Raw genomic sequence first — 112,667 nt, 5'->3', positions numbered from 1 at the left:
GTTGCGCACATCTGCCCAGGAAACGCTCTCTGCCGTTGCAAGAAGATGCCGTTTTGGCAGCGCGAGGAAAAGTCGCTCGGTCCACAGTTGAACCGTTTTGCAACCGGCTAACTGAGGCTCTCCCGGAAGAAAGGCCACATCGATGCGGCCGCTGAGAAGATTGGCGGCTGCCACTTCGGACGTCAATTCCTCTATTTTCACCTCTACACCGCGGAACCGGGAATGATATTCGCCTACGAGATCTGAAAGAAATCCGCTTGCCAGGGACGTCATCAGCCCGATTCGTATCTCACCTGTGTCGCCGTGATGCGCCGTTTGCATGTCCTTCACAGCTTGATGCAAATGGGATGCACCGAATGCGGCGTTTTGCAGAAACCGCGCTCCTGCAACGGTTAGCTTTGCTCCGGTGCGACTACGAGTAAAGAGGGGTACACCAAGACGTCGTTCAAGCAGTTGGACCCGGCGGCTTACAGTAGATTGGGACATGCCAACCGCATCCGCCGCACGGCGAAAACTTCCGTGTTCGGCGACCAACAATGCATATCGTAAATATCGCAGGTCAAGCGCGAGATCCGGCATCCAACAGTCTTTTATGCTGTCTTAGAGGTAATCGCTAAGCGACTATTCGGCTCTTGAAGACCGGATCCAATCCCTTGCTTTCGCCTGCTCACTTCGCCATTCATCTATGCTGCCAACTTGACTTGTTCGGCCGGTTGTTCCTCGGCCGCTCGCGGTCATGCACGTTGCGTTGCGGTGAGCTCTTCGGATATCTCGTGGCTTCCGGCGGCGAGAACCATGCCCACCCACCCTTGCTGGCCCGCTTAATTCGATAGAGTGCCTCATCGGCATGTTTTATGAGTTGCGCCAGACCAGTCGCGTCGTCAGGATAGAGGCTCACGCCAACGCTTGCACCAAGCACAGTCCTCGTCCCGCCAATCTGGATGGGCCGCTTGAGCGCTCTTTCGACGCGTCGGCAGACCTGTTCTGCCTGGTACGGCGATCCCATGTTCTCTACGAGAATCGCAAACTCGTCCCCACCCAAACGGAACACGGTATCGTCGCTGCGAACACATGCGCGAAGCCTGTTGGCGATCAAGAGCAGCGCTTCGTCACCGGCATCATGTCCCAGTAGATCATTGATTGGCTTGAATTCATCGAGATCGATCAGAATAAGAGCGATCATCGGCCGCACGTCGTTTTCACAAGACGTTGCGATACTGGTCCATTTCGCTGAAAACCGCCGCCGATTACCAAGGCTCGTCAACGGGTCTTCGAAGGCGATGCGTCTTAGCGTCTCCTCCACCCGCTTTCGCTCGGAGACATCCTCGAATGTAGCAATCCCAACCCCTATGTCATGTAGAAGGATGCCACGCTGGTTGACGGTAACGATACCGCCATTCGCCGACACCACGTCCAGTTCCAATGGTTCTACTTTGGATATTCCGGTGGAATCGGCTTTCCGCAGACGGTTCCAGTACTCACGAGCTAAGAGTTGCTGTTCCATTTTTGGATAGCTTTGTTCAATCCACGCATCCACAGTTGCAAAATAACTTTCATCATAACCGAAGGTCTCCTTGAAAGCACGATTCATGAACTGAATCTTACCCGTCGGTATTGTCGCCCACGAGATTGGAATTGGCAGAGCATCAAGAATGATGTGCATGTCCCGAAGCGAGAGCCCGGTATGTTTTACTCGCTCAAGAAACTCTTCCAAGGCTATCTCCTGTTACAACTCCGCATCGTTTACCTTCGCGAATTTTCCGTTTTCGAGCATTTCATGGCGTCAGGAAGGATTGCTGTTCCGTATCACGCGCACCTTGCTCGCCCTGCTCGATCATTCTTTGGAGCGGGGGCCGAAGAGCGCTTTAACAACACGCGGGCCGTACCAGACGATGATGGCCAGAACTGCGATCAAGAACAGTGCGCCGACCATTTGATAGACAGGAAACCCCACCGCGTCTCTCGAAACGAAGAGGGCCACCACAACGCCTGCAGCAGACAGAATTGCTTGGGCTAGGATACGAACCATGGGAACCGTCTCGAATTCCTGTCACAAACGCTCTGGAGCAGGGACAGACTGGATGTTGTTCTACTGCCGAAAACTAAGAACCGGATCGCCATGCCCAGTCCCTGATTTCTGGCATGTCCTCGCCATGTTCACGGACATAGGCGAAATGCTCCTGCAGCTTGCCGCGCAGGCTTTCGACCACATGACCGGCCTTTTCCTTCAGGCGCGGCACGCGCTCGATCGCCTCGATGGCCAGGTGGTAGCGGTCGAGCTGGTTCAGCACCGTCATGTCGAAGGGCGTCGTGGTCGTGCCTTCCTCAACGAAACCTCGGACATGGATGTTCTGATGGTTGGTGCGTTTATAGGTCAGTCGGTGGATGAGGTACGGATAGCCGTGATAGGCGAAGATCACCGGCCGCTCGGCGGTGAACAGCCGGTCGAAGTCCTCGTCGGAAATCCCGTGCGGATGCTGGTCCTTCGACTGCAGCGTCATCAGGTCGACGACGTTGACGACGCGAATCTTCAGGTCCGGGATCGCTTCTCTCAGAATGGAGACCGCCGCCAGTGTTTCCATCGTCGGCACGTCGCCGGCGCAGGCCATCACCACGTCGGGCGAGATTGTATCCTCTTCATTGCCGGCCCAGTCCCAGATGCCGATCCCGGCCTGGCAATGTTTTGCGGCATCCTCGATGTTCAGCCATTGCGGCTCCGGCTGCTTGCCGGCGACGATGACGTTGATCCGGTTCCAGGTGTTGAGGCAATGGTTGGCCACCCACAGGAGCGTGTTGGCATCCGCCGGCAGGTAGATGCGCACCACGTCTGCCTTCTTGTTGGCGACGAGATCGACGAAGCCCGGATCCTGGTGCGAGAAGCCGTTATGGTCCTGCCGCCACACATGCGAGGTGAGCAGATAGTTGAGCGACGAGATCGGTTTTCTCCATTCCAGCTCGCGCGTCACCTTCAGCCACTTGGCATGCTGGTTGAACATCGAGTCGATAATATGGATGAAGGCTTCGTAGCAGGAGAAGAAGCCGTGCCGACCGGTCAGCAGATAGCCTTCCAGCCATCCCTGGCACAGATGCTCCGACAACACTTCCATCACCCGCCCGTCGGGCGACAGATGTACGTCATAGGGTTCGATCTTCTCCATCCAGACGCGGTCGGTCACTTCGAACACGGCACCCAGCCGGTTCGATTCCGTCTCGTCCGGGCCGAAGATGCGAAAATTCTTCTCCGCGTCGTTGAGGGTCAGGATGTCGCGCAAATAACGCCCGAGGATTTCCGTCGTCTGCACCACGGTCTTGCCGGGCTCCGGCACGTCGACCGCGTAGTCGGAAAGCGGCGGGCATTTCAGTTCCTTGCGCAAGAGGCCGCCATTGGCATGCGGGTTGGCGCCCATGCGCCGGTCGCCTTCTGGCGCGAGCGCCTTCAGTTCCGGCTTCAGCCCACCATCGGCAGTGAACAGATCTTCCGGATCGTAGCTCCGCATCCAGTCTTCGAGTATCTTCAGGTGATCCGGATTTTCCCGGCAGCCGGAAACCGGCACTTGATGGGCGCGCCAGAAGCCTTCGACCTTCTTGCCGTCCACTTCCTTCGGACCGGTCCAGCCTTTCGGGCTGCGCAGCACGATCATCGGCCAGCGCGGCAGTTCGGCAGGGGAGGCACCGCCGTGCGCCCTATCCTGGATCGCCCGGATACGCTCCATCGCCCTGTCCATCGCGCCGGCCATCAGCCGGTGCATCACCTCGGGCTCATGGCCTTCGACGAAGAGCGGCTCGTAGCCGTAGCCCTCGAACAGCTTCTTCAGGTCCTCGTCGCCGATGCGCGAAAGCAGAGTCGGATTGGCGATCTTGTAGCCGTTCAGGTGCAAGATCGGCAGAACCGCACCGTCGCGGGCCGGATTGATGAACTTGTTGGAATGCCAGCTTGCTGCCAGCGGACCGGTTTCCGCCTCGCCGTCACCCACCACGCAGGCGACGATCAGGTCCGGGTTGTCGAAGGCCGCGCCATAGGCATGAACCAGCGCATAACCGAGCTCGCCGCCTTCGTGGATCGATCCGGGCGTCTCCGGCGCCGCATGGCTCGGAATGCCGCCCGGGAAGGAGAACTGGCGGAACAGTTTTCGCATCCCGTCGGTCGTTTCGGCGATCTCCGGATAGATCTCGCTATAGATGCCTTCCAGATAGGTATTGGCCACCATGCCCGGCCCGCCATGGCCGGGGCCACAGATATAGATGACGTCGAGATCACGGGCTTTGATCACCCGGTTCAGGTGCGCATAGATGAAGTTCAGCCCCGGCGTCGTGCCCCAGTGGCCGAGCAGGCGCGGCTTGATATGCTGGGCCTGGAGCGGTTCGCGCAGGAGCGGATTGTCGAGAAGATAGATCTGGCCGACCGACAGATAGTTGGCGGCGCACCAGTAGCGATGGATGAGATTGATTTCCCCGGCGTCCAATGAGGCTGTCGTGATGAATTTTTCTTGCTGCATATTCCCGCCCTCAGCTCGCCCCAAATACGTCAGCAGTTTGGCTGACATGGGAAAGGCCAGCATCCCCCTGAACCGACAGGTTAATTTCATGTCATCATGCGATGACTGCCGGCGACCATATATCCATTCATGCTGGATGATGGCAAGTGAAAATGCAGACGCGATTGTGTTTCATTAAATACAGAAGATTATTGCCAACAACAGTAACAGCCGCCGGTGTTGCCTGAATGGTGTTCATTGCCGATTTCCCTTCATAGTAAAGCGAATGATACAGCCTCGCTGACGTTCAGTAAGCGATCTGTCCATTGACGAGGCCCCCTGATGTCCCGGATAGTTCCTGTTGCAAGATCTTCCGTGCTTCGGGGCTGACCACCGACATCGGGGCTGCAACGACAGTTCTCGCCGCGGAGCCGGCCAGATTGACCGTACCGATTGCCGCCATCCCGACGTGATCGGCCAATGTCACCTGACCGCCCTCGAGGGATTGACCAGCCAGGCGTTTCCCCAGGAGCCCGATGATTTCCGGGCTATCGGCAAAGGCGTTGTGGCCGAGGGCGTCCTTGGAACGCACGGTGCTGGTATCGATCACCGTGATCCCAAGCTGCTTCAGCACGCCGGTATAAGCGGTGGTATCGACACCGCCGACACGGTTGACTCCGCCGGAGATCCATCTCGATACCTCAAGCGCCCGGTCGCGTGTCGAGGCAAAAATGGTGAACTGCGGCCGCTTCGGTCCCATCTCTATGAGTTGGCGGCGGAAGACGTCGACATCGATATCGGGCGACGCCAGCACGACGTTGCGGACCTTCGCCGGGATCGTCTTTTCGCGCATCGCGATCCCGCGCAGAGCCTCGGCCGTCAGCCATGTTCCCATGGAATGGGCAAGGATGGTGATATCGCCGACGTCAGGGCTGCGGGCAGCCTGGATGATCAAATCCTCCAGGGCACGGCGTGAATAGTTCGTGCTTTCCTTGTCGTAGAGATAGCCGAGAACGCTGGCGCGGGAGGGCCAGGTGAACAGGATCGGAGCGGCATCGGTTCCGGCGTCATGAGTGATCTGGGCAAAACGAAAGACGGCATCCGCATAGGTGTTGTTGAAGCCATGCACGAAGATGATCACCTGCCGCTTTGCATTCCGGTTCTTGCGAAACCAGTTGAGCGCCTGCTGCTCTGAGATCACCTTCTCGTCCTTGAGCACGGCGAACTCTTTCGCAGGGTTGGGGGGCACGCGCTTCGGCCACTGGACCTCCCCGATCTTCCGCCCATCATCCGGCGGGATGGAAACGGTGAGGTTGTTGAGCGAGATCGCCGTTCCGCGCTCTCCGGAATAAAGCTCGCCGGGATCTGCGGCGGGTTTTCGGGTGGTCGCGACCAGCATGTCGACGCGGCTTGTGTCGTTCGTCGTCAAAGCCACGGGCTGAAGGACATTTTCCGGCCGGCCAGCGCAGCCGCCGAGCATGGAAAGAAGGAGCGGAAACAATATGATGCGCCTTCGCCACGCGCGTGAATTGCGTAAGCAGGCTTTTCGGGCGGCAACGGCATCCAGTGACGAAAGCCGTCGCAGCGATGCCGTGGAATCAATTGTGTTCGACATCGCGGGGAATCCTGAACCAGGTCACATAGAGAGCGGGAAGGAACAGCAGGGTCAGGACGGTTCCGACGACGATGCCGCCCATCATGGCGTAGGCCATCGGTCCCCAGAACACCTCTCTTGAGATGGGGATCAACGCCAGGGTCGCAGCGGCGGCCGTCAGCATGATCGGTCGCATCCGATGCTCCGTCGCCTCGACGACGGCCTGCCACGGCGGGATTCCTGTTGTGCGCAGGTCTTCGATTTGGACGATCAGGATCACCGAGTTCCGGATGAGGATACCGATCAGGGCGAGCACGCCGAGGATTGCGACGAAACCCAATGGCGCCTGGCTCAAGACCAGCGCGCCAACGACGCCGATCAGCGCAAGTGGAGCGACCGAGAAGACAAGGAACAACCTGTGGAAGCTTTGAAGCTGCGTCATCAGAAGCGTTGTCATGACGAAAATCATGACCGGCACCACGCTTATGATCGGCGCTTGGGACTTGGCGCTCTCCTCGACAGTACCGCCGATGGCAATATCGTATCCCGGTTCCAAAGAGGCCTTCAGTTCTTCTATCTTCGGATCGAGCTGCCGGACAATCGTGGCAGGCTGCAGGTTGTCGCGAACACCCGCCTTGATCGTGATCGTTGGTATTCTGTTGCGCCGCCAGATCGTCGGTTGTTCCAGGCCGTAATCGAATCTGGCCACGGAAGAGAGCGGGATGGATTTGCCGCTGGAGTTTGGCAGCTGGAGGTCGAGCAGGCTGTCGATGGAGGCGCGTTCCTTCGCTTCTGCCCGTCCGACAACATTGATCAGATAGATGGCATCGCGGACCTGTGTCACGGTCGCACCCTGGACGACACCGTTGAGGGCGGTCGCGATATCTTCGGACGAGACCCCGAGCTGCCGGGCCTTGTCCTGAAGGACGTCGACCTTCACGACGCGCGCCGGCTCGTTCCAGTCGAAGACGAGGCCGGTCAGGGAAGGGTGCGACATCACGATACCAGCCGTCTTCTGCGCCAGGTCGCGGACCTTTTGAATGTCGGGACCGGAGATGCGATACTGGATTGGCTTGCCCACCGGCGGGCCGATGTCCAGTGTCCTGACGAAGGCGTCGGTGCCCGGGAAGGTTTTCAGCAAATAGGCCTGCAGGTCGGCCTTGAGCCGGTCGCGGACCTCAATACCCTTCGAGACGATGACGATCTGGCCGAAGGTGGGATCGTCGGGCTGGACGTCGAAGGACAGGATGAAGCGCGGGGCGCCCCTGCCGACATAGCTCGACCAGTGATCGATATCGGGATTGCCGGTGAGCTTTTCCCGCTCGAATTGCGCCATCTGCCGGCTCGTCTCGGCCATAGAACTGTTTTGCGGCAGGTTCCAGTCGACGATAAGCTCCGGACGGTCGGACGCGGGAAAGAATTGCTGCTGAACCAGCGACATGCCGGCAACGGACAGACCAAACGCGGCAATTGTTACGATGATGGTCACCCAGCGAAAGCGAAGGCAGAGCTGAAGCAGCCATGAGAAGGCGGCGCCCATACGGCTCTTGTGCTCCTCGTGCTTTTTCATCGTCTTCGGCAGGATCGTCACGCCCAGCAGCGGGGTGAACAGGACGGCGACAATCCAGGACACGGTCAGCGAAACCGCGAGTACGACGAATAGCGTGAAGGTGAATTCGCCGGCGTTGCTGTTGTTGAAACCGATCGGCAGGAAGCCTGCGACGGTGACCAGCGTGCCGGTCAGCATCGGAAAGGCAGTCGATATGTAGACATGGGTCGCAGCCTTGCGCAGAGTGTCACCGACCTCCAGGCGGGCCACCATCATTTCGACGGCGATCATCGCGTCGTCGACCAGAAGACCGAGCGCGATGATGAGAGCACCGAGCGAGATGCGCTGCAGGGAAATACCGGAATATTGCATCACCATGAAGGTGATGGCGAGCACCAGCGGGATGGAGATCGCCACAACCAGCCCGGCGCGCAGGCCAAGGCTGATGAAGCTGATGGCAAGCACGATGGCGACCGCCTCGAACAGGGCTCTGGTAAAGCCGGAAACGGCTTCATCGACCACGGCTGGTTGATCGGAGACATGATCGACGGACACGCCGAGCGGCAGATCCTGGACGATGCGCTCCATCATCTCGTCAAGAGCGTGACCAAACTCAAGCAGATTGCCACCGGCCTTCATTCCGATTGCAAGCCCGATCGCCGGCTTGCCGTTGAACCGGAACAGCGACGAGGGAGGATCGACGTAACCACGTTTGACGGTTGCAACATCCGTCAGCGGAAAAAAGCGATCGTTGACGCGCAGGTTGATCGCCCGGAGGCTATCTTCGGAGATGAAGCGGCCACCGACGCGTAGCGCGATGCGCTCCGGCCCGGCGTCGACGAAGCCCGACTGGGTGACGGCATTCTGCTTTTGCAGGGTTTCGACGATGTCGGATTGATTGATGCCGAGCGCTGCGATCTTGCGGGTGGAGAACTCCAGATAGATCACCTCGTCCTGAGCGCCAATGATGTCGACCTTGCCGACATTCGGCACTGTCAGGACCTTGGTGCGGGCATCCTCGACGAGATCGCGCAACTGCCTCTGGTTCAAGCCTTCCGTGGTGAAGGCAAAGATATTTCCGTAAACATCGCCGAATTGATCGTTGAAAAACGGCCCGACGACGCCGGACGGAAACTGCTGCTGGATATCGCCGATCATGTTGCGGATGCGCTGCCATGTCGCCGGGACATTGCGTGCCTTGGTCGTCGGAAGAAGATCGACGAAGATCGTGGTTTTGCCGGCGGTCGTGAGGCTCCGCGTCCGATCGAGGCTGTCGAGCTCCTGGAGCTTTTTCTCGATACGATCGGTGACCTGCTGGGTGACCTCTTCGGCAGAAGCGCCCGGCCATTGGGCCTGGATCACCATCGTCTTGATGGTAAAGGACGGATCCTCCTCCCGTCCGAGGTTGAGATAAGCGTACATACCGGCGACCGCGAAGGCGATCATGAAATACCAGACGAAGGAACGATGTTCGAGCGCCCAGTCCGAAAGGTTGAAATTCTTCATGGGTGCAACTCCTGTCCAAGCCTGATCTTTTGTCCCTCCTGAAGTTCGCTGACGCCCGCAACCACAACTCCCTCATTCGCATTCAAGCCTGAATCGACCCGCACCATCGGGTCTTCCGGCCCGGTATGATCCAGGAGAACGGCGCGGGACGACACGGTCAGGGCATGCGGATCGATGACCCAGACGGCGGGGGCGCCGTCCTTCTCGACGATAGCCGAGCGGGGCAGCACGACGTCGTGAGCCTGCCCGCCGTCTGTGAATGTGGCGGTTACGACCGCACCGAAGCGAAAGACGTCGGGCGCCTTGTCCAGGGCGATCTTCACCCTGTAGGTTCGGGTGTCTGCATCGGCCTGCGGAGCGATTTCGCGTACCTGCCCGGATGTCCGCAAGCGGTCGTCGAGTTGCAGCGTTACGTCGATATGGGTGGACGAACGGATAAACGAAACCTGCGCCTCAGGAACGTCGATGACGACATCGCGCTGATCGAGGCGTGCAAGTTTCAGGACGGACTGTCCGGCTGTAACGGTCTGGCCCACTTCAACGGAGGTCGAGGTGATCACGCCGTCGAAGTCAGCCTCCAATCGTGCATAGCCGAGCTGCTCGTTGGCTTTTGCCAGATTGGCTTGCGCTTGCGTGACATTCGCCTCTGCCGATTTGAGGCCCTGCTCGGCCAGTTCGAGATCGGCGGCGCTGGCCGTATTGGTAGCAGTGAGCATGCGCTTGCGTCGCTCGTTGATCGCGGCATTCTCCAGCTGGGCATTCGCATTTCTGAGATCGGCCCGGGCGCTGATCACGGTGAGTTGCAGCGTGAGCGGGTCGATCTCCGCGAGAATGTCACCCTTCCTGACGACGTCGCCTGTCTCCACCCGCCGTGCGATGACACGGCCAAGAACCCGGAAGGCGAGTTCAGTCTCCACGCGCGGCTGAACCACACCGGCGAAACCCATGGCTTCGGAACGATCGGCAGCGACGTTCATCCAGACTACCGGTCGTGGCGGTGCGTTTTCCGCAGTAGCGGAATGATAGGACAAGGAGGAGGCGCAGACCGTCGCAATGAAGAGCAGCATGGCCGGGGAGGGACGCTTCATGTCAGTCGCCCTCCCAATTCACGACCTGCTCGGGGCGCAGGAACTTGCCGCCTTCCGTAACGACAAGTTCCTGTGCGGAAATCCCTTTTGCAGCAGTGAACTCGCCTGCCCGGTAACTTGCGACAGTGATGGGGCGAAGCGCGACGGTTCGTGTTGTTGCATCCACGATCCACACCGCGGGCTTCCCGTCGTCTGACGCCATCGCACTCCATGGCAGTGTGATTGCAGTGTCCGGAGGCGTATGAAAAGTGCCTATTACGGGAGTTCCAAGGGACCACTGGATATCATCGGGGAGCGCCAGTTTCACGCGGATCGTTCCAGTCGTCGTATCGATGACCGGCGCGACCTCTCTCACCTTTGCAGGGATACCGCCGCCAGGATTCGAGACCGGTGCCACGGTCGCTTCGTCGCCCGGTGGGCCCGCCAGGAAAAATGCTTCAAAGACATCGAAGACCGCATCGCGCGGACCGTCATGGGCGAGCGAGAAAGCAGCTTGTGCGGCTGATACGACTTGGCCCACCTCGACGCTTCGCGCCGTGATGATGCCGTCGGCATTGGCTTTGAGTTCGGTGTGAGAGAGTGCATCGCGAGCGATCGCCAGGGACGCCTTGGCGGATTCCAGCGACCCTTCTGCCGTTGCCAGTTCCTCCTTCGCCTGGTCGTAGGTCGACTGGGCGATGGCGCGTGTCTCCACCAATGTCTGATAGCGCTGAAACGCGAGGTTCTTTTGATTGAGTGTCGCTTGCGCCGCCAGAAGACCAGCCTCAGCGGATTCCACGTCCGCGCGCTGCTCGGTGTCGTCGATCCGTGCCAGGACATCTCCGGCATGCACGTGTGAACCGACATCCACCCGCCGCTCTATGACCTTGCCGGCAGAGCGGAAAGCGAGGTCGGTCTGTATGCGCGCTCGTATCTCGCCTGTGACACCTGTGCTGCGCTGATGCTCGATCATTGCAGCGTGAACTACACGGACCGATTGCGGTGGCGCGGCTGTTGTCTTGGCGTTGTCGTCGCATGCGGCAAGCAACAGGCCGATCAAACCGAGACCAATCATGCGGAATTGAATGGTGGAAAGGCGACTCCGATGCGTATACCTGCCGGCACCATGTCGTTCGTGCTTCTTTGAATAACTACCAGTCAGAGTATGATCTCCTGCAATCGTCTGCGCGGCTTTGAACCGGTAAACTTCTGGCCCACCGCGTCTGTTAGGTTTTGACGTCAGGACGCTTCCAGCCGCTTTGAGTGAAGCGGCTGGCACAGTTGGCGTCCTCAGCTATCTGGTGCCGCCGGCCAGCTCCTTATCCAGTTGGTCCGCCGCCGAGCGCACCCCGGCCTTCGCCGCGTCGAGCCCCCCGAAATTGGCCGTGATGTCGAGTGCGTTGGCGCTCCTGCTCGCAACATGTGCGTAGAGCAGGGTGCCGGTCTGGGCATCCTCGATCTCGACGGCATAGGACACCCAGCCGGAGAATGTGCCACGACCGCCAGTGGCCTGAGCGCCCGCATTGACGACGAGGCCGACCGGAAGAACATGCGAAACGGTGGATAGCACCGGTGTGCTTGCTTCTGCACCGGTCAGCGTCAGCCTGGCGCGCAACGTCCCTGGTCCGGGCTGTGCAACGAGTTGAAGGCGTCGGCCGAGGACCTTGGAAAACTCCTGATGCATGTAGCTGGCGAGTGCCTGCCGGTCGGTGGCCGACATCTTGCCGAATTGTGCGTCCGGCCCGGCGTAGATCGCTGTGGGTGGGATAATGATGCTTACATAGGCTGCGAAATTCACATCCGGACGACGGTAGGCATAAGGTTTCGTCTTGTCCGAGGTCGGGCGCAGAAACGCCGACGAAGACAGAGCTACAGACGGTGGCGGCGTTGTCGCACAGGCGGCGAGGACGAGTGCCATTACGCAAGCCACCAGGCCGCGCAACCAAATATTGGAAGACCGCCTCCGAGGCGCTTGGGACGGACCGGAAATCGGGGCTTGGCTATTTGCACGAGTATCCAAGGTTCACCTCATGTGCATGGCCCGCTGTCAGGTGTTTTGTTCACCGGCAGAATGGTCCTCAGCTTTTGAACGAAAATCCCGAGGCGGTGATCCGCCTCGGCCTGGCTTGCGTCATAGCTAGCGATCCGGATATGAACGGCCGGCGCGTGTTCGTCTCCGAACCGGAACGAGGTTCGTCTTAACGCTGCATTACGCCCCTGTGGAACTCGAGTCCGCCACCAGGTTGCCGCACGACTGCGCCACCGGCGCAGCGTTCCGGGCCGCATACTCCTCGTACTGCTGCGCCGCCGCCGTTAGGGCCGCGAACAACAGCGGAACCACCGCATGCAGCTCCAACGCAGCCACCTCGCGCGGCGCCACCGTAAGCCGGCCCGGTACGATAATACGTGCTCCAGCTTCCGTACCAGGGCTGGGCGGCATAGTGGGTATTCCAGTAAGCCTGATTGAAGGCGACAACGGTCAATCCGATCATCGGAATGAGCGCCGGCGAAAGAGCTACTGTCTGACCCTGATAATAAACACTGACATAGTTCGAAGAAACCCAGCCGCGCGCGCCTCCCCACGAGACGTCGCACCAGGAGGCCGCGTCGAGACATCCATAGATGGTCAAAGCTGCACTGGGCGGCATTGTCATGACGACTGGATACCATGTCCCCGGGCCGGCCCTCAGGTTGACGCTGGAGACTGTCGCGCCTCTCGTTGCCGCCAACGCGGGGCTGGACATCACGGCCACCAACATTGCCGCAAATGCGCCAAGCACATAGCGACGCGTGATCCACATTTTTCTGTTCATGTCATTTCTCCTTTTGAAGTGATCGATCCTGTGTGCTGGGCACTCAACAGCACCTGTGGAATGCGCTCGGACCTTTACAGATCGAACACGCTCCAACGATTGTCTTCCGGGCCTTCATCTTCCGGATCGCCAGAGGGGTAATTGCTGACGCATCTCTCCCTTGAAGCCATCATGTCGGCGACGCACAGCTCGTATCCGTCCTGATCGGCATAAAGAGTGACGCACACGGCATCCGGCCTTTCGTTATCCGTTGGGAAACAAACGGCCTCGATGGGTTCGTTTTCCCAAGGGATCGTAGAAGCCCGCTCGTGGGCAACTGCGCTGACCGAGCCGAATATTCCGATGAACAGAATCAGGGTGAGACAGATAAAACCGCTCCTCTTTCTCATCGTCCGTCACCTGTAATCCTGAGTAGAGCGCCGATCTCCGTGACTGTTTCTCTTAGCCACAACGTGGAATCGGGCTAACGGCAATCGCCATCCGGCCTGCTGCCAAGCGCTCGAGGCAACAGCACTTTCTGAAAGATAGGCCTGTTCCATGATCGATCGGCGCCGGGGGCAAGCCGCCCCTGTTCGCGCCGCCGCTGCGGTGGGTCTAGGTCGGTATTTTTCGATCATGAGCAGCTTCCCCAAATGGATGAATTGCTACTGATACGAAGCGCGCCCCCCGATGCGACACTCCCGCTGCATTTTTTTGGAGCTGCTATGCAGACCTGAGATCTTCTGGTGAGCGACATTAAGGGAGGGACATGCAGCGCGAGCTGGTCCAGTTGGCGCAGACGATCGTCTGGCCGTTTCTGGAAGAGCATTTTGGCGAGGTTTATCAGGATGGATCAGATATGCCGCCGCTGCCGATCCGGCTGGGAATCCTCAAGCATACATTCAATTTATCGGGTTGGAATGTGCGTCTGCTGCCGCGACAGTCCGTACTTCCGCAAGCGAGCACTTCACACAGTCCTCACTAACTTCTTAAAAAGAAGGCGATCACGCGATAACGGATGGGTCTAGCCCCCGTCGGATCGCCCCTTGTTAGGGAACACGCAGTATTCCCTTTGCATTTTGATCGCCAAGCACCTTGCGTCTTCCTTCCGGGGAGATTTGACCTATCGCATCCACCAACGGACCGCCGATTGCGTCCATAAACTCCGTCCAGGCGGACTGCGTTGCACTGAGGGCCGTCAGTGTTGCGACAGGATCATATTGGTCAGAAGATATCTGCTTCAGCATTTCTTGCCGCGCCTGGGTAACGTTCTTTACGGCTCGCGCATATCGCGGTTCTTCTTGGAGAAGAGTCTGGCGGAATGACTTGAAGTCAGAAGCAGAAAGGGTCGCTTCCGCAACAGCCAGAATGCGAGCAAGAGGGTCAACACCTTTTGGAACCTCCGGTGTCGCACGCAGCATTTGCCCCCCCAGGAAAGCGAGGAGGAACATGTTCAAAACGAGTGATAGGGGAAGAGCAATTCGCAGCCATTTTCTTGTGCCAACCTGTTTCTGAACCATATTGCTGTTCATTCCGCGAAAATTGGGATCGATGCGACCTGAAGCGTGGAAAGCAGGTCACCGGAGGCGGGTAAGTTCGGGGAGTGCATCCCGATGAACAGTCCCGCGGCCACTGCTATTCCGCTACCGGAGGAAAGACCGATCCAATTCAAATCGGGCCATAGCCCGCGAACATGCGCAAAAAGTCGTGCACCGAACGGGATCGGCCCGGATGGTGCTGGCGCTATTCGCGCAGCGACGTTCGTTCTCAGGCGCACCAGGGCGGCATTGCGTTCGCCCGGCGACCACAGGGAAATCTCTTGATGCCTGCGCGCCGCCGCGAGCACATCATCCATCAAGCGTTCCTCCGCAAGAACGGTACGCGCCACTTTCGAGATTTTTAGCAGAGACAACGCATCGGCCTGCACCTCTACAGGCCAGAGATCAATATTTGATCCGTAACTTCGCGCCAGAGATGTAAAACGTTCGATCTTCAACATATTTATTCTCCCTGTTTATCACGCTCTGCCAGCAGCCGCTCACGAAGTGTCGTTCTGGCGCGGGCAAGCAGACGCTCTATTGCTTTGGCCGATAGCCCAAGAATACGTCCCGCCTCAGCACCCGATACGCCTTCCTCGTAGACGAGTATCATCGCGGCCTGTTGGCTCGCGGGCAATGCGCGTATGGCTGCAGCGAGGGCGGCATCGCGCTCGGTACTCGTCAAAATCTCGTCTGCTGCGGCTCCTGGATCGACAGCATCAAAGTTGTCTGGAAGGGACTCCGGCTCTTTACGGCGGCGGCGATCAATACAGAGATTGACGACGATCTGGTAAAGCCAGGTTCTCAACTGAGCGCGCTTTGGGTTGAAGCGGCCAGCGTGCTTCCACACCTTGATCATTGCCTCCTGGGCAATGTCCTCAGCATCGCGAAAATTCGGGGTTATGCGGCTGGCTACACTTAGAACAAACGCACCGTGACGAACAACGATTTCGTCGAAGGCTCTCCGGTCTCCTTGTGCAGACCAGAACAGGAGTTTGTCATCAGCAACCTTGTTATAGGCCCGGGGTTCGACCATGCCGGTGCCCAGAGTCCGCCTGACTAGCAACGCGAGCGCGTCCCATTCGAGTTCCATCTCCTGCCATCGCGCTGCCAATTCCTGTGCCTGCATGTGCGCCGCTCGCTTTTCCCGGCTCTTGCAGCTTATACGGGGCGCGCACCTGTTTCCCCCTCATGCGATCGAGATTATGCGCGGCAATCCCGATAGGCACGCGGGCGACTTCCCGCCCAAACGCGCAGACGGGAATTGCATGGCCGCAGGTTCAACCGTTGCGCTCATATCGCGCCATCGCCCTACAACCAGATCGTCAATCCTTGCCCCAGGATGCCGCGCGCACAGCTCGGGCTTGACCGCTGGGCTAGCGCAGGAACGCCCTGAAACGGCGCAGCGAGAAGAAGAACAGCGCCACCCCAAGAACCAGCAACGCCAGAAACTGAGGCCAGACGACATCCAGGCCCGCGCCTCGAAACAGTATCGCCTGCGCCAGCATGACGAAGTGCGTATCGGGTGCGACGAGCATGACGTCCTGGATGATCTGCGGCATGCTCTCGCGCGGCGTCACCCCGCCCGACAGGACGCGCAATGGCAGCAGGGTCAGCATCAGGAGAAGACCGAACTGTGGCATTGAACCGGCCACCGTCGCGAGAAAGATGCCAAGCGAAGTGGTGGCGAACAGCTGAAGCACCGTGCCTGCCAGAAACAGCATCAAGGAACCTTCGATCGGCACCTTGAGAAGGCCCTGCACGACGAAGACAAGCGAAACGGTCGAGGCAAGAAGCACCACAAGTCCCATAGACCAGATCTTGCTCACCATGATCTCGGTCGGAGTGACCGGCATGACGAGCAGGTGTTCGATCGTGCCATGCTCACGCTCGCGGATGAGGGCAGCACCCGTGAGAACGATCGCGAGCATGGTGATCGAGGAGATCACGTTGTTGATTGCCCCGAACCACCCCTTGTCGAGCGACTGGTTGAAGCGGGAACGCAGCGCCAGATCGACGGGGACAGTCGTATTTCCCCGGTAACGGTTGAGGTATTCATTCACCTCGCCCGAAACGATCGACTGGACGTACCCGCCGCCGCTGAAGGCCTGGGTCATCCGGGTAGCATCGACATTGAGCTGGATCGTCGGCGCCTTGCCGGCGAGCAGGTCGCGCTGGAAGTTCGGCGGGATGTCGAGGGCGAAGGTATCAAGGCCGCTGTCCATGCGGCGGTCCATCTCGTGCTGCGAGATGATTTTTGGAATCGTGAAGTAGGGCGGATAAAATGCCGTCAAGATGCGTGAGGAGACAGGAGACTGATCCTCATCCACGACCGCGATCGCCGCGTTGTTGAGTGTCTCCGGCATTGCCGTCGAGGCGGTGTAGATCGACAGCGTGAAGGCATAGACGATCAGGACGGCGAGCATCGGATCGCGTGCAAGCGCCCGCAATTCCTTGACGCCGAGTTGAATGACGTTGGCCAGTCGCATGGATCACGCCGCCTGTTTCTTGAGGAAGGCCACGGTCATTCCGGTAAGAACGGGAATGGCGATCAGGAGAGGAATGAAGGAGGTTGCAAGATCGTTGAAGTTGAGCGCCTTCGAAAAAGTGCCACGGGCGATCGTCACGAAATAGGTTGCAGGATAGATCTGGCCGATATAGGCGCCCATCCCCTGAAGCGACGATACGGGGTCGATGATCCCCGAATATTGGACGGCCGGGATTATGGTGATGAGGGCCGTGCCGAAGATGGCGGCGACCTGGCTGCTGATGAAGCTCGAAATCAGAAGTCCGATTCCGGTCGCGATGATGACGTAGAGGAAGGCCGCCAGGGCGAGCGTGAGAAAGCTCCCGGTCAGCGGCACCCCGAACACGAACACCGCAAACGCCGTCAGCATGGCGAAGTTCAGCATGGCGAGCGCGATGTAGGGCAGTTGCTTGCCGATGATGAACTCGAAGCGCGTCACCGGCGTCACGTAGAAATTGACGATTGAGCCGAGCTCCTTTTCGCGGACGACGCTCAGGACCGCGAGCATGGACGGGATCAGCATCAGGAGCAGTGGAATGACAGCCGGCACCATGGCGATCAGACTGTCGACGCCCGGATTGTAGCGATATCTGAGCGCGATCTGGAATTGGCCGATCGTCGCCGCGTCGCCGTAGAGTTCGCGCGCCTTCTGGGTCAGCCAGGTCTGATGCATGCCCTGCACGTAGCCCTGGACGGTCTCGGCGCGCGATGGCGAAGCCCCATCGATCCAGGCGCCGATCTCGACTTTTGTGCCACGCGAGACATCGCGTCCGAACCCAGGCGGAATCTCCAGCGCCAGGCTGAGCTCGCCATTGCTCATGCGCCGGTCTAGGTCGTTGTAGTCGGTGATCGGCGCCTTTTCGGTGAAGTAGCGGGAACCGGCGATCTGGAGCGTGTAGTCGCGACTGACTGTGGTATCGTCGCGATCGAGCACGGCAAAGGACAGGTTCTCGACATCCAAGTTGATGCCGTAGCCGATGACGAACATGAGGATGACGCTGCCGAGAACGGCAAGCATTGCGCGGATCGGATCGCGGCGCAACTCGAGCGCCTCGCGCTGCGTATAGGCCAGCATGCGGCGCAGATTGAAGGCAGAGTGGGCAGATGGGGCTCGGGGCGGCGCCGCCCCATCCGCCTCCTCCTCCTCACGCTGCGCCTGGGGTGCTCGCGCAGGTGAAGCCTGTTCGCCAATTGCTTCTTCGAGATAAGAAATAAAGGCTTCTTCAAGCGTCGCCGCGCCCCGCTTTTCCACTATGGCACGAGGCTTGTCGCTGATCAGAACCTTGCCGGCATGCATCAGCGAGATGCGGTCGCACAGCTCCGCTTCGTTCATGAAATGGGTGGAGACGAAGATCGTCACCCCTTCATTGCGCGACAGGTCGGATAGAATCTGCCAGAAGCCGTCGCGCGCGACCGGATCAACGCCGGAAGTCGGCTCGTCGAGGATCAGGATGTCCGGGGCGTGGATCATTGCCACGGCGAGCGACAATCTCTGCCGGATACCGAGCGGCAGCGCGTCGGGCAACGCATCCATGATCTCGGTGAGATCAAAGCGCGCGGCCATCTCGGCGATGCGCGCCGGGATCTTTTCGAGCGGCAAGTTGAACAGGCGGGCATGCAGATCAAGGTTCTGACGAACCGTCAGCTCGGTGTAGAGCGAGAAGGCCTGGCTCATGTAGCCAACCTTTCGCCGGACCTCGATATCGTTCGGATCGACCTCATGTCCGAACAGTTTCGCGGTTCCCTCACTTGCCGGCAGGAGACCGGTCAGCATCTTCATCGTGGTGGTCTTGCCGCAGCCATTCGAGCCGAGGAAGCCGAAAATCTCGCCGCGCGGGATCTGGAAGCTGACATCGTCGACCGCCGTGAAATCGCCGAAGCGCATCGTCAGGTGCTCGGCTTCGATCGCGAACTCCGCCTCCCCTCTATCGGGTCGGGGCGGGATGACGACCTCGTGATGGCCCTGTCGCTTTTCGTCCGGAAGGAGGGCGACGAAAGAGGCGTCGAGATTGGCGGCTCCGGTGCGGGACAGCAATTCGGCGGGCGTTCCAGTTGCAAGCACGCGGCCGGCATCCATCGCGACGAGCCAGTCGAAGCGCTCGGCTTCTTCCATGTAGGCGGTCGCGACGATCACGCTCATTCCCGGACGCTCGCTTCGGATGTCGTCGATCAGTTCCCAGAATTGCCGGCGCGATAGCGGATCGACGCCCGTGGTCGGTTCATCGAGAATGAGGAGATCGGGATCGTGGATCAGCGCACAGCAGAGGCCGACCTTCTGTTTCATGCCGCCGGAGAGCTTTCCGGCCGGGCGGTCCGGGAAAGGTGCAAGCCCTGTCCGCTCCAGCAGGTCGCTGATGCGGCGCTGCCTTTCTTCCTGGTCCTGGCCGAACAGGCGCCCGAAGAAATCGATGTTCTCAAACACCGACAGCGTCGGATAGAGGTTCTTGCCGAGACCCTGCGGCATGTAGGCAATCTGCGGGCAGGTGCGGTTGCGATGCCTCACGTCGGCAATGTCGCCACCCAACACTTCGATCCGGCCCTCCTGAACCGTACGGGCGCCGGCGACGAGGCTAAGCAGGCTGGACTTGCCGACACCATCCGGGCCGATGAGGCCAACCATGATGCCCGACGGGATATCGAGGCTCACCTTGTCGAGGGCCCTGGTTTTACCATAGGACAGGCCGACATTCGCCAGCTTCGCGACCGGCGCAGTCTGCGTCTGGTCCTCCGTCTCTCGCGGCGTTTCCCCGGTCATTGAACGAGCGCTTTCGTGAGCTGTTCAGGCCATTCTGCCTTGGGGTCTATCCGGACATAGGCCATACCCGGAAGACCGGTCTTGGCCTGCTGAATGTGTTCGCGAAGCAACTCCGGCGGGATCTTCGCTTTGATCCGGAACATCAGTTTCTGTCGCTCCTCCTCGGTCTCCACTGTCTTGGGCGTGAACTGGGCGACATCGGCCACGAAACTCACGCTCGCCGGCACGACAAATTGCGGCGCTGCGTCGAGTACGAGACGAACATCGGAACCGATTGCGACACGTCCAGCCTGAGCCGTCGGGAGAAAAAATGTCATGTAAACGTCGGAGAGGTCGACGAGATTGAGTACCCGCCCACCGGAGGCCAGGACCTCGCCGGGCTCCGCGACGCGATATTGCACACGCCCGTCGCGTGGCGATCTGAGGGTGCTGTCATCGATATCGGCAACAATACTTTCAATCGCCGCATCTGCGGCAATGACGGCAGCCTCTGCATCGACGATCTGGGCCTTCGCAGCGCCGATCGCCGCATCGGAAGCGGAAAGAGAAGCCCGGGCTGCAGCAGTAGCCGCCCGCGCCCCCTGTGCCGCCGCCCGGTCGTCGTCGAACGTTTGCTGGGAGGTCACGTTGGTCTTGATCAGTTGCTCGGTCCGGGCAAGTTTTCGTTCGGCGGCATCCTGTTCAGCTTCGCGCTGTCCGATCACCGCGGCAGCAGATTCTTTTTCCGCCTCCCTTTGGGCGAGCAGGCTTTTCGCTGTATCCACACTGATCACGGCGCGTTGACGAGAGGCTTCGGCTTGCCGCCGTTGTGCCTCCAATTGCTGGGTGTCCATGCGAGCCAGCACCTGTCCGGCGGTGACGAGACTCCCTTCGTCGACGAGGATTTCCTTGATCCGCCCGGCCGTCTTGGCGGAGACGTCGATTTCGGTTGCCTCGATGCGGCCGTTGCCGCCGACGATCCCGGCCGGCAGGCCCGTACCGTCATACATCCGCCAGCCATAGTAACCGCCAGCGAGAACCGCGACACCGAGAACGGTCAGTATCCAATTTTTAGCGGACTTCACGACTGCATCCACCCAGTTTTTCTGTCACCGAGGGAAAGTCTGTCAGACTCTTTTGTTGTTGGGCTTGAATGTTGGGAATGAGTATTCACCATAAAAACCTACCTTATCTTGATTGACGTGTGTCGCGGCCGATCGAGGTTCATGACCGGCCTCTGCCTTGTGCCTGGTGTTTAACGTGTCCCTACCGAAGGCGCTGCACGCAGGGCACCGAGCACCAATCGATCGCTATGTACCTGGGGTCATCCGACGGGCGAAAGATTGGCCATGCCCTGTTTGGGCGTGTGCCTTCCTTCACTTATCCAACCCGTCATAAACTCGCGGATGTTGCTGCCGCGACCAGCAAGCATCTCGGCAGGCTGATCGATTGTCGACAGTTTGCGAAGGTAGGTCGCTTGCTCTGGGACGAGGCGCAATGTCGCCTTGAGGCTTCCTCGATATCGTCCAGAATAAAAACCGGCTAAAGACGATGATAATGATTTCATCAAATAGAATGAAATCATGCTGACGTCGTGTGTAGACCTATTCTGTAGCCTTCTCGCCTTGCCGGTTTTCATCGCCCCTCACTTCATTGTTGGTTACATGAAATCCCCCAACAAGCATGCGCATCGAAACGGACACGTTGCATTTTGTTATATCATCACCTGTTGACCGCCTTGTCAACAGGTGATGATTTCGTTGCTGTCGTTTGATAATACTCCGTCTGGTGAAGGCGACTCGTTCACCCTGAGTGCGTTCGGGTTCGCTACGGCAGACGGTCTCGGCGTTTGCTCTCCTCGGCTTTCGAAAAGCTGGGCGCAGTAGTGAGTGGCGTGCCCTTGAAATCGCGCGGTGTCGGTAGCTCGGCATCCAATGCGTGGCAGACCGGCGATCGAACCGGTCGACAGCCTTATCGTTGCCGCCAAATGCAGCCCGACGACCTTTGCCGGATTGACGGCAACCTCAATAATTATTGCGGAATTTGCAATAATACTGAATTCGTCACCCATCCCAGGGAACTCAGTCTAGTCATCATGCGTTGACTGTTAAGCTTTGTGCAGCTAATCCTGCTACTCGGTCAATAGGAGAAATCATGCCCAACCGAGTCATAAGCCCGGATGCCAACGACACGACGCGCGAGCGCATTCTAAAAGCCGCCATCCTTCGTTTTTCGGCCCATTCCTATGACAATACGGGCCTTCGCGACATTGCGGCCGACGTTGGGGTGGACATGGCTTACGTCCACCGCTCCTTTGGATCCAAGGAGAAACTTTTCTACGAGGCGGTCAAGGAGAGCGGCAAACCCGAGCAACTCTTCGCCGATGACGATGGCTGCCTGCCCTCAATTCTGACGAAGCAGATCCTGTCAAGGAAGGCCGCCAACGAGATTCGGGTACTCGATATCGTGATACAATCGTTCGCTAGCCCGGCAGCCTCGCGCGTGCTCAACGAGTTCCTCGAAGAGGATTTCGTTACTCCACTGGTGAGCAAGCACCCGATGGTGCCGAGGAGGCGGGCAGCACTGGTCGCAGCGTTTCTGGCGGGTGTTGGCATTCTTAAGGACGTGATCAAGGCCGACCCTCTTCTGAAGGGAGACGCCGCGGCGCTGGAAGAAGACGTCAGGATGGTCATCGCGGCCATCCTTGAGTTGGGCCCGAATGATCTCGACACATCTTGCGATTAAGTTCCGCGCGAACGCGCCGCTGATGACTGAAACAGTTCCGAGTGGACTTGCCGTGCCCAACCTCTCAGCGCACAGCGACGGCCACGATACCCGCATGGCGCCCGACGGATGTCACCTTCGTGTTGACCAGCGCGTCCAGAATGCCGGGATTGTTAGCGAACCCGGTCATCGTAGTCGACGCTATAGCGTCGCCTTGAACCGAACGGCTGATCTCTGCCTCAGCCCGGATGATGGATTGGCGCAGCGATGCAAAAGGAGGGGTCCTGGTGGGAGGAATGGCAGGGCTGGCTTTCGGCGCAGTCGCTGGCTGGACGCGTACCTCCGCCAAAAATGGACGCGTCTGACTCGGAATTTCCGCCGCTCTGCGGTGCTCGCGGCACCTATGTTTTTCAGAAGTGAGGCTATCGTGGCTCCCGGCAGGCTGAGGAATCGAACATTTGACGAGTTGGAGCTCGGAGACACGGCCTCTCTGGTGCGGGTCGCGGGCGTGGACAAAGGCGAGATCGACCCGCCAATGGCAACGGGCGAAGGCGATGCGTCACCGGATACGGCTGCCGAGGCGATGCACGTCTTCAATAGCGTCGTCACGAATGGTGCATGGACGGGCACGCTGATTTCCGAAGTGTTGGGTTCGCAACTGCCCGGGCCCGGGACAACCTATCTCGGACAGGAGTTCCGCTTCCTGAAGCCGGTCCTGTCTGGCGACACGATCACAGCGACGGTTCGCGTCACCAGGAAACTGCCGGCAAACCGGGTTGTGATCCTCGACACGACATGCTCGAACCAGAAGGGCGAAGAGGTCCTCTCAGGGACTGCGACGGTGATTGCGCCTGCCCATTCCATAGAGTGGCCAACGCCGCAACCGTCCGGTCACGCAACGGCACGCAGCGATCGATACGACGCCTTTGTGCGGCAGGCCCGCGAACTGCCGATGGTACGCGCGGCGATCGTGCATCCATGCTCGACCGAGGCAATACTCGCTGCCGTCGAAGTCCGCGAAAGAGGATTGTTCGAGCCGCTCCTTGTCGGCCCCGAGGCCAAGATCCGGGCGGCGGCGGCAGTCGCGAAAACCGACCTCGACGGGATCGCGATCGAGCACGCTCCGCATAGCCATGCCGCGGCGGCGCGTGCGGTGGAACTTGCCGTTTCCGGCAGGGTGGCGGTCCTTGTCAAAGGCAGCCTGCATACAGACGAATTGCTTGGCGCCATCGTCGCGCCGGGATCCGGGTTGAGAACCGAGCGCCGCATCAGCCATGTGTTCGCGCTGGACGTGCCCGCCTACAGCAAGCCGTTGATCGTTACCGATGCGGCGATCAATATCCAGCCGACGCTCGATCAGAAGCGAGACATTTGCCAGAACGCAGTCGGTCTGCTGCGGGCACTTGGCGTCGAAAAGCCGCGCGTTGCTGTGCTCGCCGCAGTCGAGACGGTGAATCTAAAGATGCAGGCGACCCTCGATGCGGCCGCCCTGACCGTAATGGCGGCGCGGAGTCAGATTACCGGCGCGTACGTCGACGGGCCGCTCGCATTCGACAATGCGATCAGTATCGATGCGGCGCGGACCAAAGGGATCGTCTCCGAGGTCGCCGGCAAAGCCGACATCCTCCTGGTCCCCGACCTTGAAGCAGGCAACATGCTCGCCAAACAACTCATCTATTTTGCCGGAGCAACGGCAGCCGGGATCGTGCTCGGGGCACGCGTGCCGATCGTGCTGACCAGCCGCTCCGACCCGCTCGCCGCGCGGATCGTTTCGGCAGCCCTCGCAAAGTTGCTTGTGGGCCGCAGCGAGCGGCTCGCGGCGGGGACAGCAGCATGAGCGCCAAGCTGCTGATCACGTTCAACGCCGGTTCGTCGACCGTCAAGATCGGCCTGTTCTCCGTGGAAGGGCGGCATCTCGAACCTGTCGGCAAGGGCATGATCGACTTTCGAAGCACGCCGCTGCGCTTCCAATTCCTGGAAGGGTCGCAGCATGTCGATGTCGAGCTCAAGGCACAACCGGGCGAGGAACTGGACGAGGTTCTCAGCGAAGCGTTCAATCATCTGGCAGGGCACTACAGGCTCGACTGTCTGGCGGCGATCGGGCATCGCGTGGTGCATGGCGGCGACATATTCTCAGGCCCGGTGCTTGTCGATGAAGGTTCACTACGTCAGATGGAGGCCCTTGTTCCGTTAGCGCCGCTGCACCAACCGCAGGCCCTTAGATTGATCCGCGCCATCAGGCGGCTCCGGCCAGACCTTCGCCAGACCGCTTCCTTTGACACGAGCTTTCATCGCACAAATTCCGACCTGGTGCGCCGCTTCGCCCTCCCGCGAGCACTCCACGAGCGCGGGATCAAGCGCTACGGGTTTCACGGACTATCTTACGCGTTCATCGCAGGTGAGCTCGCACGCAATTGGCCGCAATTGGCCAGCGGCAAGGTCATTGCTGCGCATCTCGGTTCCGGTGCCAGCCTCTGCGCCATGCAGGACGGCGGCAGCGTCGATACCAGCATGGGCTTTTCGACCCTCGACGGCGTGCCGATGGCGACGCGATGCGGCGCGCTGGATGCCGGAGTGCTTCTCCATCTGCTGTCGCAGGAAGGGATGCCGGTGGCAGTTCTGGAGGATATGCTCTATCACCGCTCCGGACTACTCGGTGCTTCAGGTATCAGCGCCGACAGCCGCGACCTTCTGGCGAGCGAGGCGCCGGAAGCAAGGGAGGCTCTGGATCTCTTCACGCTGCGCGTCGCCGGAGAAGCGGCTCGGCTTGCCGCAACGATGGGTGGTCTCGACGCCATGGTGTTCACCGCCGGCATCGGCGAACATCAACCAGCGATCAGGGCCGACATCTGCAGCCGACTGATGTGGCTCGGCATCGATCTCGATCCCGCCGCGAACGCCGCCAATCAATCGATCATAACAAGCGCCGCGAGCCGGATTCCGGTGATCATCATTGCGACGGACGAGGAGCAGGTGATCGCCACCGATGCTCTGCGCGTCCTGATGAGGTGAGATATGGAGGCGGTCTTCGATCTATGCGGGAAACGTGGGCTCGTCGTCAACGTAGCAAATGAGATTCCCATTGCTGTCGGCTGCGCGACGGCGTTCCGTGCTGTCGGCGTAGACCTCACGATCACCTATCTGGATGAAAGGGCGGCTCCGTTCGCCGACAGATCTCACTGTCTCCACGCACGCCTCGAAAAGCCGCTTTCCTATTTCGACATTTTTCCTGGCGATCTGGACTTTACGGCCGCCTCCCCACTACCGGTATCCTGAACCGGGACAGGGGCACTGGGCGAGCTCTCTCCATCTCCTTCGACCAAAGACAGATATTCATCCATGGCTTGAAACCAGTGGTCGAGTTCTTTTCCGTTCGGGCACCCTTCTGCTTCCCATAATTCATGTGCGCGATTGCGAACCCAGTTCTCATCGATGTCCGACATCTGATCTTCTTCCTCAAGTGTGTGGATTGTTACTGCGGTTGTAACGGATCAGGCAGGCCAATATCCGGTCATGCGCCTCCGCTTTCTCGGAATATCTGCGTCACCGCCCGCCGGTCGATTGGAAAGGGGAGCGAGCCTGCCCATTCGAGCAAGTCATCGATATGGCAGAGTCTAAATCGGAGCCCTACCAAGCTGGTGTTGGAAAGGTCTTCACAAGAAATTGCCGACATCCTCATTTTGACGGCAATTTAGATTAATCATCATTCGATGACAACAGGAATCATCGGCCGATGATAACTTCTGTCGCGGAGCCCTAGCCCCCAAGCGCCCAGTGATATGAATCTTTGCCAGTGGTGATGCGCTTGGCAGCGACCAGTGGGAGCGGAACAAGGATTTCGTGCCCAGTGATAGGAAGAATCACTGTTCGAGGATGTCTTCGCCCATGAGCGCGTAGATGAGCGACGATTGCGCAACATTTCGGCTTTCCACGGACGCGACTGCCGTCATGTGGCTACCCTCGCGATCCCCTCTGTGCTTTCTGATTGATTTTAGTCAACGACTGATGACAATATCATCTATAGGGTTCATGCTGCTTTAAGGCGAACGGATATTGAGATTCGCAGAAGAATTCGCTTTCAGTTTTTCTAATTTCGGAGGAGTGCATGGACGGGCAGCCGGAAGAGACAAGCGGGTTGCTCGCCCTTCGGGAGCTGGCGCTCGACCTGCATTGGTCCTGGAACCACGCCTCCGACCGGCTGTGGAGGGAGCTCGATGCCGAAACATGGGAAACCACGGGCAATCCATGGGGTGTTCTCCACACCGTCTCGCGCTCCAAAACAAGGGCTCTGCTTGCTCAGTCCGATTTCAGGCAAACTATCGAAGCATTGCTGAAGGAGAAGCGGGAGGCTGCAAACGAATCGAGATGGTTCCAACAAGCACACCCAGCCTCGCCGCTGAAAACCGTAGCCTATTTCAGCCTGGAGTTCATGCTGACCGAAGCCTTGCCCATCTATTCGGGCGGGCTGGGCAACGTGGCGGGAGATCAGCTGAAAACCGCCAGCGATCTCGGCGTGCCGGTCGTCGGGGTGGGCTTGCTTTATTCACAAGGCTACTTCCGTCAATCGATAGGGCGGGACGGTAGCCAGGAAGCCCTCTACCCGGTCAACGAGCCGGATCAGCTCCCAATCCAGCCGTTGCGTTCCGCCGATGGCGAATGGTTGCGACTGCAAATCGACCTTCCCGGATGCAAGCTCTGGATCAGAACCTGGGAAGTCCAGATCGGACGGCTGAAGCTTTACCTGCTGGACATGAACGATCCCGCAAATCCCGCGACGTATCGATGCATCACGAGCGAGCTTTATGGCGGCGGCCCCGAGACGCGTCTGATGCAGGAAATGATATTGGGAATGGCCGGTTGGCAGCTCCTTCGCACACTCGGGCTCGAACCGCAGGTCTGCCATTTGAATGAAGGGCATGCGGCCTTTGCCGCTCTGGAGCGCATCCGCTGCTTCCGGGTCGATCATGACGTATCTTTTGCCGAGGCTCTGGCGGCAACACGGGTCGGCAATGTTTTCACCACTCATACCGCCGTCGCGGCCGGTTTCGACCGCTTCGCGCCTGAACTGATCACAAAATACTTCCGGTCCTATGCCGAAAATCATCTCGGCATCGCCATCGCCGATTTTCTGGCCCTCGGCAGGAAGGATCGCAACGATGACCTTGAGCCGTTCAACATGGCTTACCTGGCCATCCGTTCGAGCGGCGCGGTGAACGCCGTCAGTGCGCTCCACGGAAAGGTTAGCCGGTCGCTCTTTCAGCCTCTCTTCCCTGGTTGGCCGACCGACGACGTGCCAATCGGGCATGTGACGAACGGCATACATGTTCCGACATGGGACTCGGTTCAGTCCGACGCTCTGTGGACCGAAGCCGCAGGCAAGGATCGCTGGCGTGGCGACCTGACCGGACTGGAAACCGGCATCCTCAAGCTCGACATCCAGCAAATCTGGCGAATGCGCAATGAATCGAGGCAAAACCTTTGCGATCGGGTTCGCAGGCAATATCTGCGCCAGCGCGTGGAAGACGCGGAGATCGGCGGTGGGCTCGACGCCGCCCATGGGATTTTCGACCCGCATGCCCTGACACTCGGATTTGCGCGCCGCTTCGCAACCTACAAACGTCCTGCTCTTCTGCTGCGCGATCCCGACAGGCTGGTCCGCATCCTGACCGATGCCCGGCACCCGGTCCAGCTCGTGTTGGCCGGCAAGGCTCATCCTCAGGATGCCGAAGGCCAGGCGCTGATCAAAGCCTGGAACGAATTCGCCAGACGGCCGGAACTGAGATCCCGGCTTATCTTCGTGCGCGACTACAACATGCGCCAGGCCGAATGGCTCGTCCAAGGGGTCGATGTGTGGATCAACACGCCGCGCCGGCCCTGGGAAGCCAGCGGCACCAGCGGCATGAAAATTCTTGCCAACGGCGGGCTCAATCTGTCGGAACTCGATGGCTGGTGGGCGGAGGCCTATGAACCCGAGGTCGGATGGGCCATAGGCGACGGCGAGGAGCACGGAGACGATCCGACTGTTGACGAGGCGGAAGCGGATGCACTCTATTCGCTCCTGGAGGACGTCATCGTTCCCGAATTCTACAGCCGCAATCAGGATGGGATTCCCACTCGCTGGATTGAGCGGGTCCGCGAAAGCATGGCCAGCCTCGCGCCACGGTTTTCGACAAATCGCACCGTTCGGGAATATGCGGAGAAATTCTATCTCCCTGCCGCCGTGGCCTATGAAGCGCGCTCGGCGGAAGGCGGCAAGGTCGCGCGGGAACTGGCGCGATGGAAACAGGACCTCGACAGGCTCTGGCCGCATGTGCGCTTCGGCGCCGTAAATACGGAAGAGGCTGAAGACACCCGCCTTTTCTCTGTCGAGGTCTATCTCGGCGAACTGCCGCCGGAGATGGTCAAAGTGGAACTCTACGCCGAACCGATGGCGGGCGAAAAGGCGTTCCTCGCGGTGATGACAGGACAGGATTCGGGCCAAGGCTCTTATCGATACCGCGCCTCCATCCCCCCGAACCGGCCGGTCTCCGACTTCACGCCGCGCATCGTCCCCTATCACCCGCTGGCCCGCCTGCCTCTGGAGGACACAAGGATCGCCTGGCAGCGGTAGGGAAGGATCGGCAATTGGCGCGATACGCACGTAAGACAACGCAAATATCGAACAAGTGACACAACCACAGGAGATGTGATGATGTTCAGTTCCAAATCTTCGAAGAAGAGTGACAAATCCGGCCAGTTCATTGTTGAAGTCAGGAAGCCGAAAAAGAGGCTCGTCCGTCCAAATGATGCGTCCTCGCAAACCATCCAGCGCCAGCAAGACAGAAACGCCGCGAAGGCGGATGTGAGGGACGCGTCGGTGTTCCGCTCCTGGGCGATGCCGGAAGAGGCGGAGTGATATTTAGCTGGCGAAAAAGGTTCGGCCACAGATATGCCGGCAACTACGTTGGCGTCGATATCGACTTCCATCGTGTCGTTTTAGCGCGGCCCCAGCCGTGACGGCTGCTGCCCCTTCACCAACGATAATGATCCCGCGCCTCAACTCCGACACCTGAACTGCTCGGACATCCTGAACGGCCATTCAAGGTGCTCCTCCCACTTGCAGAATTACATATCTGGTTTTATGTAAGTGTGTAATTCATATTTGCAGGTGTCAAGGAGCCGCCCGATGAAACCGATACCGCTCACAGAGAAGCTTTCTGTCATAGGGCAGCTTCAACCCGAGGAGTTCGTCGAACTCGCCCGGCGCGGCTTCAAGACGATCATCAACAATCGGCCGGATGGTGAAGAGGCTTCTCAGCCGGGGACAGCGGCAGAGGAAGCCGCGGCGAGAGCGGCAGGTCTCGACTATGTCTTCATCCCGGTGACGAGCAGCAACATGGGGCCGGAAGACGTGCGGCGCTTCGCGGAGACGATCGTCGCCTCGGACGGTCCGGTGCTTGCGCATTGCCGATCCGGGGCCCGGTCCTTCTACATGTGGGTTCTGGCCGGTGACGCCGACGTCGTGGGCCTCAGCGACGACGAACTGATTGCCGTCGCCGGCGAGATCGGCATTGCGCCCGACAACGCCCGCGACTGGCTGGCCGCGCATCGACACACCGGCAAGCCGGAGGTCAAGGGCTTCTACGAGAAGCGCACCGGCAGCATTCAATATGTCGTCAACGATCCCGCGACGAAGAAATGCGTCATCATCGACCCGGTGCTCGACTATGACGAGAAGTCAGGATCGACCAGCACCGAGCAGGCAGATACGATTCTCGCCTACATTGCGGAGAAGGGCCTTACCGTCGAGTGGGTCCTCGACACCCATCCGCACGCCGACCACTTTTCCGCGGCCCGCTACCTCAAGGACAAGACCGGAGCTCCGACAGCGATCGGCGCGCACGTCGTCGATGTGCAGAAGCTCTGGAAGGCGTTCTACAACTGGCCTGACTTCCCGGCTGACGGCAGCCAATGGGATCGGCTCTTCACCGAAGGCGACACATTCAAGGTCGGCACGATCGAAGCGAGGGTGATGTTCTCGCCAGGGCACACGCTTGCTTCGGTCACCTATGTCATCGGCGACGCCGCTTTCGTCCATGACACGCTGTTCATGCCGGACTCCGGAACTGCACGCGCCGATTTCCCGGGCGGCAGCGCAAAAGTTCTCTGGAAGTCGATCCAGGACATACTCGCCCTTCCTGACGAAACCCGCGTCTTCACCGGCCACGACTATCAGCCCGGTGGGCGCGAGCCGTTGTGGGAAAGCACCATTGGCAAGGAGAAGCGCTCCAATCCGCATATCGTCGGCCAGACGGAGGAAAGCTTCGTCAAATTACGCGAGGAGCGCGACGCGACCCTGCCGATGCCCAAGCTCATCCTGCATGCGCTGCAGGTGAACATCAACGGCGGCCGGCTTCCCGAGCCGGAGGGTAACGGCAAGCGCTACCTGAAGATCCCGCTGGACGTGCTCGAGGGGGCTGTCTGGTGACGGACACCTATTTCGCTCCCCTGGGCGGCGGCGCGCTGATCGGCTTGTCGGCCAGTCTTCTCATGCTGCTCAACGGTCACATCGCCGGGATCAGCGGTATCGTCGGCGGGTTGCTTTGCCATCGCGGCCAGCGCTTGGGTCATGACATCGCCTTCGTCGCCGGCCTTCTTCTCGGTCCGCTGACCTATCTCGTCATCTTCGGAACAGCCCCACAGGTGGTCGTTGCGGCGTCCTGGCCGTTGCTGATCGTCGCTGGTCTGCTCGTCGGCTTCGGCACGCGCATGGGTTCCGGCTGCACCTCCGGACATGGCATCTCGGGACTGGCACGACTGTCTCCCCGGTCCTTCGCGGCGGTGCTGACCTTTCTGATCACCGCGATCTTGACAGTGCTCGTGATGCGGCTCGGAGGCTGGCTATGACGGCGGCCATGCGCATCCTGACGAGCCTTGCCGCCGGCCTGCTCTTCGGGCTCGGCCTTGCGATCTCCGGCCTCCTCAATCCCGCAAAGGTGAAAGCTTTCCTCGACATCACAGGTGCATGGGACCCGAGTCTGATCTTCGTTCTCGGCGCCGGCGTCGTCGTCGCCTTCATCGGCTACAGGATCGCCTTCGCGATCAACAAGCCTCTGTTCGACGATAAGCTTCAGCTGCCGACCAAGACCCGCATCGACCGCCCACTCATCATCGGTTCATCGATCTTCGGCGTCGGCTGGGGGTTGGCCGGCTTCTGCCCCGGTCCTGCAATCGCATCCCTCTCGCTTGGTCTGCTGCCCGCAGTGATCTTCGCGGTCGCCATGTTCATCGGAATGGTCACCCATGATCGATTTCTGGCCGGGAAGGTGTGAGCCATGCTTGCCAATCTCGGCCCGGCATTCGCTTCGGGCGGCCTCGTCGGCTTCTCCCTGGGTCTCGTCGGGGGTGGTGGCTCGATCCTGGCGACGCCTTTGCTGCTCTACGTGGTCGGAGTAACCCAACCGCATATTGCCATAGGAACCAGCGCGCTCGCCGTATCCGTCAACGCCTTCGCCAATCTCATCGGCCATGCGAAGAGCGGCAATGTCCGCTGGCGCTGTGCGATCATCTTCGCAGGCATCGGCACGCTCGGCGCGTTCGCCGGCTCGACCCTCGGCAAACTCGTCGACGGTCAGCGGCTGCTTTTCTTGTTTGGCCTGCTGATGGTCCTCGTCGGCATCCTCATGCTGCGTCCGCGTAAGCCCGGAAGCGCTCCGGAACGTCCTGCGGATCTGCGCACCTGCCTCGTCACGGCCGCCGTCGCATTTGTCGCCGGATCGGCATCTGGCTTCTTCGGGATCGGCGGCGGTTTCTTGATCGTACCCGCGCTCATTCTGGCAACCGGCATGCCGATAATCAATGCGATCGGCTCTTCACTTTTGGCGGTCGGTAGCTTCGGGCTCGCCACGGCGCTCAACAATGCCGCTTCCGGCCTCGTCGATTGGCCCGTTGCCTTCGAGTTCATCGCAGGAGGGCTCGCCGGCGGCGTTGCTGGCATGATGCTCGCCAATCGCCTGTCGACGGGCAAGAACACGCTGAATCGTATCTTTGCGGGCCTGATCTTTGTCGTCGCGGCCTACGTGCTCTATCGCAGCGCTGGCGCCTTCATGACTTGATTCCATTTCGTACTTTCGCGGTTTCCAACGGTTTGGAGCCGCACAGCAATATGCTTGAACACAGGAGATGACCATGATCGAAGACTGGAAAAAACTCATCGAGAATATGAATGGCGGCGTAAGGTCCCTCCGGCAGGATGCGCCCAATGTTATGAAAGCCTTCAGCGACATGTCACGGGCCGCACATAGCGGCGAAGCGCTCGACCAGACGACGAAGGAGTTGATTGCACTTGCCATTGGCGTCGCGACGCGGTGTCAGCCTTGTATAGCCTATCATGCCGAAGGTGCCGTCAAAGCCGGCGCGAGCCGTGAGCAGATCAGCGAGACCTTGGCTATGGCCGTCTATATGGGCGCGGGGCCGTCGGTCATGTACGCGGCCCAGGCGCTTGAAGCCTGCGATCAACTCGCGGGGTAGCTGTGCATCTCATTGACCTGTAGAAGCGCGATATCGTAGCGTATCCTTTCTGCCGTTGTGACGCGCTCCTGCGGCAATTCAATGCTCGGAGAGAGTGCCCCGCCTGCACACTTAAGAGTGGTTTAAGGCATGCCTTCCGGTCAACGTATTCGCACGAAGTTGGCCGCGCCCCGCACGATCCCGCTTCGCTCCGGCCGGACGTCCGGTTTGACCATGCTCAAGAGCGCCTGTTCAGGATCGCCGGCGCCGAACACCGCCTCGATGCTGCGCACACACAAGACGACGGTGTCATCGGCGAGGCTGTAATAAACCTGCTTCGCCTGCCGGCGCGTTGTCACGAGTTCTGCCTTGCGGAGTTCGGCGAGCTGCTGGCTGAGTGCTGGCTGGCCGATCCCGCTCGCCATGTCGATTTCGGTGACCGATTTTTCACCTTCGAGCAGAAGGGACAAGATCATCAATCTTTGCGGCTGAGCGAACCTGCGAAGCTTGTCGGCCGCGATATCCGCTTGCGCCCGCGATTGCCAGAGCGTCATCATCCATCCCTCCGACAGAACCAGTCGGCTTCATCCTGAGCCTTTTCGTCGGCGGGATGAAGCAGTGGCTGGCCCGGCTGCCAGTCGGCCGGCGCCAGCTTCTCGCCCGAATAGGTGGCTTGCAAGGCCGCCACCATCCGCACCATCTCGTCGACCGAACGCCCGATCGTCAGAGGGTAATGGGTGATCGCCCGGATCACGCCTTCCGGGTCGATGAAATAGCTCGCCCGAACGCCCGCGCTGTCTTCAGGCGCTTCGTCGATCATGCCGTAGGCTCGGCCTACGAGCATCGAGGGATCTTCGATGACTGGGAAGGGAATGTCGACCGAGAACAGCTCGCGGATGGCGCGGCTCCAGGCGAGATGCGCATAGAGACTGTCGACCGATAGTCCCAACAGCGCACAGTCGAGAGCCGCGAACCGGTCATGCGCCTTAGCGAGTGCAACGAACTCCGTCGTGCAGACGGGCGTGAAATCGGCCGGGTGCGAGAAGAATACCAGCCACCGGCCCTTGAAGTCGGAAAGCCGAACCGGGCCCTGGGTGGATCGGGCTTCAAAATCAGGGGCGGCGTCGCCCATTCGCAAAGCGGGAGAGGAAATACTGGTCGATACGTCGTTCATTGAAGTCATGGTCTCGAAAGCGTCATGACCGAGTTTGTCACACGCCCGTCGGGTTGACGCAATACGATTACACAATTACACAATTTGATAAACAGATAAATAGCGATCGCCTGACGGTGGTATGGCCGTCCGTTCGCAGCAGTTCGGGAACGAACGATAACGTCCAGGATCTTGGCATTCCGATCTGATCTCGAGCCCTGAGCAGACAGAGGGCCTTATGATGAGATATTGGAAGTCCACTGCTTGCCCGGCATCCGCGCGTCCTTCGATGGAAAGAGAAGCGCGATGTTTGATGCCCGGCTGTCGGTAAGAATTCAATTGGGCTTCATTGTCAGCTTCCATTTCATCTTTCCAGTACGCTCTATTGGCCTTGCAGTCGGTCCAAATTCTGACCTTCGGTTTGTCCGGAGGTCGCAACGCCAATTTGATAGACGTCAGCAAAAAATTGCGTCTTGGCGACATTGGATTATGTCCCCATCCAGATCGTGGGGCAGAAGCGTCACGCTACAATATCCGAGAATGCTATTTCTCGCGCTTACAAACTGCTGACAACGCGCCGTCATCGAAGCTGTGTCAGCAAAAAAGCGCCCCGTAGGGCGCTTCTTAAGCTTTTGATTTTCATGAAGAAAACTGGAGCGGGCGAAGGGATTCGAACCCTCGACCCCAACCTTGGCAAGGTTGTGCTCTACCCCTGAGCTACACCCGCTCGCGCCAGTCATTCCGGAAACCGTTCGTTTCCGTCAGGCAGGCGCTATATGGACCAACGGTTCGGAGATTGCAACAGGGAAATTTGCTTCTTTGTGCAAGATATTTTCCGGTTCCCTCCAAAGCTGTGGATGAAGTCAACGCCCGAGGCGTGTGACGCTGATCAGCGAGGCAAACAGTGCGAAGCCGGACGCGAAGAAGAGAATATAGGGTGTACCTTCCACGCCCCATTGCGACAGCAGAAAGGCGACGAAAGCCGCCCCCAGCGATTGGCCGAGAAGGCGCGCCGTGCCCAGCATGCCGCTGGCGGCCCCGCTGCGTGAGCGTGGCGTGGAGGTAATCATCATGCGATTGTTCGGTGCCTGAAAGAGGCCGAAACCAATTCCGCAAATTGCCATGCGCCAGCATATATCCGGGATCGACGGATGTTCCGGCAGCATGCCGACCAGAGCAAGGCCGATGGCGAATATGATGAGCCCAAGCAGGCCCAGAATTGCCGGTGAGTGTTTGTCGGACAGTTTGCCCGAAAGCGGCGCGACGATGGCAAGCGCAATGGGCCAGGGCATCATCAGGAAACCAACCTCGATCGGCCTGAAGCCAAAGACGACCTGAAAGAGGAACGGCAGAGAGATGAACGCCATCATTTGCGCCAGAAACGACATGATCGAAGTGCAGATGGAAAGCGTAAAGACGGGAATGCGCAAGAGGTCGAGCGGCAGCAGCGGATCGGCCATGCGCAGCGACCGCCGTGTGAGGAGAACAGCTGCGGTTACGCAGCCCACCGCCTGCAACAGCACGACGACAGAACCGATTTCGTTGCCTGCACTGTCGATGGTCGTGACCAGAAGGCCGAAGGTGAGCGCTGACAGGATGGCGCTGACCACGTCGAACTTCCGTGCGGAGCGCTCATTCTCGGGCAGGCTTTTGAGGCCCATCAGGACGGCAGCAACGCCGAGTGGAATATTGATGACGAAAAGCCACGGCCAGCTCAGGGATGATAGCATGACACCGGCAAGCGTCGGCCCGATGGTCGATGAAACGGCGACGAAGAGTGCATTGAGGCCGATGGCTGTACCGAATTTCGCCTGCGGCACCGTATAGCGCAAAAGGGCGGTGTTGACGCTCATCAGGCCTGCTGCACCCAGTCCCTGTATGATGCGGGCGAAAGTGAGCGCTTCCAGTGAACGTGAGAAAACGCAGGCGACGGAAGCGACGGTGAACAATGCCACGCCGCCAAGATAGACACGCCTGTAGCCATAGATTTCACCAAGTGCTGCAAGCGGAAGCAAGGTGACCACAATTGCAAGCTGGTAGCCGTTGACGATCCAGATCGAGGCTGCAGGACCAGCCGAAAAATCGGCGGCAATCGTCGGGAGGGCGACATTTGCGATGGTGCCATCGATGACGGCAAGCGTCAGGCCCACCATCAGGGTTGCCCATGCCCAATAGATTCTCGGCTTGGGCAAACCGTCCGGAGCGACGGACGTGCCTTGATGGATCGCGGTTTCGTGCTTCATATTATGACCAGTATTCGGATTAATATGGCTGGCGCTTCCATGTTCGCCGGAACCGCTTCAAATGCCAAAAATAAAAACAGGTTTCCTATAACCTTAACCCTATTGGGAAGGTCAGCAAGCTATCTAGCCGAAAATTGCCTGCCGAAAACCGTTTTCGGGCCATAAACTGGCCGGGTAACGCTATTGTGTGCCACTTTCCGCTGGAACCGGCAGTTTCATCACATGCGCATATTTGTGCGGATTGAAGCTCAGATAGAGCGGGCAGATGCTTGCGACCAGAACGAGGTGCAAGATCCAGCCGGAAGCAAAAGAGCCGGTCAGCCCATGCAGGAAAGCGGTTGCGACGGGACCGAGAGCTGCGATCAGAAAGCCACCGCCCTGCATCATGGCAGCCAGTGCGCCTGCTTCTTCCGGTTTGGGCAGGTGATCGAGCGATGTAATCATGGCGAGTGCGAAGCTGCCGCCGAGACCTGCGCCGCAGATCGCAGACCAGAAGAAAGGCGAAAGCTGGGGTGCCAAGGCAAGGCCTGCGAAGCCAACTGCCTGCATAGCCAATGTCAACAGCAGCCACGGGCGGCGGTCGGTACTGTGGCGGGCGACGAGCGGCAGTCCGAAAGCCGCTAGCGCCTGTGCAACAGCCATCGCCGCGACGAGATTGCCGGTGGTGGAGGCAGCAAGCCCTAGCGATTGATAATAGGGCGCGAGCCAGGCGACCATGGACGAGTAGCCCGCATTGACGAGACCGAAAGCAGCCATCAGCACCCAGGTGCGAGGGCGCTGCAGCAGGTGCCCGGTTATTCCGGATTTTTTGCCCGACGATGACGTTTCGCGAAGAATGGGCAGTGCCGTTAGCAAGGCCAGCACTGCGGGAATTGCAAGGACGGAAAGGGCGAAGCGCCAGTTATGCTGGCTGCCTGCAAGCCATGGTGTCAGCCGCGCGCCGAGAGCTCCGCCGCCCATTATCATGGCAGAATAGAGCCCTGTCACGGTGGCGATGCTTGACGGGAAATTGGCCTTGATGAGGCCGGGCATCAAGGCCTGAATCATTGCAACGCCAGCACCGCACAGAACGGCGGTTAGCACCAGCGAAACGCCGTCCGGCACAAAACCGCGCAGGAGGGAGCCTGCTGCAAGGATGGTAAGTGCTGCGAACATGCTGCGCCGGGTGCCGAACAGCGACTGGATGCGCGGGGCGGCGAAAGCGCCAAGCCCCATCAGCATCATTGGCAGGAAGGTGAGCAGGGAAAGCGCACCAAAGCCCATTCCGGTATCGGCTGCGATATTCGAAAGTACCGGCCCCGGCGCGGTCAGGAACGGACGCAGGTTGAGGCCGATCAGGACGACGAGCGTGATGAGGGCGAGGCTTGCTGTGTTCTTGCTGCCGGTCGCCGGATGAATGGTAGTCTGCATGTTTCAGGCGCCAGTCTTCTTCTTGCTTTCCCATACTTGGTAGAGGTCAGGATCGTTTTCCGGTGGGGAATGTTCGAAACTGATGCCGGTCTGCGCGCCGAGGGGCTTGGCGAGTTCAGCGGCGATTTTTGCGGTTGAAAGGCCGAAGGGTTCGGCCTGCTCATTGGAATAGGCGAAGCGGATTTTTTCAATACCCGCCATGCGCATCGCGGCAAAGCACATGGGGCAGGGCTGGCCGCTGGCATAGACTTCACAGCCGTCGAGCCGTGGCGATTGCAACGTCTTGCCCGCCGCGCGCAGTGCCAGCAATTCGGCATGGGCGGTGGGATCGCAATCGGCCTGCATGCGATTGACGCCTGTGGCGATGACCTTGCCGCCCTTGACGACCACGGCGCCGAACGGGCGTCCGCCTTGTTCGACATTGTCGAAGGCGAGCCTTATGGCCTGATCGAGATATGTGCGGTCGTTGCTCATTTCGCGCCAGCCTTTTCCAGCATGGTCACCATCGGCGCAAAGCCGCGGCTGCGGGCATGCTGAAGCGGCGTGACGCCGTCATTATCTGCCAGATTGACGTCGGCCCCTGCATCAATGAGAAGCTTCACGATATCGACGTGGCGCTGGCCGCCGTCGCCGAGCATGATGGCTTCGAGGAGCGCCGTCCAGCCAAGATTATTGACGTGATCGACCTTGACGCCCGCCTCGATCAGCGTGCGCACCGTTTCGACATGGCCGCGTTCGGAGGCGGGAATGAGTGCAGTTCCGCCATAGCGATTGGTGCTCTTCAGGTCCGCACCGTGCGCAAGCGTCATCTTGAGGATTTCGAGGTGTCCGCGCGCGCCAGCATAAAGATAGGGGCTGTCCTTGATGGCATCCTTGGCATTGACGTCGGCGCCAGCATCAATGAGCGCACGGGCGACATCGACGTGATTGGCATGGGTTGTCGCCAGAAGTGCCGTCTCGCCATTCTTGCCCCGCGCTTCGAGGTCTGTTCCGGCCTTGATGGCTGCATTGACCGCCGCCAGATCGCCAGCCGCTGCGGCCTGAAGAAGAGACGTTTCGGCTTCGGCTTGGGCTTGGGCTGCGGCGTGGTGGCCCGGCAATGTCGGTTCGGTCATAACTATCGTCCCTGCAATCAATGCCAAGGCACTCAAGCTGAATATTGTTTGACGCATCGGCTGGTTCTCCTGCTTGTTGCGTTCATACAAGCAGGGTGTCATATTTGGAAATTAAATGTTGAACTGATATCCAGTGGGTTCATGAATACTTCTTTCAATCTCGATCTTTTGCGGGCCTTTGTGGCTGTTGTCGACAGCCGTAGTTTTACGGCTGCGGCCTTGCAGCTGCACTCGACCCAATCGACCATAAGCCAGAAGATCATGCGGCTGGAGGAAGCTGTTGGACAGGCGCTTCTGGAACGTGCCCGGCATGATGTGCGCCCGACGGATGCAGGCGAAAAGTTGCTGGGCTATGCGCGCCGTATTCTGCACTTGCATGACGAGGCGGCAGCCGCGATGACCGGCACAGCACTTGCTGCCGTGTTCCGCCTCGGCCTGCCGGAGGATTTCGCCTCACGGCTGGTTACGCCTGCGCTGGCACGTTTCATGCGCACACATCCCAACACGAAACTTGAGGTGACGAGCGGTCTCAGCCGTGACTTGCAGAAAGGTTTCGAGACCGGTGAGTTTGACCTTGTCATGGTGAAACAAAAACGTGGCGAAACGGTTGGGACCATGCACTGGCCGGAGCCGCTGTCCTGGCTCGATAGCGCCGATTTTCCCGTTTCCCATGTTGATCCGCTGCCGCTCGTCGTGTTCCCACCGAACGGGCTTTATCGCAGCGACATGATGGAGGCTCTCGATCGGGTGGGCAGGCGCTGGCATGTGGTTTTCACCAGCTCCAGTCTGGCGAGTATTCAAAGTGCGGTCGCCGAGGGGCTGGGTGTCAGCCTGCTGCCGACGCGTGTTGCGCTTCCCGGTCATCGGGTGGTGCCTGCCGCAGCAGGATTGCCGTCCGTCGAGCCGATGGAAATTGTCATCCGGCACATGGACAATGGCCCCGACCAGATCCGTCAGCTTGCCGAAATGCTGGCGGAGATTGTCGGAGACTGAGACGGTTTCAGACAGGCCGCCGACCCGTGCCTTCCCTCGACAATTGCTTTCTCTGATTGATTGTATCGTTTCGAGTGCCTTTCACGAAATTTCCGGTCTTTCATTCTCTGTTTAATTTCTGAAAAGCACATCCGTTTTCAGATTGACTGATTTTGTATCCAGGATATTGTGTCCAGAAAAGTTGGGAGGCTTTTCTATTGGCGGCTTTTGAATGGCGCAGTCAGACCCGTTTGCTGGACGAAGTAGCAGAGGCGCTTCGTGAGCGAATCTATGCTGGTGACTATGCGCCGGGCGCGATACTCAGGCAGGAACATATAGCGGCAGAGTTCGGCATCAGCCGGACGCCCTTGCGTGAAGCCTTGCGCGTTCTGGAGCGGGATGGGCTGGTCATTCACCTGCCGGGCAGGGGGGTGCGTGTCGCTTCCGCCGATCTCACCCGCCTGATCGATGCCTATGCGGTGCGCGAAGTGCTGGACGGTGTGGCAGCGCGTTTTGCCGCCGAGCGGGCGAGCGATGTGGATATTGCAAAACTGCGTGCGCATGTTGCAGGACAGGGCACGGTCGTCGATCCATGGGATGCGAAAGCCTATACCCAGTCCAATGTTGATTTCCATATGGCGGTGATGAACACCGCGGGCAATGCCTCGCTGATCGCCTTCGTGCCGCTTCTGCGGATGACATCGCAGGTTTTTGCGCCTTCGTTCTCGTTGTCCGTCGACAGGGCGCGCGATGCGATCCGCGAACATGGAGCCATTGTCGAAGCCATCGCTTCGCGCGACGGCGAAGAAGCCGAGCGGCGGGCGCGGGCGCATATCCGCGCCACAACCGCGAGACTTGAGGCGGAAATGCCTCTTCGGGAGAATGAAAATGAAACATGAGAACAAGACGGGAGGAGCCGGCTTGCTCCGTTATGGCAATTTCATCGCAGGCGAATGGCAGGATGCCGTTGGCGGCGAGCATATCACGCTCCGAAATCCTTCCGACGGCAGCGATCTTGCGCTGATTGCGCGCGGCACCAAGGCTGATATCGATCTGGCGGTGGCTGCGGCCCGTAGCGCGCTTTCCGGCGATTGGGGCAAGCTGACGGCGACCGAGCGCGGTCGTGTGCTGCACCGCATGTCGGAAGAAGTGCTGAAGAACATTGATCTTCTGACTGATCTGGAATCAAAGGATGTCGGCAAGCCGGTCGGCCAGGCCCGTGCCGATGTGGTGGCGCTGGCGCGTTATCTCGAGTTTTATGGCGCTTCCGCTGACAAGGTGCATGGCGATACGCTGCCTTATCAGAACGGTTTTACGGTTCTGTCGATCTATGAGCCGCACGGCGTTACCGGCCACATCATTCCGTGGAACTATCCGATGCAGATTCTGGGCCGCAGCCTTGGCGCAGCGCTTGCCATGGGCAATGCAGCCGTGGTCAAACCTGCTGAAGAAGCCTGCCTGACCATTTTGGAGTTTGCAAAAATTGCCGAAAAGGCCGGTCTGCCGAAGGGCGCGCTCAATGTGGTGACCGGACTTGGCGCGGAAGCGGGTGCAGCGCTTTCCGAACATCCCGATGTCAACCATATCTCGTTTACGGGGTCGGTGCGCACGGGCGAGGCTGTGCAGGCTGCGGCTGCGAAGAACACCGTGCCGGTGACGCTGGAACTCGGCGGAAAATCGCCTCAGATCGTTTTCGCTGATGCCGATCTCGACCGCGCTTTGCCGTTTCTGGTCAATGCGGGAATTCAGAATGCCGGTCAGACCTGCTCGGCGTCGTCGCGCATTCTGGTTGAGCGCAGCATTTATGAAGATGTCGTAGCGCGCATGAGCGAACGCTACCGTGCGCTGAAAGTCGGCCCGGCAAGTGCTGATCCGTCGGTCGGTCCGGTGGTGTCGCAGCGCCAGAAGGCGATTGTCGAAACCTATCTCGAACTGGCCCAGGAAAGCGGTCTGGCCATTGCCGCGCAAGGCGTGCTGGCCGAAGACGCGCCGGAAGGCGGGGCCTATGTCCTGCCGACGCTGATCCGCGACGTGCCTGCCGATCATCGTCTGGCGCAGGAGGAAATCTTCGGCCCGGTGCAGGTCATCCTGCCGTTCGATACCGAAGAAGAAGCCATCGCGATTGCCAATGGGACATCCTACGGCCTCGTCTGCGGCATCTGGACCAATGACGGCGGACGTCAGTTCCGCCTCGCGCATGCCATCCATGCCGGTCAGGTGTTCATCAATAATTACGGCGCTGGCGGCGGTATCGAACTGCCGTTCGGCGGTGTCAAGAAATCCGGCCATGGACGCGAGAAGGGTTTTGAGGCGCTCTACGGGTTTGCCTCGCTGAAAACGATTTCCGTGTATCACGGCTGAAAATAGCATTCGGGAGAATTACAGTGTCGCTTGAAGGTAAGGTCGCGCTCATCACGGGAGCAGGTTCGGGGTTTGGCGAAGGCATGGCAAAGCGCTTCGCTGATGGTGGCGCAAAGGTCGTCATCGTCGACCGCGACAAGGCGGGAGCCGAGCGCGTTGCAGGCGAAATCGGCGATGCGGCGCTGGCCGTGGCGGCCGATATTTCCAAGGAATCTGATGTCGATGCAGCAGTGGAAGCCGCTTTATCGAAATTTGGCAAGGTCGATATTCTGATCAACAATGCCGGTATCGGTCACAAGCCGCAAAATGCCGAACTGGTGGAGCCGGAAGAGTTCGACCGCATTCTCGGCGTCAATGTGCGCGGCGTTTATCTGATGACGCGCAAGCTCATTCCGCATTTCAAGGGCAATGGTGCCAAGGGCGAAGACTGCGTTATTCTGAATGTCGCTTCGACCGGCGCTGGGCGCCCGCGCCCGAACCTCGCCTGGTACAATGCCACCAAGGGCTGGGTCGTTTCCGTGACCAAAGCGCTGGCTATCGAGCTTGCTCCAGCAAAGATTCGCGTGGTTGCACTGAACCCGGTTGCCGGTGAAACGCCGCTTCTCACCACCTTCATGGGCGAAGACACCGAGGAAATCCGTAAAAAATTCCGCGATTCCATCCCGATGGGCCGCCTGTTGAAACCCGACGATCTGGCTGAAGCGGCGGCTTTCCTTTGCTCGCCCGCTGCCTCTATGATTACCGGGGTTGCGCTCGACGTGGATGGCGGGCGTTCGATTTAAAAAAGAGACGAGGGGAGCCAAAGAGGAACAATGGGTAAACTGCTGAAAGCCGGGCTGATAACAGCCGCGATGCTGGCATCGATCAACGGTGCATTTGCAAAAGATACGCTGGTGGTTGGCGAAGTACTGGAACCGCCGGGCCTCGATCCGACGGCCAATGCCGCCGCCGGTATCCGGCAGGTTACCTATGCCAACCTTTATGAAGGTCTGGTGCGCATTGTCGAAGACGGCACGGTGAAGCCGCTTCTGGCTGAAAGCTGGACTGTTTCCGACGACAAGAAAACCTATACGTTCAAGCTGCGTCAGGGCGTGAAGTTTCATGACGGCACGCCGTTTGACTGTTCGGTCGTGAAATTCTCCTATGAGCGCGCTGTCGCGCCGGATTCCACCAATGCGCAGAAGGGCCTGTTCGCGCCGATTGAAAGCACGGAATGCCCTGACCCGGCGACCGCCGTTGTCACGCTGAAGCGCCCGACCTCGAATTTCCTGTTCAATATGGGCTGGGGTGACGCGGTCATGGTCGCGCCGAATTCGGCTGCCGACAACAAGACCAAGCCGGTTGGCACGGGTCCGTTCAAGTTCAAGCGCTGGGTGCAGGGCGACCGCGTCGAACTGGAGCGCAACCCGGATTATTGGGGTGAACCTGCAAAGCTTTCCGCCGTCACGTTCCGCTTCGTGAGCGATCCGTCGGCTGCTGCGGCTGCCATCCTTGCCGGTGACATCGACGTGTTCCCGATGTTTCAGGCGCCGGAGCTTATCAGCCGCTTCAAGAGCGACGACAAGCTGCAGGTCGAAGTGGGCGATACGGCAGGCAAGGTGCTGCTGTCGCTCAACAATGCCAAGGCGCCTTTCGATAATGTGAAGGTGCGTCAGGCGCTGGCTCATGCCATCGACAGCAAGGCGCTGATCGAAGGCGTTTATTCAGGTTTCGGTACGCCCATTGGCTCGCATTATGCGCCGGTCGATCCGGGCTATGTCGATCTGTCGGAAACCTATCCGTATGATCCGGCCAAGGCGAAGCAGTTGCTGGAAGAGGCTGGCGTTCCGACTGGCACATCGATCACCATCACGCTTCCACCTCCGGCCTATGCGCGTCGCGGCGGCGAGATCATTGCGGCGATGCTGGCAGAAGTCGGCATTCAGGCCAATCTCGTACCGATCGAGTTTGCACAATGGCTGGATCAGGTGTTCAAGCGCTCGGATTTCGATGCGACGATCATCGCGCACACCGAAGCGCGCGATCTCGATATCTATGCCCGCGACAAATACTACTTCAACTATAACAACCCGGAATATAAGGCGCTCTACAAGGCCTATGCCGAGGCTGGAAGTGATGAGGAACAGCTCGAACTCGTGAAGAAGCTGCAGGAAAAACTTGCTGCTGACGAGCCGAATATCTTCCTCTATGCACTGCCGAAAATCGGTGTGTGGAACAAGAATGTGAAGGGTCTGTGGAAGAACATGCCGATTCCGGCTGACGACCTGACGCAAGCCTATTGGGCTGAATAACAAGGTTCGCCCCGTCGTTTGCTCGGCGGGGCGGTTTTACGCGAATGGCCGCGCACCCCATAAAGATAAGGGGAGGGCGTGCGGCGAGTTGGAATGTGGAAAGCGGATATCCGTCTTTTCAAGGAGGTCGCTTTGCTGGCTTACATATCCGGGCGATTGGTTTCGCTCCTGCTTACGACGCTTGCGGCTTCCGTCATCGTCTTTCTGCTGATGCAGGTGCTACCGGGGGATCCGGCGGCGGTGATCCTCGGTATCAATGCGCAACCTGAAACGCTGGCAGCACTTCACAAGCAGCTCGGCCTCGATCAGCCACTCTGGTGGCGTTATCTCGAATGGATTGGCGGTTTTCTGAAAGGTGATTTCGGAACGAGCTATACTTATTCCGTGCCGATCAGCGAACTGCTCGGACCACGCATTATGGTCACGCTGCCGCTGGCGCTTTTGTCCATGGTGCTGTCCGTTGCTGTTGCCATTCCTGTTGGCGTCTATGCGGCGTCCAAGCGTGGCAAGACCGGTGATGTGCTTTCCATGGGCGTGGCACAGGTCGGTGTTGCAATTCCGAATTTCTGGCTTGGCCTGCTCTTGATCCTCCTGTTTGCCTTGCAGCTCGGCTGGTTTCCGGCCTCGGGCTTTGCGGGGTGGGAAGGCGGCTTCTGGAACGGTATCCGCTCGCTGTTCCTACCTGCGCTGGCCCTTGCCTTGCCGCTTGCTGCAATTCTTGCTCGCGTGACACGCTCCGCCGTTATTGAAACACTCGGCGAAGACTTCGTGCGTACTGCACGCGCCAAGGGGCTCACACGCAACGCTGCACTCTGGCGTCACGCAGTGCCCAATGCACTGATCCCGGTTGTCACCATCATCGGCCTGCAATTCTCCTTTCTGCTGGCGGGAACCATCATCATCGAAAACGTCTTCAATCTGCCCGGCCTTGGAAGGCTGGTATTTCAGGCCATCGCGCAGCGCGATCTCGTCACCGTGCAGTCGCTGGTGACGCTGCTTGCCGCTTCCGTGATCGCGGTCAATTTCATTGTCGATCTTGTCTATGGCTTCATCGATCCGCGCCTTTCGACGGGAGGCAGCCGATGAGTGAAACGCAAGCTCTTCCGAAACCGGGTGTGTTCAAAACAGTGCTGCTGAGCCGCAGCCTGGCTGTCGGTACACTGATCACGGTCATCCTCGTCGCGATGGCCGTCATCTCCTATGTCTGGACGCCATATTCGCCGACCGCCATGAACTTCCGTGACAAATTGCAAGGTCCGAGTTTCAGCCATCTGTTCGGCACGGATAATTTCGGGCGCGACGTGTTTTCCATGATTATGGTCGGCGCGCGCAATTCCATCGCGGTGTCAATCATCGCCGTGCTGGTCGGTGCCGGTATCGGTATTCCGCTTGGTGCCTTCGCGGCTGCACGTGGCGGCATGGTGGACGGCTTTGTCATGCGCATGACCGATCTCGCCTTTGCGTTTCCGGCGCTTCTTACCGCCGTCATCATCACCGCTATTTTCGGGCCCGGCGCCGTCAATGCGATGATCGCCATCGGCATTTTCAATATCCCGGTGTTTGCGCGTGTCACACGTGGCGCATCACTGGGCCTGTGGAAGCGGGAATATGTGCAGGCTGCGCGTTGCGCCGGGCGTGGCGATGTGTCGATCACGCTTTTGCATGTGCTGCCCAATATCAACCATGTGCTGATCGTGCAGGCGACGATCCAGTTCGCACTCGCCATCGTTGCCGAGGCGGGCCTTTCCTATGTCGGGCTTGGCACCCAGCCGCCAATGCCAAGCTGGGGCAAGATGCTCAACGATGCACAGACCTTTATCTATGATGCGCCATGGCTCGCCATTTTCCCCGGCCTTGCTATCACGCTCGCCGTACTTGGTCTCAACATGCTGGGCGACGGATTGCGCGATGTACTTGATCCGCGCGTCAGGAGGCAGAGATGACAACACCTTTGCTTGAAATGGACAATATGTCCGTTGAATTGCCTATCGGTCTCAAGGTTGCGGATATCGTGTCCGATATCACGCTGACGCTCAATCGTGGCGAACGCCTTGGCGTGGTGGGTGAGTCCGGCAGTGGCAAGTCGATTACGGCGCTTGCCGCCATGGGGCTGTTGCCTGACCGGATGCGGGTGCGGGGCACGCTGCGTTTCGACGGGGAGAATCTGGCAAGCAAGCCGGAAGCGGAACTGTGCAGGATGCGCGGACGGCGCATGGCGATGATCTTTCAGGAGCCTATGACGGCGCTCAATCCGGTCAAGACCATAGGTGCGCAGATTGCCGAAGGTCGCCGTCTGCATTTGGGCGAAAGCCGGGCCGATGCGGAGCGCAAGGCGCGCGAGCTTCTGGATCGTGTGGGGCTGCCTGCACCGCGTTTCAATCTCGATCTTTACCCGCACCAGCTTTCCGGCGGGCAGCGTCAGCGCGTGATGATCGCCATGGCGATTGCCTGCGAGCCTGATCTGCTGATTGCTGATGAGCCGACGACCGCGCTCGACGTGACCGTTCAGGCGCAGATTCTCGATCTCATGGATGAGTTGATTGACGAAACCGGCACAGCTCTGATGCTCATTACCCATGATCTCGGCGTGGTGTCAGAAATGACCGACCGTATTGCTGTCATGTATGCGGGCCGCATTGTCGAAACCGGGCGCACGGAAGCGGTGTTTAATCGTATGGCGCATCCTTATGCTAGGGGGCTGTTCCAGGCTTCTCCACATGGGGCGGCACTTGTGCGCAGCCATGGCACGGGACGCCAGCGCCTTGCTGCCATTCCCGGCGTTGTGCCGGACCCGCTGGCGCGTCCACCCTATTGCACCTTTGCCGACCGCTGCGCCTTCGTGCAGGACGATTGCCGAAAGGCGATACCGGGGCTGGATTTCATCGCCGACAATGACGGCATCGCGCATCGCGCCGCCTGTATTCACCCGCGAGACGGCGAGGTGGTGTTATGAGCAACATGATCTTGCAGGTGCGCGATGTGGTGCGCGAATATCAATTGCCGCGAGCATCCTTCTTTTCACGAACGAGCGCGTTGCGCGTTCTGCATCGTGTGAATGTGGAGATTGAAGCAGGGCAAAGCCTTGGCATTGTTGGTGAAAGCGGTTCCGGAAAATCCACGCTGGCCCGCGCCGTGATGGGGCTGGAACGCCCGCAATCGGGGCAGATTCTGATCAACGGTCAGGATATCTATGCGCTGGATCGCCCCGGCCTGCGTGAAGCGCGCAAAGGCTTTCAGGCGATCTTTCAGGACCCTTACGGTTCGCTCGATCCGCGCCATACGGTGAAGCGGATTATTTCCGAGCCGATTGTGTCGCTGGAAAGCGGCACCAGTTCCAAGGACCGCGACGACCGCGTGGCGCAAGTGCTGGAAGCGGTCGGCTTGCCCAAGGCATCGGCGGAAAAATATCCGCATGAATTTTCCGGCGGGCAGCGCCAGCGCATCGCCATTGCGCGCGCCCTGATCACCAGACCGGCGCTGATTGTCGCCGACGAGCCGGTCTCCGCGCTCGACGTTTCCATTCAAGCGCAGGTTTTGAACCTGATGATGGATTTGCAGGAAAAGTTTGGCCTGTCGTATCTTTTCATCAGCCACGATTTAGGCGTCGTGCGCGCCATCACCGACCGCGTGGCTGTCATCTATCGCGGGAATATCGTTGAGCAGGGGCCAACGAATGAGGTCTTCGACAATCCGCGGCATGATTATACGCGCGCGCTGGTTGATGCCGTGCCAAAGCCTTTCTCCGGTCGCCGCAAGCGCGTGCGGCGATCCGATGCCACACTGAAATTGCCTGAGTGATTTGAGGAAATATCCAATGTCGAATCTAGCCGATTTGTCAGCCGTTGAACTCGTGTCCGCCTATAAGGCGAAGTCGCTTTCGCCCGTCGAGGTTACGGAAGCCGTCATCAGCCGCATTGAAGCCTATGAGCCGAAGCTCAATGCACTCTGGGCTTACGATCCGGATGCGGCGCGGGTTTCGGCAAAGGCCTCGGAAGCGCGCTGGGCGAAGGGTGAGCCTGCTGGGCCCATCGACGGGGTGCCGCTGACGATCAAGGAAAATATCGCGACGGAAGGGACCGCCGTTCCGCTTGGCTGCGCGGCACTGCCGCTGAAGCCTGCCGTCGCCGATGCCCCGCCTGCTGCGCGCACCCGCGAGGCTGGCGGCGTGCTGCTCGCCAAGACGACCATGCCCGATCTCGGCATGTTGTCGTCGGGGCTGTCGAGCTTCCACAAGCTCGCGCGCAATCCGTGGGATTTGAACACCAATCCGGGTGGTTCGAGCGCTGGTGCGGGCAGCGCCGGTGCGGCCGGTTACGGGCCGTTGCATATCGGTACGGATATTGGTGGCTCCATCCGCCTGCCTGCGGGCTGGTGCGGTCTCGTCGGTCTGAAGCCGTCCTTCGGGCGTATCCCGATCGATCCGGCGTTTCTCGGTCGCGTTGCCGGGCCGATGACCCGCACGGTTGCCGATAGCGCGCTTTATATGTCGGTTCTGTCGAGACCGGATCGCCGCGACGGCATGAGCCTGCCCCAGCAGGATATCGACTGGATGAACCTCGACATCGACGTCAAGGGCTTGAAGATCGGTCTATGGCTTGATGCCGGTTTTGGCGAAGAAGTTGGCGAAGAAACGAAAGCTGCCGTGGAAGCATCGGCAAAGCTTTTTGCCGATGCTGGTGCGATCATCGAGCCGGTTGCACCATTCCTCAATCGCACCATGATCGACGGTCTTGATCGTTTCTGGCGCGCACGTTCCTGGTCGGACATCAAGAAGATGACGCCGGAAAACCGTGCGAAAATCCTGCCTTATATCTATCAGTGGACAGAGACGGCGGAAGGGCTTTCCGGCGAGGAAGTCTATCTCGGCTTTGCCCAGATGGACGCCATGCGCAATGCAGCACTTGCAGCTTCCAAGGGCTTCGACTTCATCATTTCGCCAACGGCACCCATGCCAACCTATCCGGCGGAATGGGCATCGCCGGTCAATGATCCGCAGCGCCCGTTCGAACATATCGCCTTCACCGTGGCGATGAACATGTCGGAGCAGCCGGCGATTTCGATCAATTGCGGTTACACGTCGACAGGACTGCCCATCGGCCTGCAGATTTTCGGCCAGCGTTTTGATGATCTGGGTGTGCTGCGGTTGGCAAAGGCTTATGAAGAGATGCGGCCCGTGCAACGTCCCTGGCCAGTTATTGCATGATTGCCAAATCCTGCCCCTCATCGTGAGGAGGCGCGAAGCGCCGTCTCGAAGGGCGAGGGGCCATCTCCTATCCTTCGAGACGGTGATCTTCGACAAGCTCAGGTCACCTCCTCAGGATGAGAGAGATGGGGCGGGCGCTTGAGATGTGGGCGCGGTTATTTCTTCGGGCGAAGCGGCGCGCGTTCCTTGTAACGGTCCATGGCGGTGAGCTTCTGGATCAGCGGATCGGCGTCGCGCCATCCATAAATCTCGGTGCGCAGATATTCGAGCTCGGCTTCGAGTTCCTCTTCGCCGATTTCCGTCCACCATGATTTCGGACGTCCATCCGTGCCATCCGACCAGCGATAGCCGCGCGCCTTCAGGTGATCCTTCATTTCGAACGGACTGTTTTCTGCATAGACGCGCATCCGCGCGCGCTGGCTTGCTTTCAGCAATTCGGCAAAGGGCGTGGTGTCGCCCGACTGTTCTTTCAGTACCGCGAGCAGGGCCTGACAGTCATCTTCGGCCCGATGGCCATTATGGAAATAGCCGCTCTGGCCGATCAGGTAGCCAAGCTTGGTGCCTTCAAAACCGCGTGCGGTCCAGTCGATCTCCTTGACCGAGCAGGCCCAAGGCTTGTTGGCGAAAGCGATTGAGAAGCGCTCGAGAAACGGGCGGTCAAAACCGGCATTATGCGCGATAATGATATCGGCTTCGGCGATGAGTGCGTCCAGCTTCTCACGCGGGATCGTCTGGCCTTTCACCATGTCGTCGGTAATGCCGGTGATACGGGTAATGTCAGCGGGTATTGGCTTAGATGGCTGCTGCAGCGCACCGAACGTGGCGCAAACATCGCCGATGGAGCCGTCGTCCGCATAGCGGAAAGCAACTGCACCGATCTCGATGATTTCTTCCTGCGCGGGATTGAGGCCGGTTGTTTCCGTGTCGACAACGACGCCCAGTCGCGGAAAGGCGATCCGGTCGGCATCCGGTACTGTCGGCGGCGGATCAAGCCGCTGCAGGATGCGGTAACGCCCGCTGTCTTTCAGGCGCTGCACCATTTCCGCTTCATCGATGCTGGTCGTCTTGCCGGGCTTGGCGCGGGCAGGGCGCAGTTCTGCCCGTTCCTCTCCTTCCGCCGGGGAAAGAGCAAAAAGGTCGAACTGATGGCGCATGGAACTTCTCCGCATGGGGGAACGGGTTTGGCAAAGAATGCCATTTTGCGGTGCTGCAACCAAGACCGCAATCGTATAAGTAACAGGTAATCATCCTGTCGAGCGGTAGCAAGGCAGGGCGCTGCGCCGGGAAAGGCATGAGGAGGGGACTTCGTGGCAGATTATGATTATTGCATCATCGGCGGCGGCATTGTCGGGCTTGCGACAGCAAAAGCCATGCAGGAAGCGGAGCCGGGCGCAAAGATCATCCTGCTGGAGAAGGAAAGCGATTTCGCGCGCCACCAGACAGGACACAATAGTGGCGTCATCCATGCCGGTATCTATTACCAGCCAGGTTCATTGAAGGCGCAATTGTGCCGGGCCGGTGCGGAAGCCACGAAAGCCTTCTGCAGGCAATATTCCATTCCTTTTGAAACATGCGGCAAGCTTCTGGTCGCGACCTCTTCGCAAGAAGTCGAACGCATGGAGGCGCTCGCCAAGCGCGCGATCCAGAACGACATCACCTTCCAGCATGTGGACCAGCAGACTTTGCGCAAGGTCGAGCCTGCGGTTGCAGGCCTCGGGGCACTGCTCGTTCCCGCGACCGGCATTGTTGACTATGCGAAAATATCGCGGGCGATGGCTGCGGAAATCATTGAGCGCGGCGGTAGCGTGCGGCTCAAGGCGCCGGTTACGGCAATCCGGGAGGATGGCAAAGGCGTTACGGTAATGGCAAATGGCGAGACCTTGCGCGCTTCCAAGCTGGTCGCTTGCGCCGGGTTGCAGTCAGACCGCATTGCGCGGCTTGCCGGGTTGGATATCAGCCATCGCATCGTTCCTTTTCGCGGTGAATACTACACCTTGCCGAAATCGAAGGCGAATATCGTCAAGCATTTGATCTATCCGATCCCCGATCCCGACCTGCCATTTCTCGGCATTCACCTGACTCGTACGATTGACGGCGGTGTCACGGTCGGCCCGAACGCAGTTCTGGGTTTTTCGCGAGAAGGCTACGACAAAGGCAGTTTCCGTGCAGGCGATGTCGCGGATATGTCGACATTTCCCGGCTTCTGGAAGATGGCGATGAAGAACTGGCGCTCGGCTCTAGCCGAATTCAGCAATTCCGCGTCTCGCACACGCTATCTGAAAGAGTGCCGCAAATATTGCCCGACGCTGGAGCTTGCCGACCTTGGTGCGCCGGGCGCCGGAATCCGGGCGCAAGCCGTTCTTGATGACGGTACGCTGGTGCATGATTTTCTCTTCAAGGAAACGGAGAGAATGCTGCATGTGTGTAATGCGCCGTCACCGGCCGCGACGTCTTCCATACCCATCGGCCGCATGATCGCCGAAAAGCTTCTGGGGATAAATCTGAAGGTAAAAACGACATAAAAAGAGATCGTCGCCGAAGGATGTTGTTTTCAATTTATTTTTAGCAATCGCTTATTCTCAGTGTTGCTCTTTTAGGTTTTAGTGTTCATCAATATTGCAAGCTTACAACTTGACTTTGACGCTGGTTTGTAATTGCACATTGGGTTCAATTTGAAATAGCGTTTTAGCATTCTCATTTTCAACCGATTTAGGGCCTGTTCGTGAAGTTTGTGCCGCCGCTGGTAGTATTGCTGTTTGCTGCGACGATGTTAGGCATTTGGATGCTCGACACGAAGCGCAGGCATCTTTTGCTTTTCGGCCTGAGCTTCGCCAGTTTTGCTTTCGGGCTTCTGGTTCCTATCTCGCTGGTCTCGGACCGCCTGGCCCTGACCTCGCCGATTGCCACGACTTTCCATTTTCTGGGCGGCTGGCTGCTTTGCGAGGGTGTAATGATACGCATGGGCGGACGTTATTCCCGCCTTGCATCAGGCCTGATCGGGCTCGGTCTTCTTGGAGCCATGGCCTATTTCATTGCGAATGATACGAGCTATTCGCGGATTGCGCCCACTGTCCAACTGGCTCTGGGCAGTCTGGTGGCCGTGCTTTGCATTCAGGCGCGCAATCTTGCACGCCGAAGCTGGATTGAGCGCGTGCTGTTTGGTGCATTGTTGTTGTTGATGGTGCATTTCTATGCACAGGCTGGAATGGCGCTTGGGCTCCCCGCCGACATCACCCGGCCGTCAGAACTCATTCATTCGCGCTATTGGCAGGGCATCATGATATTCGGTGCCTTTGCGGGTGTCTTTGCCGGTCTGGTTCTTCTGGTGGTGACGACTTCGGATGTGGTCAAGGAATTGCAGGCAGAGCGCGACTCCGATCCGCTGACCGGTGTTCTCAATCGTCGCGGCCTTGAGCGTCATGCGACTATGCGTTTGGCCGAGGCCCAGCGTGGTGATCATGGGGTCATTATCGCGGATATAGATCACTTCAAGTCGATCAATGACGAGCTGGGTCATGCAACCGGCGATCAGGTGCTGGTTGAGTTTGCCTGCATTCTGCAAACAGTGGCAGCAAATACAACGATTGTCGGTCGCGTCGGTGGCGAAGAATTTGTTCTTCTGGTCCAGGGGGATGCCGAAACATGTGAGCGACTGGGCGATAGGCTTTGCGGGCGCGTGGCCCGACACAGTTTTCCCATGTTGCCTGCAGACCGCCGGATGACATGCAGTTTCGGCATCGCCATGGTGCGCGGCGCTGAAACATTATGGGAAACAGCAGCACGTGCCGATCTTGCCCTGATGCGGGTAAAGCACCGTGGACGCAATCGCGTTGCGGTGGAGGGGCTGGAATTCCCGAGCGCCAAACAGGGCGCTTATCTGCTGACCGCTTGAGTTGGTTTCCGAAGCCAGCTGAACCGGATTTTTTCATTCCGTAAAGGATTTGGTTACCATAATTGACGATGCTGGAGACGACCTTCCAGTCACCGCTTTGCCATGTCTTGTTCGTCTTTTTGCCGAACTGACATGCAAAGCGGTGCCGCGAAAGTTGATTTCCACTCGGATTTTGTATCATGGCGTGTGTAACAGAAGTGTATGGCTACGCAGCTCCGCGCAGCAACGGCATCAGACTTCCGCTCGGTTTCAAAGGTTTTACGCGCGTTGCGATTTTCGCTGCGACGGGACTTGTGGCCGGAAGCTGGATGATGACCGCGCTCGGCACGCTGGAAACGGTCGTGCCGGCCTTTGCGCCTGTCGCCCCGATCATGCGCCGTGTTTCCCTGACCGCGCCGCAGGCACTTGCCGTCGTTGATCACAAGATCGCGCCATCGCGGCGGATCAGGCAGAGCTTCATCGATGCCTACACTGCTGATGCGGCCTATTCCAACCTCGACTGGCACCGGGCCAAAAACGTAAACGATCAGCCGATCATTGCTGACATCGGTCCCGATTCCGTGATCGAGGACAAGCCTGTCGATACGGCATCCCTCATCGAATTGCGTGCTGATCGCGTCAGGCGCGACGAGCCTGTTGTGGCGAGTGTCGAGCAAGAGCAACCTGCCGCGACGGCTGGCGTGACTGTGGCTGCCTATGCGCCAGTGCCGACTGCACCGAACACTGCGGCGGCCTTCAACAAGATTGATCCGCTTTCGCAAGCTGAAGAAATGGATGCCGCTGAAAGGCAGGCACATCTTCCTACCGGCAATGCGGTTCCCGTTCCGCAGCTTGCTCCGGATCAGAAAACCGACATGGCCGCAGAGGATGAAGCCAGCCGGGATGCATTCCTGCCCGATGATGTGCCGCTGCCGGGCGCGAAGCCGTCGCTGCGCCGCTCCCGCATGCATGAGAAGACCGAACTCGCCTATGCGCCGGAAAGCGGTGCAACCGAAGAACCGCGCCCCGGCCTGTTCAGCCCACTTCTCAATCAGGCTGCACGCAGCAAGGTTGCTATCTACGATATTTCTGCAGCCACTGTTTACCTGCCGAGCGGCGAGCGCCTTGAAGCCCATTCCGGTCTCGGTCCGATGCGCGACAATCCGCGTTATGTGAACCAGAAAAACCGCGGGCCAACGCCGCCACATACCTATGATCTGCGCATGCGCGAGGCCTTGTTCCATGGCGTCGAGGCGATCCGCCTCACGCCTGTCGACGGCAACAACCGCTATAATCGCGATGGCCTTCTGGCGCATACTTTCATGCTGGGGCGCCGTGGCGATTCCAATGGTTGTGTCGTGTTCAAGGACTATCCGCGCTTCCTGCGCGCCTTCAAGCGCGGCGAGTTCAACAAGATGGTTGTGGTGACACGAATGCAGTCTTCGAAGCCTGCGCGGATCGCATCGCTTTTCTGATAAATTGTCCGTCAAAACAAACAGCTAGAGCGCCGATCTGATTCAGTCTGATCGAAACACGCTCCAATGCAATTACGCAAGGAATTGTGATCCCCAATTCCTTGCGGGGCACACCAGAATTGATAGAGGTCTTTCATCGAAACTGATGGGAGATTTTTATGAAGCTTTACTACAAGGTCGGCGCTTGTTCGCTCGCACCCCACATCATTCTGAGCGAGGCGGGCCTGCCTTATGAGCTGGAGGCCGTGGATCTCAAGGCCAAGAAGACAGCGGACGGTGGCGACTATTTTGCAGTCAATCCGCGCGGCGCGGTTCCGGCGCTGGAAGTGAAGCCCGGCACTGTCATCACGCAGAACGCGGCAATTCTCCAATATATCGGTGATCATTCCGACGTTGCGGCATTCAAGCCCGCCTATGGTTCAATCGAACGCGCACGCCTGCAGGAAGCGCTGGGCTTCTGTTCGGATTTGCATGCGGCCTTTAGCGGCCTGTTCGCGCCCAACCTGAGCGAGGAAGCGAGGGCGGGCGTCATCGTCAACATCAATCGTCGTCTGGGTCAGTTCGAAGCCATGCTGTCGGACAAGAACCCCTACTGGCTTGGCGATGACTTCACTCAACCAGATGCTTATGCGTCGGTGATCATCGGTTGGGGCGTTGGTCAAAAGCTCGATTTGAGCGCCTATCCCAAGGCGCTGAAACTGCGCGAACGTGTGCTGGCCCGCCCAAACGTGCAGAAGGCATTCAAGGAAGAAGGCCTGAACTAAAAATCACAGCCGGAGGTCCAAACCTCCGGCTGTTTTATTGCCTGGGTTGCGGATGCGGTAACCAGTCTACCGTCTTGAAAGAGGTAACTCGCGTCTGTTGTGGGGAAAATCAAATGGCGGAGAGAGAGTCCGCCTAACTAGCATTCGCTCATGTCCGCGAGTGTCTGCCAATGTCGCAAGAACCCTATTAAATGCTGATGTTTTCACATCTTGGTATCCGCGTGTGTTCATTCGTGGTCGCCTACGCCCACATCATTTGCTAGGATCAGCGCTAGGATCAAGTTAAGGCGCGTTCTAATGGCAAAACCAATCAACAAGTTCTCAGCAAAAGCGGTTGAAGCTCTCTCGAAGCCCGGACGCCACAGCGACGGCGGCGGGCTTTACCTCAAGGTTCTGCCTGATGGGCGGCGGCAATGGGTGTTCATGTATCGCTGGCAGGGCAAGCAAAAGGAAATGGGCCTCGGCGCGTTTCTGCCTGTCAAAACCGAGAAGGGGCAGCGATACGAATATGTGACGCTGGCTGAGGCCCGGCAGAAGGCAACAGACGCTCGCGCCGCCATAGCTCAGGACGTCGATCCCATGCAGGCCCGCAATACTGCCAGCGGCGTACCGCTGTTCGGTGAGTTTGCGGACAATCTCATTGACGATCTGGCGAGCGGCTTCCGAAATGAGAAGCATCTTGAGCAATGGCGCATGACGCTCGGCGACACCTATTGCAAGTCTCTCCGTAGCAAGAGGGTCGATCAAATCACCACGGCTGACGTGCTCGAAGTGCTGAAACCGATCTGGCAGAAGAAAGCAGAAACCGCTTCGCGCATCCGTGGCCGCATTGAGCGGGTACTGAACGCAGCAAAGGCGAAGGGCCATCGCTCAGGCGAAAACCCTGCGATGTGGCGCGGTCACTTGGCTAATCTCCTGCCAAAGCGCCAAAAGCTTCAACGCGGCCACCACGCGGCCATGCCCTTTGAGGACGTGCCTGCCTTTCTTGCCGGGTTGCGTGATCGGCCTGCCACAGCCGCGCGCGCCCTTGAGTTCACCATTCTAACGGCAGCACGATCCGGTGAGGTCTACGGCGCAACGTGGTCCGAAATCGACCTGAAAGCTCAGGTTTGGACCGTGAAGGCCGCTCGCATGAAAGCCGGGCGAGATCACCGCGTACCACTGACCCCGCGCGCCGTGGCGATCCTTGAGGAATTGAAAAAGCTCGGCTCCGAACCAGACGCCTATGTATTTCCGGGTCAAAAGCGCGACCGTCCGTTGTCGAATATGGCGATGGACATGATCATGCGGCGGATGAAAATTGACGTGACCGTGCACGGCTTTCGTTCATCGTTCCGCGATTGGGCTGGCGAGGTCTCCACGTTCCCACGCGAGATTGCAGAAGCGGCGCTCGCCCATGTCGTCGGTGACGAGACAGAGCGGGCTTACCGGCGCGGTGATGCGCTCGCAAAGCGTCGGAAGATGATGGAAGCATGGGCGAATTACTGCGAGCCGAAGGGCAAGAATGTCCTTGCGTTTAAACGCTCATCGAAGTCGTGATGCGAGCGTTTATCGCTATGAAGACACAAAAAAACATTGGCGCGCTTTGGAAATTGGCGGCGGAAACCATTCGCGCATTATTCCTTCGTTCGGATCAAATTTTGAAAGGTTCCGAACGATGCAAAAACAGGAAAAGCTCTTTTACTCGATCAATGAGGCTATGGCCGCAATCGGCATTAAGCGCTCGATGATGTACACGCTGATCAGTTCTGGTGAGTTGAAGGCGGTGAAAGTTGGTCGCCTCACGATGATCCGGTCAACTGATCTGCAAGAGTTTGTCGATAGTCGTCAGCCGTATGCAGCCTGAGACAGTCCGCCATGCCGGGAAAAGAAAACGCCCGGCTCGATAAGAAACGAACCGGGCGGACTGATCTTCGAATTGCACCGTAGCTGCTGCGATTTTTACAACATCTGTTCCGCTCTTGCAATCCCGCGAGGGCAAATGGTTACGATACCCACCTTCTATTGCGAGCCGATTAAGGTTCGCGGACGCATCTCAGAACAGCTTTGGCAGTTTAAGTGCCCCTACTGTCAGCGCCTTCACATTCACGGCGCATGGCAGGGCCACCATGCTTCGACATGTATATCGAGTGACGGCGAGGTGGCTTTCCCGCGAGGCTATGTTCTTAAGCTCGATCCGCGTTACGAGGGTCGGCCATGATCAACAATTTCGATGTTCGCCACGTCACGGGCCGTATGGAACGCGTCTTATACTCGCACATTTGCGTCGATGCCATTCAAACCGATCTAACGTCACGGCAGGCGATGGACGTTGCGCTAGTCATTGGCACGACGCCATGCCCGATCTTTGCGATCATGGATGAAAACAATCCCGTCGCCATTGCTGTTTGCAGCCTTGATCTGCCGGGTTATGCGCGCCGCTTGCGGTTTGGATGGACTGACCCGGCATGTCGTAAGATGGGCTTCGGTTTGGCCGTCGCTCGCCATGTTGTCCAGAGCGCGAAGCATGTCGGGGTTGCGGTTCGACACGAAAGCGAAAAGCGAATTGCCGAACGGGCCGGTTTCACGCACTGGCGGCGGGCTGACGGCGGATGGGCTGGAGCGACCACGAAGGCAGCGTTTCGCATGCCGTTCGCTCATCCGAACCCGACGCCGGAAGCCATTGCCGACGCCATGCGGTCCTTTGGATTGGAGGGCAGAGCATGACTGTTGCAGCGTATACATTTGCTGACTGGCAGTCTGGCATGAAGCCCCCCAAAGGGTGGGACTGTGCCGACGCGTTTGATGATGGTTGGGGCAAGGATGAGTTTGACGCGTTCATGAAAGCTACCGTCCGTCCTTGGTTCCCACCGAATGACAAGCCGTTGCCTGATCCCGATGGATATGGTGCGCCGCCCGATTATCTCAGTGAAGCGCCACCGCTCGAAGATTGCGCAGTCGAAGCGGTGTTTCTCTCTGCTGGTGGAAACGCAGCCAGCAGCGAGCAGGATGGGCTTCGGGCCGGTCAGCTTCTCAAGATGGAACAATTTGATTTCGAGTTGGAAGCGTTCCTCATCGACCGGAAATGGTGGATCAGACAGAACGATCTTTCCGGCGAAATCGAAATTCATCGCCCGCGCGACATAGTGCCGATGACTGACAACAGATTGGCCGAGATACGTTTCTCTGTGTCATATGCGGCGAATGGCAAGGAACCGGCCAAAGATAAGATAACGGATGCAATCGGCTTGATTGCAGAGCGCAACTCCTATCATCCGGTGAAGGATTATCTTTCCCGTTTGAAATGGGATGGTGTGCCGCGATTGGATACCTGGCTGATTGATTACGCCGGGGCTGAGGATACGGACCTTAATCGGGCGTTCTCACGGAAAATCCTATGCGCTGCCGTGCGCCGTGTAATGCAACCCGGTTGTAAATTTGATCATGCCCTTGTGTTGAGGGGGCCGCAAGGTGCGCTGAAATCATCGCTAGTCAAGGCGCTGTGCTGTGATGAGGCGTGGTTTACGGACCAATTGAAGGTTGGGGCGGATGCGAAAGAGACAATCGAAAACTCAACCGGCGCTTGGATCGTTGAGCTTGCGGAGCTTGATGGGCTGAGCCGTAGGGAAGCGAACGCGGTCAAGTCGTTCATCACCACGGTTTCCGACAAAGCGCGCCTGTCATACGCCAGATACGCGGTGACCCGGCCACGGCAATTCGTCCTGATTGGTACCACGAACGAAAGCGCCTTCCTGAACGATTTGACCGGCAATAGACGATGGTGGATCGTCAACGTCGCGGCCTGCGATCCTGCCGGGATTGTATCGGTACGCGATCAGCTATGGGCCGAAGCTCTCGCGGCTGAGCCGAATGAAAGCCTGTGGCTCGATGATGAGGCGCTACAGGCTGACGCCGCCCGGATGACGCAATCCGTGACCGACTTCGGACCATGGGCGGAAATGCTTGATGAACAACTTCCAGAAGGGCCCCTCAAGATTGAGGCTTCGGACGTGTGGAAGCTTGTCGGGATTGACGGCCCTGACAGCATCAACAAGCTCACGAAGTCGCACCATGCGAGCATGAAAGCGGCAATGGCTGGCTTAGGGTTCGACAAGAAGGACGGCGGCGTTCGTCGCGATGGAAGGAATGTGAAAGCATACATGCGCGGCGATCCGCATATAGCTGAGTGGTGGCGACCGGGCGAGCCCGCGCGGGACGTACAGGAAGCATGGGGCGACTTTTAGATCAAAGCAATCGAGGCGGGGCAATGCCCCGCTTTTTTGACCCAACGAACCGGTTGCACTAACCGGTTACGAACCGGTTGCAGTACGAACCGGTTGCAGCAAATCAGCCCTATTGCAACCGGTGCAACTGGTTCATGTTGCGAACCGGTTGCACGAAAACCTCTTTCATTTCAATGCTGTCACCGCTGCAACCGCTGCAACCGGTTAGTACTTAGAATAGGGCTTTAGCGTTGCGTTTTTCACAGCGCTAGAGACCATCTCTAAGGAAAACGCATGAACCGGTTGCACCGGTGACAGCCCATCGTTGCGACGATTTAAATGGCCCATAGGTAAAGTTGCCAGAGGCCAACAGGAATTCCTATTGCCGCACCGAATAAGGCTATTGTTTTTGCTGAGCGACTTTCAAATAGCCGATCTACAGCCACACCAAATCCCCGCGATGCAGTGCGTAATTTGCCGCTCAAAAGTTTGCGAATAACTGAATGCAGGAAGCCAACCTTGCAAAGTGTGGAGTTGTGCATTCTGATAAATTCATTGTTTTGAAACGCCTGCACTTCTTCCTCGCCGGTCAGGAAATGCCGGTGAATGCCGCCGTTCAACTCGATCAATGATTTCAATTTTGGATGGGCCGCATAATCGCTCCCATAATGATCGGCCAAGATGTCATTTAAGTTTAATCTTCGCTCCACTGGGATTACAGGCGCATCGTTGCCGCCGAGAACGCGATAGCGATGTTCAAGGTGCTCGAAACCATATGTAAGGTTTCGCATGTTCCAGTGAACCCAGTACTTGTCGCGCCGATCACGCACGAATGCGTAAAATCCTCGCAACAATTCAAGCTCCACTTCGTCAAACCGATCACGAACAGATTCGCGAGGGATGTGGAGTTCTTCGGCAATGGAGTGGGTCGAAAAGCTAACCGTTTGCTCCGTTGCGTAGTGCGTGATGCCGATTGAAGTGATGCGCGGTGAAAGCGCTTCGTTGTCATCGTACAGGCTTTGGCAGGAATAATGAATGACATAGAAGTTTTCGGGATGCCCTTTGGCCTCTTTGATAAACTCTCTGCTGTTGTTAATTCCCATATATTGCCCCCGCTCGGTTTAGCGATATTTGCAAGCTGATGCGGCCTCGTCTGCGGCACGTTTCACATCATCCATCGAATATGTGAGCCGGTCGCATGTGCGAGCTTCGTTGGCTGCTTCTGATGCTGAATAGTATGCTGTTTCTGCACGATCTGCCGCGCTGGCTGCGTAATATAGAGTTGCCGCTTGCATCGCGGCCACCGCGATTAACAATAGATCGCGCGCACTCAAGCTTGATGCCCGCTGCCATACGCGCTGCACTCGTTGCCCCCACGTGAACATTCGCCGCCCCTGATTCTCCATTTCTTCATTTGTACGACAGCGCCGGTATTTTCGTCAGCTTTTTTTGCCGTAACCAGAGCGGGCGGAAACCATCGGCTGATAGCTTGCGACTTAACAAAACTTAACGTCGCTGGTTTCTATGACGCCCAAACAAGAGCTTTTCGTATCTGAATTTCTAGTCGATCTGAACGGCACTCAGGCCGCAATCCGCGCCGGTTATAGCGAGCGGACCGCGAAGGAACAGGCTGCGCAGATGCTTGCACGGCCTGAGATCGCAGCGGCAATCAATGCCGCAATGGGAGACAGGGCCGAAAAGCTTGAACTCACTGCTGAGCGCGTTCTGACTGAAATTTCCGTCATGGCCTTTTACGACCCCGCCGAGATCATGCTTGAGATTGGCAAGGCCGATACTGAATTGTCGGACGGCGTTTCCGTTTCTGATGACGGCAAGATTTATGGATTGCGTGGGCCGGGCGACGTGCGCCGCCTGCCAGACAATGTTCGTCGCGCTATCGTCGGTTGGTCATGGGATCGGAACGGCAACTTCACCGTAAAGCTGGCTGACAAGTCAAAAGCGCTCGATCAGCTTGCGCGTCATCTCAGTCTCTACAATGACAAACTGGCAATCGGTGGATTTGACAATCTGGCCGACAGGTTGATGCGCGCTGACAACCGAGCATCGGACATGAGGCCAGCCTCCGCGCCTGTCATGCCTGAGCCAGCGCCGAAGCCTGCCCCTGTCGCTCATGCCGGTCCCGGCAACGCTGATCAGCCCCGCCACGCCTCAGACCGGCCCGCTGACAGCCAGAAGCCGCCAGCACCGTCCGAAGACTGGCGCGCGCCTGCTCAGTCGCCAGTGCCCGCCTATCGTCCGATCCTGCCAGCGTGGCCCGACGATGATGCTGTCGGGGACGTGGCGGCAGACTATGACCCATTAGCTTGATGAAAGGATTTCCGTATGGAACCCGAAACTCTCATTCCCGAATTGATCACGCTGGCACAGCAGGCCGATGCGCTTGCTGACCAGCTTCGCCCGGTCCTTGCTGCGATCACAGCCAAGGAAAAGGAAATTGCAACCGTTCTGGGGGCGGACGCCGCCACGCAGATTTCGGGCCGTTTCAACAATGCTCGTTACGCCTATGGCCGCGCGTGGGCGCTCCCATCGCCGGATCGTGACCGCACCACGGAACAGATGGTGACAAGCGGATACGCAACGGAGATTGCCGCGTTCCCGCCGCCGCCAGAAGAAGAACCAGAGGGAGGTGTATAATCATGGCCACAGTTGCACAGATTAATGGACAGCTTGAAGCGCTGTCCATTCACGTCGCGGAATGTGAAAACAAGGCTCGTGAACTGGCCTTCCAAGCGGTTAGTGGTGACAAGGAAGCCAGCGCCGAACTCGCCCGCATGAATGCCGAGGTCAAACGGGCGAATGAAGACAAGCTTGTACTTGAGCAGGCTCGCATAACGGCTGCACAACGTGAGGCCGAAGCCGCCGCCGCGAACGACGCCGAAAGCCGGGCGCGGCATATGGATGATGCCCGTGTTGCAGCCGGAAAGTTGGTCGATCTGGCTGACCGTGCCGACAAGCTTATTGCCGAGTTCTTCGCGCTGTCAGAGGAAATCGACGCGGTTGAGCGCGAAGTGCGGCGCTCTCTTGTCACCGCAAAACATAACGCAATCGGTGGGTTCTTCGGGCGTAACGGCCTATCGGAGATCGCACTCGACCGCATGGACGTGAAAATTCGCGGCCTGCGCGTATCGGACAAGCGAGACGTAGGGGAGATTGCCGCCGCTGCATGGCGCTTCCTGCTCAATGATCACAAAGACAAGAGGGCCGCGTAATGGCTGATATCGATCCTGCACACGTACTATTCCCATCCGACGCGCCGAAGCTGGACGCCTCGCTTGATTTCAACGGTATAGCCAAAGGCGCGGCTGAGGCTCGCCTGACGCGCCGTGCCGAACCTGATGCGGCCAATGTGTTCCCCAGTGACGCGGCCAAGCCCGATCAGACTGCCGGGCAAAGTGATGATGACATTGCTGAAAAGCTGTTCGGTGACACATCCAAGGCCGACTATGACAAGCTGATGGAAGGTGAGCTTGATCAGTATGCTTTGAATGCCATTCAGGACGGCGACAAGGAAAGAGCGGATGCATTGAAATATGCAACATCTGCCCTCGCTGATGACATGCGCACCGCTGGCACTGATGCGAGCGACCTGAAAGAAGCATTCGAAATCGTGCGCCATAGCGCGGGCATGGTGCCACCCACGCATGAGCAACGGGAGGCCAGCTTCAACGAAGGTTTGTCAGCGGTGCAGCAGGCCGGGATTTCAGACGCCGATCTGTCTGCGGCCCGTGCATTCATTCGCGATCTTGAAACCGTCTCGCCCGGCGTGGTTGCATCGCTCAACGCGCATGGGGCCGGGAATGATATCAGACTTATCAGGAAGGCTGTCGCCGAGGCGCGGCGGCGTGGTTATTGATGGTCTGTGCCCAACAGGCGGGCTGTTCAAACCTCAAGGTGCAATGCATGAGTAATGACCGTGACCTGATCGAGCTTGGCAGGAAGTTCGATGAAGCCTATGCGACCTATCAGGCGATGACGGATGCAATTCCTGAGCGCGTCAGCATCGATACGGAAACCGCCGCGATTGATGCCGTGGTGCAGCCTGTTCGGGCGCTGGCGCTTGAAATTGCGGAAAAGCCAGCGGCCACGGATGAAGGTCATGCCGTGAAGGCGAAGGCACATGCATTCCTTGCCGGTCAAGTAAGCGATGGAAACCAATAATCCCCATAGTGCGGAAGATCGCACGGCGTCAGCGGCTTAGTCCCCTAGTCGTCAGGCGAGGCCGTCTTGCTCTAGCAGGCCGGACGGCCAGAGTTTTATAGATCGTCCGATGCGGTGATTGCTTCTGAGTTGGCACAATCCGCATTCTGAGTGACGAAAGCCGTGCGGGAGTTTTCTCATCATCTTCGCCCGCACGGCGTTAATTGCGATCTGGGACACCCGCATGACCGGATTGCCTTGAGAAGCCCCACGAGTTCAACCGCGCTCGTGGGGTTTTTCATTTGCGGTGATGTGACGCACAGGAAGCGTTGTGAAAGCTCAGCCAAGTATCGCTGCTAGGATCAACGCTAGGATCAAATGTACGATCGATAGATATTATGCAGTTATTTCAATACGTTATGAGAAATCGATGGCGGAGAGAGAGGGATTCGAACCCTCGATACGGTTTCCCGTATACACGCGTTCCAGGCGTGCGCCTTCAACCACTCGGCCACCTCTCCGTCTGCCTTGCTGTCGGGAAACCGTGTCTCACGGTGAAAACTGACTGCAAACGTGACACCGCTTTTCGAAACAGGCGCTGGTTAATCGCCAACTAGCGGGTGCGGCGCGAATATAGCCAGAAAATGCATATGTTCAACAGCTATTTGCAAGTTTTTGCGTCTAAATCGCAGAGCCTGTGCAAAGAGCGATATCAACGAGATAACTGTCTGAAATTATTATATTTTATTTTAATCGTGCAATAGTGTTCCAGCTTGGCTTTGAGCCTGACGGGTTCTGTGTGCTATGCTTTAGCAACATCAAAAAGACAAATCTTCGGGAGACCGGTCAGAAAACCGGCGTCGAAATCAAGGTAGGAAATCCGGGGCAGAGAATCGTGATCCGATTTGTATTGCGTAGTTTTGCGGTTGTTTTTCTGGCTTTGGCGGTGATTTTCGCGGTCCTTGATGGCGCGCGTTCCGTCGGCGCGTCGCAGTTCATAGCGAAGCCGCTTTTTTCCATGTGGTCGCGCAACGCGCCCGAGACATTGGCCGATGCAGAAACGTTCGTGACACACTATATAGGGGCAGGAGTCTGGAATGCCGTCTGCATCCCTTTGCTTGAGCGACCGGGTTGGCTTCTTTTCGGCATTCTCGCCCTTTTATTCTATGCAATCGGTCATCGTCGGGAGCGCCCTCTGGGACGCTTCACCGCTCGATAATCAGGAGGTGGATACCATGAGTTTCTTGGACAGCTATCGCAAGAAGACGCAGATGCCTTCGACGGATGAAGCTTTGCCGGGACGCGCGCAACCGATCCCGACATCTACGACCCACTTCGTCAATGGTCGTCCGCTGAAAGGACCATGGCCGGAAGGCTATAAGCAGGTTCTGTTCGGAATGGGATGCTTCTGGGGTGCCGAGCGCCTGTTCTGGCAGGTGCCAGGCGTATATGTAACGGCTGTCGGTTATGCGGGCGGGGTCACACCCAACCCCACCTATGAGGAAACCTGCACGGGGCTGACCGGCCATGCGGAAGTTGTGCTGGTCGTTTACGATCCGAAGGTGGTGAGCCTTGACGAGCTGCTGACCCTTTTCTGGGAGGAGCATGATCCGACGCAGGGCATGCGGCAGGGCAACGATATCGGTACGACCTATCGTTCAGTCATCTATACTTTCGACAAGACAGATCGTGATGTGGCGGAAAAGAGCCGGGAAGCCTATTCGCAGGCGCTTGCCGGTCGTGGTCTCGGTCCGATCACCACGGAAATCGAGGATGCGCCGGAGCTCTATTATGCCGAGGATTATCACCAGCAATATCTGGCGAAGAACCCGAACGGTTATTGCGGATTGCGCGGCACTGGCGTGAGCTGCCCGATCCCGCTGGCACAATAAGCGGGCTGTAATCAACAGATCGCGCGGTCCTTACCGCGCGATTTTCTTTTTCATGATCAGCATCCCGGCATAGTCGCCTTCCAGATGCTCGAAATCGCTCCAGCCGATCTGGCGGTAAAGGTCGGGCTTGTCTGTGTAAAGATAAGCTTCCGCATAGCCGAGTTCCCGCGCGGCATCCTCAATGGCGCCAACCAAACCTTTGGCAATGCCTTTACTGCGATAGTCAGGCGCGACGAACACACTTGCCACCCATGGCTTCAGATGCGGATGTGTTTCCAGATCGTTGTGGATCAGAAGGGCAAGACCGGCGGGTTGTTCGTTCCAGAGGGCAACTCGCGCCACCTGTCCATCGTCTTCGCGGGAGATGTCGTTAAAAGCCTTGACGGTCTGTTCGAGGGTGGAGCCGCTAAATTCGCCCCATTCCGCATGGTTCCACGCGGCACAAATGGGCACGAGATCGGGGCGGTCGGCGAGGGAGGTAATCTGAAGCATGGTGTTACCAGTGCGGTGGTTTGGTGACCGGTACGTCCGGAGCAGTCTGTTCTTCCAGTTCCAGAAAGCGGTCGGTCAACGCGCCGAGCTTCTTGGAAAGCCGGTCTATGGTTTTCCATTGTTCGGCCAGAACGGATGACAACTCGTCGATTGTCTTTTCCTGTTCGGCTACGCGAATTTCGAGCTCGGTCAGGCGCTGGTCCGGTGTCATGGCTGGCTTCCATTGGTATTTGGGCGTCGGTGGTCAGCGGGGTTTAGCCGCTTTCGATCCATATCGGAAGTACGGTATCACATCATTGCGTCAGCACGAGTACGCCGTTTGAAACTTCATAGTGACGCAGACGTTTCAGAAAGCTCATGCCGAGAAGCGTATCGGACAGGGCATCGTCGCGCAGAACCATGGCCTCCACATCCTCTACACGAATACGCCCGATTTCGATGCTGGGCAGGATGGCGGATGCAGCGACGGTTTCGCCATTGGCGGTCGAAACGCGATACTTGAAATCATCGGGTTTGAGCGACAGGCCGATGCGTCGTGCAGCGTTTGCGTTGATCGCAACCACGCTCGCCCCCGTGTCCACCATTGCACGAAGGGATTGCCCGGCAATTTTTATGTCCGTGATGAAATGGCCACGACTGTCCGGTGTGATCTGCGTGCGGCGTCCGCTATAGGCGGCGGGGTTTTGCGAAGGAGCAGTCGAAGCTGTCGCGGATGTGTTTGAACCGGCTTTAGGCTGTTGCCCGAATTTTTCAAACAGAAGCGGGAAGGCAATTGCCAGTCCCGCAAATACCAGAAGGATCGTAAAAACCCGCGCCATGCTGCCCCCGTTTCCAGGCACATTAGCAGGCGCGGGTTAATGCTTACTTCGTACCGTACATACGGTCGCCGGCATCGCCGAGACCGGGAACGATATAGCCCTTTTCGTCGAGGCGTTCGTCGATGGAGGCCGTGAACACGTCGACATCCGGGTGAGCTTCGGTAAAGCGCTTGATGCCTTCCGGTGCAGCCAGCAGACAGAGGAAGCGGATATTGGTCGCGCCGCGTTCCTTCAGCTTGTCGATGGCTGCAATTGCCGAATGTCCGGTGGCGAGCATCGGGTCGACCACGATGATGAGGCGGTTGACGATGTCTTCCGGCGCCTTGAAGTAATATTCGACCGGCTGCAGCGTATCGTGATCACGATAAAGGCCGATATGGGCGACGCGCGCGGCGGGCACCAGATCGAGCATGCCTTCGAGAAGACCATTGCCTGCGCGGAGGATCGAGGCGAAGACAAGCTTCTTGCCTTCAAGGACCGGCGCATCCATTGGCATCAACGGGGTTTCGATCGGCATGGTGGTCAGTTCGAGATCGCGTGTCACTTCATAGCAGAGCAACAGCGATATTTCCTTCAGCAGCCGCCGAAAGCTGGCTGTGGACGTTTCCTTCTTGCGCATGATGGTGAGCTTGTGCTGGACAAGCGGATGGCTGACGACTGTAACGCCCATGATCTTTCCACTTTTCTTGTTATCTTTTTGACTTTAGCGGCAGTTTGCGCCGGAGAAAACGCATGGTGAGCCCACACGCACAGTTTTATGTCTCTTTGGCCATTTTTAAACGCTAACGCAAGACAGTTCACAAGTGCCGGATCACAAAAGGGGTAGTGGAGGACGGTCTCTGCTTGTATCGTCTGGCACAAGCTTTATATGCATTACGGAAATCGTTTTCGTCTTAATATTCAAAAGCAGGATGAGCTATGAGCCAGCAGAACGGCAATGCGGACCGCGTGGGCGCACAAGGTGGCATGGAGCATTCATTCGGCTTCAAGGCGGTTGACGAAAGCGAAAAGCAGGGTCTGGTCAACGACGTTTTCCATAAGGTCGCCAGCAAGTACGACGTGATGAACGATCTCATGTCGGCGGGCATGCACCGCGTTTGGAAAGATGCGATGATCGCATGGCTGGCACCATCGAAGCGCCCCGGCTGGACCTCGCTCGACGTTGCAGGCGGCACCGGCGATATTGCTTTCCGCATTGTGGAGGCTTCCGGTCGTCAGGCCCATGTCACCATTCTTGATATCAACGGCTCGATGCTTGGCGTCGGTCGTGAACGGGCGATCAAGAAGGGCCTTGCCGACAATCTCGAATTTGTTGAAGCCAGTGCCGAAGAGCTGCCATTTGAAGATGCGAGCTTCGATGCTTACACGATTTCGTTCGGCATTCGCAATGTTCCACATATCGACAAGGCGCTGTCCGAAGCTTATCGCGTGTTGAAGCCGGGCGGTCGTTTCCTTTGCCTCGAATTCTCCGAGGTTGAACTGCCGGTTCTCGACAAGGTTTACGACCAGTGGTCGTTCCACGCCATTCCGCGTATCGGCAAGATGATTACCGGCGATGCCGATTCTTACAGCTATCTGGTCGAATCAATCCGCAAATTCCCCAAGCAGCAGGATTTTGCCGCGATGATCGAGAAGGCTGGTTTCGAGCGCGTGAGCTATCGCAATTTCACTGGTGGCATTGCCGCGCTGCATTCCGGCTGGAAGCTTTGATTGTGCCTGTGGTGAGTTGGGGTCAGGAACGGGGCATCGGGGCATGAGTAATCTATCCGCCGCTTTCCGGCTGATGCGGGCCGGATGGGTTTTGACACGTGAAGGCGTTATCAGCGCCTTGCCGGTGGAAGGGCTCTCTGGCCTTCCGGCATTCGGACACAAGATTGCCGGTCTTCTGGCGCGTCCGCGCGCACGCCACATGCAGCGTTCCGAACGTATGTCGCGGGCCATGAACAAGCTTGGTCCGTCCTATGTGAAGCTCGGCCAGTTTCTGGCAACACGGCCCGATATTGTCGGGCGCGATGTCGCTGCCGATCTCGAACTTTTGCAGGACAGGCTCGACTTCTTCCCGCAGGTCGACGCAGTTGCTGCTATCGAAGGTTCGCTTGGCCGCAAGATTGACGATCTTTACCTGCATTTCGATGCGCCGATAGCAGCGGCGTCGATGGCGCAGGTTCACCCGGCTGAAATCATGAAAGACGGAACGCGCCAGAAGGTTGCGGTCAAGGTCATTCGTCCGGGCGTGCGCCAGCGTTTCGTCCGCGACCTTGAAGGTTTCTACATGGTCGCGCGCATGCAGGAGCGTCATGTTCCGTTTACGCGCCGCCTGCGCCCGGTTCAGGTTGTCGAGACGCTGCAACAGACAACCCGCATCGAGATGGATCTGCGTCTTGAAGCGGCAGCGCTGTCCGAGATTGCCGAGAATATCAAGGGCGATGCTGGGTTCCGCGTTCCACAGGTGGACTGGGAGCGCACCGGTCGCGATGTGCTGACGCTCGAATGGATCGACGGCACCAAGATGTCGGATATTTCGGCGCTGGCCGCTGCCGGTTTTGATCTCAAGAAACTGGCCGAAACGTTGATCCAGTCTTTCCTGCGCCATACGCTGCGCGATGGCTTTTTCCATGCCGACATGCATCCGGGCAATCTGTTCGTCGATCCGCAAGGCATTATCGTTGCGGTCGATTTCGGCATCACCGGGCGGCTCAACAAGCAGCAGCGGCGTTTCCTTGCCGAAATTCTCTATGGCTTTATTACCCGCGATTATATGCGCGTGGCGGAAGTGCATTTCGAGGCAGGTTACGTGCCACACACGCATGATGTGGCGAGCTTTGCACAGGCCATTCGCGCCATTGGCGAACCGATCCACGGCCAGCCAGCCGAAACCATTTCGATGGCCAAGCTTCTGACACTGCTGTTCGAGGTGACCGAGCTCTTCGATATGGAGACCCGACCGGAACTTCTGATGCTCCAGAAAACAATGGTCGTCGTGGAAGGGGTGTCGCGTACGCTCGATCCGCATTTCAACATGTGGAAGGCTGCGGAACCGGTGGTGGGCGACTGGATCGCCAAGAATCTCGGACCGCAAGGTATGCTTGCCGATGCGAAGGACAGCGCTTATTCGCTGCTGCATTTCACGCGTAAGACGCCGGAACTTGTTGCGCGTGTGGAACGTGTTTCCGTTGCTCTGGACGATATGGCAGCGAACGGATTGCGCTTTGACGAAGCGACGGCAGAAGCTATCGGCCGGGCTGAAGCGCGCCACTCACGTTGGGGTCGCATCGCGCAGGTGGTGATTGCGGTCTCGCTCGCAGCGATAGCGATTAAGCTTTATATTTGGCTGTAGGATCACTTTTAAGGTGACATCTACCTGCTAAAGTGATTTCAATGATTGCACTTGTAACGAGCGGGTGCAATCAAATGGCCAGCATTACCATCCGTAATCTCGATGATGACGCCAAGGAACGGCTGCGTATCAGGGCAGCGCAGAACGGGCGCTCCATGGAAGAGGAAGCGCGCATTCTGTTGGCCGGGCAGGATATAGCTCCGCAGGCTGTTGCAGTGTCTCCCGGCGCGGGTGCGTCGCTGGCCGGGCAGCGCATTCTTCTCATTATCGGTGGTGGCATTGCCGCCTATAAGACGCCGGACCTCATCCGCCGTCTGCGTGAACGTGGCGCGCATGTGCGCCCGTTGATGACGGCTGCAGCGCAGCAATTCGTGACACCGCTGACCATTGGCGCCGTTTCTGCCGATCATGTCTTCACCGATCTGTTCTCGCGTGAGGACGAGCAGGATGTCGGGCATATCCGGCTTGCCCGCGATGCGGACCTGATCGTCGTCGCGCCCGCGACCGCTGACCTGATGGCGAAGATGGCGAACGGGCTTGCCGATGATCTGGCCAGTGCGGTGCTGCTTGCTCGCAAAGTTCCAGTGCTTGTTGCGCCTGCCATGAACCCGGCCATGTGGGACAATCCCGCGACGAGACGCAATCGTCTGACGCTCGAAAAAGACGGCGTTCGCTTCATCGGCCCGGAGGGGGGGGAGATGGCGGAAAGCGGTGAAGCCGGAACGGGCCGGATGAGCGAGCCACTGGCGATTGTCGCGGCGATCGAGAACCTGCTTGCTCCGCAGGCAAAGCCGCTTGCAGGCAAAACCATTGTCATGACGTCCGGCCCGACGCACGAGCCAATTGATCCGGTGCGCTATATCGCCAACCGTTCGTCGGGCAAGCAGGGCCACGCTATTGCGGCGGCGCTGGCGCGGCTTGGTGCGACGGTGCATCTGGTGTCCGGCCCGGTCACCATTCCTGACCCCGAAGGCGTCGATGTCATTCATGTCGAGACGGCGCGTGAAATGAAGGCTGCTGTGGAGCGGCATCTTCCTGCCGATGCGGCAATTATGGTTGCAGCGGTTGCCGACTGGCGCACGGCCAATGAAGCCGGACAGAAGATCAAGAAGAAACCCGGTGAAAGCGCGCCGACGCTTGCCATGGTCGAGAACCCGGACATTCTGGCCGGTGTCGGCCATAGCGACAAGCGTCCCGGCCTCGTCGTCGGCTTTGCAGCAGAAACGCAGGACGTGGCCGAAAACGCGAGAGCCAAGCTTGAAAAGAAGGGCGCGGACTGGATCGTCGCCAACGATGTTTCGCATGCGCCGGATGGCAGCAGCGTCATGGGCGGCGACCGCAATCATGTCCGCATTCTAAGCCGTTCCGGCATCGAGGAATGGCCGGAAATGAGCAAGGAACAAGTGGCTGAAAAACTGGCGGAGAAGATTGCTGAGCGGCTTTTGGAAACGAAAGGCTAAGCGTTTTTGGGCGATGCCGGTTTAGAAAAACTCGTCCAGCAAACGGTAATAGGCAATTTTCGTTTCGTCGATTGCCGGGCCGCCATAAATGTCGAGAAAAGGCTGTACCCATTCGTCGCCCAGATTGTAGCGAATGCTCCAGCAGGCTAGTGCGAGATCCTGATGGCGGTCTGCACGGCCGAGCCTGCCACAGTCGATAAAGCCGGTGAATGCACATTCGCTGGCCATGAAATTTGGCAAGCAAGCATCGCCGTGAGTCACGACCACATCTTCCTGTGACGGTTTCAGGCGGCAAAGTTCGGTGAACAGGTCTTCGGCGCTGCGGCCTTCGCGCTCGTCATCGAAATCATCTTCATCGACGGCACCGGCTTCGACCCGCTTGCGCGCGTCTTCAATGCGACGGTCCAGCCGGTGGTCGAAGGGACAAGCGGCGGGATCGACGCTGTGCAGCGCCTTCAAGGCTGTCGCGAGAATGGAGACGATGCTGTCCGCCGGGAGAGTGCCGACAGATGAGGCGAGGTCCGATCCGGCAAGGCGCGTCATCAAAAGAAAGTGGTGGTCGGCCTGCGTCTCGTAAGCGACGACCTTGGGGCAAGGCAATCCCTGCGTTGCGAGCCATTCGAGCCGGGCGCCTTCATCGGCAAGTTCGCTGACGGTGCTGGCCGGTTCGATTTTCAGAACGAGCGGTTCGTGTTCGTCATGATCGAGAAGCAGGACATTGGCGGTCGAGCGGCCAAGCTCATCCTGCTGGCTGCTATAACCGGCAAGCCGATGCAGCAACGCATCGGGCAAATCGAGAGCAGCCAGAACAGGATCGGTCATATCACCTTACCGTATCAGGCCTTGTCGCGGACCTGATAGTCCTTGACGGTGGCAAAGCGAATATCCTTCCAGCGTTCGGCTTCGTAATTGAGAGAGAAGCCGTTCTGGGCAAGGAAGACCGGATCGTGATCGAGGTCATGGGCGATATCGGCACGATGCGAGGCGATGAAACGGTCGAGTTCGGCCGGATCATCTGCCGTAATCCACCGGCAGACCGAGAAGCGCGACATTTCAAAGCCGACCGGCAGCGAATATTCCACTTTCAGGCGTTCGGTCAGAACGTCGATCTGAAGAGCGCCGACGACGCCGACAATGGCTGGAGAACCGTCATCAGGCACGAAGAGCTGTACGACGCCTTCTTCGGCCATCTGCTGCAGCGCTTCACGCAGCTTCTTGGCTTTCATGGCGTCGTCCAGACGCACGCGGCGCAGGATTTCCGGCGCGAAGTTCGGCACGCCACGGAACAGGATATCTTCACCCTCGGTCAGCGTGTCGCCGATGCGCAGCGTGCCGTGGTTCGGAATGCCGACCACGTCGCCCGCAAAGGCTTCGTCGGCAATCTGGCGCGAACGTGCGAAGAAGAATTGCGGCGCAGACAGGCTCATTGGCTTGCCGGTGCGCACCAGCTTTGCCTTCATGCCGCGCGACAGCTTGCCCGAGCAGACGCGCAGGAATGCGATGCGGTCGCGGTGGTTCGGGTCCATATTGGCCTGAATCTTGAACACGAAGCCGGTCATCTTGTCTTCGGTGGAGCCAACCATGCGTGTGTCGGCCTGCTGGTCGCGGGGTGAGGGGCCGAAATCGCAGAAAGCTTCGATCAGGTCGCGCACGCCGTAATTCTTCAGCGCCGAACCGAAATAAACCGGCGTCATATGACCTTCGCGGAAGGAGGCGAGGTCGAACGGACGGCAGACGCCGCGTGCCAGTTCCACGCCTTCGAGCCATGCCTCGCGTTCGTTTTCAGGCAGCAGTGCGGCGGCTTCTTCCGGGCCGCTGACCTTGGTTGGCTGCTCTTCATTGTCCTGACGACGCATCGTGTCGTTATGCAGGTCGAAGGTGCCTGCAAAGCTCTTGCCTGAGCCGATAGGCCAGGTGATCGGGGCCGTGTCGAGCGCCAGCTTTTCTTCGATCTCGTCGAGGATTTCGAGCGGGTCGCGCGCTTCGCGGTCCATCTTGTTGACGAAGGTGACGATGGGAATGTCGCGCATACGACAGACTTCGAACAGCTTCAGCGTGCGCGGCTCAATACCCTTGGCGGCGTCAATGACCATGACGGCGGAATCCACGGCAGTCAGCGTGCGGTAGGTATCGTCCGCAAAGTCTTCGTGGCCCGGTGTATCGAGCAGGTTGAAGATGCAATCCTTGTATTCGAAGGTCATCACCGAGGTGACGACCGAGATGCCGCGGTCGCGTTCGATGTTCATCCAGTCCGAACGGGTCTGGATGCGGTCCTTCTTGGCCTTCACCTCACCGGCGAGCTGGATGGCGCCGCCGAACAGCAGCAGCTTTTCGGTCAGCGTGGTCTTACCGGCGTCCGGGTGCGCGATGATCGCGAATGTGCGGCGCTTGGAAACGGGATGGTCAGCGGGCATGAAGAAACTCGTGATGGCGAAACGTTGGGCTGCGCGTGAAAGCGCGCCGCGAAGATGTTGGGGAGCATCTAGCAGGACTTGGCCGAAAGGTCGAGTTCAAATGAAAAAGCGGCGCAGTGCGCGCCGCTTTGCCAGTGATCTGTGATGTTTATCGGCTCTTGATGCCAAGGCCGAAGGCAATAAAGGACCAGCCCTGAAAGATCAGGTCTATCGCCAGGAAAAGACCAAGAATGAACAGGCTGTTGACCGGCCATTGCATGGCGATGATAAGACCGAGCAGCATGGTGATGACACCGGCTGCGACGATCCAGCCCCAACCGGCGGACGGTTTCGATTTGAAGCCTAGCCAGATGCGGAAAGCACCGGAACCGAGAAGGGCTGCCGCCAGAAGGAAGGTCATCACACCAGCCGCCAGCACCGGATTGATGAAGGCGACGATACCGGCTGCCGTGTAGAGCAGACCGCTCAGGAGCCAGAAGAAGAAGCTGCCCCATGTTTTGACGCCGAAGGCGTGAATGATCTCGATGACGCCACCAATCAGCATCATCAGGCCGACATAGTAGACAGAGACTACGGTGGCCAGAACGAGATTGCCGAAGGCGATGCCTCCGAGGATCAGCAGTGCGACCCCAAGGGCGACGAACCACCCCCATTTGCTGGAAAGTTCCTTTGGAAAGGTCGGGCGGTCGAAATCATTATGAGCTGTTGCCATGAGACGTCCCTCAAATTGTCATGCCTCGTGAACAATATAAGGCATGTCCGGGATTTGACCAGCTTTTGTGCGAGGCGTGTGGGATCATCGTTGTCTACTCTGTTCGTTCGCTCGACCGCGCAATATATCTCTTTGCTATTGCAGTCGTTTTCCGCTTAAAGTTCATGTGATGTTCGATCTCGTTTCCCACTACTGGCCGCATATCCTGTTCGTTCTGTCGGGCGTTCTGGGCGCGATTGCCGCCATTCACGCGACGATGACGAAGGACGAGGTACGCACGGCCATCGGCTGGGTAGGCGTGATTGTGCTGTCGCCCATCGTCGGGGCGGTGGTCTATGCCATTGCGGGCGTGAACCGTATCCGGCGGTCGACGCTCACCCACCAGCGCGCCAATATGGGCAAGATCGCGCTCTATCACCTGTCGCATTTCGATACGACGAACGACCTCGTGCGCGCCGCCTTCGGACGTCAGTTCGGGGCGATGAAGATATTGGGCGATGCCGTCAGCCTCTATGATTTCACCAGCGGCAACAGCATCGAGATGCTGGAAACGGGGGACGAAGCCTACGCCGCAATGCTCGACGCGATAAGCAGAGCCGAGCGCAGCATCATGCTGGAAACCTATATTTTCGACCGGGACGCCATTGGCGAAAAATTTGCCGATGCTCTGGGTGATGCGGTCAAGCGCGGTGTGGAAGTGCGGGTGCTGGTCGACGCTGTCGGCGCGCGCTATTCCTTTCCGAGCATCGTGAAGCTTTTGAAGGACAAGGGTGTTGCCGTCGATGTGTTCAACGGCAACATCATCATCGGGTTGCGCCTGCCTTATGCGAACCTGCGCACCCACCGCAAAATTCTCATTGTTGACGGCAAGATCGCCTTTACCGGAGGCATGAATATCAGAGCGGGTTTCGTGCGTGCGATCGCGGGCAAAGCGGTTGCCTTCGATACGCATTTCAAGCTTGAAGGCCCGGCGATTGCCGATCTCTTCCATATTGCATCCGAAGACTGGCGCTTTGCGACCGGCGAACTTCTGACCGGCGAGGCATGGAAGATAGCGCCGCCGGAAAACCCGCCGGGAACGGGAACGCTGGTGCGTGTCGTCGGGTCAGGCCCCGACAAGAATGTGGAAACCAACCAGCGCATGATGATGGGCGCTTTCTCGATTGCCGAGCAGCATATTCTCATCATGACGCCTTATCTTCTGCCGGACCGTGAACTGATCAGCGCGCTGGTGACGGCGGCGCGGCGCGGCGTGTCAGTCGATATCGTCGTGCCGGGCGTCAACAATCTGAAGCTGGTGGATCGCGCCATGCGCGCGCAGTTCGACCAGCTGTTGAAGGATGGTTGCCGCATCTGGCGGGCAGGCGGCGCTTTCAATCATTCGAAACTGATGACCATCGACGGTGCTTGGTCTTATGTCGGATCGTCCAATATTGATCCGCGCTCGCTGCGACTGAATTTCGAGGTCGATCTTGAAATTCTCGACCGCGACGTGGCGCGTCAGGTGGAAGAACGCATCGGCAAGGTGATCGAGGGTAGCCGCGAGGTCAATCTTGCGCGTCTCAAGAACAGGCCATTTCTGGAGCGGCTTCTGGACCGGATTATATGGCTGGGTTCGCCCTATCTCTGAGAGTTATCCCGTCCTGCTCGTGAAGATTTCCGGGCTGAATTCTTCCAGCAGGTTCGTTGCCGATTTGAGGTCAAGATGCGCCTTGATGGGCAGGTGATCGGATGCCAGGCGCGCCAGTGGCGTGTTGTGCACTTCAACCGATGTGACCAGATTGTGCGGTGCTCCGAGCACGCGATCCAGCGCAAAAACCGGGAACCGCGACGGGAAACTCGGGACTGCTGTGGCGACATGGTTGAATGTCGGCATGAGGGCAGCGAGTGACGAGCGCTTGCCGATGCGCCATTCGTTGAGGTCGCCGATGAGCAGGGTCGGCACCGTATCGGCCTCCTGCAAGGCAGTAAGAATACTTTCGGCCTGCTGCTCACGGGAGCGTTTCAGAAGGCCAAGATGCGCGGCGATCACCCGGAGAGGCCCTGCCGGAAATTGCAAGTCTGCGACCAGAGCGCCGCGCGGTTCGACACCGGGAAGCTTGAGCTGCTGCACATTGCGCACCACACCTTCACGGAACAGAAGCACATTGCCGTGCCAGCCGTGGCCCTTGGGCATTGTCGCGGTAATGGGGACTGGAACGAGCCCATGGCGGCGCTCAAGCAGGCCGAGATCAAGCAGGCCGGAACGCTCGCCGAAACGCCTGTCGGCTTCCTGCAGGGCAATCACATCCGCGTCGATTTCACTGATGACTTCAGCCGTTCGTTGCGGGTTGAACTGTTTGTCGATACCGATGCATTTGTGGACATTGTAGGATGCAATGACGATATCACCGCCGGTAATATTGGCGTTGAGCGGCCTGAAACCCGGCCTGTTCCGGATAGCAGTCAGGATGGACTTCGATATCCGGTTTGGTTCTTTCTTTTTCAGCACCCGTTTTTCACCTGTCAGGTATTCTGTTCTGAAAGACTATGACTATACCGGAGAAATGAACCGGCGATCAGTCTTTATATAGTCAGATTGTATCTCTGTTTGAATAGCAATTCCCTACACAATCAGGCGATCTCAATATCCGAACGCGGAGGATGTTGGCATAGTTCCCAACCTCATCTTGCAATGAAACGGATCAGCCTGTCAGTGAGGCCGGTATAGGGCGGCTTGATGAGGTCGCTCGGAGCCGGGGCATATTTGGTCAGGACGGGCATTGCCTTGGAAAAGGTCAGAAAACCGTCATGGCCATGATACTGGCCCATACCGCTTGCACCCACCCCGCCGAATGGCAGGCTGCTGCAGGCGAAATGGTAAAGCGTGTCGTTGACGCAGACGCCACCCGCAACGATACGAATGAGCATCATTTCAATTTCTGCAGTGTTATCGCTGAAGCAGTAAAGCGCCAGCGGACGGTCAAGCTTGAGAACAAAGCCGATTGCATCGTCGAGCAGGCGATAGCTGATGATCGGCAGATGTGGACCGAAAATCTCCTCCTGCATGATCGCGCTGTCTGTGGCGGGTTCCAGCACGAGCGCAGGCGCCATTGATCGCGGCTGTTCGGAACCTGCCGGAAGCTCAATGACGGCCTCGCTCCTGTTTGCGGCATCGGCCAGGAGTTTCGACAGCCGCGCTTCCTGAGCATCGTTGATGATCGTCGTGCGGTCTTTTTCCGCTGATACGCTGCCGTAACGTGCCTGCATTTCGCCACGCAGAAGGTTCACGAATTCGTCGCGCTTGCTGTGATGGATCAGAACATAGTCAGGCGCGATGCAGGTCTGCCCCGCGTTGAAGAATTTTCCCGTCGCGATCGCTCGGGCGGCGCGTTTGAGATTAGCGTTTTCGCTGACGATGGCAGGTGACTTGCCGCCAAGCTCAAGCGTCACCGGGGTCAGGTTTGGTGCCGCCGCCGCCATGATCTTGCGCCCGACAGCAGTGGAGCCGGTGAAAAAGAGATGGTCGAATGGCAGCGATGCAAATTGTGCTGACAGGGAAGCATCGCCAAGCGCCACGGTAACACGATCCTCCGGGAACACATCGGCAAGCAGGCTTTGCAGGAATTCGGCGGTGCGTGGCGTGTGTTCTGATGGTTTCAGGAAAACGTGGTTCCCGGCTGCAATTGCCGCGACAAGCGGCGCCAATGCCAGATTGACCGGATAATTCCACGGCGCGATGATCCCCACCACGCCGAGCGGAACATAACGGATTTCGGCCTTGGCGGGCCACATTTTCCAGCCTGCCTTACGGCGTTTCGGTTTCATCCAGCGCTTGAGATTGTGCAGGGCATCATCAATTTCGGAAAAGACGACACTGGCTTCACCGAGCAGGGTTTCGTGCAGCGAGCGATTCCCAAAATCCGCGCTGATGGCCTTCGCCATTTCATCCAGTCTTGCTTCGAGCCGCTCGCGCAGGCGCTTCAGGTCGTCCAGACGCTGCTCATAGGCAGGGCGGTCTTCAAGCCATGCGTGACGCAGGCGCTCGAATGAGAGCTGCAATGCCTGTTCTTCAGTCGCCATAGGCAAAATCCTCCGTTGAACGGGCAAAGAGGAATTGCGCAGCATAATAGGTTGCAAGCACCCACAGACCGTTCAGCGGAATGTCGAGGCTGAAGCGTCCATAAGCAAGCAGCGTGTCGCTTGCCATGAAGAAGAGGCCGCCTGCTGCCGCGAGCCATGCGGCATAGCGCTGTGGCGTTTCCGGCTCGGTGCCGAGCGCGCGGCTCATCGCCTGCGCCGCCATGATGCCGAGCGCTGCGGCATAGATGACGACCGGGATTTTCATCGACGTCGGCAGCGACGACCAAAGGCCTGCTATGATGGCCAAGGCCGCGATGGCAAAAAGGACGAAAACGCCTTTATGCGCGGCAAAGCGCGTATGGCGGCAAAGCGCATAGATATAGGCGCAATGGGTGATGAGAAAGCAGATCAGGCCCGCCATGAAATAATCGCCGGGCAACATCAGGAAAAAGTCCCCGAGTGCTGCAAAAGCCAGGCCAAAGGCGACGGCAAAGCCATAGGATTTCGATTTGGGGCGTTCGGCGCAAAGGACGGCGGCGAGCAGCAGCAGGGTTGCGGTTGGCTTGGTCAGATAGTGCAGCCAGCGCCAAGCGGAATCCTCGCCACTATAGCCCATGAGACTGCCCGCAATGGCGCAGATCGCGCAGAACAGAAACAGGCCGTAAAGCGTTCTGTTTCTCCCGAATTCCAGCAAGCCTTTACGGCGCATATTCGCTCCCCGTTATTATATTTGTAAGCAAATGAATTTGAGCAAAGGACGTCGGATTGTGCCGCCAATTGCGAGATCAGCGCAATAGGCACAATTCATAGGGCTGTTGACAAAGCCTTGCCGAAGGGGCGGGTTCTCTACTCCAATGGTTCGGGAAGCCCGGCTGGAATCAGGAAAGGTTCTTACGTCGCTCGATTTCTTCTTCCGATGGGTGGTCCATCGCAAAAGATCCGGTCTTGAGTTCGCCTGAACGCTGATAATTGGCAATGATGACGCCGCTGGGCGATGTGGTGGAGCTGACCAGCTTGAAGGCTGATGGCACGGATTGCCCGTCGAAGAGACGCTTACCTTTGCCAAGGATGACCGGATAGATCAACAGCCGCAACTCATCGACCAGATCGCTGGCAAGTAACTGATGGACCAGTTCGCTGCTGCCCGAGACTGACAGGTCAGGGCCTTCGGTGGCCTTGATGGCTCTCAATGAGGCGATGATATCGTCGCCCAGCAGTTCACTGTTCTGCCAGTTCAGGCTTTCCGGCCTGTGCGTCGCGACATATTTCGTTACATCATTGAACATTTTGGCGATCTCGCCTTCGCCGGATACGAAGCCGGGGTCGTTGGGGTCTGTTACCTGATGCGGCCAGTGGGCAGCAAAAATATCGTAGGTGCGTCTGCCCAAAAGCAGGTCGAACGGCTTGGAAAAGCTTTCACCCATGGCTCCGGCAACCACATCGTCCCAATAGGGCACTGTCCAGCCGCCATATTCGAATTGGCCGGTACGATCTTCCTCCGGCCCACCTGGCGCCTGCATCACGCCGTCGAGGCTCAGAAACGTTCCAACAATGATCCGTCGCATGATTTTCCTCCCAGAAAGCCCGCCACGCGGGGCCTACCTTACAAGGTAGGGGTGGATCAGGATAGATGCGGGCTGTCAGGAGGTATTTCTGCCGCCTTGCGTCTCTTGCGCTCTAGGAACGATGCCAGATCGTCGCTTTGTTTTTCTGCCAGCCGTTTCGGTGCAGCAGGGGTGTGTCGTCATCAGCCAGTGGCCAGCCGATGCACAGATAGAGGCTGAAGCGCCAGCTGGGCGGAGTCTTGAAAAGCGTTTCCATTGCATGTGGACCGAGAATGGAAACCATACCGACGCCAAGCCCGAACGATCTTGCCGCCAGATTGAGATTCTGGACCGCCATTGCCGTGCTGTGCTCCAGGGTATTGGCCATGGATTGTCTGCCGAGGCCTTGCCCTTCGACGGGCGCAGTCTCGGTAAAAATGGCAAGCTGCACTGGAGCAACGCGGATGCCTTCCAGTTTCAAATCGCGGTAATGCTCCGCGCGCGCCCCTTCATAGATTTGTGCGGCCGACCGGTTGGCTTCCAGAAAGTTGTCGTGCACCGCTGCACGTATTGCAGCAGTTTCAACTGAAATCACGCGCCAGGGGCGGGCATTGCCGACGGAGGGAGCATAATCCATCGCTTCGTGCAAAGCATCGATGATTCCGCCGTCTATGGCTCTATCGCTGAAGTGACGGACATCGCGCCGCCATTTCAGCAATTCGAAGAAAGCGTCGCGTTCTGAGGGAGAAAACTGCATCGACTGCCAAATCTGTTGGTCGGATTAACCGGCTTGAAGCTTGATCCTGTCGGGACGACAATCCAGAAACAAAAAAGCCCGCTTGCGCGGGCTTTTTGGGGTGCTTCTGGACCTTGGTAGTGGTCTGAAGACTTGGAAATGGTGCCCAGAAGAGGACTCGAACCTCCACGCCCTTGCGAGCGCCAGCACCTGAAGCTGGTGCGTCTACCAATTCCGCCATCTGGGCGACGAGGACCCATCTAAGGGGTCGACCTGTCTCTGTCAATCGCGTTTTCGACATTCAGCCAGCTTTTTTTCAGCCAATGCTTTTTTCGCGTTGAAATGAGGGACGGGCGCGCTGACGCGCCCGACGAATTCACAGCCAAACAGCTATCAGGCTTCGAGAATTTCCTTCGAAGCGACAGTCGAATCGGCATTGAGCCGGTAAACGACCGGAACACCGGTGTTGAGCTCCTGCTTGAGAATCTGTTCCGGTGTCAGACCATCGAGCGCCATGATCAGTGCGCGGAGCGAATTGCCGTGGGCTGCAACCAGAACGGTTTCGCCGCGCAGCACGTGTGGCTGCACTGTGTGCAGATAGTACGGCCAAACGCGCGCGCCTGTATCCTTCAGGCTTTCGCCGCCCGGAGGCGGGACGTCGTAGGAACGGCGCCAGATATGGACCTGTTCCTCGCCCCACTTGGCGCGGGCATCATCCTTGTTGAGGCCGGACAGATCGCCATAGTCGCGCTCGTTCAGGGCCTGATCGCGGATCGTCTTGAGATCAGACTGACCGAGCTGGTCCAGAATGTGCTGGCAGGTCACCTGCGCACGCGACAGCGCAGACGTATAGGCGATGTCGAACTTCAGACCGGCAGCTTTCAGGCGCTGGCCTGCGGCCTTGGCCTCGGCATGGCCCTGTTCGGTCAGGCCCGGATCGCGCCATCCGGTGAAGAGGTTCTTGAGGTTCCACTCGCTTTGACCGTGGCGGACCAGGACGAGAGTACGAGACATATGCAACGCTCCGTTAGAGAGCGCATCCCGAAAAATGTGAAGCGGTTTTCGGATAAGATGCGCGATAAGACAAAACTCTGGAGCGCCGATCTGAACAGGTCGGATCGGCACTCCGGTGGAAACGATCAGTCGTTCAGCCCGAGAACATCGAGCATCGAATAGAGACCGGGCTTTTTGCCATGGGCCCAGAGTGCAGCCTTGATGGCACCACGTGCAAACACCGACCGGTCTTCGGCATGATGGGAGAGAACGACGCGCTCACCGGGACCGGCCAGAATCACCGAATGATCGCCGATGACCGAACCGCCGCGCAATGTTGCAAAACCGATGGAGCCGGTTTCGCGCGGGCCGGTATAACCGTCACGCACGCGTACGCTGTTTTCCGCCAGTGCGATATCGCGTCCCCTGGCTGCCGCTTCGCCGAGAAGCAGCGCGGTGCCGGACGGTGCATCGACCTTGTGCTTGTGGTGCATTTCGAGAATTTCGATGTCGAAATCCGCAGGATCGAGCGCTTGCGCTGCCTTCTGCACCAGAACGGACAGAAGATTGACGCCGAGGCTCATATTGCCGGATTTGACGATGGTTGCATGGCGGGCGGCGGCGCGGATTTTCTCGTCGTCTTCAGCCGAGCAGCCCGTCGTGCCGATGACGTGCACGATGCGCGCTTGCGCAGCAAGCCCTGCAAATTCCACGCTTGCCGCAGGGCTTGTGAAATCGAGGACGCCGTGCGCCTTGGCAAAGACCGGCAACGGATCGTCGGTGATTGTCACGCCGAGCGGGCCAATGCCGGTGACTTCGCCCGCATCCCTGCCGAGAAGTGGAGAGCTGGAGCGTTCGATGGCACCGACCAGTTTCGCGCCTTCGATGGTCTGGATGGTCCGGATCAACGTCTGGCCCATGCGTCCGCCAGCGCCGACGACGACGAGGCCCACTTCGCTGTTCTGCGTTTCTCCGCTCATCGGGGTTCTCCTGTCCGCAATTCTTCTGCCGTTTTTTCGGTGATGATATCGCCGTTGCCGCTCTGCAATTGATAAAAGCGGGCATAGACGCCGTTCTGGATGCCGATCAGATCGTCGTGACGCCCTTCTTCCACCACACGACCAGCTTCCATCACCACGATGCGATTTGCATTGACCACCGTGGAAAGACGATGGGCAATCACGATTGTGGTGCGGTTCTGCATGATGCCTTCCAGCGCTTGCTGGACCCGCTTCTCCGATTCGTTGTCGAGGGCGGAAGTCGCTTCGTCGAGCAGGAGAACCGGCGCATTGCGCACGATGGCGCGAGCGATCGAGACGCGCTGGCGCTGGCCGCCAGAAAGCGTCACGCCGTTTTCGCCGACCGGCGTGTCGTAGCCCTGCGGCTGTTGCAGGATGAATTCATGCGCATGGGCAAGTTTCGCCGCCTCGATGATTTCCTCATCCGTCGCGTCCGGGCGGCCATAGCGGATATTGTCGGCAATGGTGCCTTCAAACAGATAGGGCTGCTGCGAGACATAGGCGATGGCATGGCGCAGCGACCGTTTCTTGACCTGTGCGATATCCTGTCCGTCGAACAGGATCTTGCCGCTGTCGAGATCGTAGAAGCGCTGGACAAGATTGATGAGCGTCGATTTGCCCGCGCCTGACGCGCCGACCACGGCAGTGGTTTCGCCCGCCTTGGCGACGAAGCTGACGCCGTGAAGCACCGGCGCGGTCTCGTTGTAGGAGAAATAGATATCCTCGAAGCGGATTTCGCCAGGACCGGCTTTCAGTTCCACGGCGTTTGGAAGATCGCGCTGGCGCGGCTCTATATCCAGCACTTCATAAATCATGCGCGCATTGACGAGCGCCTTTTCCAGTCCGACCTGAAGGCGGGCGAGGCGGCGAGCCGGGTCATAGGCAAGCAGCATTGCGGTGATGAAGGCAAAGGTTGCGCCGGGCGGTTGTTGTTCGAGAATGGCGCGGTAGCCGCTATAGGCCAGTACGCCGGAGACGGCAAAACCTGCCAGCATTTCGGAAATGGGCGTCGTGCGCTCGGAGACCTTGGCGATCTTGTTGCTGCGGCCTTCGGACTGGTCGATGAGCTTGCCGATCTTGGCGCGCAACTGGTCTTCCATCGTAAAGGCCTTGACGATGGCAATGCCCTGAATCGATTCCTGCATCGCGCCCAGCAGATGGGAATTGAGATGCACGAGATCACGGGTGACAGAGCGAATGCGGCGCGAAATATAGGCAACGGCGAGAATAAGCGGCGGTCCGATCAGGAAAATCGCAACGGACAGAACCGGATCCATGTAGAACATCATGCCGACGAGACCGACGAGCGAGATGAAATCGCGCGCGATCGACGAAATCGTCATGTTGAGCAGATCGCGAATGCCGGAAACGTTCTGATTGATCTGCGCTGCCAGATGACCGGAACGGGTGTCGTTATAGAAATCGAGACCGAGCTTCATCAGATGGTCGAAAATGCGCTTTTGGTAACGCGCGACCAGATTGTTGCCGATCTTGGCCAGTTCCACAGCCTGTATATAGCCGGAAATGCCACGCAATACGAAGATGGCCAGCAATGTGCCACAAATGACCCAGACCAGAGCGAGATTTTGCTCATAGAAGATCTTGTCGATCATCGGCTTCATCATATAGGCCAATGCGCCATTCGATCCGCCGACGATGAGCGATGCCAGAATGGCGATAATGTAGTTCTTTTTATATTCGCGGATGTTTTCCGACATCATGCGCCGGATTACGCGGGTTGCTTCGCCCGTATCGATCTTCTTGTTTTTCTTCTTAAATAGACTCACGTGCAAAAGCGCTTTTTGTCTCTTAGCCCTCCGGCAGGTCCGGCGGCTATCGTTGAAAAATACGACTTCCCATACGGAAACGCTGCACTGAAAAAGCCATCGGCAATTTCAGTGCAGCGTTTCTATAACGTTATCCGTGCGGCTTGACCATCCTCAAGCTTTGTCGGTCAGTCGATACGCCAGCGGCGTCCTTCGGTCGAAACTTCGAAACGGGCGGGGGCCTGCGCAAAGGCGGAAAGCCCTGTGAGGGCTGCAAGCTGGTGCGTGATCACGCGGACAGGAATGTCGCGCATGATGGCCTTGTGCGGGGCTTTGTCTTCGAATGCTTCGCGAAAAGCGCCGGACTTGAGCGCAGAAAGGATGCGCTGCGGAATGCCGCCGGAAAGATAGACACCGCCATGCGCCATGAAGATCAGCGCCAGATCGCCTGCAACGCGTCCGAGATAGGTGACGAACAGATGCAGGGTTTCTTCCGCCTGCGCATTGCTGCCATCGAGCCCTGCTGAAGTGATGTCGGCAGGTGTTTCCAGCGTTGGCGTCACCTTGTCGGCGGCACATATGGCAAGATAGAGATTGCGCAGGCCGCGGCCGCACAGGATCTGTTCGCCAGCGACGCGGCCGTCGATGCGTTCGATATGCGGGAAGACCTGATAATCGCGTTCAGTGCGTGGGCCGATATCGATATGGCCGCCTTCGCCAGGCACCGGCACCCATGCATGGCGCGTGCGGACAAGACCGGCAACGCCCAGCCCCGTGCCCGGTCCGAGTACGACGCGGGTGGCAATCACTTCTTCCGGCTTGCCGCCAATCTGTTCCAGATGATCGCTGCCGAGAGACACGACGGCAAGCGCCTGCGCCTCGAAATCGTTCAGCACGGTCACGTCCTCGAAACCGAGATCGGCGATCATCTTCTTCGGGCGCACGACCCAGTCGCAATTGGTGAGGTCGATTTCGTCACCGTCGACGGGACCGGCGACGGCGAGAATTGCGGAGCGTGGCCGGATCGAAGTGTGATCAAGAATGGCGCTCTGTATCGCCTCATCGATGGTTGCATAATCCGCCGTCTGGAGAACGGGAAATTCCTTCGGCTCTGCATTGGAATCCACCAGGATAGCAAAGCGGGCATTGGTGCCGCCGATATCGCCGACGAGTACTGGAAACCGGAAACCCTGTTCGACAGGCTCTATCTCTTTGTTTTCATGCATGTTTTTGTCCCAAAGCCGGTTCCCACTTTTGGGAGGCATGCTGTACTCGCCAGCATGCCCTCTCCCTGGTCATGTCTTCCGCCCGCGGTGGTCTTCCGCGGGCGAGCCTGTCTTGTGCAGGATTAGAGCGCGTTTCGATCTGATTGGATCAGATCGCGCTCTAATCATTTGTTTTTACGCGCATCTTTTCCGAAAACCGTTTCACACTTTTCGGGATGCGCTTTAATCAAGCGCTTTGATCAGTTTTTCCGCTGTCGCGCGATTGAGCGCCATTGGAATATCGTAGACGCTGCCAAGGCGTGTCAGCGCCTTCACATCGACATCGTGCGGAAGCGGGGACAGCGGGTCGATGAAGAAGATGAGCACTTCCACCGTGCCTTCCGCAATCATCGCGCCGATCTGCTGGTCTCCGCCGAGCGGCCCACTTTTCACACGCTGAATGCTGAGTGAAGGGCAGGCATCCAGAATGAGGCTGCCGGTCGTCCCCGTCGCCACGATGTCAAAGCGGGCCAAAGCCTGCTCATGCGCTTTGGCGAAGGCGACCATGTCATCCTTCTTCTGGTCGTGGGCGATCAATGCGATGCGCAGGCGTTCCGTCATGAATGAGCAACCTTACGAGTTGATAACCTTGTCATTAGCATTCTAAATCGTTTTAAATCTATAGCGAAGTGCCAAAGACCTGAAAAGCGCTAAAAGCCGTTACTGCACGCCGTAGGTGACATCCGCAACCGAATTCGGCGCAGGGCCGTTGAGGACGGCGGCACAGGCCTTCGGCAGATCGGAAACCATCACCGGACGCGGCTTTTTCGGCGGTTCCTTCGACGGTTTTGCAGGTTTCCATGGCTCGTCGGTAAACCACCAGGCGAGCGACTTGTCACAACCGTCGCCAGCAGCCACTTTCGGCTGTCCCTTGCATTGAGGCGAACCGGGCTGGCAGGTCAGGCGCACATGGAAATGGTAGAAGTGCCCCCAATAGGGGCGAACCTTGCCGAGCCAGCTTCGGTCGCCCGTCACTGTGTCGCAAAGCTGCTTCTTGATGCCCGGATGCACGAAGATGCGCTCGACTTCCGGATAGCTTGCGGCATGCTTGATGAGGGCCGTGCGGGCAGGGGTCCATTTTTTGGGGTCCACATAAAGCGAATCCGGCTTCAGCATCGAAACGGCGGAAACGCTCTCGCGTTCGGCATCGGAAAACCGCTTTTTCGGCATCGGTGTCAGCCAGATATCTGCATCGAGGCCGACCTGATGCGAGGCATGACCGGTGAGCATCGGGCCGCCGCGCGGCTGCGAGATGTCACCGACGAGCAGGCCGGGCCAGCCGTCCTGTGCTGCATCGCGGGACAGTTTTTCCAGAAGACCGATCATGCGCGGATGACCCCAGCGGCGATTGCGCGAAAGGCGCATGACCTGCCAGTTCGGTCCATCCGTCGGCAATGCCACAGCACCGGCGAGGCATCCTTTGGCATAAAAGCCGATGGATTGTGGCTGCTGCGTCAGCACAGGAAGTCTTTCACCGCCGAAAGCCTGTTTGGCCGGCATGTCTTCCGCCATGGCCATTGGCGCGAAGTCGGGCGCGATCATTGCGGCCAGCGAAGCTGCGAGAATGATCTTGTTCAATCTGTTTGCGATCATGGGGCAATTCCATGTTTTGCCTACAGCATCGGCCCGAAAATCGATTTCGATTTTCGGAAAGACGATGCGTAGATTCGATCGGTTAGAGCATCCTTTGTGCGTCCATATGGACGCATGGCGCTCTAGGGGCTGCGGCTGCGAATCAAGGCAACCGGATTGCGGGCATTATGCTGTGTCCACGGCAGGGCTTCAATGGCGGTCGACAGTTTGTGCTGCCGACCGCCATTTCCTTCAGCTCTTTCGTAGCCTTGCAAGCATGGCCAGAACCAGCAACGGCATGAAGGTGCAGAAGGTGATCAATGGCCAGGCAGTATCGCCAGGCAGGAAAATGACCAGTGCAGTTCCTGCGAGACTGACGATCAGGCTCTGAACACAGAAATAGACAGCGACCGCCATGCCCGCATTGTCGTCAAAAGCTGCAAGCGCACCATTCGCCGTCATCGATGCGGTGAGAACGATCCCGACAGCGGCAAGCCACATCGGGACGATGAGGCTTGTGAACGATGGTTGCAGCAGTGTCTCTCCCGCCAGAAGCAGGAGCGCGCTGGCAAGGAGCACGACCATGCCAAGGGCCACGCTTGTACGGGCACCCCATTTCTGTGTCTGGCGCGGCAGGATGCGCGTGGCGGCGATCATGACGCCGGCAACGCTTGCGAAGGCAAGGCTGAATCCTGTTTCACCGAAGCCGCTGCGTTCGATCAGAATGCGCGGTGCGGTAGAAAAGAATACGAAGAACGTGCCCATCGCCGTGGCAAAGCCGAGCGTGTAGGTCCAGAAGCGGAAATCCTTTATGATCCGCCCCAGACTGCCGGCGTTTGGCGCATCGCCGGTCGGTCGTGTCTCGTGCCAGTGGCGCAAGGCGCGCCATGTTGCGATGAGACCGAACAGGCCCAGCAATGCGAAGATTGTCCGCCATCCGAAACCCTTTGCAATCAGTGCACCGGCAATCGGGCCAAGCGCAGGGACGAAGGAAAGCATGGCGCTGAAAAGGCCGTAGATCGTCGCGCCTTCGGGACGTGTCGCATAGACGTCGCGCACCGTTGCGAAAGTGGCGACAAGTGCCGCCGAGGCACCCGTTGCTTGTACGAAACGAAGCAACACGAAAACGGTGGCATTGTCGGTAATCGCCAGCGCGAAGGACGAAAGGGTGAAAACCAATCCGCCACCAAGCAGGATGGGCCTGCGTCCGAAGCGGTCCGACAACGGGCCGAACAACAGTTGCCCGACACCCAGCATCACCATGTAGAGGCTGAGCGTCAGCTGCACCATTGCGGGTGTCGTTTGCAGGATGGCGGGCATGGACGGCACGACCGGCAGGTAGATGTCCATGGCCAGCGAGGCGAGAATGTCGAAAGGGGCCATCAGCGCGAGCGCAAATGGCAGGGAGTAACTCCAGCGTGGAGTTTGTTTGTTATCAAAAGGCATGACGAAGCATCCGCTCGAGAAAGAATTCGGGCGGCGATCTGCCTGCTTTACAACGCGTGTCTTATCCGAAAATCGTTACACACTTTTCGGGATGCGCTTTAAGGGAAATTGGTCCGGGGCAGATGCCGCAACAGGTCGGAAAGGCTGTTGCGGCTTATCTGGTTGCGAGTTCGGTGCTGCTCATTCTGTTTTGTCCCGGTTCGATTGCGGATGCATTTTTAACAGCCGCATCTGAACAATGCAAATCAGTGCCAGCTATCGTCGCGCCACATCGCCGAAAAGGCGGTCTTGTAGTCGGGATAGGCAAATTCATAACCGAGATCCCTGATGCGCTGGTTGGAGACACGCTTGTTCTCGCCATAGAAGGAGCGCGCCATCGGCGTCATGTCGGCTTCCGCGAAGGGGACTTCCGGTGGCGGCGTCACGCCCATCAGTTCGGCTGCATAGGTGACGACATTCTGTGGCGGGCTTGGTTCATTGTCGGTGATATTGAAGATGCCGCCCGTGTTGGTTCCTGCCAGAAAACGCAGGCTACCGGCGATGTCATCGACGTGGATGCGGTTGAAGACCTGATTGTCTTTGATGATACGCCGTGCAGTACCGCGTTCCAGATTAATGAAGGCGTTGCGGCCCGGCCCGTAAATGCCGGAAAGACGCAAGATTGCGAGCGGCGTTCCGTGCCGTTTGCTCAATTGTCCCCATGCTTCTTCGGCTTCTACCCGCTCCAGACTGCGGCGGGACGCGGGCTTGCAGGGAGCAGTCTCGTCCACCCATTGGCCCTGATGGTCGCCATAGACGCCGACCGTCGACAGATAGCCGATCCAGCGAATGGTGTTGTCGGGGCGACGAAGCGCTTCTTCTACAACGGCGACCGCCGGGTCGCCGCTTTCGCCGGGCGAAATCGAAACGACAACATGGGTCGATTGGGCAAGCCGGTCCAGAAGGTCGGGCGAAGGTGTTTCACCGTCAAAGAGCATCGGCTTTATGCCCGCCTTTTCAAGGAGCGGGAATTTCTGCTCGTGCCGCGTTGTCCCGTCGATGCGTTCCGCCTCACCTGTCATCCTTTGAGCAAAGGTCTGGGCAGAATAGCCGGCTCCGAACAGAAAAATGCGCATATCAGACTATCTCCGTATTCCACTCTGCCCGCACCGTAGCATCCTCTTCCGATGAGGCCAGACGTTTCTGCATTTCGGCTGCACGTTCGGGGCTAGCTAATTGCTTCAAGGCCCATATAGCCGCGCCGCGCACGACAGGCGCTTCGTCTTCCAGCAGTCGTTCGACATCTGGCAGAAGCGTTTTATCACCGGAATTACCGGTGGCGATCAGCACATTGCGGAGGAAGCGGTCGCGCCCGATCCGTTTCACCGGGGAACCCGAAAACAAAGTGCGGAAAGCGGGGTCATCCAGTGTCAACAGGTCGGCCAGACGCGGCGCTTTCAGATCGTCGCGGGCTTTCAGCTTCATTTCGCTGGTTGCCTGCGCAAACTTGTTCCAAGGGCAGACGGAAAGGCAGTCATCGCAGCCATAGATGCGGTTGCCCATCGCCTTGCGGAATTCGTGCGGGATCGGCCCCTTGTTCTCGATGGTGAGATAGGAAATGCAGCGCCTTGCGTCGATGCGATAGGGCGAGGGGAAGGCCTTGGTCGGACAAGCGTCGAGGCAGGCGCGGCAGGAGCCGCAATGGTCGCGTTCAGGCACGTCGGGCGGAATTTCCGCTGTTGTGAAGATAGAGCCGAGGAACAGCCATGAGCCAAGCTCACGGCTTACCAGATTGGTGTGCTTGCCCTGCCAGCCGAGCCCCGCGGCCTCAGCCAGCGGCTTTTCCATGACGGGCGCGGTGTCGACGAAGACTTTGACATCCTGTCCGGCGCGCGCGGCAAAACGGCTCGCCACATGCTTGAGCTTGCCCTTGATGATGTCGTGATAGTCGCGGTTTTGCGCGTAGACCGATATGGCCGCGCGATCCTGTTGCTCCAGAATGGCGAGCGGGTTGGCATCCGGCCCGTAATTCATCGCCAGCATCATGATGGAACGGACTTCCGGCCACAGCACGCTTGGATAGCTGCGGCGCGCCTCGGTTTCCTCCATCCATTCCATGTCGGCGTGGTGGCCATCGGCAATATATTGGCGCAGCCGTTCGGGCGCTTGCGGAATTGCATCCGGCGTAGTGAAGGCGACGGCATCGAAACCGACCGCCTTCGCCTCTTCGATCAGGAAGCGCTTCAGCTTTTCGGTTTTCGAATTAGAAGTCGAGGTCGCCATAATGGGCCACCGGGGCAAGCCCGCGCACGCGGTCAGAAAGCAATGGGCGGAAGGCCGGACGCGATTTCATGCGTGCATACCAGTCACGCGCCGCTTTGGTTTCGCCCCACTCGATTTCGCCGAGATAGTCCAGCACGGAAATGCATGCTGCAGCAGCCATGTCGGCATAGCTTGGATGCGCGCCACCCAGCCAGTCGCGGGTCGCGGCCAGCCAGTCGATATATTTCATGTGCTGGCGGATATTGGTGCGGGCGGCGCGGATAGCGGTCGAATCCGGCGCGCTACCGCCCATTTCGGCGGCCATCTGCAGCTTGAACACACGTTCGCGCGCGATGTGGCGTGTGACTTCATTTTCGAATTTCAGCAGAAACCAGTCAACGAGGCGGCGCACTTCGGCGCGCTCCATCGGGCTTTCCGGCAGAAGGCGGCGACTGCGTTTCAAGGCGCCGCGTGTCTCGTCCAGATATTCGGCAATCACCGTCGCGCCGACGACCGGAAGGTCATTTTCAGCCAGAAGAACGGGCAGGGTGCCCGCCGGGTTCAGCGCCAGAAATTCTTTGCGACGTGACCACGGTCGTTCCTCGATCAACTCCGCTTCAACGCCATACTCGCCGAGGATGAGCCGCACATAGCGCGAACCCGAAGACATGGGATGATGAAAAAGCGTAAGCATGATCGACGCGATACTCTCGACTGAAGCTTGAATTGAACGTCCGGAGATAGCACGGCGGCTGGCGTTTGCGCATGCAGCAGGCTATTCCTGCTACCGAGCGATTCGACGCCGCCTCAACGGAATATAAAGTCTATAAGGGCTATGTCTGCGTGAGACAAGCAATCGCTGGAAGTGCTCGTTTTTGCCTCGGCAACCGCAATCGCGGCCCGGTCTTGCTGCCATCATGGTGCCCAATATTCTAAGGTGCTGACTTCATGGATGTTTTTAATCTGCTGGAAGCCGCGTTTCTCGGTCTTATCGAAGGCTTGACCGAATTTATCCCGGTTTCCTCCACCGGGCATTTGCTGCTGATCGGCCATTTTCTTGGTTTTGAATCCACAGGAAAAACCTTCGAGGTTCTGATCCAGCTTGGTGCCATTCTGGCCATCTTGACCGTCTATTCGGCAAAACTTTTGAAAATCCTGACCGATTTTCCCCGCGATGCCCGCACGCGGCGCTTCGTCTTTGGCATTCTGGTTGCCTTCCTGCCCGCTGCCGTCATCGGCGCGCTGGCGCACGGCTTCATCAAAAGCGTGCTGTTTGAAACGCCGATGCTTGTCTGCATCATGCTCATCATCGGCGGTTTCATCCTGCTCTGGGTGGACCAGCTCAATCTGCGTCCGCGCTATCATGATGTGATGGATTATCCGCTGCCCATGTGCCTCGCCATCGGCTTCATCCAGTGCCTGGCCATGATACCAGGCGTGTCGCGCTCCGGCTCCACCATTGTCGGCTCGCTTCTGCTGGGGGCCGACAAGCGCTCGGCGGCGGAGTTTTCGTTCTTCCTCGCTATGCCGACCATGGCAGGCGCTTTTGCCTATGACCTCTACAAGAGCCGCAATATCCTGTCGCTCAACGACGGTGCGCTGATCGGGGTCGGCTTCGTAATGGCTTTCATCTCGGGCGTTTTCGTCGTGCGCTATCTGCTGGACTATGTGTCCCGCCACGGCTTCAAGCTGTTCGGCTGGTGGCGCCTGATCGTCGGGTCGGTGGGGTTGGCCGCGCTTCTCGTCTGGGGGTAAGCTTTGCCATTATTTCCGCGCTGACAGCCTGCAAATGGCACTCTTCTGCGCTTCCGGTGCTCATGTACCATAAAGTACACTCCGCTCCGGTTCTCGAAGATCACCATTTTCGACTCGTCAGCACGAAAATCCTGACAAAGCTTGGCGCATAAAAGCCAAGCAAAAGAAAAGGGGCCTTTCGGCCCCTTGTTCATTTTCCGATGAGCGGAATGTCTCACGCAAAACCGGTTTTGGTGTACTGGCCGGCAACGCGGTAGCGCCACAGATAGGATGGGAGCACGGCGTCGACGCCTTCCGGCGTGATGCCCATGCCTTCCAGCGTGCGGCCTTCCTTGATCGCCTTTTCGGAAACGATATTGTCGAATTTCAACAGCGTCACCTGATCGTTGGTGAGCATCGGGTTCGGCAGCAGGCCGAGGATCGATGCCTGCAAACGGGCAACCCACCAGGGCATGGAAATGATGAGGCGCTTGCGGGCGATGACGCCGAGCATGTCCTTCATCCAGTTCTTGAACGGCTGCACATCCGGGCCGCCGAGTTCATAGACGCCACCCGGCATCAGCTTGCCATCGACGGCGCGGGCGACGGCTTCCGCAACGTCACCGACATAGACCGGTTGGAGCTTCGTTTCGCCGCCGCCGATAGCTGGCAGGAACGGCGAGAAACGCGCCATGTTGGCGAAGCGGTTGAAGAAGCGGTCTTCAGGACCGAAAATGATCGAGGGGCGCAGGATGAGGCTTTCCGGCAGAACGGAAAGAACGGCGTTTTCGCCTTCGCCCTTGGTGCGTGCGTAATCCGATGGCGAATTGACGTCGGCCGCGAGCGAGGACAGATGCGTCATGCGAATGCCTGCGGCCTTGGCGGCTTCGGCGATGTTCTTCGCGCCCAGCACCTGAACGGTGTTGAAACGCTGGCGACCGCTTTCAGCAAGGATGCCGACGAGGTTCACGACATGGTCGGAACCCTTGACGACATGTTCGACCGAAGCGCGGTTGCGGACATTGGCCTGCACCATCTGAATCTGGCCGACATTGCCGAGCGGAGCCATGTAATAGGCAACTTCCGGCTTGCGCACTGCAACGCGCACGCGATAGCCGCGCTTGGTGAGACTTGCGACGACCGCGCGCCCGACAAAGCCGGAGCCGCCGAAAACGGTGACCAGTTTCGGCCTGTTGTGGACTTCGTTCGGTTCGGTCTTCATCCTAAACTCCTGCATGAAAGCCAGCTGCGCCGCTTGCAATGAGCGGCGGCGATGCGTCTATATTGCCGGTGATTTATCGCCTTTTGGCCACAAGGCAAAGGGGACTTGTTGTCACGATCATGATAGCAGGACTTTTTCCCGTGTTCGTTTTTTTGTTTCAGCGTGAACTTATCCGAAAACCGCTTTGAGATTCCGCTTCTTGCTGTTAAATCGCGCGCATGAGCACACCACTTGACCATATTCGCAATTTTTCGATCGTCGCCCATATCGACCACGGCAAATCGACGCTGGCCGACCGCCTCATTCAGTTGACCGGCGGGCTGGACACGCGCGAGATGAAGGATCAGGTTCTCGACTCGATGGATATCGAGCGCGAGCGCGGCATCACCATCAAGGCGCAGACCGTCCGTCTCAGCTACAAGGCGAAGAACGGCGAAGATTATGTGCTGAACCTGATCGACACGCCCGGACACGTCGACTTTGCCTATGAAGTCTCGCGCTCGCTGGCTGCGTGCGAAGGTTCACTTCTGGTGGTGGACGCCTCTCAGGGCGTGGAAGCGCAGACGCTGGCCAATGTCTATCAGGCCATCGACAACAACCATGAAATCGTGGTTGTGCTGAACAAGATCGACCTGCCCGCTGCCGAGCCTGAGCGCGTCAAGCAGCAGATCGAGGAAGTGATCGGCATCGATGCGGCGCAGGCCGTGCACATTTCTGCCAAGACCGGCATCGGCATCGAGGATGTGCTGGAAGCCATCGTCACTCAGTTGCCTGCACCGAAGGAAGGCGACCGCAATGCGCCGCTCAAGGCCATGCTGGTCGATAGCTGGTATGACAGCTATCTCGGCGTTATCGTTCTGGTGCGCATCATTGATGGCGTCCTGAAAAAGGGCCAGACCATCCGCATGATGGGCACGGGCGCGAAATATCCGGTGGAACGCACCGGCGTGTTCACGCCGAAGATGGTTCAGGTGGACGAACTCGGTCCCGGCGAGCTTGGTTTCATCACCGCTTCGATCAAGGAAGTGGCCGACACCCGCGTCGGCGATACGATCACCGAAGATCGCCGCCCGACGAACAAGATGCTGTCTGGCTTCAAGCCCGCGCAGCCGGTCGTGTTCTGCGGCCTGTTCCCGGTCGACGCGGCGGATTTTGAAGATCTGCGCGCTGCCATGGGCAAGCTGCGCCTCAACGATGCGTCGTTCTCGTTTGAAATGGAAACCTCTGCTGCGCTTGGTTTCGGCTTCCGCTGCGGGTTCCTTGGTCTCCTGCATCTGGAAATCATTCAGGAGCGTCTTGAGCGCGAGTTCAATCTCGATCTCATCACGACCGCGCCTTCGGTTGTCTATCGCCTGAACATGCAGGACGGTTCGCAGAAAGAGCTGCACAATCCGGCCGATATGCCGGATGTGGTGAAGATCAATGCGATTGAAGAACCTTGGATTCGCGCGACCATCATGACACCGGATGATTATCTCGGCGCGATCATGAAGCTCTGCCAGGAGCGCCGTGGTCTGCAGATTGATCTGACCTATGTTGGTCCCCGCGCCATGATCACCTATGATCTGCCGCTCAACGAAGTGGTGTTCGATTTCTACGACCGTCTGAAGTCGATCTCGAAGGGCTATGCTTCGTTCGACTACAATCTTTCGGATTACCGTGAGGGCGATCTGGTCAAGATGTCGATCCTCGTGAACGAGGAGCCGGTCGACGCGCTTTCGATGCTGGTGCACCGCTCGGCGGCGGAAAAGCGTGGCCGCGCGCTGTGCGAAAAGCTGAAGGAACTGATCCCGCAGCACATGTTCAAGATCCCGATCCAGGCGGCCATCGGCGGTCGTATCGTGGCGCGTGAGACGATCTCGGCACTGCGCAAGGACGTGACGGCCAAGTGCTACGGCGGCGACGTGACGCGCAAGCGCAAACTTCTGGAAAAGCAGAAGGAAGGCAAGAAGCGCATGCGCCAGTTCGGCAAGGTCGAAATCCCGCAGGAGGCCTTTATTCAGGCGCTCAAGATGGGCGATGATTGATCTCAAGTTGTTTTAGGGGCGCTTCGGCGCCCCTTTTTATTTCTGTTGTTTCTTGAATATTTTATAAGGAATTATGCATGTTCGGACTATTGAAAGCGTTGATTGAGTTTTGTCATTCGATACTGAAAATTTTTGTGGAGCGATCGGAAAGAGCAGCTCATAGCATTGAGAAAGAGGAAGAAAGTCGCCGTAGCAAAGAGCAAGAAGCGTTGCAGTGGCTGAACCATCATTTGCCAGCATTGGAAAATGCGGCGCGAGATGCATATTCTTTCATTCTGCAAAAGTCGTCTGAACAGGTTCCGGTAGACTATTCGGGAGCGGCTTATCCATTTGTTGAAAAGTTGAACACTTTCCCATCAGATGACCGGAACGCTATTAAGGTACGTTTTCAACTGCTTCGTGGGAAGGACTCCAAGAGAGCTTGGGCGAAGTGTAAATCTTATGTTGATTTATGGGAAAAATGCATGGGGCAGTTTCCTGGTAATGTGCCGGATTTTCCATATGATATCGAGAAATTCTATAAGGTTTGTTGTGTTTTCAAAACAGTGACGGGAACTAAGTAATACGGATGTGCTGAACATGTCTCCATCGATCTCCATTACCTACTGCACCCAATGCAACTGGCTGCTGCGTGCTGCGTGGATGGCGCAGGAACTGTTACAGACTTTCGGGCAGGACTTAGGCGAAGTGGCGCTGCGTCCGGGCACCGGCGGGGTTTTTGAAATCCGTGTTCATATGCCGGATGGAAGCGAAGAACTCATCTGGGAACGCAAGCGTGACGGCGGATTTCCGGAAGCCAAGGTGTTAAAGCAGCGCGTGCGCGATCTGGTCTGGCCGGAACGCGATCTCGGTCATTCGGACCGGCCAGCCAATACTTGATGCTATCGGCCCTTTCGACAGGCTGAGAATGAGGGTCGAGTTGTGCGTTTCCCTCGTCCTTCGAGACGGCGCTTCGCGCCTCCTCAGGGTGAGGGAAATAGCAGCGTCGCTATTGTAAGCCGAAGAAATTAGTCCTCATCCACCACGCGCAGGCGCATTTGAGTGGGAGTGTTTTCCGTCTGTCTCGTTTGCGGGCGGGATGCCTCCTCTGCGGGTGCAGGGCCAAATTCCAGCGCTTCGATCTTCGCGCCGCGCCGGGTGACCTTGTTGGACGACACCAGAATATCGTCAATATCCTTGTTGGCCTGCACAAAGTGCGTTTGCAGCTTCCGCACGCGCTCGTCCAAACGGCCCACATCTTCCATCAAGCGGATCACCTCGCCCTGAATCACATGCGCCTGCTCGCGCATGCGGGCATCCTTCAGGATCGCCTGAATGACCTGAATCGACAGCATCAGCAGCGACGGCGAGACAATGACGACCCGCGCCCGATGCGCACGCTGGATCAGGGCCTCGAAGTGCTCGTGAATATCGGCGAAGATGGACTCCGACGGCACGAACAGAAAAGCCGTATCCTGTGTTTCGCCGGGGATCAGATACTTGTCCGAGACATCCTTGATATGCACTTCCATGTCGCGGCGGAACTGGGCGACTGCTGCCTTGCGCGCCTCCGGCTGTTCCGTTTCGCGCATCGAATTCCAGGCTTCGAGCGGAAATTTCGCGTCGATCACGAGCGAGGGCGCATTGTTCGGCATCCGTACAAGGCAGTCGGGGCGGGTGCTGTTGGAAAGCGTTGCCTGAAACTCGTAGGCCCCCTGTGGCAGGCCATCGGCAATGATCGCTTCCATGCGCGACTGGCCGAAAGCGCCGCGCGTCTGCTTGTTGGCGAGGATCGCCTGCAATTGCACCACCTGTCCGGCGAGCGACTGGATATTGTTCTGCGCCGTGTCGATGACGGCGAGACGCTCCTGCAATTTGGCGAGATTTTCATGCGTCGAGCGGGTCTGTTCGGTCATGGTCTGGCCGATGCGATGCGTCATGCCGTCGAGCCGTTCGCGGATCGACTGGTTGAGTTCCGCCTGCCGCGAGCCGAATACCTCGGCCATGGTCTGCATCCGGCCCTGCATCTCGGCCTGTGCTTTCAGGATTTCCGCCATGCGATATTCTGCATCACGGGCACGGTCCTCGGCCTGCGCTTCCGCAACCGCGCGAAGCCGGGCAGAGCGCGCCGCCGCGATCAGAAAAATGGCAAGACACAGCACCAGCACGACGATACCCGCCAGCAGGATATTCCCCAGCGTGAAGGATGTGGCACCGAGCTGCAGAATCGGCTCATTCAGGAGATTCTGGTTTTCCATGAAGGGAGCTTAGCTGATTCGTATCGTCTTGATGAGATCAAAACGAGAACATTTTGCAAAGTGTAATTGACGATTCTCGCGTGAGCCATTACGTGAAAGCCCATGTCTGTAAAACCGCTTGTCATCCTTCCCGATCCCGTCCTGCGCCAGGTTTCCAAGCCTGTGGAGCGCTTTGACGACCAGCTGCGCAAATTTGCCGGCGACATGTTCGACACCATGTATGATGCGCCGGGCATTGGCCTCGCCGCCATTCAGGTAGGCGAACCGATCCGCATGCTCGTCATCGACCTTGCCAAGGAAGATGAACCGAAAGCGCCGCATGTCTTCATCAATCCCGAGATTGTCGGCGTGACGGATGAAGTCAGCACCTATGAGGAAGGCTGCCTTTCGATACCGGATTATTATGCCGAAGTGGAACGGCCAGCCGCCATCAAGGTCAATTACTTCGATGCAGATGGCAAACAGCATTTGATCGAAGCCGACGGGCTGATGGCTACCTGCCTGCAGCATGAGATCGATCATCTGAACGGCGTGCTCTTCATCGATCATATTTCCAAGCTGAAGCGCGATATGGTCATCAAGAAGTTCAAGAAGCTCGCCAGCCAGCGCGCGCCCGGGAAAGTGCTTTAATGCGTGTCGTTTTCATGGGGACACCGGAATTTTCCGTGCCGATCCTCACCGCCATCATTGGTCACGGTTATGAGGTTGTTGCGGCCTATACGCAGCCGCCGCGCCCGGCGGGCCGTCGCGGGCTGGAGCTGACCAAGTCACCGGTGCATGAAAAGGCCGAACAGTTCGGCATTCCGGTGTTCACGCCGAAGAGCCTCAAGGGTGCGGAAGAGCAGGACGTTTTCGCAAGCCTCGAAGCCGATGTTGCGATTGTCGTGGCTTATGGCCTGCTGCTGCCGCAAGCCATTCTGGATGCACCGCGCCTCGGTTGCTATAACGGCCATGCCTCGCTGCTGCCGCGCTGGCGCGGCGCGGCTCCGATCCAGCGTGCCATCATGGCAGGCGATAGCGAAACCGGCATGATGATCATGAAGATGGATGCCGGGCTCGATGCCGGTCCCGTTGCCATGGCCGAAAAGGTTGCGATCACGCCGGACATGACGGCAGGCGAACTGCATGACCGTCTGAGTATGATCGGCGCCGACCTGATGATCCGTGCGCTGGGCGCGCTTGAGCGTGAAAGCCTTGCCTTGCAGCCGCAGGCGGAAGAAGGCGTCACCTATGCCGCCAAGATCGACAAGGCCGAGGCGCGCATCGACTGGTCGAAGCCGGCACAGGACGTGCACAATACCATTCGCGGTCTGTCGCCCTTTCCGGGGGCATGGTGCGAGATGGAAATCAATGGCGCTGTCGAACGTGTGAAGCTTCAGCGCTCGGCGCTGGGTGAGGGGTCCGGTGAACCGGGCACGGTGCTGGACGATCGCCTGACGGTTGCCTGCGGGGAAGGGGCCGTGCGGCTCGTTACGCTGCAGCGTTCCGGCGGCAAGCCATTGCCCGCGCAAGAATTTCTGCGTGGCGCACAGGTTTCGAAGGTTCTGTAAGCGGTGCCGCGCTACAAGCTCACTGTCGAATATGACGGCACGCCCTATGTTGGCTGGCAGCGGCAGGAAAACGGCCATGCGGTGCAGAATGCCATCGAACTGGCATTCAAGAAGTTCTGCGGCGAAGATTTGACGCTGAGTGCGGCTGGCCGCACCGATGCAGGCGTGCATGCAACCGCGCAGGTCGTGCATGTCGATCTCACCAAGGATTGGGGTGCAGGCAAGGTGCGCGATGCGGTCAATGCGCACCTCGTCATGGCGGATGAGCGCGTCAGCATCTTGAATGTCGAGAGGACGACGGACACATTCGATGCGCGTTTTTCAGCGCGTGCCCGGCATTATCTCTATCGTATCCATAATCGCCGTGCGCCTCTGGCGATTGATTATCAGCGCGCATGGTGGGTGCAGAAGCAACTTGATGCTGAAGCGATGCACGAAGCAGCAAAGCGGCTCCTGGGCGAGCACGACTTCACGACGTTTCGCGCCACGCAATGCCAGGCCAAGAGCCCGGTCAAGACGCTTGATCGGCTCGATGTCACCCGCAATGGCGATTATGTGGAAATGCGCGTTTCGGCGCGGTCCTTCCTGCACAATCAGGTCAGGTCCTTCGCAGGCAGCCTGATGGAGGTGGGTGTTGGCCGCTGGACGGCGGATGATCTGCAGGCGGCTTTGGAAGCCAAAGATCGCAAGGCCTGCGGGCAGGTTGCCCCGCCCTATGGGCTTTATCTGATTGGTGTGGACTACGCCTTTCCGTACTGAGACCCGAAGCGCGCTCTAGGGGATCAAGAGCAAACTTCCGGATGATTTTCCCGTCTCCAGCGCACGATGGGCTTGTGCTGCCTCGCTCAGCGGATAGGTTGCCCCAATCGTTCCAGTCAGTCCCTTTTCCATGATGTCGAAAAGCTTGGAGGCGGAGTTTAGGTAGTTATCCAGATCGTTGATGTAAGCGATCACGCTTGGCCGGACGAAAGAAAGATCTGCTTGATTGCCGAGTGCATCAATGACGGTCTGGGAGATTTTTCCACCGGCCTGACCGATGCTCGCCAGAGTTCCGAACGGGCGCACGCATTGTGCCGTTTTGGCCAGAGTTTCACCGCCGATTCCGTCATAGGCGACGTGAACGCCCTGACCATCCGTGAGACGCCGGATGGCTGTGACGAAATCGCAATCGCGTCCAACGAGCACATGATCGGCACCATTTTTGCGCGCGATTTCGGCTTTATCTTCCGAGCTGACGGTTCCGATCACAGTTGCTCCAAGAGCCTTGCCCCAACGGGTCAGCAAAGTGCCCAGTCCGCCTGCGGCTGCATGCACCAGCATGATTGTATCCGGGCCAACGGGAAATGTATCGGTCAGAAGCATGTGGGTGGTAAGACCGCGCAGCATGGTCGCTGCTGCCGACTGCGAGGAAATTGTGCCGGGCAGTAGCAGCGCCCTTTGGGCCGGTAGAAGCCGGGTTGAAGCATATGCCCCCACTGGCAGGCCCGCATAGGCAACCCTGTCGCCTGGCTTGAGGTCGGTTACATCCGATCCGACAGCTTCCACCACGCCTGCACCTTCGACGCCGAGCACTGCCGGAAAGGACGGCAGCGGATAGAGGCCGGTCCGATGATATATGTCGACAAAGTTCACGCCGATTGCCTCGTGGCGAAGACGTATCTCGCCCGCACCGGGGCTTCGGGGTGTCTGCGGGACTGTCTGAAGCAGCCCTGCTTCACCTGTTTCGTTCAGAATGATCTCGTAGTCCATCAGTCAGCCTCCGTTGCAATCCGTGGCAGTATCGTGGATAGAGAAACGGGAAAAAATTGCCGATTTTATCGCAGCGTATGGGAAAAATTTCACAATGGTGAATTGGGAAAGCGTGCGTTACTTTGTGGCTTTGGCCGATACGGGGACTCTGTCCGGTGCCGCCCGATTGCTCAATGTAGAACATGCGACGATTGCGCGACGTGTGGCAGCTCTGGAATCCGAAACCGGTTTGAAACTGGTTGATCGTCGGGGGCGACGTTTTCTGCTGACGGAAGACGGCGAGCGGATTGCGGCGATTGCCCGCAAGATGCAGGACGAGGCACAAGCCATCAGCCGTTTCGGCGCAGTTCGGGATACGGGCATAAGCGCTACCATCACGCTCACCGCGCCGCCGTCCTATGCGGTTGCAAGACTGGCGAAGCCGCTCGCTGCCGTGTCAGAACAATATCCGGGTATCCATATGCGTGTGATGGGAGAAGCACGCTTCAGTTCACTGAACCGTCGGGAGGCGGATATAGCTATTCGCCTGACGCGCCCGACAACCGGCGATCTCACCATTCGCAGGCTGGGCGAGGAAGCTTTCCGCCCTTATGCGAGCCGGGATTATCTGGCGCGAACTCCTCCTGAAGAATGGCAGTTCATCGCTTATGATGAAAGTCTGGAAGACGCTCCGCAGCAGGCCCATTTGCTTGCTTTGGCTGGTGCCCGGCCAATCGCCCTGCGCGCCAATACGCTGGAGATGCAGCTCGCTCTTGTAAGCGAGAATGCGGGCATAGCCATGTTGCCTGATTTCATGGCTGAGACGCAGGAGCAGCTGGTGCCAGCGCTGCCGGATCATGCCCCCCTCACACGCGAGGTGTGGATGGTCGTTCATTCCGATATGAAGACGGTTCCGGCTCTCCGTGCCGTCATGGCCGAGATCGCCAGCGCCCTCAATCATCCCGTGCCGATATAATGGCTTTCGCTTTAATAGGCGTGCGGATCAAAGCCGATCCCGAGCAGTTGCTGCAGCAGGACGGTCAGGAACAGTGAGCCAAAGACGATGCAGGCGAAGAACGGTGCCGCATAGGCATGTGGGCGCTGCAGCGCGACAAAAGTCAGCCGGTAGCTCAGCACAATGGATGCGCCGAACATGATGAAGGCAAACAGTGTCGCGATGTCGAATCGTCCGGGAAAGAAGAGCTGTAGCAGTGTAATGGGCGCGAAGACCCACGAAAGCAGTGCGCTGCCCCAGTTGGTGGCAATCACGAAGGCCGCATAACGCTTGGCAATGCCGATCCGCTTGGCGATAAGGCCGATGATGACGAGCGGAATAATCCAGGCCGCTATGTCCACGAAGGCTGCGCGCGTGACAATGGCAAAGCGCAAGCCTGCCTCCTCGCGACCTGCCGTCAGATCCGCGGCATAAGCGACCCAGCTTGCGAAGAGCGGCGGCAGTGCAATCGCTATCGCAAAGAAGGACGACCAGAAGCCCTCGGCGGAAATGTCGAGATAGCCCAGTCCTTCCTTGCGCCCGAGCATCATTTTCCAGACGCCCCAGAAATATCTGAAAATATCGTCCAGGCTTGGCATGAGATTCCCAATTTTTCGCGTAATCCCGGCGGAACAGTCATGCGACTTTCCGGGACTATGCGTTACCCAAAGAAATCGGCGATGAAGCGTTCATAAATCTGTGTCAGGCCTTCGAGGTCGGCAAGGGCTACGCGCTCGTCAACCATATGCATGGTCTGTCCGACAAGGCCGAACTCGACCACCGGACAGTAATCCTTGATGAAACGGGCATCGGACGTGCCGCCTGATGTCGACAGTTCCGGGCGTTTGCCCGTTACGGCCTCGACGGAATCCGTCAGCGTACCGATCAGCTTTTCGTCACGGGTCAGGAACACATGGCTCGGATGCTCGCGCCAGGTGAGTTCGTATTTGATCGGTGTTTCGCGACCCGGCCGCAAGCGATTGTCGCGGGCGGCTTTTTCGAGGCGCGCGATGATTTCGGCCTGCAAGGTCTCTGCCGTCCAGGTGTCGTTGAAGCGGATGTTGAACGAGGCCGTTGCCTTGTTCGCAATGACATTGGTGGCCTTGTTGCCGACGTCGATGCTCGTCACTTCCAGATTGCTGGCCTGGAAATTGGCCGTCCCTTGGTCGAAAGCCGGATAAAGCAGGCTGTCGACCAGCGTGGTAATGCCGCGTACCGGGTTTTCGGCCAGATGCGGATAGGCGGCATGGCCCTGCACGCCATGGACGGTGATCGTGCCGGACAGCGAACCGCGCCGTCCGATCTTGATCGCATCGCCGAGCGCATTCGGGTTGCTTGGCTCTCCGACGATGGATGCATCCCAGCTTTCGCCGCGCTGCTTCGCCCAGTCGAGAAGCTTGACCGTGCCATTGATGGCCGGGCCCTCCTCGTCGCCGGTGATGAGGAACGAAACGCTGCCCTTGATGCTGCCGTGCTTTTCGATGTGACGGGCAACTGCGGCCACGAAACAGGCAACACCGCCCTTCATGTCAACCGCACCGCGACCGTACATCACGCCGTCTTCAATAGCGGCAGAAAAGGGCGGGTGTTTCCAGTCGCCCTCATTGCCGGGCGGCACGACATCGGTATGTCCCGCAAACATCAGATGCGGGCCATTGCCCGACTTGCGTGCATAAAGGTTTTCGATGTCGGGCGTGTCTTCATCGTGGAAGACAGGTCGTTCCACCGAAAACCCCATCGGCTTCAACATCGCTTCCAGCGCCGTCAGCGCACCGCCCTCGGCAGGCGTTACGGATGCACAACGGATGAGGGCGGCAAGGTTATCGGCGGGATTGACGGCTAAGCTCATGAGATCGGGACTTTTTTGAAAAGGGAATCGTCTGACGGCGAGATTATCGCGCATCCCGAAAAGTGCGAAGCGGTTTTCGGAATAAGATGCGCGTGAGAAACCAACGGCATCCCGAAAAGTGCAAAGCGTTTTCGGAACAGGATGCGCGTTGAAAAAAACAGGCCGGAAACCGGCGGATGAAACAGCAATCCGATGGTTGCGCGCAGGCGGCATCGTTTCGCCTTTCACTTGTTTTTCTCAACCGGTTTCAATTTGGGAACGAAATTTCCTTGACCGGAGGGGGCCTGTCATCGTTAGTTAAAAATAAGTTGATAACGAGACCCGCAAAGGGCCGCTCAACGGGGACTCTTTTTAAATGGGAAACTGCGCATGCGTTTTGTCACTTCTGCGATAGCAGGCATGATGGTGCTCTTCGGGGCGACGACGATACCGGCCAAGGCCGCGCAATGGAGTGAAGCAGGCGGGCTTACAAGCATTCCTTACGGACACAAGGAGTATTGCGATCGTAACAAGCGCGATTGCGGTGCGCATCGGGTATTGCCGCCGATGAAGATGACCCCGCAGCGCGCGAAGCTGCTGCAATCGGTCAGCAGCTCCGTCAATCGCCGCATCAAACCGGTCTCCGATCAGGATAATTATGGCAAGCGCGATTACTGGACCATTCCGGTCAACGGCAAGGGCGATTGCGAAGACTATGTCCTGATGAAGCGGGCCCAGCTGATGGCGCGGGGCATCAGCCCGTCACAGCTTCTCATTACCATGGTACAGGGCAGCGAGCCGCATGTCGTCCTGACCGCCCGCACAGATCATGGCGATTATATCCTCGACAATCTGCGCGACGAGGTGTTGCCGGTCGAGAAAACTTCGTACCGCTATATCAAGATGCAGTCGCCTGCCAATTCCGGTCAGTGGGTTTCCATTGCCGGGCGTTCGGTCGCTGTTGCAAACAACTGATCGGGGTTACAGCGTTCAATCAAAAGCTGGTCCAATTGAATGTCATCAAGCCGCATTCCGATGCGGCTTTTCTTTTGAGCATAGGCTGATATGACTGGCTGAACGATGCCAGCCGCAAATCAGGGTGTCATTTCGACGAAGCTTGCGTCGTTTGCAAAGGGCCGATTTCGCGAAAAATCGCATCATTGTTCACTCTCATTGGACAATATATTGGGACAGACTGTTCGCTCTTTTTGAACAAAAGACACTTTGTAACAGTCGTGTGATTGCTGGTATATCAATTAAATATTTGATTTTGTTATTATTTTATAATTTCAATTATCGTTCTCCAAGAAAATGGCCGCACAAATGTGTGATAAAGAAAACATTTTCGTGACTGGAACTTTTGCCCACTGTCACCCATTTCAGCTGCATCGGAACGACGAACAAACGCCGCTCCACTTTCCAAGGAGATAGGAAAATGAAGAAGATTGTTCTTGCTGCCGCTGCTCTTGCTCTTACCGCTGGTGCCGCTTTTGCAGAAAACCCACATGTCGGCGAACCTGCCGATCTTTATGCAAATGACCGTACGCCGGTTGCAACGCAGAGCCAGAAGCTCGACTACACGGCTCCTGCCTCGATCAACAAGGCAACGGTTTATCAGGATGGTTCGGCTCACCGCTTCGGTGACGCATCGCCTTCCTCTTACCAGAACTAAAAGTCCGCTCGGACTTTTGGCCTCTCCGGTCCAGACGGACCGGGCATGAATGAAATACCCACATTGCATGTACTCCCGAAGGTGTCGGGGCATTTCCTCCCAGATGTGCCTGGCACCGTAGGGCGGGCCACGAAGGCCCAGCTAACCAAATGTCCCCTCTATGCCTGAGATGCAGTCTCAAGGTTCAGCCGGTTAAGCACCGATGTCGGGGACGCTATGGAGAAAAGGAATAAAGAAATGAAGAAGTTTGCTCTCGCCGCTCTTGCTGTCGCTCTTAGCGCCGGTGCTGCCTATGCCGAAAACCCGTTCGTTGGCCAGCCGCCTGCAATGGCTGCTCAGGACAAGGCTTTCGTTCTTCCTGGCGAAACCCCGGTCGCTTCGACCCGCAGCAACATCGACTATACGGCTCCGGCTGCCATTCGTCAGTCTGCGCCAGTTAATCAGGATGGTTCGGCTCATCGCTTCGGCGACGCTTCCCCGTCCAGCTACCAGAACTAATTCGTTCTGACGGCTGAGCCTGTCGGTCGCCCTGCATCGTCCGTTGCGTTCCTCCCCCTCACGCATGTGACACGCGGGGCAGCCGAAGGGCTGCCAAGAAATCTCCCCGGAGGATGGCGTCAGTGTCTCCCCGGACTGCCCGGATCAGAGGCATTGCGCCATCCGAAGGGGCGACCATTAAATGCAAAAAGGCGACGCCAGCAGCGTCGCCTTTTGTTTTTAAGCACGCTCTCAGTCATTGTCGAAACGCGCTATCCATTTGTTTAAGAATGTCTTTATCCCGAAACCGGTTCCCACTTTCGGGAGACATGCTCTAGTGGTCTGATTTCGACATTTGCATCCTCGGGATATGAGCGCCGAGCAAATGTCGAAATCAAAAAGACCACTAGTAACCTTATGAATCTAGTGGATTTTTCGAATTTGACGTTTGAAACGAGATTTATATCGGACGGGTATCAAACGTCAAATTCAATCCACTAGTCACGCAGCAATTCGTTGATCGAGGTCTTGGAGCGGGTCTTTTCATCGACACGCTTGACGATCACGGCGCAATAGAGGCTCGGACCCCAGTTTTCGCCGGGAACGTTCTTGCCCGGCATGGTGCCTGCAACGACGACCGAATAGGGCGGCACTTCGCCATAGAAGACTTCGCCGGTTGCGCGATCCACGATCTTGGTCGATTTGCCGATGAAGACGCCCATGCCGAGGACCGAACCTTCACGCACGATGCAGCCTTCAACGACTTCCGAGCGGGCACCGATGAAACAATTGTCTTCGATGATGGTTGGACCGGCCTGCATCGGCTCCAGAACGCCGCCGATGCCGACGCCGCCGGAAAGGTGAACGTTCTTGCCGATCTGTGCGCAGGAGCCGACGGTCGCCCAGGTGTCTACCATGGTGCCTTCATCGACATAAGCGCCAAGATTGACGAAGGATGGCATCAGGATCGCGTTTGGCGCGATATAGGCCGAGTGGCGCACGATGCAGTTCGGTACGGCGCGGAAGCCTGCCTTTTCGAATTCATTGGCTGTCCAACCATCGAATTTCGACGGCACCTTGTCCCACCAGGAGGACTGGCCGGGGCCGCCCTTGATGACTTCCATCGGGTTGAGACGGAAGGAGAGCAGAACTGCTTTCTTCAGCCATTGGTTGACTTGCCAGTTGCCGTCCGCCTGTTTTTCTGCGACACGGGCTTCACCGCGGTCGAGCAGAACGAGCGATTGTTCGACGGCTTCGCGCACTTCGCCGCGCGTTGCCGTGTTGATACCGTCGCGCTCGTCAAAAGCCTTGTCGATTGTCTTCTCAAGGGAGGCGAGGTCTGGCTTGGTCATAGGGTGCGATCTCCATGAAGGGGCGGCGGAAGGCAGGCGTGGACAAGTCCGGCCTGTTTGCTGGGAAATTGATTAAGCGAAGGCGTCATGAGGGTCAATGTCGTTCGTGATCCGATTGCAGTGCCACGTTTGAGACAGATTAAGCATTTAGCGCCAGAATGGATGCTGTTATACCAAAACCCGATGAGCTTGACTCATTGAGTTCTGGTTAAGCCGGTGCGGCAATTGAGCATTTTCAGGGCCTGATGCGTCAGCATCTCAGCGCCCTGGTATTACGCGTTGAATGGCGATAATGAAGGAGCAGGTGAGAGCATGAACCCGATGGAGAAGTCTGGCTGGACGCCATTCCCGAATTCTGAGGAAGCGGTCAAGCAGGCGCGCACCGTACCGCAGACGCCACAGACCGAAGCCCCTGCCTATCGCCTTGCTTTCACGGACGATGATTTCCTGACGCGGCGCGAACTGCGGCCGATCCGGCTGCAGCTTGAGCTTCTGAAACCTGAAATGATTCTGGCCGACCGGGGTATCAAGTCCACTGTCGTCATGTTTGGTGGTGCGCGCATTCCGGAGCCCGGCGGCGAGGCATGGGCAGCCAAGAACGAGGTTCAGAAGAAGAACCTTGAAGCCAATGCGCATTATTACGAAGAAGCGCGCAAATTCGCGCGGCTTTGTTCCGAATATTCGGCAACGACCTATTATCGCGAATTCATCGTGGTGACGGGCGGCGGTCCCGGCGTCATGGAAGCAGGCAATCGCGGAGCCGCCGATGTCGGTGCGCCGACGATCGGTCTCAACATTGTGCTGCCGCATGAACAGGCACCCAACGCCTATGTTACGCCTGACCTTTGCTTCAACTTCCATTATTTCGCGATCCGCAAGATGCATTTCCTGATGCGGGCCAAGGCGATCTGCGTGTTCCCCGGCGGCTTTGGAACGATGGACGAGCTTTTCGAGGCGATGACCCTGATCCAGACCAACCGTATGGAGCGCGTGCCGCTGATCCTGTTTGGCAAGGAATTCTGGACGAAGGCGATCAATATCGAGTTTCTGGCCGAGCAGGGCACGATTTCGCCTGCCGATATCGAACTGCTCAACTTTGTCGAAACCGCCGACGAAGCCTGGGAGCAGATCAAGGATTTTTACAAGCTCTGATTGTGTCCTGAGGGACTGATGGAATCGCGCCCGGTTTTCTTAAGACCGGGCGTTTTCGTTTTCGTCATAGGCACGAGGGCGGTGAACGAGTGTCACCAGCACGACCGAGATAATCATCAGGAGATACCACGAGCCGAGCTTGCTCATTGAAACGAGTTCCCAGCCATTGCGCTGGTTCGGATAAAGCCAGGCCTTCGACCATGTGCCGATGTTCTCGGCAATCCAGATGAAGAGCGAGGTCAGCAGAAAGGCGACCAGCAACGGCATTTTGTGCCGGAAGCGGAAGACGCGGTAATGCATCGTCGTGCGCCAGAAAAGGACGAAGGTCGCAGCAAACAGCAGCCAGCGCATATCCCAGATGAAGTGGTGTGCGAAGAAATTGATATAGATTGCGGCGGCCAGAACAACGGTCATCCAGAGCGGTGGATAGTGGTTCAGCCTTATATCGAAGATGCGGTTGATGCGCGCCATATAGGAGCCGACAGCTGCATACATGAAGCCGGAAAACAGAGGAACGCCGCCAATGCGGAAGAAGTTTTCCTCCGGATAGACCCATGAACCGGCATGGGTCTTGAACACTTCCATCGCTGTGCCGACGACATGGAAGATAAGGATGACCTTGGCTTCCTCCCACGCCTCCAGCTTGAAGACCAGCATGGCAAGCTGGATCGCAAGCGCGGACAGGAACAGAAAATCGTAGCGCGTGATGAAACCTGCGCCGCCATCCGGCCAGAACCAGCGGGTCAGCATGATGAGCGCCAGCATGGCGCCACCGAAAAGGCAGGCCCATGCCTGTTTCAGCCCGAAGACCAGAAACTCGATCAGCGCATCGCTGATCCGGTGACGGGGCAGATTGTCGAGAAGGCGGTGGGCGGCCTTGTCGATGCGTTTTTCAAGGCCGGTGAATTGCCTATCTTCGTGCAATGATTTCTTCCAGAAACTGGGTCAGATTATCGGTCACATAGTCCACCTGATCGGTGAACTCGGGATCGCTTTCCCATATTTCGGAGAATGTAGGCTCAAAATTGTTCGGCACGACCAGCACGGTTTTCATGCCGAGGGCTTTGGGAACGACCAGATTGCGCGCCAGATCCTCAAACATCACGGCCTTGCCCGCATCGATGCCAAAAGCGCCGAGGAAGCGGTCATAGGTGACCCGTTCAGGCTTCGGTGTCAGGCCAGCTGCGACAATGTCGAAAATATCGTCGAAATCATCGAGGATTCCAAGCTGACTGGCAGCGCGCTCGGCATGGCCGCGATCACCATTGGTAAAGATGAAGCGACGGCCCGGCAGTGCCTTGATCGCCTGCCCGAGAGCCGGATCAGGTGTCAGCCAGGAATAGTCGATGTCATGGACTTGTCTCAGAAAGTCGTCCGGATCGATCTGATGGCACTCCATCAGACCTTTCAGCGTGGTGCCATATTCCAGATAGAACTGCTTCTGAATCTTGCGCGCTTCGTCACGCGGCAGTTTCAGCAAAGTCTCGACATAGCTCGTCATCTTCACGTCGATCTGCGAGAACAGATTGGCGGCGTGCGGGTAGAGCGTGTTGTCGAGGTCGAACACCCAGTCAGTGACATGGGCGAAGGCAGCTCTGTCCGGAATATCGGTCATGGTCGATCCTTAAGGCACGATAAGCGCGCATCTTATCCGAAAACCGTTTCACACTTTTCGGGATGCGCTCTATGGCACGATCAAGGTGCCGGCACCATGTTCGGTGAAAAGCTCCAGCAGCACGGAATGCGGGGTCTTGCCATTCAGAATGACAACGCCTTCGACGCCCCGGCGGATTGCTTCGATGCAGGTTTCCACCTTGGGGATCATGCCACCGGAAATGGTGCCGTCCTTGATGAGCGCCTGCGCATCGGCAACGGACAGTTCCTTGATGAGGTTTTTGTCCTTGTCCAGCACGCCCGGAACGTCGGTCAGGAACAGGAGGCGCGTTGCGGCGAGCGCCCCGGCAATCGCGCCTGCGAAAGTGTCGGCGTTGATATTGTAGGTATGGCCGTCGCGACCCGGTGCGACCGGCGCAATGACCGGGATCATTTCGGAACGCGCCAGAAGATCGAGCAGGGTGCGGTCGACTTCCGCGGGTTCACCGACGAAGCCGAGGTCCAGCACCTTCTCGATATTGGAATCCGGGTCGATGACGGTCTTGTGCGCTTTCTGCGCAAAGACCATGTTGCCGTCCTTGCCGCAAAGACCGATCGCCCATTCGCCTTCGGCATTGATGAGGGCGACGATTTCCTTGTTGATGGAACCGGCCAGAACCATTTCCACCACTTCGACGGTCTTTTCGTCGGTGACGCGCAAGCCGCCTTCGAAGCGGGATTCGATGCCGAGCTTGGTCAGCATGGCCTGAATCTGCGGGCCGCCGCCATGCACGACAATCGGATTGATGCCCGACTGTTTCAGAAGCGCGATATCGCGCGCGAAGGCCTTGCCCAGTTCCGGATTGCCCATGGCGTGGCCGCCATATTTCACAACGACATGCTTGTTCTCGTAGCGCTGCATATAGGGCAGGGCCGCGGATAGGAGTTGCGCTTGCATTTCGGGATTTTCAAGTGTCGTCATCGCGGGCTCCATGGCTGGCGACAGGGCAAAAAGAGGCAGGCTTTTCTAGACCGGATTCATCGCAATTGGAATCCGCAGATGCTTATTTTTCGCTTTCCCGGTCGCGATTATTTGAATTTGCAGCTCGAAACCTGCCCA

112 protein-coding genes, 3 tRNA genes and 1 pseudogene (1 of these 116 only partly in view) are annotated in these 112,667 nt (G+C 58.2%); 53 read left to right on the top strand and 63 right to left on the bottom strand.

The features are described 5' to 3' along the window. From OHI65_RS19715 to OHI65_RS19665, 11 genes are all read right to left on the bottom strand, one after another. A protein-coding gene (locus tag OHI65_RS19715) for a LysR family transcriptional regulator (protein WP_125301482.1) crosses the window boundary here: on the bottom strand, nt 1-579 show its 5' portion. The gene continues 354 nt to the left of window position 1, outside the view; the window shows 579 of its 933 coding nt (coding positions 1-579); the start codon lies at nt 577-579; the stop codon falls past the left edge of the window. A 100-nt stretch (nt 580-679) separates the two neighbouring features. Then, nucleotides 680-1,714, bottom strand: coding sequence for a sensor domain-containing diguanylate cyclase (locus OHI65_RS19710; protein ID WP_125301480.1), 1,035 nt, complete (start codon nt 1,712-1,714; stop codon nt 680-682). Nucleotides 1,715-1,834: 120 nt separating this feature from the next. Further along, entirely contained in the window at nt 1,835-2,029 is a 195-nt protein-coding gene (locus tag OHI65_RS19705) for a hypothetical protein (protein WP_125301478.1), read from the bottom strand. A gap of 73 nt (nt 2,030-2,102) precedes the next feature. Beyond that, nucleotides 2,103-4,496, bottom strand: coding sequence for a phosphoketolase (locus OHI65_RS19700; protein ID WP_125301577.1), 2,394 nt, complete (start codon nt 4,494-4,496; stop codon nt 2,103-2,105). A gap of 286 nt (nt 4,497-4,782) precedes the next feature. Beyond that, nucleotides 4,783-5,955: an alpha/beta hydrolase gene (locus OHI65_RS19695; RefSeq protein ID WP_097143296.1), complete on the bottom strand. Its 1,173-nt coding sequence runs from the start codon at nt 5,953-5,955 to the stop codon at nt 4,783-4,785. A 118-nt stretch (nt 5,956-6,073) separates the two neighbouring features. Beyond that, nucleotides 6,074-9,124: an efflux RND transporter permease subunit gene (locus OHI65_RS19690; protein ID WP_097143280.1), complete on the bottom strand. Its 3,051-nt coding sequence runs from the start codon at nt 9,122-9,124 to the stop codon at nt 6,074-6,076. After that, nucleotides 9,121-10,212, bottom strand: a complete 1,092-nt coding sequence (locus tag OHI65_RS19685) for an efflux RND transporter periplasmic adaptor subunit (RefSeq protein WP_235824441.1) — start codon at nt 10,210-10,212, stop codon at nt 9,121-9,123. Before OHI65_RS19685 ends, OHI65_RS19690 begins: the two co-directional genes overlap by 4 nt. A gap of 1 nt (nt 10,213) precedes the next feature. After that, nucleotides 10,214-11,266: an efflux RND transporter periplasmic adaptor subunit gene (locus OHI65_RS19680; RefSeq protein ID WP_097143279.1), complete on the bottom strand. Its 1,053-nt coding sequence runs from the start codon at nt 11,264-11,266 to the stop codon at nt 10,214-10,216. A gap of 219 nt (nt 11,267-11,485) precedes the next feature. Next, nucleotides 11,486-12,109 (bottom strand): DUF3313 domain-containing protein, encoded by a 624-nt coding sequence (locus OHI65_RS19675; protein ID WP_235824440.1) that lies wholly within the window; start codon nt 12,107-12,109, stop codon nt 11,486-11,488. 280 nt (nt 12,110-12,389) lie between these two features. Beyond that, complete coding sequence (locus OHI65_RS19670) at nt 12,390-13,004, bottom strand: SH3 domain-containing protein (protein ID WP_097143278.1); 615 nt, start codon at nt 13,002-13,004, stop codon at nt 12,390-12,392. Between the two features lie 74 nt (nt 13,005-13,078). Next, nucleotides 13,079-13,393 (bottom strand): hypothetical protein, encoded by a 315-nt coding sequence (locus tag OHI65_RS19665; protein ID WP_235824439.1) that lies wholly within the window; start codon nt 13,391-13,393, stop codon nt 13,079-13,081. A gap of 356 nt (nt 13,394-13,749) precedes the next feature. Between OHI65_RS19665 and OHI65_RS19660 the strand changes: the two are divergent. Next, nucleotides 13,750-13,896, top strand: a pseudogene (locus tag OHI65_RS19660) (IS5/IS1182 family transposase); the annotation flags it as partial. Between the two features lie 136 nt (nt 13,897-14,032). Here the strand turns inward: OHI65_RS19660 and OHI65_RS19655 are convergent. The 8 genes from OHI65_RS19655 to OHI65_RS19620 all read right to left on the bottom strand — a co-directional run bounded on the left by OHI65_RS19655 (nt 14,033) and on the right by OHI65_RS19620 (nt 21,853). Continuing rightward, nucleotides 14,033-14,503, bottom strand: a complete 471-nt coding sequence (locus tag OHI65_RS19655) for a periplasmic heavy metal sensor (protein ID WP_097143276.1) — start codon at nt 14,501-14,503, stop codon at nt 14,033-14,035. A gap of 8 nt (nt 14,504-14,511) precedes the next feature. Beyond that, entirely contained in the window at nt 14,512-14,982 is a 471-nt protein-coding gene (locus OHI65_RS19650; protein ID WP_097143275.1) for a hypothetical protein, read from the bottom strand. Between the two features lie 2 nt (nt 14,983-14,984). Beyond that, nucleotides 14,985-15,650, bottom strand: a complete 666-nt coding sequence (locus OHI65_RS19645; protein WP_125301476.1) for a sigma-70 family RNA polymerase sigma factor — start codon at nt 15,648-15,650, stop codon at nt 14,985-14,987. 247 nt (nt 15,651-15,897) lie between these two features. Then, on the bottom strand, nt 15,898-17,010 hold the full coding sequence (locus tag OHI65_RS19640) for an ABC transporter permease (RefSeq protein WP_125271078.1): 1,113 nt from the start codon (nt 17,008-17,010) through the stop codon (nt 15,898-15,900). Nucleotides 17,011-17,013: 3 nt separating this feature from the next. Then, nucleotides 17,014-19,803, bottom strand: a complete 2,790-nt coding sequence (gene rbbA, locus OHI65_RS19635; protein WP_264358776.1) for a ribosome-associated ATPase/putative transporter RbbA — start codon at nt 19,801-19,803, stop codon at nt 17,014-17,016. Next, nucleotides 19,800-20,867 carry an HlyD family secretion protein gene (locus OHI65_RS19630; RefSeq protein WP_235824438.1) on the bottom strand — a complete coding sequence of 356 codons (1,068 nt, stop codon included), beginning with the start codon at nt 20,865-20,867 and terminating at the stop codon, nt 19,800-19,802. Before OHI65_RS19630 ends, rbbA begins: the two co-directional genes overlap by 4 nt. Nucleotides 20,868-21,106: 239 nt before the next feature. Further along, nucleotides 21,107-21,421 carry a hypothetical protein gene (locus OHI65_RS19625; RefSeq protein WP_125301472.1) on the bottom strand — a complete coding sequence of 105 codons (315 nt, stop codon included), beginning with the start codon at nt 21,419-21,421 and terminating at the stop codon, nt 21,107-21,109. Nucleotides 21,422-21,523: 102 nt separating this feature from the next. After that, nucleotides 21,524-21,853: a hypothetical protein gene (locus tag OHI65_RS19620; RefSeq protein WP_125301470.1), complete on the bottom strand. Its 330-nt coding sequence runs from the start codon at nt 21,851-21,853 to the stop codon at nt 21,524-21,526. 83 nt (nt 21,854-21,936) lie between these two features. Between OHI65_RS19620 and OHI65_RS19615 the strand changes: the two genes are divergently transcribed. Further along, nucleotides 21,937-22,527 carry a TetR family transcriptional regulator gene (locus tag OHI65_RS19615; RefSeq protein ID WP_125301468.1) on the top strand — a complete coding sequence of 197 codons (591 nt, stop codon included), beginning with the start codon at nt 21,937-21,939 and terminating at the stop codon, nt 22,525-22,527. 64 nt (nt 22,528-22,591) lie between these two features. Here the strand turns inward: OHI65_RS19615 and OHI65_RS19610 are convergent, their stop codons facing one another. After that, nucleotides 22,592-22,855 carry a hypothetical protein gene (locus OHI65_RS19610; RefSeq protein ID WP_256886443.1) on the bottom strand — a complete coding sequence of 88 codons (264 nt, stop codon included), beginning with the start codon at nt 22,853-22,855 and terminating at the stop codon, nt 22,592-22,594. Between the two features lie 54 nt (nt 22,856-22,909). On the opposite strand from OHI65_RS19610, the gene OHI65_RS19605 reads away from it, so the two are divergent. The 3 genes from OHI65_RS19605 to OHI65_RS19595 are packed head-to-tail and all read left to right on the top strand — an operon-like array spanning nt 22,910 to nt 25,782. Next, complete coding sequence (locus OHI65_RS19605) at nt 22,910-24,343, top strand: bifunctional enoyl-CoA hydratase/phosphate acetyltransferase (RefSeq protein ID WP_097141127.1); 1,434 nt, start codon at nt 22,910-22,912, stop codon at nt 24,341-24,343. Further along, on the top strand, nt 24,340-25,518 hold the full coding sequence (locus tag OHI65_RS19600) for an acetate/propionate family kinase (RefSeq protein WP_097141128.1): 1,179 nt from the start codon (nt 24,340-24,342) through the stop codon (nt 25,516-25,518). Before OHI65_RS19605 ends, OHI65_RS19600 begins: the two co-directional genes overlap by 4 nt. A 3-nt stretch (nt 25,519-25,521) precedes the next feature. Continuing rightward, nucleotides 25,522-25,782, top strand: coding sequence for a hypothetical protein (locus tag OHI65_RS19595; protein WP_176526796.1), 261 nt, complete (start codon nt 25,522-25,524; stop codon nt 25,780-25,782). Here OHI65_RS19595 and OHI65_RS23080 read toward each other — a convergent pair. Next, entirely contained in the window at nt 25,719-25,949 is a 231-nt protein-coding gene (locus OHI65_RS23080; protein ID WP_097141129.1) for a DUF2934 domain-containing protein, read from the bottom strand. The two genes, OHI65_RS19595 and OHI65_RS23080, sit on opposite strands and share 64 nt — an antisense overlap. 662 nt (nt 25,950-26,611) lie before the next feature. Here OHI65_RS23080 and glgP point away from each other — a divergent pair. The 7 genes from glgP (at nt 26,612) to OHI65_RS19560 (ending at nt 33,015) form a co-directional block, all read left to right on the top strand. After that, complete coding sequence (gene glgP, locus OHI65_RS19590) at nt 26,612-29,116, top strand: alpha-glucan family phosphorylase (protein ID WP_097141130.1); 2,505 nt, start codon at nt 26,612-26,614, stop codon at nt 29,114-29,116. Between the two features lie 78 nt (nt 29,117-29,194). Next, a complete protein-coding gene (locus tag OHI65_RS19585) occupies nt 29,195-29,401 on the top strand; it encodes a hypothetical protein (protein ID WP_097141131.1) in 207 nt (68 codons plus the stop codon). A gap of 270 nt (nt 29,402-29,671) precedes the next feature. Beyond that, entirely contained in the window at nt 29,672-30,973 is a 1,302-nt protein-coding gene (gene blh / locus OHI65_RS19580; RefSeq protein WP_125301466.1) for a bifunctional sulfur transferase/dioxygenase Blh, read from the top strand. Further along, nucleotides 30,967-31,392, top strand: coding sequence for a YeeE/YedE family protein (locus tag OHI65_RS19575; protein WP_235824447.1), 426 nt, complete (start codon nt 30,967-30,969; stop codon nt 31,390-31,392). The genes blh and OHI65_RS19575 overlap by 7 nt, the downstream gene beginning before the upstream one ends. After that, nucleotides 31,389-31,817, top strand: coding sequence for a YeeE/YedE family protein (locus OHI65_RS19570; RefSeq protein WP_125301464.1), 429 nt, complete (start codon nt 31,389-31,391; stop codon nt 31,815-31,817). The genes OHI65_RS19575 and OHI65_RS19570 overlap by 4 nt, the downstream gene beginning before the upstream one ends. Nucleotides 31,818-31,820: 3 nt before the next feature. After that, the gene (locus OHI65_RS19565; protein WP_264358775.1) at nt 31,821-32,600 is read left to right on the top strand and encodes a sulfite exporter TauE/SafE family protein; all 780 of its coding nucleotides are present in this window, start codon (nt 31,821-31,823) and stop codon (nt 32,598-32,600) included. Nucleotides 32,601-32,673: 73 nt separating this feature from the next. Continuing rightward, a complete protein-coding gene (locus OHI65_RS19560; protein WP_125301462.1) occupies nt 32,674-33,015 on the top strand; it encodes a carboxymuconolactone decarboxylase family protein in 342 nt (113 codons plus the stop codon). Nucleotides 33,016-33,155: 140 nt separating this feature from the next. On the opposite strand, the gene OHI65_RS19555 is transcribed toward OHI65_RS19560, so the two are convergent. The 7 genes from OHI65_RS19555 to OHI65_RS19525 form a co-directional block, all read right to left on the bottom strand. Then, on the bottom strand, nt 33,156-33,551 hold the full coding sequence (locus OHI65_RS19555; RefSeq protein ID WP_125301460.1) for an ArsR/SmtB family transcription factor: 396 nt from the start codon (nt 33,549-33,551) through the stop codon (nt 33,156-33,158). Further along, nucleotides 33,548-34,177: a peroxiredoxin gene (locus OHI65_RS19550; RefSeq protein ID WP_374788787.1), complete on the bottom strand. Its 630-nt coding sequence runs from the start codon at nt 34,175-34,177 to the stop codon at nt 33,548-33,550. Before OHI65_RS19550 ends, OHI65_RS19555 begins: the two co-directional genes overlap by 4 nt. Nucleotides 34,178-34,799: 622 nt before the next feature. After that, a tRNA-Gly gene (locus OHI65_RS19545) sits at nt 34,800-34,874 on the bottom strand. 136 nt (nt 34,875-35,010) lie between these two features. After that, entirely contained in the window at nt 35,011-36,390 is a 1,380-nt protein-coding gene (locus OHI65_RS19540; protein WP_125299953.1) for an MFS transporter, read from the bottom strand. Nucleotides 36,391-36,570: 180 nt separating this feature from the next. Then, nucleotides 36,571-37,800, bottom strand: a complete 1,230-nt coding sequence (locus tag OHI65_RS19535) for a cyanate transporter (RefSeq protein ID WP_094514144.1) — start codon at nt 37,798-37,800, stop codon at nt 36,571-36,573. Between the two features lie 3 nt (nt 37,801-37,803). Beyond that, the gene (locus OHI65_RS19530; protein WP_125299954.1) at nt 37,804-38,274 is read right to left on the bottom strand and encodes a nucleoside deaminase; all 471 of its coding nucleotides are present in this window, start codon (nt 38,272-38,274) and stop codon (nt 37,804-37,806) included. Then, the gene (locus tag OHI65_RS19525) at nt 38,271-38,915 is read right to left on the bottom strand and encodes an ankyrin repeat domain-containing protein (RefSeq protein ID WP_235824284.1); all 645 of its coding nucleotides are present in this window, start codon (nt 38,913-38,915) and stop codon (nt 38,271-38,273) included. The genes OHI65_RS19530 and OHI65_RS19525 overlap by 4 nt, the downstream gene beginning before the upstream one ends. Before the next feature lie 141 nt (nt 38,916-39,056). Here OHI65_RS19525 and OHI65_RS19520 point away from each other — a divergent pair, with 141 nt between their 5' ends. The 10 genes from OHI65_RS19520 (at nt 39,057) to OHI65_RS19475 (ending at nt 49,742) form a co-directional block, all read left to right on the top strand. Continuing rightward, entirely contained in the window at nt 39,057-39,908 is an 852-nt protein-coding gene (locus OHI65_RS19520; protein ID WP_125299956.1) for a LysR family transcriptional regulator, read from the top strand. Between the two features lie 197 nt (nt 39,909-40,105). After that, nucleotides 40,106-40,786, top strand: a complete 681-nt coding sequence (locus OHI65_RS19515; RefSeq protein ID WP_125299957.1) for a GntR family transcriptional regulator — start codon at nt 40,106-40,108, stop codon at nt 40,784-40,786. After that, nucleotides 40,776-42,248 (top strand): aldehyde dehydrogenase family protein, encoded by a 1,473-nt coding sequence (locus tag OHI65_RS19510; protein WP_125299958.1) that lies wholly within the window; start codon nt 40,776-40,778, stop codon nt 42,246-42,248. The genes OHI65_RS19515 and OHI65_RS19510 overlap by 11 nt, the downstream gene beginning before the upstream one ends. A gap of 23 nt (nt 42,249-42,271) precedes the next feature. Further along, nucleotides 42,272-43,030, top strand: a complete 759-nt coding sequence (locus OHI65_RS19505; RefSeq protein ID WP_012091391.1) for an SDR family oxidoreductase — start codon at nt 42,272-42,274, stop codon at nt 43,028-43,030. A 30-nt stretch (nt 43,031-43,060) separates the two neighbouring features. Beyond that, nucleotides 43,061-44,539 (top strand): ABC transporter substrate-binding protein, encoded by a 1,479-nt coding sequence (locus OHI65_RS19500; RefSeq protein ID WP_125299959.1) that lies wholly within the window; start codon nt 43,061-43,063, stop codon nt 44,537-44,539. A gap of 132 nt (nt 44,540-44,671) precedes the next feature. Next, the gene (locus OHI65_RS19495) at nt 44,672-45,625 is read left to right on the top strand and encodes an ABC transporter permease (protein WP_125300373.1); all 954 of its coding nucleotides are present in this window, start codon (nt 44,672-44,674) and stop codon (nt 45,623-45,625) included. Next, the gene (locus OHI65_RS19490) at nt 45,622-46,482 is read left to right on the top strand and encodes an ABC transporter permease (protein ID WP_125299960.1); all 861 of its coding nucleotides are present in this window, start codon (nt 45,622-45,624) and stop codon (nt 46,480-46,482) included. Before OHI65_RS19495 ends, OHI65_RS19490 begins: the two co-directional genes overlap by 4 nt. Continuing rightward, nucleotides 46,479-47,492 carry an ABC transporter ATP-binding protein gene (locus OHI65_RS19485; RefSeq protein ID WP_125299961.1) on the top strand — a complete coding sequence of 338 codons (1,014 nt, stop codon included), beginning with the start codon at nt 46,479-46,481 and terminating at the stop codon, nt 47,490-47,492. The genes OHI65_RS19490 and OHI65_RS19485 overlap by 4 nt, the downstream gene beginning before the upstream one ends. Then, the gene (locus tag OHI65_RS19480) at nt 47,489-48,337 is read left to right on the top strand and encodes an ATP-binding cassette domain-containing protein (RefSeq protein WP_264358774.1); all 849 of its coding nucleotides are present in this window, start codon (nt 47,489-47,491) and stop codon (nt 48,335-48,337) included. The genes OHI65_RS19485 and OHI65_RS19480 overlap by 4 nt, the downstream gene beginning before the upstream one ends. 16 nt (nt 48,338-48,353) lie before the next feature. Then, nucleotides 48,354-49,742 (top strand): amidase, encoded by a 1,389-nt coding sequence (locus tag OHI65_RS19475; RefSeq protein ID WP_125299963.1) that lies wholly within the window; start codon nt 48,354-48,356, stop codon nt 49,740-49,742. 155 nt (nt 49,743-49,897) lie between these two features. Here OHI65_RS19475 and OHI65_RS19470 read toward each other — a convergent pair whose 3' ends face one another. Beyond that, nucleotides 49,898-50,896, bottom strand: coding sequence for a 3'-5' exonuclease (locus tag OHI65_RS19470; RefSeq protein WP_125299964.1), 999 nt, complete (start codon nt 50,894-50,896; stop codon nt 49,898-49,900). 153 nt (nt 50,897-51,049) lie between these two features. On the opposite strand from OHI65_RS19470, the gene lhgO reads away from it, so the two are divergent. The 8 genes from lhgO to OHI65_RS19430 all read left to right on the top strand — a co-directional run bounded on the left by lhgO (nt 51,050) and on the right by OHI65_RS19430 (nt 60,075). After that, complete coding sequence (gene lhgO, locus OHI65_RS19465) at nt 51,050-52,264, top strand: L-2-hydroxyglutarate oxidase (RefSeq protein ID WP_125299965.1); 1,215 nt, start codon at nt 51,050-51,052, stop codon at nt 52,262-52,264. A 200-nt stretch (nt 52,265-52,464) separates the two neighbouring features. Further along, complete coding sequence (locus OHI65_RS19460) at nt 52,465-53,634, top strand: GGDEF domain-containing protein (RefSeq protein ID WP_012091400.1); 1,170 nt, start codon at nt 52,465-52,467, stop codon at nt 53,632-53,634. Between the two features lie 179 nt (nt 53,635-53,813). Then, nucleotides 53,814-55,088 carry a DUF2778 domain-containing protein gene (locus tag OHI65_RS19455; RefSeq protein WP_012091401.1) on the top strand — a complete coding sequence of 425 codons (1,275 nt, stop codon included), beginning with the start codon at nt 53,814-53,816 and terminating at the stop codon, nt 55,086-55,088. A gap of 158 nt (nt 55,089-55,246) precedes the next feature. After that, complete coding sequence (gene gst / locus OHI65_RS19450) at nt 55,247-55,852, top strand: glutathione transferase (protein WP_012091402.1); 606 nt, start codon at nt 55,247-55,249, stop codon at nt 55,850-55,852. A 297-nt stretch (nt 55,853-56,149) separates the two neighbouring features. Continuing rightward, a complete protein-coding gene (locus OHI65_RS19445; protein ID WP_264358773.1) occupies nt 56,150-57,391 on the top strand; it encodes a tyrosine-type recombinase/integrase in 1,242 nt (413 codons plus the stop codon). After that, complete coding sequence (locus tag OHI65_RS19440) at nt 57,357-57,698, top strand: helix-turn-helix domain-containing protein (protein WP_264358772.1); 342 nt, start codon at nt 57,357-57,359, stop codon at nt 57,696-57,698. The genes OHI65_RS19445 and OHI65_RS19440 overlap by 35 nt, the downstream gene beginning before the upstream one ends. Nucleotides 57,699-58,048: 350 nt before the next feature. Further along, entirely contained in the window at nt 58,049-58,558 is a 510-nt protein-coding gene (locus OHI65_RS19435; protein WP_264358771.1) for a hypothetical protein, read from the top strand. Next, nucleotides 58,555-60,075, top strand: coding sequence for a virulence-associated E family protein (locus OHI65_RS19430; RefSeq protein WP_264358770.1), 1,521 nt, complete (start codon nt 58,555-58,557; stop codon nt 60,073-60,075). The genes OHI65_RS19435 and OHI65_RS19430 overlap by 4 nt, the downstream gene beginning before the upstream one ends. A gap of 314 nt (nt 60,076-60,389) precedes the next feature. Here the strand turns inward: OHI65_RS19430 and OHI65_RS19425 are convergent, their stop codons facing one another. Further along, entirely contained in the window at nt 60,390-61,157 is a 768-nt protein-coding gene (locus tag OHI65_RS19425) for a hypothetical protein (protein WP_264358769.1), read from the bottom strand. 421 nt (nt 61,158-61,578) lie between these two features. Here OHI65_RS19425 and OHI65_RS19420 point away from each other — a divergent pair, with 421 nt between their 5' ends. From OHI65_RS19420 to OHI65_RS19400, 5 genes are read left to right on the top strand one after another with little or no spacing between them, the layout of a single operon-like run. Continuing rightward, the gene (locus OHI65_RS19420; protein WP_264358768.1) at nt 61,579-62,382 is read left to right on the top strand and encodes a terminase small subunit; all 804 of its coding nucleotides are present in this window, start codon (nt 61,579-61,581) and stop codon (nt 62,380-62,382) included. Between the two features lie 15 nt (nt 62,383-62,397). After that, on the top strand, nt 62,398-62,709 hold the full coding sequence (locus OHI65_RS19415) for a hypothetical protein (protein ID WP_264358767.1): 312 nt from the start codon (nt 62,398-62,400) through the stop codon (nt 62,707-62,709). A gap of 2 nt (nt 62,710-62,711) precedes the next feature. Continuing rightward, nucleotides 62,712-63,284, top strand: coding sequence for a hypothetical protein (locus OHI65_RS19410; protein WP_264358766.1), 573 nt, complete (start codon nt 62,712-62,714; stop codon nt 63,282-63,284). Beyond that, nucleotides 63,284-63,928, top strand: coding sequence for a hypothetical protein (locus tag OHI65_RS19405; RefSeq protein ID WP_264358765.1), 645 nt, complete (start codon nt 63,284-63,286; stop codon nt 63,926-63,928). The genes OHI65_RS19410 and OHI65_RS19405 overlap by 1 nt, the downstream gene beginning before the upstream one ends. 47 nt (nt 63,929-63,975) lie before the next feature. Continuing rightward, nucleotides 63,976-64,233, top strand: coding sequence for a hypothetical protein (locus tag OHI65_RS19400; RefSeq protein ID WP_264358764.1), 258 nt, complete (start codon nt 63,976-63,978; stop codon nt 64,231-64,233). A gap of 410 nt (nt 64,234-64,643) precedes the next feature. Here OHI65_RS19400 and OHI65_RS19395 read toward each other — a convergent pair. Then, a tRNA-Ser gene (locus OHI65_RS19395) sits at nt 64,644-64,733 on the bottom strand. A gap of 374 nt (nt 64,734-65,107) precedes the next feature. Between OHI65_RS19395 and OHI65_RS19390 the strand changes: the two genes are divergently transcribed. Further along, nucleotides 65,108-65,431, top strand: a complete 324-nt coding sequence (locus OHI65_RS19390) for a hypothetical protein (RefSeq protein ID WP_012091415.1) — start codon at nt 65,108-65,110, stop codon at nt 65,429-65,431. Between the two features lie 16 nt (nt 65,432-65,447). Beyond that, entirely contained in the window at nt 65,448-66,104 is a 657-nt protein-coding gene (msrA, locus tag OHI65_RS19385; protein WP_012091416.1) for a peptide-methionine (S)-S-oxide reductase MsrA, read from the top strand. A 30-nt stretch (nt 66,105-66,134) separates the two neighbouring features. Here the strand turns inward: msrA and OHI65_RS19380 are convergent, their stop codons facing one another. The 4 genes from OHI65_RS19380 to upp all read right to left on the bottom strand — a co-directional run bounded on the left by OHI65_RS19380 (nt 66,135) and on the right by upp (nt 68,084). Then, a complete protein-coding gene (locus tag OHI65_RS19380) occupies nt 66,135-66,596 on the bottom strand; it encodes a GNAT family N-acetyltransferase (RefSeq protein WP_125299966.1) in 462 nt (153 codons plus the stop codon). 4 nt (nt 66,597-66,600) lie between these two features. Continuing rightward, complete coding sequence (locus OHI65_RS19375; protein WP_010659381.1) at nt 66,601-66,807, bottom strand: SlyX family protein; 207 nt, start codon at nt 66,805-66,807, stop codon at nt 66,601-66,603. An 82-nt stretch (nt 66,808-66,889) separates the two neighbouring features. Continuing rightward, nucleotides 66,890-67,414, bottom strand: a complete 525-nt coding sequence (locus OHI65_RS19370) for a TIGR02281 family clan AA aspartic protease (protein ID WP_125299967.1) — start codon at nt 67,412-67,414, stop codon at nt 66,890-66,892. Between the two features lie 43 nt (nt 67,415-67,457). Beyond that, a complete protein-coding gene (gene upp / locus OHI65_RS19365; protein ID WP_006467614.1) occupies nt 67,458-68,084 on the bottom strand; it encodes a uracil phosphoribosyltransferase in 627 nt (208 codons plus the stop codon). Between the two features lie 248 nt (nt 68,085-68,332). Here upp and ubiE point away from each other — a divergent pair, with 248 nt between their 5' ends. The 3 genes from ubiE to coaBC all read left to right on the top strand — a co-directional run bounded on the left by ubiE (nt 68,333) and on the right by coaBC (nt 72,211). Beyond that, entirely contained in the window at nt 68,333-69,124 is a 792-nt protein-coding gene (ubiE, locus tag OHI65_RS19360) for a bifunctional demethylmenaquinone methyltransferase/2-methoxy-6-polyprenyl-1,4-benzoquinol methylase UbiE (RefSeq protein ID WP_010659383.1), read from the top strand. A gap of 43 nt (nt 69,125-69,167) precedes the next feature. Then, nucleotides 69,168-70,751, top strand: coding sequence for a 2-polyprenylphenol 6-hydroxylase (ubiB, locus tag OHI65_RS19355; protein WP_029929369.1), 1,584 nt, complete (start codon nt 69,168-69,170; stop codon nt 70,749-70,751). Nucleotides 70,752-70,825: 74 nt separating this feature from the next. Further along, nucleotides 70,826-72,211 (top strand): bifunctional phosphopantothenoylcysteine decarboxylase/phosphopantothenate--cysteine ligase CoaBC, encoded by a 1,386-nt coding sequence (gene coaBC, locus OHI65_RS19350; protein WP_235824391.1) that lies wholly within the window; start codon nt 70,826-70,828, stop codon nt 72,209-72,211. A 21-nt stretch (nt 72,212-72,232) separates the two neighbouring features. Here the strand turns inward: coaBC and OHI65_RS19345 are convergent, their stop codons facing one another. The 3 genes from OHI65_RS19345 to OHI65_RS19335 all read right to left on the bottom strand — a co-directional run bounded on the left by OHI65_RS19345 (nt 72,233) and on the right by OHI65_RS19335 (nt 75,337). After that, entirely contained in the window at nt 72,233-73,033 is an 801-nt protein-coding gene (locus OHI65_RS19345; RefSeq protein ID WP_125299968.1) for an APH(3')-II family aminoglycoside O-phosphotransferase, read from the bottom strand. Nucleotides 73,034-73,047: 14 nt separating this feature from the next. Then, on the bottom strand, nt 73,048-74,625 hold the full coding sequence (locus tag OHI65_RS19340; RefSeq protein WP_010659387.1) for a peptide chain release factor 3: 1,578 nt from the start codon (nt 74,623-74,625) through the stop codon (nt 73,048-73,050). 148 nt (nt 74,626-74,773) lie between these two features. Beyond that, nucleotides 74,774-75,337, bottom strand: coding sequence for an HdeD family acid-resistance protein (locus OHI65_RS19335; RefSeq protein ID WP_010659388.1), 564 nt, complete (start codon nt 75,335-75,337; stop codon nt 74,774-74,776). A gap of 169 nt (nt 75,338-75,506) precedes the next feature. Between OHI65_RS19335 and cls the strand changes: the two genes are divergently transcribed. Then, the gene (gene cls / locus OHI65_RS19330) at nt 75,507-76,967 is read left to right on the top strand and encodes a cardiolipin synthase (protein WP_010659389.1); all 1,461 of its coding nucleotides are present in this window, start codon (nt 75,507-75,509) and stop codon (nt 76,965-76,967) included. A 3-nt stretch (nt 76,968-76,970) separates the two neighbouring features. On the opposite strand, the gene OHI65_RS19325 is transcribed toward cls, so the two are convergent. The 16 genes from OHI65_RS19325 to OHI65_RS19250 all read right to left on the bottom strand — a co-directional run bounded on the left by OHI65_RS19325 (nt 76,971) and on the right by OHI65_RS19250 (nt 92,675). Next, the gene (locus tag OHI65_RS19325) at nt 76,971-77,828 is read right to left on the bottom strand and encodes an endonuclease/exonuclease/phosphatase family protein (RefSeq protein ID WP_010659390.1); all 858 of its coding nucleotides are present in this window, start codon (nt 77,826-77,828) and stop codon (nt 76,971-76,973) included. Nucleotides 77,829-78,001: 173 nt separating this feature from the next. Beyond that, nucleotides 78,002-79,399, bottom strand: coding sequence for a coniferyl aldehyde dehydrogenase (locus OHI65_RS19320; protein WP_125299969.1), 1,398 nt, complete (start codon nt 79,397-79,399; stop codon nt 78,002-78,004). Next, nucleotides 79,389-80,108 carry a lysoplasmalogenase gene (locus OHI65_RS19315; RefSeq protein ID WP_125299970.1) on the bottom strand — a complete coding sequence of 240 codons (720 nt, stop codon included), beginning with the start codon at nt 80,106-80,108 and terminating at the stop codon, nt 79,389-79,391. Before OHI65_RS19315 ends, OHI65_RS19320 begins: the two co-directional genes overlap by 11 nt. Nucleotides 80,109-80,277: 169 nt before the next feature. After that, nucleotides 80,278-80,964 carry a dihydrofolate reductase family protein gene (locus OHI65_RS19310; RefSeq protein WP_040129111.1) on the bottom strand — a complete coding sequence of 229 codons (687 nt, stop codon included), beginning with the start codon at nt 80,962-80,964 and terminating at the stop codon, nt 80,278-80,280. Between the two features lie 112 nt (nt 80,965-81,076). After that, nucleotides 81,077-81,700, bottom strand: coding sequence for a 5,6-dimethylbenzimidazole synthase (gene bluB / locus OHI65_RS19305; RefSeq protein WP_264358763.1), 624 nt, complete (start codon nt 81,698-81,700; stop codon nt 81,077-81,079). A gap of 139 nt (nt 81,701-81,839) precedes the next feature. Further along, nucleotides 81,840-81,926, bottom strand: a tRNA-Leu gene (locus OHI65_RS19300). A 146-nt stretch (nt 81,927-82,072) separates the two neighbouring features. After that, on the bottom strand, nt 82,073-82,693 hold the full coding sequence (locus OHI65_RS19295; RefSeq protein WP_010659395.1) for a 2,3-bisphosphoglycerate-dependent phosphoglycerate mutase: 621 nt from the start codon (nt 82,691-82,693) through the stop codon (nt 82,073-82,075). 125 nt (nt 82,694-82,818) lie between these two features. Beyond that, nucleotides 82,819-83,652, bottom strand: a complete 834-nt coding sequence (gene dapB, locus OHI65_RS19290; protein WP_125299972.1) for a 4-hydroxy-tetrahydrodipicolinate reductase — start codon at nt 83,650-83,652, stop codon at nt 82,819-82,821. Continuing rightward, nucleotides 83,649-85,478 (bottom strand): ABC transporter ATP-binding protein, encoded by a 1,830-nt coding sequence (locus OHI65_RS19285; RefSeq protein WP_029929357.1) that lies wholly within the window; start codon nt 85,476-85,478, stop codon nt 83,649-83,651. The genes dapB and OHI65_RS19285 overlap by 4 nt, the downstream gene beginning before the upstream one ends. 167 nt (nt 85,479-85,645) lie before the next feature. Beyond that, a complete protein-coding gene (locus tag OHI65_RS19280; protein WP_125299973.1) occupies nt 85,646-86,683 on the bottom strand; it encodes a glucokinase in 1,038 nt (345 codons plus the stop codon). Between the two features lie 222 nt (nt 86,684-86,905). Further along, nucleotides 86,906-87,283 (bottom strand): methylglyoxal synthase, encoded by a 378-nt coding sequence (locus OHI65_RS19275; RefSeq protein WP_010659399.1) that lies wholly within the window; start codon nt 87,281-87,283, stop codon nt 86,906-86,908. A gap of 99 nt (nt 87,284-87,382) precedes the next feature. Next, nucleotides 87,383-88,315: a penicillin-insensitive murein endopeptidase gene (gene mepA, locus OHI65_RS19270; protein ID WP_012091429.1), complete on the bottom strand. Its 933-nt coding sequence runs from the start codon at nt 88,313-88,315 to the stop codon at nt 87,383-87,385. Between the two features lie 231 nt (nt 88,316-88,546). Next, nucleotides 88,547-89,740, bottom strand: a complete 1,194-nt coding sequence (gene cml / locus OHI65_RS19265; RefSeq protein ID WP_125299974.1) for a CmlA/FloR family chloramphenicol efflux MFS transporter — start codon at nt 89,738-89,740, stop codon at nt 88,547-88,549. 245 nt (nt 89,741-89,985) lie between these two features. Beyond that, on the bottom strand, nt 89,986-90,855 hold the full coding sequence (locus OHI65_RS19260) for an SDR family oxidoreductase (RefSeq protein WP_125299975.1): 870 nt from the start codon (nt 90,853-90,855) through the stop codon (nt 89,986-89,988). Nucleotide 90,856: 1 nt separating this feature from the next. Further along, nucleotides 90,857-92,002, bottom strand: a complete 1,146-nt coding sequence (gene queG / locus OHI65_RS19255) for a tRNA epoxyqueuosine(34) reductase QueG (RefSeq protein ID WP_264358762.1) — start codon at nt 92,000-92,002, stop codon at nt 90,857-90,859. After that, a complete protein-coding gene (locus tag OHI65_RS19250; RefSeq protein WP_010659404.1) occupies nt 91,983-92,675 on the bottom strand; it encodes a glutathione S-transferase family protein in 693 nt (230 codons plus the stop codon). Before OHI65_RS19250 ends, queG begins: the two co-directional genes overlap by 20 nt. A gap of 254 nt (nt 92,676-92,929) precedes the next feature. On the opposite strand from OHI65_RS19250, the gene OHI65_RS19245 reads away from it, so the two are divergent. Then, nucleotides 92,930-93,736, top strand: a complete 807-nt coding sequence (locus tag OHI65_RS19245) for an undecaprenyl-diphosphate phosphatase (protein ID WP_010659405.1) — start codon at nt 92,930-92,932, stop codon at nt 93,734-93,736. Nucleotides 93,737-93,950: 214 nt separating this feature from the next. Here OHI65_RS19245 and OHI65_RS19240 read toward each other — a convergent pair whose 3' ends face one another. Then, a complete protein-coding gene (locus OHI65_RS19240; protein ID WP_125299977.1) occupies nt 93,951-94,937 on the bottom strand; it encodes a complex I NDUFA9 subunit family protein in 987 nt (328 codons plus the stop codon). Between the two features lie 218 nt (nt 94,938-95,155). On the opposite strand from OHI65_RS19240, the gene lepA reads away from it, so the two are divergent. The 3 genes from lepA (at nt 95,156) to OHI65_RS19225 (ending at nt 97,843) form a co-directional block, all read left to right on the top strand. Then, a complete protein-coding gene (gene lepA / locus OHI65_RS19235) occupies nt 95,156-96,964 on the top strand; it encodes a translation elongation factor 4 (protein ID WP_010659407.1) in 1,809 nt (602 codons plus the stop codon). 77 nt (nt 96,965-97,041) lie between these two features. After that, nucleotides 97,042-97,527, top strand: a complete 486-nt coding sequence (locus OHI65_RS19230; RefSeq protein ID WP_040129115.1) for a hypothetical protein — start codon at nt 97,042-97,044, stop codon at nt 97,525-97,527. 16 nt (nt 97,528-97,543) lie between these two features. Beyond that, the gene (locus tag OHI65_RS19225) at nt 97,544-97,843 is read left to right on the top strand and encodes a SelT/SelW/SelH family protein (RefSeq protein ID WP_012091434.1); all 300 of its coding nucleotides are present in this window, start codon (nt 97,544-97,546) and stop codon (nt 97,841-97,843) included. A 128-nt stretch (nt 97,844-97,971) separates the two neighbouring features. On the opposite strand, the gene OHI65_RS19220 is transcribed toward OHI65_RS19225, so the two are convergent. Next, the gene (locus tag OHI65_RS19220) at nt 97,972-99,201 is read right to left on the bottom strand and encodes a DNA recombination protein RmuC (RefSeq protein WP_125299978.1); all 1,230 of its coding nucleotides are present in this window, start codon (nt 99,199-99,201) and stop codon (nt 97,972-97,974) included. A 102-nt stretch (nt 99,202-99,303) separates the two neighbouring features. Here OHI65_RS19220 and def point away from each other — a divergent pair, with 102 nt between their 5' ends. Genes def through truA form a run of 3 tightly spaced genes read left to right on the top strand, consistent with a single transcriptional unit; the run spans nt 99,304 to nt 101,510 of the window. Next, nucleotides 99,304-99,831 carry a peptide deformylase gene (gene def / locus OHI65_RS19215; RefSeq protein WP_010659411.1) on the top strand — a complete coding sequence of 176 codons (528 nt, stop codon included), beginning with the start codon at nt 99,304-99,306 and terminating at the stop codon, nt 99,829-99,831. Beyond that, nucleotides 99,831-100,751: a methionyl-tRNA formyltransferase gene (fmt, locus tag OHI65_RS19210; protein WP_125299979.1), complete on the top strand. Its 921-nt coding sequence runs from the start codon at nt 99,831-99,833 to the stop codon at nt 100,749-100,751. Before def ends, fmt begins: the two co-directional genes overlap by 1 nt. A 3-nt stretch (nt 100,752-100,754) precedes the next feature. Further along, the gene (truA, locus tag OHI65_RS19205) at nt 100,755-101,510 is read left to right on the top strand and encodes a tRNA pseudouridine(38-40) synthase TruA (RefSeq protein ID WP_125299980.1); all 756 of its coding nucleotides are present in this window, start codon (nt 100,755-100,757) and stop codon (nt 101,508-101,510) included. 15 nt (nt 101,511-101,525) lie between these two features. Here the strand turns inward: truA and OHI65_RS19200 are convergent, their stop codons facing one another. Then, on the bottom strand, nt 101,526-102,500 hold the full coding sequence (locus tag OHI65_RS19200; protein WP_125299981.1) for a quinone oxidoreductase family protein: 975 nt from the start codon (nt 102,498-102,500) through the stop codon (nt 101,526-101,528). Nucleotides 102,501-102,594: 94 nt separating this feature from the next. Here OHI65_RS19200 and OHI65_RS19195 point away from each other — a divergent pair, with 94 nt between their 5' ends. Beyond that, complete coding sequence (locus tag OHI65_RS19195) at nt 102,595-103,455, top strand: LysR family transcriptional regulator (protein WP_012091439.1); 861 nt, start codon at nt 102,595-102,597, stop codon at nt 103,453-103,455. Nucleotides 103,456-103,466: 11 nt separating this feature from the next. On the opposite strand, the gene OHI65_RS19190 is transcribed toward OHI65_RS19195, so the two are convergent. Next, nucleotides 103,467-104,072 carry a hypothetical protein gene (locus tag OHI65_RS19190; protein ID WP_010659416.1) on the bottom strand — a complete coding sequence of 202 codons (606 nt, stop codon included), beginning with the start codon at nt 104,070-104,072 and terminating at the stop codon, nt 103,467-103,469. 62 nt (nt 104,073-104,134) lie between these two features. Then, nucleotides 104,135-105,322 carry a succinyl-diaminopimelate desuccinylase gene (gene dapE, locus OHI65_RS19185; protein WP_012091440.1) on the bottom strand — a complete coding sequence of 396 codons (1,188 nt, stop codon included), beginning with the start codon at nt 105,320-105,322 and terminating at the stop codon, nt 104,135-104,137. A 402-nt stretch (nt 105,323-105,724) separates the two neighbouring features. Between dapE and OHI65_RS19180 the strand changes: the two genes are divergently transcribed. From OHI65_RS19180 to OHI65_RS19170, 3 genes are all read left to right on the top strand, one after another. Next, the gene (locus OHI65_RS19180; protein ID WP_010659419.1) at nt 105,725-106,276 is read left to right on the top strand and encodes a transglutaminase-like cysteine peptidase; all 552 of its coding nucleotides are present in this window, start codon (nt 105,725-105,727) and stop codon (nt 106,274-106,276) included. A gap of 460 nt (nt 106,277-106,736) precedes the next feature. Further along, nucleotides 106,737-106,973 (top strand): hypothetical protein, encoded by a 237-nt coding sequence (locus OHI65_RS19175; RefSeq protein ID WP_010659420.1) that lies wholly within the window; start codon nt 106,737-106,739, stop codon nt 106,971-106,973. Nucleotides 106,974-107,210: 237 nt separating this feature from the next. Continuing rightward, on the top strand, nt 107,211-107,471 hold the full coding sequence (locus tag OHI65_RS19170) for a hypothetical protein (RefSeq protein WP_010659421.1): 261 nt from the start codon (nt 107,211-107,213) through the stop codon (nt 107,469-107,471). 476 nt (nt 107,472-107,947) lie between these two features. On the opposite strand, the gene dapD is transcribed toward OHI65_RS19170, so the two are convergent. Further along, nucleotides 107,948-108,802, bottom strand: a complete 855-nt coding sequence (dapD, locus tag OHI65_RS19165) for a 2,3,4,5-tetrahydropyridine-2,6-dicarboxylate N-succinyltransferase (protein WP_010659422.1) — start codon at nt 108,800-108,802, stop codon at nt 107,948-107,950. Between the two features lie 312 nt (nt 108,803-109,114). Here dapD and OHI65_RS19160 point away from each other — a divergent pair, with 312 nt between their 5' ends. Beyond that, nucleotides 109,115-109,954, top strand: a complete 840-nt coding sequence (locus OHI65_RS19160; RefSeq protein ID WP_012091443.1) for an LOG family protein — start codon at nt 109,115-109,117, stop codon at nt 109,952-109,954. Between the two features lie 39 nt (nt 109,955-109,993). Here OHI65_RS19160 and OHI65_RS19155 read toward each other — a convergent pair whose 3' ends face one another. From OHI65_RS19155 to argB, 3 genes are all read right to left on the bottom strand, one after another. Then, nucleotides 109,994-110,878, bottom strand: coding sequence for a DUF817 domain-containing protein (locus OHI65_RS19155; protein ID WP_125299982.1), 885 nt, complete (start codon nt 110,876-110,878; stop codon nt 109,994-109,996). Beyond that, a complete protein-coding gene (locus OHI65_RS19150; RefSeq protein ID WP_012091445.1) occupies nt 110,865-111,569 on the bottom strand; it encodes a pyrimidine 5'-nucleotidase in 705 nt (234 codons plus the stop codon). The genes OHI65_RS19155 and OHI65_RS19150 overlap by 14 nt, the downstream gene beginning before the upstream one ends. Nucleotides 111,570-111,638: 69 nt before the next feature. Then, a complete protein-coding gene (gene argB, locus OHI65_RS19145) occupies nt 111,639-112,529 on the bottom strand; it encodes an acetylglutamate kinase (protein ID WP_010659426.1) in 891 nt (296 codons plus the stop codon). Nucleotides 112,530-112,667: the final 138 nt, after the last annotated feature.

The sequence above is a fragment of the Brucella sp. MAB-22 genome (assembly GCF_025908475.1).
Classification (GTDB): domain Bacteria; phylum Pseudomonadota; class Alphaproteobacteria; order Rhizobiales; family Rhizobiaceae; genus Brucella; species Brucella anthropi.
The sequence above is the reverse complement of the archived record's forward strand: the minus strand, read 5'-3'. Positions and strand labels throughout refer to the sequence as shown.

What these genes read in the sequence shown, in the direction of transcription:
- OHI65_RS19705 (WP_125301478.1), bottom strand. Translation starts at nt 2,029, where the DNA reads ATGGTTCGTATCCTAGCCCAAGCAATTCTGTCTGCTGCAGGCGTTGTG.
- OHI65_RS19700 (WP_125301577.1), bottom strand. Translation starts at nt 4,496, where the DNA reads ATGCAGCAAGAAAAATTCATCACGACAGCCTCATTGGACGCCGGGGAA.
- OHI65_RS19695 (WP_097143296.1), bottom strand. Translation starts at nt 5,955, where the DNA reads ATGCTCGGCGGCTGCGCTGGCCGGCCGGAAAATGTCCTTCAGCCCGTG.
- OHI65_RS19690 (WP_097143280.1), bottom strand. Translation starts at nt 9,124, where the DNA reads ATGAAGAATTTCAACCTTTCGGACTGGGCGCTCGAACATCGTTCCTTC.
- OHI65_RS19685 (WP_235824441.1), bottom strand. Translation starts at nt 10,212, where the DNA reads ATGAAGCGTCCCTCCCCGGCCATGCTGCTCTTCATTGCGACGGTCTGC.
- OHI65_RS19680 (WP_097143279.1), bottom strand. Translation starts at nt 11,266, where the DNA reads ATGATTGGTCTCGGTTTGATCGGCCTGTTGCTTGCCGCATGCGACGAC.
- OHI65_RS19675 (WP_235824440.1), bottom strand. Translation starts at nt 12,109, where the DNA reads ATGGCACTCGTCCTCGCCGCCTGTGCGACAACGCCGCCACCGTCTGTA.
- OHI65_RS19670 (WP_097143278.1), bottom strand. Translation starts at nt 13,004, where the DNA reads ATGAACAGAAAAATGTGGATCACGCGTCGCTATGTGCTTGGCGCATTT.
- OHI65_RS19665 (WP_235824439.1), bottom strand. Translation starts at nt 13,393, where the DNA reads ATGAGAAAGAGGAGCGGTTTTATCTGTCTCACCCTGATTCTGTTCATC.
- OHI65_RS19655 (WP_097143276.1), bottom strand. Translation starts at nt 14,503, where the DNA reads ATGGTTCAGAAACAGGTTGGCACAAGAAAATGGCTGCGAATTGCTCTT.
- OHI65_RS19650 (WP_097143275.1), bottom strand. Translation starts at nt 14,982, where the DNA reads ATGTTGAAGATCGAACGTTTTACATCTCTGGCGCGAAGTTACGGATCA.
- OHI65_RS19645 (WP_125301476.1), bottom strand. Translation starts at nt 15,650, where the DNA reads ATGCAGGCACAGGAATTGGCAGCGCGATGGCAGGAGATGGAACTCGAA.
- OHI65_RS19640 (WP_125271078.1), bottom strand. Translation starts at nt 17,010, where the DNA reads ATGCGACTGGCCAACGTCATTCAACTCGGCGTCAAGGAATTGCGGGCG.
- rbbA (WP_264358776.1), bottom strand. Translation starts at nt 19,803, where the DNA reads ATGACCGGGGAAACGCCGCGAGAGACGGAGGACCAGACGCAGACTGCG.
- OHI65_RS19625 (WP_125301472.1), bottom strand. Translation starts at nt 21,421, where the DNA reads ATGAAAACCGGCAAGGCGAGAAGGCTACAGAATAGGTCTACACACGAC.
- OHI65_RS19620 (WP_125301470.1), bottom strand. Translation starts at nt 21,853, where the DNA reads ATGGGTGACGAATTCAGTATTATTGCAAATTCCGCAATAATTATTGAG.
- OHI65_RS19615 (WP_125301468.1), top strand. Translation starts at nt 21,937, where the DNA reads ATGCCCAACCGAGTCATAAGCCCGGATGCCAACGACACGACGCGCGAG.
- OHI65_RS19605 (WP_097141127.1), top strand. Translation starts at nt 22,910, where the DNA reads ATGTTTTTCAGAAGTGAGGCTATCGTGGCTCCCGGCAGGCTGAGGAAT.
- OHI65_RS19600 (WP_097141128.1), top strand. Translation starts at nt 24,340, where the DNA reads ATGAGCGCCAAGCTGCTGATCACGTTCAACGCCGGTTCGTCGACCGTC.
- OHI65_RS19595 (WP_176526796.1), top strand. Translation starts at nt 25,522, where the DNA reads ATGGAGGCGGTCTTCGATCTATGCGGGAAACGTGGGCTCGTCGTCAAC.
- OHI65_RS23080 (WP_097141129.1), bottom strand. Translation starts at nt 25,949, where the DNA reads ATGTCGGACATCGATGAGAACTGGGTTCGCAATCGCGCACATGAATTA.
- glgP (WP_097141130.1), top strand. Translation starts at nt 26,612, where the DNA reads ATGGACGGGCAGCCGGAAGAGACAAGCGGGTTGCTCGCCCTTCGGGAG.
- OHI65_RS19585 (WP_097141131.1), top strand. Translation starts at nt 29,195, where the DNA reads ATGATGTTCAGTTCCAAATCTTCGAAGAAGAGTGACAAATCCGGCCAG.
- blh (WP_125301466.1), top strand. Translation starts at nt 29,672, where the DNA reads ATGAAACCGATACCGCTCACAGAGAAGCTTTCTGTCATAGGGCAGCTT.
- OHI65_RS19570 (WP_125301464.1), top strand. Translation starts at nt 31,389, where the DNA reads ATGACGGCGGCCATGCGCATCCTGACGAGCCTTGCCGCCGGCCTGCTC.
- OHI65_RS19565 (WP_264358775.1), top strand. Translation starts at nt 31,821, where the DNA reads ATGCTTGCCAATCTCGGCCCGGCATTCGCTTCGGGCGGCCTCGTCGGC.
- OHI65_RS19560 (WP_125301462.1), top strand. Translation starts at nt 32,674, where the DNA reads ATGATCGAAGACTGGAAAAAACTCATCGAGAATATGAATGGCGGCGTA.
- OHI65_RS19555 (WP_125301460.1), bottom strand. Translation starts at nt 33,551, where the DNA reads ATGATGACGCTCTGGCAATCGCGGGCGCAAGCGGATATCGCGGCCGAC.
- OHI65_RS19550 (WP_374788787.1), bottom strand. Translation starts at nt 34,177, where the DNA reads ATGACTTCAATGAACGACGTATCGACCAGTATTTCCTCTCCCGCTTTG.
- OHI65_RS19540 (WP_125299953.1), bottom strand. Translation starts at nt 36,390, where the DNA reads ATGAAGCACGAAACCGCGATCCATCAAGGCACGTCCGTCGCTCCGGAC.
- OHI65_RS19535 (WP_094514144.1), bottom strand. Translation starts at nt 37,800, where the DNA reads ATGCAGACTACCATTCATCCGGCGACCGGCAGCAAGAACACAGCAAGC.
- OHI65_RS19530 (WP_125299954.1), bottom strand. Translation starts at nt 38,274, where the DNA reads ATGAGCAACGACCGCACATATCTCGATCAGGCCATAAGGCTCGCCTTC.
- OHI65_RS19525 (WP_235824284.1), bottom strand. Translation starts at nt 38,915, where the DNA reads ATGACCGAACCGACATTGCCGGGCCACCACGCCGCAGCCCAAGCCCAA.
- OHI65_RS19520 (WP_125299956.1), top strand. Translation starts at nt 39,057, where the DNA reads ATGAATACTTCTTTCAATCTCGATCTTTTGCGGGCCTTTGTGGCTGTT.
- OHI65_RS19510 (WP_125299958.1), top strand. Translation starts at nt 40,776, where the DNA reads ATGAAACATGAGAACAAGACGGGAGGAGCCGGCTTGCTCCGTTATGGC.
- OHI65_RS19500 (WP_125299959.1), top strand. Translation starts at nt 43,061, where the DNA reads ATGGGTAAACTGCTGAAAGCCGGGCTGATAACAGCCGCGATGCTGGCA.
- OHI65_RS19490 (WP_125299960.1), top strand. Translation starts at nt 45,622, where the DNA reads ATGAGTGAAACGCAAGCTCTTCCGAAACCGGGTGTGTTCAAAACAGTG.
- OHI65_RS19485 (WP_125299961.1), top strand. Translation starts at nt 46,479, where the DNA reads ATGACAACACCTTTGCTTGAAATGGACAATATGTCCGTTGAATTGCCT.
- OHI65_RS19480 (WP_264358774.1), top strand. Translation starts at nt 47,489, where the DNA reads ATGAGCAACATGATCTTGCAGGTGCGCGATGTGGTGCGCGAATATCAA.
- OHI65_RS19475 (WP_125299963.1), top strand. Translation starts at nt 48,354, where the DNA reads ATGTCGAATCTAGCCGATTTGTCAGCCGTTGAACTCGTGTCCGCCTAT.
- OHI65_RS19470 (WP_125299964.1), bottom strand. Translation starts at nt 50,896, where the DNA reads ATGCGCCATCAGTTCGACCTTTTTGCTCTTTCCCCGGCGGAAGGAGAG.
- OHI65_RS19455 (WP_012091401.1), top strand. Translation starts at nt 53,814, where the DNA reads ATGGCGTGTGTAACAGAAGTGTATGGCTACGCAGCTCCGCGCAGCAAC.
- gst (WP_012091402.1), top strand. Translation starts at nt 55,247, where the DNA reads ATGAAGCTTTACTACAAGGTCGGCGCTTGTTCGCTCGCACCCCACATC.
- OHI65_RS19445 (WP_264358773.1), top strand. Translation starts at nt 56,150, where the DNA reads ATGGCAAAACCAATCAACAAGTTCTCAGCAAAAGCGGTTGAAGCTCTC.
- OHI65_RS19440 (WP_264358772.1), top strand. Translation starts at nt 57,357, where the DNA reads ATGTCCTTGCGTTTAAACGCTCATCGAAGTCGTGATGCGAGCGTTTAT.
- OHI65_RS19435 (WP_264358771.1), top strand. Translation starts at nt 58,049, where the DNA reads ATGATCAACAATTTCGATGTTCGCCACGTCACGGGCCGTATGGAACGC.
- OHI65_RS19430 (WP_264358770.1), top strand. Translation starts at nt 58,555, where the DNA reads ATGACTGTTGCAGCGTATACATTTGCTGACTGGCAGTCTGGCATGAAG.
- OHI65_RS19425 (WP_264358769.1), bottom strand. Translation starts at nt 61,157, where the DNA reads ATGGGAATTAACAACAGCAGAGAGTTTATCAAAGAGGCCAAAGGGCAT.
- OHI65_RS19420 (WP_264358768.1), top strand. Translation starts at nt 61,579, where the DNA reads ATGACGCCCAAACAAGAGCTTTTCGTATCTGAATTTCTAGTCGATCTG.
- OHI65_RS19415 (WP_264358767.1), top strand. Translation starts at nt 62,398, where the DNA reads ATGGAACCCGAAACTCTCATTCCCGAATTGATCACGCTGGCACAGCAG.
- OHI65_RS19410 (WP_264358766.1), top strand. Translation starts at nt 62,712, where the DNA reads ATGGCCACAGTTGCACAGATTAATGGACAGCTTGAAGCGCTGTCCATT.
- OHI65_RS19405 (WP_264358765.1), top strand. Translation starts at nt 63,284, where the DNA reads ATGGCTGATATCGATCCTGCACACGTACTATTCCCATCCGACGCGCCG.
- OHI65_RS19400 (WP_264358764.1), top strand. Translation starts at nt 63,976, where the DNA reads ATGAGTAATGACCGTGACCTGATCGAGCTTGGCAGGAAGTTCGATGAA.
- msrA (WP_012091416.1), top strand. Translation starts at nt 65,448, where the DNA reads ATGAGTTTCTTGGACAGCTATCGCAAGAAGACGCAGATGCCTTCGACG.
- OHI65_RS19380 (WP_125299966.1), bottom strand. Translation starts at nt 66,596, where the DNA reads ATGCTTCAGATTACCTCCCTCGCCGACCGCCCCGATCTCGTGCCCATT.
- OHI65_RS19375 (WP_010659381.1), bottom strand. Translation starts at nt 66,807, where the DNA reads ATGACACCGGACCAGCGCCTGACCGAGCTCGAAATTCGCGTAGCCGAA.
- OHI65_RS19370 (WP_125299967.1), bottom strand. Translation starts at nt 67,414, where the DNA reads ATGGCGCGGGTTTTTACGATCCTTCTGGTATTTGCGGGACTGGCAATT.
- upp (WP_006467614.1), bottom strand. Translation starts at nt 68,084, where the DNA reads ATGGGCGTTACAGTCGTCAGCCATCCGCTTGTCCAGCACAAGCTCACC.
- ubiE (WP_010659383.1), top strand. Translation starts at nt 68,333, where the DNA reads ATGAGCCAGCAGAACGGCAATGCGGACCGCGTGGGCGCACAAGGTGGC.
- ubiB (WP_029929369.1), top strand. Translation starts at nt 69,168, where the DNA reads ATGAGTAATCTATCCGCCGCTTTCCGGCTGATGCGGGCCGGATGGGTT.
- coaBC (WP_235824391.1), top strand. Translation starts at nt 70,826, where the DNA reads ATGGCCAGCATTACCATCCGTAATCTCGATGATGACGCCAAGGAACGG.
- OHI65_RS19345 (WP_125299968.1), bottom strand. Translation starts at nt 73,033, where the DNA reads ATGACCGATCCTGTTCTGGCTGCTCTCGATTTGCCCGATGCGTTGCTG.
- OHI65_RS19340 (WP_010659387.1), bottom strand. Translation starts at nt 74,625, where the DNA reads ATGCCCGCTGACCATCCCGTTTCCAAGCGCCGCACATTCGCGATCATC.
- OHI65_RS19335 (WP_010659388.1), bottom strand. Translation starts at nt 75,337, where the DNA reads ATGGCAACAGCTCATAATGATTTCGACCGCCCGACCTTTCCAAAGGAA.
- cls (WP_010659389.1), top strand. Translation starts at nt 75,507, where the DNA reads ATGTTCGATCTCGTTTCCCACTACTGGCCGCATATCCTGTTCGTTCTG.
- OHI65_RS19320 (WP_125299969.1), bottom strand. Translation starts at nt 79,399, where the DNA reads ATGGCGACTGAAGAACAGGCATTGCAGCTCTCATTCGAGCGCCTGCGT.
- OHI65_RS19315 (WP_125299970.1), bottom strand. Translation starts at nt 80,108, where the DNA reads ATGCGCCGTAAAGGCTTGCTGGAATTCGGGAGAAACAGAACGCTTTAC.
- OHI65_RS19310 (WP_040129111.1), bottom strand. Translation starts at nt 80,964, where the DNA reads ATGCGACGGATCATTGTTGGAACGTTTCTGAGCCTCGACGGCGTGATG.
- bluB (WP_264358763.1), bottom strand. Translation starts at nt 81,700, where the DNA reads ATGCAGTTTTCTCCCTCAGAACGCGACGCTTTCTTCGAATTGCTGAAA.
- OHI65_RS19295 (WP_010659395.1), bottom strand. Translation starts at nt 82,693, where the DNA reads ATGTCTCGTACTCTCGTCCTGGTCCGCCACGGTCAAAGCGAGTGGAAC.
- dapB (WP_125299972.1), bottom strand. Translation starts at nt 83,652, where the DNA reads ATGAGCGGAGAAACGCAGAACAGCGAAGTGGGCCTCGTCGTCGTCGGC.
- OHI65_RS19280 (WP_125299973.1), bottom strand. Translation starts at nt 86,683, where the DNA reads ATGCATGAAAACAAAGAGATAGAGCCTGTCGAACAGGGTTTCCGGTTT.
- OHI65_RS19275 (WP_010659399.1), bottom strand. Translation starts at nt 87,283, where the DNA reads ATGACGGAACGCCTGCGCATCGCATTGATCGCCCACGACCAGAAGAAG.
- mepA (WP_012091429.1), bottom strand. Translation starts at nt 88,315, where the DNA reads ATGATCGCAAACAGATTGAACAAGATCATTCTCGCAGCTTCGCTGGCC.
- cml (WP_125299974.1), bottom strand. Translation starts at nt 89,740, where the DNA reads ATGCCTTTTGATAACAAACAAACTCCACGCTGGAGTTACTCCCTGCCA.
- OHI65_RS19260 (WP_125299975.1), bottom strand. Translation starts at nt 90,855, where the DNA reads ATGCGCATTTTTCTGTTCGGAGCCGGCTATTCTGCCCAGACCTTTGCT.
- queG (WP_264358762.1), bottom strand. Translation starts at nt 92,002, where the DNA reads ATGGCGACCTCGACTTCTAATTCGAAAACCGAAAAGCTGAAGCGCTTC.
- OHI65_RS19250 (WP_010659404.1), bottom strand. Translation starts at nt 92,675, where the DNA reads ATGCTTACGCTTTTTCATCATCCCATGTCTTCGGGTTCGCGCTATGTG.
- OHI65_RS19245 (WP_010659405.1), top strand. Translation starts at nt 92,930, where the DNA reads ATGGATGTTTTTAATCTGCTGGAAGCCGCGTTTCTCGGTCTTATCGAA.
- OHI65_RS19240 (WP_125299977.1), bottom strand. Translation starts at nt 94,937, where the DNA reads ATGAAGACCGAACCGAACGAAGTCCACAACAGGCCGAAACTGGTCACC.
- lepA (WP_010659407.1), top strand. Translation starts at nt 95,156, where the DNA reads ATGAGCACACCACTTGACCATATTCGCAATTTTTCGATCGTCGCCCAT.
- OHI65_RS19230 (WP_040129115.1), top strand. Translation starts at nt 97,042, where the DNA reads ATGTTCGGACTATTGAAAGCGTTGATTGAGTTTTGTCATTCGATACTG.
- OHI65_RS19225 (WP_012091434.1), top strand. Translation starts at nt 97,544, where the DNA reads ATGTCTCCATCGATCTCCATTACCTACTGCACCCAATGCAACTGGCTG.
- OHI65_RS19220 (WP_125299978.1), bottom strand. Translation starts at nt 99,201, where the DNA reads ATGGAAAACCAGAATCTCCTGAATGAGCCGATTCTGCAGCTCGGTGCC.
- def (WP_010659411.1), top strand. Translation starts at nt 99,304, where the DNA reads ATGTCTGTAAAACCGCTTGTCATCCTTCCCGATCCCGTCCTGCGCCAG.
- fmt (WP_125299979.1), top strand. Translation starts at nt 99,831, where the DNA reads ATGCGTGTCGTTTTCATGGGGACACCGGAATTTTCCGTGCCGATCCTC.
- OHI65_RS19200 (WP_125299981.1), bottom strand. Translation starts at nt 102,500, where the DNA reads ATGGACTACGAGATCATTCTGAACGAAACAGGTGAAGCAGGGCTGCTT.
- OHI65_RS19195 (WP_012091439.1), top strand. Translation starts at nt 102,595, where the DNA reads ATGGTGAATTGGGAAAGCGTGCGTTACTTTGTGGCTTTGGCCGATACG.
- OHI65_RS19190 (WP_010659416.1), bottom strand. Translation starts at nt 104,072, where the DNA reads ATGCCAAGCCTGGACGATATTTTCAGATATTTCTGGGGCGTCTGGAAA.
- dapE (WP_012091440.1), bottom strand. Translation starts at nt 105,322, where the DNA reads ATGAGCTTAGCCGTCAATCCCGCCGATAACCTTGCCGCCCTCATCCGT.
- OHI65_RS19180 (WP_010659419.1), top strand. Translation starts at nt 105,725, where the DNA reads ATGGTGCTCTTCGGGGCGACGACGATACCGGCCAAGGCCGCGCAATGG.
- OHI65_RS19175 (WP_010659420.1), top strand. Translation starts at nt 106,737, where the DNA reads ATGAAGAAGATTGTTCTTGCTGCCGCTGCTCTTGCTCTTACCGCTGGT.
- OHI65_RS19170 (WP_010659421.1), top strand. Translation starts at nt 107,211, where the DNA reads ATGAAGAAGTTTGCTCTCGCCGCTCTTGCTGTCGCTCTTAGCGCCGGT.
- dapD (WP_010659422.1), bottom strand. Translation starts at nt 108,802, where the DNA reads ATGACCAAGCCAGACCTCGCCTCCCTTGAGAAGACAATCGACAAGGCT.
- OHI65_RS19160 (WP_012091443.1), top strand. Translation starts at nt 109,115, where the DNA reads ATGAACCCGATGGAGAAGTCTGGCTGGACGCCATTCCCGAATTCTGAG.
- OHI65_RS19150 (WP_012091445.1), bottom strand. Translation starts at nt 111,569, where the DNA reads ATGACCGATATTCCGGACAGAGCTGCCTTCGCCCATGTCACTGACTGG.
- argB (WP_010659426.1), bottom strand. Translation starts at nt 112,529, where the DNA reads ATGACGACACTTGAAAATCCCGAAATGCAAGCGCAACTCCTATCCGCG.